The organism is Haloarcula sebkhae (assembly GCF_014647415.1).
GTDB lineage: Archaea > Halobacteriota > Halobacteria > Halobacteriales > Haloarculaceae > Haloarcula > Haloarcula sebkhae.
In genome coordinates this window covers 223701-335392 of the sequence record NZ_BMPD01000001.1, presented here as the reverse complement: position 1 = coordinate 335392, position 111692 = coordinate 223701, and the positions used below count along the sequence as shown (strand labels likewise).

Genomic DNA, 111692 nt, shown 5'->3' with positions numbered 1-111692 from the left:
CACGGACCTCGGATTCGGACATCTCCATGAGGTCTTCGCCGTCGAAGCGGACAGTCCCGCTCTCGATACGGCCAGGCTCCTCGATGAGTCGCATCACCGACAGCGCGGTGACGCTCTTGCCCGCGCCGCTCTCGCCGACGACGCCGAACTTCTCACCGCGCTTGATGCGAAAGGAGAGGTCATCGACGGCGGTGACGACGCCCTCCTCGGTGTAGAACTTCACCGTGAGGTCCTCGACTTCAAGCAGCGCCATCAGACCTCGCCCCCGCGGGCCACGTCCTCGCCCTCCTGTGCGTCCAGCGCGTCGTTGATGCCGTCGCCGATGAGGTTCATCGACATCACGAACAGGAAGATCGCGCCGCCGGGGAAGACGGTGACCCACCAGGGAATCGACCCGCCCGGCCCCTGGACGATTGTCTGGCGAGTCTGGTCCAGCATCGTGCCCCATTCGGCAGAGCTAGGCGGGAGGCCCAACCCGAGGAAGCCGAGCGCCGCTACGCCGATGACGACGGTACCGATAGAGAGGGAGGCCTGGACGATCAGTGGCGCGATGGCGTTGGGCACGACGTGCCTGAAGATGACACGTCGGTCCCGCGCCCCCAGTGCCTTCGCCGCCAGCACGTACTCGTTTTCCTTGACCTTCAGAATCTCGCCGCGTATCAGTCGGGCGTAGCCGGCCCAGCCGATGGCCGTGAACGCGAGTACCAGCTCCCAGTACCCCTTGCCGAGCACGGCGACGATAATCAGCGCCAGCAGGAGGCCGGGGAACGCGAAGATGAGGTCGAGGAGCCGCATCATCACCTCGTCGACCCGGCCGCCGTAGTAGCCGGCGACCGCGCCGTACACCAGCCCGATCGCGGCGGTGACGAGGACGACGATGAAGCCGATAGAGAGGCTGAACCGGCCGCCGTACAGCACGCGGGAGAACACGTCCCGCGCGGAGCCATCGGTCCCGAACGGGTGGGCCAGCGACGGGGCCTCGTAGGCGCTCACGTCCAGCCCCTGCGCGTACAGTATCGCGCCCGGGTCGTACGGTGCGAGCGAGATCGGCTGGACGGTGACGCCGGCAATCGTGATTGGACGGGCAAACAGCGCCAGCAGCGACATCGCGATGACGATGTACAGCCCGAGCATCGCGCTGCGGTTCCGGCGGAACTCCCGCCAGGCGCGTGTCCAGCGTCCCTCTGTCTCCGTGTCTCTCGTCTCTGTCCAGTCGGATAGCGGTTCGCGGGACTCGACGCGGTCGGCGTCGAACCCCGTTATCCGGATGCGTCCTCTGTCCGTACTCATGGGTCAGTCATAGCGGATTCGTGGGTCCAGCACAGCGTACATAATGTCTGCAAGCAGGTTCGCGAGGATGATGGTCACGCCGGTAAACAGCGTGATAGCCATGATGAGGTCGACCTCGCGGCCGATGATCGCGCCGACGAAGGCCCGGCCCAAGCCGGGCCAGGCGAACACCTGCTCGACGACGACGGCACCGGCGAAGATGCTCGCGGTCAGGAACGCGGCGATGGTGGTCACCGAGATGAGCGAGTTCCGCAAGACGTGTTTCAATACGACCGTCCGCTCGGGAAGTCCCTTTGCCCGCGCCGCCGTGACGTACTCCTTGTTCATTTCCTCGGCCATCGACGAGCGCATCACGCGCATCAGCGTCGCCGACGACGCCGTCCCGATGGTGACGCCCGGCAGGACGAGATACCACAGCATCTCGGTCGAGAGTAGCGGTTTGTCCGGAGCCAGCACCGGCCACAGGTCCAGCCAGAGCGCGAACACGAGGATGAGCATCAGGCCGAGCCAGAAGTTCGGCAGGGAGATGCCCGACAGTGCGAACACCCGCGAGAGGTCGTCGCCCAGCGTGTCCTTGTTCACCGCGGCGTAGATGCCGGTCGGGATGGCGATCAGCAACGCGATGGCCCAGCCGAACAGCCCCAGTGCGATGGTTTCGGGAAGCCGGGCCATGATGTAGGGCAGGACCGGCTGGTCGACGATGATGACCGTCCCGAGATCGCCCTGCAGGACGTTGCCCATCCACGTGAGGTACTGCTGCCAGACCGGCCCGTCGAGGCCGTATCTGGCGCGTATCGCTGCCTCCTCAGCCGCCGAAATCTGCGGATTCAGGGCGACCATCTGGTCGATGGGGTCCCCCGGCGTCAGGTGGACCAGCGCGAAGGTAAGCACCGAGACGCCGAACAGTATCGGCACCGTCGCGGCCACGCGAACCGCGATGAATCGTCTGAGGCTCATCGTACTGAGTCACTCCCGGTCCAGATACGCGACCTGCTGGTCTGTCGGGTCGTGCAGCCCGTAGGGAAGAATCCCGCCCGAGAACGTGTACGTGTTGTGCCCGACGTAGTCGGTCGACAGCGAGGAGACGTTCGTCCCGAAGACAGTGTAGCTGTTCGGGGCCTGCTCGATGAGTCCTCGCCACACCTGGTCGTACTGCTCCCCACGGAACGCGGGGTCCTCGACGGCCTCGACTGAGAACCGCGCTTCCGTCGCGATCTCGTCAAGCTCCGGGGTATCGACCCGCTGGAAGTTACAGCACTGGCCGAAGTTGTCGATGGAGTTGACGGCGTCGTAGAAGCTCCCGGGGTTGAACGTCCCGGAGAGGCCGATGAGGACGATGTGGCCTTGCTGGTGGTACTCCGGACCGAGGATGCGCTGGACGAACGTCGTGAACTCGAAGGTCTCGACGCCGATGTCGAAAAACTCCGTGTTGCTCATCACCTGCGCGATGAGTTCGGCCTCGCGCACCCGGTCGTCGGAGGTGTTGGTCTCGATTGTCGCCTCGATGGGTGTCTCGACGCCAAGGTCGTCGACGGCCTCCGCCAGCAGTTCGGTCGCGGACTCGGTGTCCTGCTCCGTCTGTGGGCGAAGTTCCTCGACCAGCGCCTTGTAGTTGGCTGATCCCTCGTCGGCGGCCAGTTCAGGCAGCGGCGTGTACGCCGGGTTCCGGTACCCGTTGTAGATGTTCTCCGCGATCTGAGCCCGCGGAATCAGCTGATTGACGCCCCGGCGGATGCGTTCGTCGTCCCACGGCGACTGGGTGACGGGGTACTGGAGGAAATTGTATGCCCCGGCGTTGGTTACACTGAGTCGGTAGTCCTCCGCACTTCGGTACTCGCCGTAGGTGTCGCTCGTGAGTCCGTAGGTGAGGTCTATCTCGTTGTTGTTGAGTGCGGCTGCACGGGTCGCGTCGTCGGTGACGATCGAGACCGTAACCTCGTCGACGACCGGGCTCGTCGGGAACCCGTCCGGGCCGTCCCACCACTCCAACGCGTCGAGGCCGAGGTCGTCCAGCCAGTAGTCGTCGAACGTACTCAACTCTGCGCGCTGTTCGGCCTCGTAGGACTCGAACTCGAAGGGACCAGTCCCGAGAGGCGTCAGGTCGTTGCGCGGGTCCGCTCCCGTATTCGGGTACTCCTCGATGTGCTCCATTGGGTACACTGTCGTCGCGAGCTGGCTGTCGGCCTCGGCGTCTGGCTCCTGCCCGTAGATATCGACGGTGTAGTCGTCGACGGCCTCTGCGTAGAGGAAGGAGTCGAAGGTCTGGGCCGAGATCGAGGAGTTCTCCAGCACTTCATACGAGCGAGCGACGTGCTCTGCGGTCATCTCCTCGCCGTTATGGAAGGTGACGCCCTTGTGGAGTTCGGCCCGGTACTGTATCCCATAGGTGCCGTCCTCGACGGCGTCGGGCGCTTCGTTGACTGTCAGCACCTCGCCAGCATCCGGGTTCCTGATGATGATCTGGTCGTCGGCAACGAGGTTCCCCTCGTCGTCTGTCTCCGCCGACACCATGTACGGCTCGTAGGCCCCGTCCTCGACTTCCTGGACGTCCATCCGTTCCCACGTCTTCGCGAGCCACGGGTACACAGTCCCCGCGGCGTCCTGTGTGATGAGACTCTCGTAGATGAGCCCGTGGACGTTGCCGGCTGGCGCGCTGGTGCTGTATGACGGGTCGAAGGAATCGATACCCGCACCGAGGCCGAACCTGAGTGTCCCGCCTTCCTGAATCTCGTCGACGGTGACCTCAGCCCGCTCCCGGACCGGGTCGAGGCTCTGGCCACCCTGGCTTTCGCCGTCCCCGCCTCCGTCACTGCCGGCGCTACAACCGGCGAGCGCCACTACTGTTGACGCGCCCGCGGTCTTGAGGACACGCCGTCGCGTCACTGTACTCGTGTCCGCAGCTGCGTCATAAGGCATTCGCGTTGACCTCGAAAGTTATGAGTTATGTTGCCTTCCCACACACTTATAGCATGACGGCGTTCGGAGTCAGGCAACACCTTCGGAGCGCGACAGTCAGGGAGTACACTATACAGAGCCGATACAGACCCCGCGGCCGAGCTTCACCGCCAGCAGAACGACACCGGTGGCCGGCCTCAGACCGGCGATACGTCACCCTGCGACCGCCTGTTGTTCGAGACCGTGTCTATAGGGAACGACACGTGGGATCGATCCTTCGAACTCGGCTCGATGCCGGACGCTCTCCGGGACAATCCAACGAAGCCCCGATCAAACGTGGGGCCGATGTCTACAGTCGCGATTCGGGTTCGAACGGCCGCTTAGAACGGCTGGCCGTAATCCTCGTACTCTCCATCTCGTTCATGTCGCCGATCTTTGAGGTGGAGTAGTCGCTCAGTTGCTGTCTCTATCTGACGCCGCCGAACCTGCCTCTGCGGCGTCCTGTCTCCGTTCTGTCTCGGCGTCACAGGGTAGTGTGGCGGCCAGTCGCTCCGCGACCATCGGACTGACCAGACCGGCCAGTTCCATCGCTTCCGTCTCGTGGTCGTCGAGATCTAGCACGCCTCGGAAGAACCACGAGACGGTCACGTACGTCTCGTGTAACTCTGTGGCTTCCTCGCGTCCTGATTCGGTCAGCGTCACTCCATCGTAGGGCTCGTACGAGACGAGACCGTCTTCGGCGAGCCGCTGGCACATCTCCGTCACCGCCGCTGGTGACCGATCGAGCATCTCCCCCAACTCTCCCGGCGCGACTGGCGGGTCGTCCCGGTGCTGTGCGATGTAGATCGCCAGCAGATACTCCGGTGCCGTTCTCATCGCTCCGCTGAATCCGTCCCGTCCCCGCCGCTTGCTGCGGGCGTACCGGCCGTCGATTCCCCCGTCGACCGCTCATCGGTCCCGAAGACCACCGCGTAGGCCCAAGCCCACAGTCGAGCGCGCGACCGTTGCGGGCGTTTATCCATCGTCCAGTCCCCCCGATATCCCGCTATCGCTGTCGCCACTCATCAGGCAGACGCCCCCCGATAGTGTCGGTAGAGCACGGGTAACCGCTCGTCGTCGGGGCTTGGGAACAAAGCCCGCAGTGACCGTCGGCTCCACCCCGGTGTCGACAGCGCTCTCGACAAGACGGAACGGTCCGCCATCGATCCTTGCGTGGACCACCCCCGTTTGTGCCCCGCACTCAGTACCGTCGCCTGCCATATTATTTAGGCTTGCCTAATAATATAAAACGCCTACGATTTTTAGGACGACCTAACTCAATCGACGAAGTCGGTACACCAGCGCAGTTGTCCGGCTGTCTGGCGTATCGAGCCCGACACGAGGCACTCGGTCTCACTACCGAGAAGTGACTTGTCATCGCTGTTTCGTATCGACCCGGCTAGTACGGCCTGACTGATTTGATATCGCATTATATGATTTATCAAGTCAGCGGTCTGCACAGCTCCGACGCGCCGATGAGCAGCTAGAAGATGATAATTAGCGGCCAAAACGTCGCTATTCGGTAAACTCGGTAATAGAATCGAACGCGTCGGTCGCCAGCCGCTCGGCGACCGCGTCTCTGTCCACGTCGCTGATCTCCTGTGGGTATTTTCGCTCGAAGTAACTCACGATGTTCTCGACATCGCGAGTTAGCAGTTCCCGGGCGTTTTCGTGGTCGGTCGGGACGGCCTGGGGCCAGTCGAAGACGACGACGCCCTCGTTCGTGACGAAGACGTTGTACTCGCTCATGTCCGCGTGAACGTACCCCTCGCGATAGGCCGTCTGCATCTCCTCGAGTACGAGATCCAGAATCGGCAGTACCTGTTCCGGTTCGAGTTTCGTTCGGGAGAGTTCGACGCCGTCTATCTTCTCCATGACAATCGCATGGCGGTTCGTATCGATGGGCTGTGGAACTGCCACGTCCGGATACAGGGTTTCGAGGGCATCGTACTCCCGTTCGGCGGCCTTTCGGGCAGTGTAGAGCCAGGAGACGTGGTCGCGGTCGGCCGTATATTCCCGCTCTTTCATCACCTCGCGGAAATTGGTGTACCCTTCGCGGTGGTATTTCAGCGCTACCGGTTTGTACGACTGAGCCTCGTACACGTCGCTTTCCTTGCCGACACCCAGCGGCGAACCAACTCCTTCGATAGTGTCGCGCTCAGCAAAGGTATGCAGCGCAAGCGTATCGTACCCCTCAAACGTGAGTTTGAACCCCTCGTACTGGATGGTCTTGCGCTCGACCAGCCCCCGGTCCGCACACCGGTCGAGTCGGTAGTCGACGTCTTCCGTCGTCAGCCGGGAGAACTCGGTCAACTTCTCGCGGGCGACGTACTCCGAGAACCGCATCCCCTGTTCGACGCCAGAGAGCAGATGGAAGTCCTCGGGTTCCAGCTCCGCCATCACTGAAGCCACGTTCTGGACCATTAGGGTCCTCTACTGGGCCAACTGGTAAAAGGCCGACGCGTTCGGCGAATGGCATTGATAAATTAGTGATCGCTATACTAAATCCCGTCTCCGCCTCGTTGCTGTTCGGCTTGCAACCGGACTGTCGGTGTGCCGATCAGTACGTTTGTTGGCAAGCGGAGTTGTTCTGTGGGGTGTCGATCTTATACGCCGCTGTACCGAGCACCGTTTCAAACACAGTTCAGCGTCGCCGTGTTGAGTCGGAGCAAAGGCAGTCCGCTCGTAAGAAGGCACAGGCGTCCTTGTGCAGGACAGATCAGTTCCAGTATTAGGTATCTAACTACACTCTGATACGGACTCGATTTCGGTTTTCGCGATCGCAACAGTGTCTGAGACAATATCCTGCCGAGTAGGGAATACTTTAACCCACATGAGTACATGTTCTCATAGTAGTATTATCGGTCAGATATCACTGCTGTACTACCGTTTCTGTAGCTCAAACCACGACTGAGTACTCCGTGAATGCGGGCTCCGAACGGTTGCAGTCCCCGTTATATGACCCGTGTCTGGAAGGCACCGCGAGTAACGCATTAGACTGCAAATACAATCCTAACCTCGGTAGCTGTATATGTAATGCGAACAGTGAATGCCTTCAGCTACTTCATATGTTCTAAATTAGTCTCTACTTTTGGTCACCTGAACACAAACACCCGGTGTGAGCAGACGAAACAAAGACCAGCTCAGAGATCTGCTTCGCTCGCTTGCCCTCCATCCCCACGATAGACGACTCGCGTTTCCAGTGTTGTTCGCCGTCGGCACACAGTTGTACTTTTTCCTGACAATCACACTCAGTTCTCCTCGACCACCCATGGCATCCGACGCTGGGATCTTTGAGCATCTTGGCTGGTATCTGACACACGGCGGTCGGTTGTACGTCGACGCCTGGGAACCGAAGCTTCCGCTGTCCTACGAGACGACCGGGGTACTTGCATTGCTATCCGGCGGCGATATGTACCGCCTCCACCTCTTCAGCGTGGTGCTGATGTGCGGTGCGGTGTGTGCCATTGTCGGACTCGTTGTGATACTCGTCTACGACGTCACCGGCGATGATATCGTTGCGCCGCTGGCTGGCCTCTCGATGTTCCTGTTGCCGGGGTTTGCTGTCCGTCCGGCGTATGGGTTCAAAGCGAAATATCTTCTCGTTCTCTGTGGGTTACTGGCGATATATCTGTACACGCGTGGCTACCCGGCACTGAGCGGTGTCGCTGCGGCAGCCAGCGTGGGATACTGGCAGGCTGGCGCCATCTTCCCGCTGATTGTAGTCGGCTTAGCGATTCAGCAGCGCGACACGCGGGCGCTTGAGCGTGTCGTTGCCGGCGGCCTCGGGTTCACCGTCGTCATGTTGCTGCCAGTGTTCCTACTCTGGCACTCAGCCGCAGAGATGGTCGTTCAGGTCGTTCTCGTCCCATTACAAACGGAAGAACACGCGTCGTTGCTCACTCGGGTTGTCGCCGGTGTCGTCCACTTCAAATGGGCGTCACCGTTCGTCTTGCTCGGTGGACTTGGTCTCGTTCACACTGTTCGATGCTGTTTCACCGGCCATGATGGCGTTGTCGGACGCACCGACTGGTGGATTCCGGTCGGCGCAGCGTGGTTCGCGTTTCTGATACTGTTCGTCGATTTCGAGACTGGTGGATACACTGACCTCATTCCGGGCCTTGCGTTCGTCGCAATCGGTGTCGGGGTGATCGCGACGGTGCTTCGCGACCGGCATCAGACGACGTATCTCGGCGGCGCTCTTGCACTGGTCCTCGTCGTGAACGTCGCCTTCCTCGGTAGTGTCGGCGTTATCTTCACACCTGTCGAGACACCGGGTCCGGAACCGATGTCGGATCTCGAAACTCACGATCTCCCGGAAGCATATGACGAGGCCGAACCAGTTCCCGATGTCCGGTACATCTACTGGCAGCAGATCGAGCCATCGACGTGTCACTACCGACTCTCGGTGATGGAGTTGCGGTGGCTCAACCGAATCGACTCGTCGGTAGACAGTCGCTGTCTCGACTTGGGGACCGCCAGAGGCCGACTCGGGAACGGGTAGCCAGTTACGACTCCGCGGAGTCGTAGTCGGAGAGCGAGGTCTGTGTCGTTTCGACCGAACCCGTGATGATGTAGGGGACGATAATCCGGAAGAACTGAGCGGCGAGCACCAGCAGGATCGGACCCAGGAAGATGCCGTAGAAGCCAAACGCGATGGGGCCGAGGATGTACGCGAACATTAGCAGGCCGATGTGGGTCAGATCACCGCTGACGTACGGTCGAATCAGGAAATCCGGGATGGTGTCGACGACGACAAGCGTGACTACGAGGAAGAGGACAACCCAGGCCAGGGCTGCCGTCTGTCCCGTGATGACCGCGGAGACCGCAAGCAGTGCAGCCACGGGCAGGTAGACGATCTTCATCCCGACCACTGGAATGAGGCTACCGATGCCGGTGAGCGCGCCGACGAGTGGGGCAAACGGGATCTGCACTGAGCCGGGCGCGACCAGATTGTACAGTGAGAACACGAAAATTCCGATAACGCCCGTCACCAGTGCGTTCAAGATGTTCCCGAAGAGAATCGAGGATAGTTCCTCATCGACCGCCGCCGCGTAGTTGCGAAGGACACCCGACCCGTCGAAGGTGTCAAGAAACCAGCCGACGAGCCGTGGTCCGTCGGTAAGCAGGTAGTACGTTCCGGCGAACATGATGAACACACGCAGCAGCAGCGCCGTCAGCATACTCAGGGAGCCGATGAGCGTATCGGAGACGCGTCCCAGCCACGATTGGACTGTCGCGTTTCGCAACAGGTCGATCACCTCATCCGGCCCCATTGCCAGTACGTCTGAGAACCCGAGGTCGGCGAGCGGCCCCGGCAGCGAACCACCGCCCTGGAGGTCTTGGAACTGCGACAAGTACGCTGCGCCCAGGCCACCTTCGCCGAAGAACGACTGTAACTCGGGAACAATAAGCACGATCGTGTAGCCGACCAGAAGCACGAACGGTAGCAGGAAGAAGAAAATCGTGGCCGCTGCATGGATCTGCTTCTGGTAGGGGACGGCCCGACCCATGAACGACTCGGGCAGCGGGAGCCACCCGAGCCGCCGATAAATCGGTCGGCTGGCATAGTACATAAAGACGGTAAACACGAGCGTCGGAAGAAACTGGGACAGGACGAACCCGACCACGAGGAACAGTGCTACGCCCGCGGTGGCAAGGAGGACGCGCCGTCCGAGGTCGGTACTGTATTCCATATGTTTTCAGTACAACATCTCGATAAAAAATAAAACCACCGGTCGGCCCGATGGCTGTCAGGATGAGCGGGGCAAAACGGGCGTTTCACGGCATCGGTTGTGGCTACAGCCCTTCGAACTGCGTGATCGCCTCGCGCCAGTCTTCGGGGATCGGGCGCGAGGACTCCGTGTCACGGTCGTATGTAACGACGGTCGTTTCCCCGGTCGCAGCCACACCATCCTCGGTCCGGACCTCGTACTCGAAGGGGAAACTCTTCTCGCCAAGACGTGGAACCCGGACGGCAACGGCGACTGAGTCACTGATCTGGACCGGCTGGATGTAATCGATTTCGAGATTCGCGATTACCATACCGGTGCCCGACTCGCTGCCCGAGAGCAGCGCTTCGCCACAGTCGACCACGTCGTGCAGGTAGTCGATGCGAGCCTCTTCAAAGTAGGTCGCGTACGTCGCGTTGTTGACGTGGCCGTACGTGTCGATGTCCGTGTATCGGACCTCGACTTCCGCCGTGTACTCGAAGCTCATGCCAGCAGTTCCGCGTGTTTCTCTTTGAGCTTCTCGATTTTCGGCGGGATGGTCAACTGACAGTAACTCTGGTCCGGGTTCTTCTCGAAGTAGTCTTGATGGTACTCCTCGGCGGGATAGAACGTCTCCAGTGGCTCGACTTCGGTGACGATGTCGCTGTCGTAACCCGGCTCTATCTCCTCGATGAGGGCTTCGACGGTTTCGCGCTGGGCCTCGTTGTGGTAGAACACAGCCGAGCGATACTGCGTGCCAACGTCGTTACCTTCCCGGTCTTTCGTCGTCGGGGTATGCGTCGTGAAGTGGACCGCGAGCAGGTCCTCGTAGCTCACCTCGTCCGGGTCGTACGTAATCTGGATACACTCGGCGTGGCCCGTTTCTCCACGGCAGACCGCCTCGTAGCTGGGGTCGGCGACGTGACCGCCGGCATAGCCCGAAACCACATCGGTCACGCCGTCGATCTGCTTGAACACCGATTCCGTACACCAGAAGCAACCGCCCGCGAATGTCGCTTGTTCAGTCATCACCGGATGTACGTGCCCGGCGTACAAAACTCACTGGCTATGCCCGTCGCAGATGAGTGCCGGCCTACCGGTCGACCTCCCCCATGATGGTGTCCAGGCTGCCGATTGTCGCCACGAGATCTGGCACGTATTCACCGCGAGCCATCTCGGACAGCGCCTGTACGTGTGAGAAGGAGGGGCCGCGGATCTTGAACCGGGCCGGCGTTTCCGTCCCGTCAGAACGGATGTAGATACCGAGTTCGCCCTTCGCGGCCTCGACGGCGCGGTAGATTTCGGTGTCAGGGTCGGGCCGGAGCGTTCGGGGGACGTTCGCCTGTATCTCGCGGTCGTCCTCGGGCCAGTCCTCCAGCAGGTCGACGCACTGGCCGATGATCTTCGCGGATTCTTCTACTTCGCGCAGGCGCACGAGCAGGCGCGAGAAGTTGTCGCCGCCCTGCTCGGTGACGACCGACCAGTCGAGTTCGTCGTAGTAGCCGTAGGGGTCGTCCCGGCGGAGGTCGTAGTCGACGCCGGAGGCCCGCGCGACCGGGCCGGTACAGCCGTAGGCTTTCGCGGTTTCAGCCGAGAGATGGCCCGTGTCGACTGTCCGGAGCTGGAGGATCTCGTTGCTGGTGAGCATGTCGTGGTACTCTGTGAGCTTGTGGGGCAGGTCGTCGAGGAACGCACGGATCTTCTCGAAGAACGCCTCGCGGGGTTCGGGCAGGTCCCAGGCGACCCCGCCCAGCCGCAAGTAATTAAACATCAGCCGCTGGCCGGTCAGGTCTTCGAGGATGTCCTGCACGAGTTCGCGATCCCGGACCCCCCACTGGAAAGTGGCGGTGAACTCCCCGACCACGTCCAGCGCGTAGGTCGCGACCGCGAGCATGTGCGAGAGGATGCGTGAGAGTTCGCCGCCCATTGTCCGGATGACCTGCGGGTACGCCGGCACCTCGATATCGACGAGATCCTCGGCCGTCCGGGCGTAGGCCCACTCGTTCAACAAGCCGGCCCCGCCCCAATCCCAGCGGTCCGGGTAGGGCATGATCTGGTGGCGGTAGGTGCCCTGCTGACACATCTGCTCCTCACAGCGGTGGATGTAGCCGATGTCGGGGTCGACGGCCGCCACCTGCTCGCCGTCGAGTTGGGCGTTCAGGTGGAGGACGCCGTGCGTCGAGGGGTGGTGTGGCCCCATGTTGAGGTGCATCGTCTCCGGCCCCTCGCGGCGGTCTTCGAGCAGTCGCTCGTGCTCGCGGAAGGAGACGATCTGTGGCTGGTTCTGGTCGTAGTCCCAGCTCAGTGGATGGCCCTGCCAGGTTTCAGGCAGGAGAATGCGTCGGAGGTCTGGGTGGTCCTCGTACTCAATGCCGACGAGGTCGTACGCCTCCCGCTCGTGCCACGCCGCCGTCGGATACACGGGCGCGGCGGACTCGCTGGTCGGGGACTCCTTAGGTGTTGGAACGACGACCGAGAGCTCCTGTGTCGGGTCGGCGTAGCGCCGCAGATGATAGATCGTCTCGAATCGGTCGGCGTACTCCTGGGCCGTCACACAGGCACAGTGGTCCAGCCCGGCTTCGGTTCGTAGTGTCGAGAGGACGGTCTGCACCTCGTCCGCACGGATGACAACGGCCGGGGCATTCTCGTGGCGTTCGGTAGAGAGGACGTGGTCGGCAATCGGCTCGATAAGCGGATGGACGTCGTCGGTGCGGTGGATTGTTTGGGCCATCTCCGTGGCCGTGCGTTCGCTGGCTGCCGTCCTCGGACTATCCCCTCATGCCCGAGGTTATTTTAAATACCTCCCGGAACAGTCAGCTATGAAGTACGTCACGCTCTCGCTGTGGATGGCCCCCGAGGTCCGCCACCCGATGCACCAGTTCGTCGTCGAACACGACGGCTACGAGGCGAGCTATCTCCTCCGGGGCAACGACATCGGTGCCGACCTCCAGACGCTGCTGTTTCACGTCGACGGCTTCCCGCCGGAGCCCTACCGAGCGGCACTGGAACAGGCCGACACCGTCCGGGAGTACGCAATCTCGACGTGCCCCGACGAGACGTTCTACCTCTACGTGCAGGATTCGCCGTCAGCGACCGGCCACGACCTCGTCGACGCACTGACGCGGGCCGGCCTGGTCATCGTTTCGCCGGTCGCTTACCGCGCCGACGGCACGGTCGGACTCACGCTGGTCGGTCCCGGGGGGACGGTCCAGCAGGCGGTCGAGACGGTGCCCGACGGCGTCTCCGTCGACGTTCGGGAGGTGGGGGAGTACGACAGCCGGCGGCTCGACACCGGCGCGGCGCTCACCGACCGGCAGTTCGAAGCTGTCGCCGCCGCCGTCGACTGCGGGTACTACAGTGACCCGCGTGGGGGGAGCGTCGATGAGGTCGCCGACGCGCTCGGCTGTGCGCCCGGAACTGCCGCCGAACACCTTCGGAAGGCCGAGGCCCACGTGATGGCTGCCATACTCGAACAGCGTCCCGTCTCAGTGGAGTAGTCTGGCGTCTCCGAGACCCACCCGAGTGGCTGTGCTCCCGAAAAACTATAAACTCCGGAACAGTGTCATCTAGCGCTGGATTGCGGCCACACGATAGGGGCCAGCGGTGGCCCACTCAGGACAACACAGACCATGGACACAGTAACTATCGACGACGTACCGGTTGAACGGAATCCGATGGAGGTACATGACATCCGCAAGCCCGTCTCCCGAAAACTCGGGACCGAGCATTTCGCGGCGAACTACTTCGAACTCGAACCCGGTGACTCCTTCTCGGGGAACCTCCACCGCCACCACGACCAAGAGGAAGTGTTCTACATCGAACAGGGACAGACTACCTTCGAGGTCGGCCTCGACCGCGAGGAGGTCGACGTTGCGGGCGGCGAACTGATTCGCTTCGAACCCGGCGAGTTCCAGCAGGGGTACAACTCCGGCGACGAGCGCGTCGTCGGCTGGGCCTTCGGAGCCCCCGGTGCCACGCACGACTGGGACGATCTGGAATCGAGAGCGCACTGCCCAGAGTGCGACGCGGAGACGACCCAGAGCGTTGACCTCGTTGGCGGCCGGTTCCAACTCACCTGTACCGAGTGCGGAAACGTTCAGGGCTAGCAGTCGCTTCAGTTTTTGTGGAACTACAGCTTCAGCCGATCGCCCCTTTCAGTCCTGCCCAGTATTTTTTGTCCAACCGGCTGTGGGTGGACTGAAAGGGGCCGAGCGGAGGACGAGTCTGGCGACAGTAGCACCGGCAGCGAAGCGAGGAGCGCACGGAGTCAGGCGAGTCGTCCGCGAGGGGGCTTTCTGGTTCTCTGAACCAATTTCGACCATACTACCTCTCTCAATCGTTACTAGCCCACAATTCATATCGCATCGCGTCACGAAGCCCGGGTATGTCACTGGCCGACCTGGAGTGGCGCGTCATCGGCGAGGAAAGGCGACCTGGACCGATGACGATGGCGTTGGAAGCGGCCGCTGCCGAAACCGTCGCTGCCGGCGGGCCGGCAACGGTACGAGTGTACACCTGGCCCGATACGCTGTCGCTGGGCTACGGACAGGACCCGGACACGATCGACTGGGCGTTCTGCGAGCGCGAGGACATCGGGGTGACGCGGCGGCCCACCGGGGGCGGCGCGATCTACCACGACAGCGTGGCTGACATTTCCTACGGTATCATCGCGCCGGCCGAGGCCGTTCCGGGCGATCTGATGGCGTGCTACGAGCAGTTCTGCGAGCCGGTTCTGGACGCGTTCGAGCGCATGGGCGTCGACGCGTCGTTTGCTGACGACGAGCGGTCGGCGGTCCACCAGCCGGCCTGTTACCTGCGACAGCTTCACCCGGCCCACGACATCGTCGGCCCTGACGGCCGCAAACTCAGCGGGAACGCGCAGTACCGTCAGAAGGACGCCGTTATCCAGCACGGCTCTCTATCCGTCTCGCTGCGTCCCGACCGCCACTGCGGCTGTTTCACTGCCGACCCCGACTCGGAGCGGTTCACAGAGCGCGTCGGGGCGATAGACGAGTACACCGAGATCGACCGCCGTGAAGCCGTCGAGACGCTCCGCTCGACATTGGCCGAGTGGGTCGACGCGACCGAGGGCTCGTGGACAGATGACGAACTCGCACGCGCACGCGAGTATGCAGAAGAGAAGTACGACGCAGACGAGTGGATTCGACGGTCGCCTTGACGCTGGCGGCACGATCCTGCGATGACGGACGTGCCGGGCCGCAACGAGCCGCGTACTACCCTGAAATGTCGGACTTCAGAGTGTTTCCTCTATAAACTGCGAGACGATGCGGTCCTCGGCAGTCCGGAGCTGATACTGCACGGTGGACCGGGGTTCGTCCAGTATCGATGCGAGGTCCTTGACTGAGACTTCCCGCGGCCGCTCGTAGTAGCCGTGGGTCACGGCGGCCTTCAGCACCCGCCACTGTTGGGGAGAGAAGTTCGCCGCGACCCGTTCGGTCGCCTTCCAGTTTCCGGCACTGGTAATGTGGGACACTGAGAGTGTGACGCCATCGCGGAGGCTCGATTCGATCTTGTCGTACACCTCGCCGATTGGGTTCGGTCCCGGATAGAGGACGCGCCAGCGGTACTCGTCGCCAGTTCGTCGGGATTCGAAAATAGTCCCTTCGCGGACGTGCCGGTGAAGGAAACTCGGCAGCGACTGACAGCCGCTGATTTCACGACGGAGCGTGTACACTGTCCGCGACGTCTCCCCGTGGTCCAGCATGTGGTACGTCCGCGTTGTCTCACAGCTCGCGACGTCGAAACACTCGTTACAGCGGTCTTCGTCCAGAAAGACCTCGTCGAACGCACGCAGTGCCTCGGGCGTCCCTTTCGCGTGGTCCAGTCGCCACATGTGGTCGTCTCCGACGAAGATAGCAGAGGACCACGCGGAGAGACTCTCGTACTGCCGGAACACGTCCATCAGGCTATCGGCCCCTGCGTCGAACTGCAAGACGAACTCGAACTCGCGTGTTTCATCTACTTCGGCCTGTGATTCAGTCATTTGGCTATTGCTAATTTAGGATACCCGCTATAAGTCAATTACTGGGCTATCAAGCCCACTTGAGATTTTCAGTTGTCTTCTGATAAGCTACAGCCGCCGATTGGCTGTGACGTCTCGAATGATGGGTCTACAGACTAGAGGACAGTTCTGACAAAGACCTACGCCACCGTTTTGTGGAACCCCAGCCAAGCGATGGCATGGTCTCGTCCCCCGCTGATGACGACCCTGCCGACACCTCCACCGACGGCAGCGTCGCAGCCCTTTCCGAGGAGGAACTGTACGCGATTGTCCGTGTCGCGGCCGAGGACGCGGTGCTCGGCGCGCTCGGGACGCTCATGCTGGTCGGTATCGGAATCGTGCTGATTGCCACCGGTGCGTCCGCGCTGCTGACATCTGTGACACCGGTCTCGGTGCTCGTCTCGGTAGTGCTCATCGGCTTCGGCGTCTATCTCATCACATCGAGTCTTGGTGTGATTCCGCCCGCTCGCGAGTGGCTCTGACTCCGGAACCTCTTTTGTCGGCCATCACCGACCGGTGTGCATGGTACGAGTCGGGGCACACACCTCCATCGCCGGCGGCGTCTACAACGCCGTCGAAGAGCAGGTCGAGTACAGCGGCAACTGCGGGCAGATCTTCTCGCACTCGCCGCAGGTCTGGCAGGACCCGAACATCGACGACGACGAGGCCGAGCAGTTCCGCGACCTCACAGCCGACCACGGCGTCGGCCCGTGGGTCATCCACTCGTCGTATCTGGTCAACCTCTGTACACCGAAAGACGATCTCCGCGAGAAGTCACTGGACTCCATGCAGAAGGAGGTCGACGCCGCCGCGAAGCTGGGCATCGAGTACGTCAACGTCCACCTCGGCGCCCACACTGGCGCGGGCGTTGACGGCGGGCTGGACAACGCCGCGAGCGTGCTGGACGATCTCGACATCCCCGAGGGTGTTACCGTGCTGGTCGAGTCCGACGCGGGCAGCGGGACGAAACTCGGCGGCCAGTTCGAGCACCTGGCAACGGTCCGCGAACGCACGGACCAGGACATCGAGTTCTGTCTCGACACGGCCCACATGTTCGCCGCAGGCTACGACCTCTCGACGCCCGAAGCCGTCGACGAGACGCTCGCGGAGTTCGACGAAGTCGTCGGCGGCGAGGACCTCGCCTGTGTTCACCTCAACGACTCGAAACACGAGTGCGGGACGAACAAGGACGAACACGCCCACATCGGTGAGGGCCACATCGGCGAGGACGGGATGCGCGCGTTCGTCAACCACGACGCCATCCGCGACGTACCGCTGGTGCTTGAGACGCCGACCGAGGACGGCAAGAGCTTCGCCTGGAACATCGAGCGCGTCAAGGAACTCCGCAGCGAATAGGGCCCTTCGACCGCGGTACTTTTGGGGGCGACTCAACTGTGAGGAACTGTGCGCAGGTTCTCCGCCGACTACCTCGAAACCACCCGCCGGGGGATGTGGGCCGACTCCCGCGAGGCGCTCTCGGGCTTGCAGTTGGGCGAGTGCGAGCGCGTCCTCGACGTGGGCTGTGGGACCGGTGAACTGACCCGCGTCCTCCGGGAGGAGACCGACGGAACGGTCATCGGCCTCGACGCCGATACGGACCTGCTGGCCGCCGTCGGCGACCCGACTGTCTGCGGGGACGCGACGCGGCTCCCCTTTGCCGACGACAGCTTCGACCTGGTGGTGTGCCAGGCGCTGCTCATCAACCTCCCTGCCCCCGAGGTCGCGGTTCGGGAGTTCGCCCGCGTCGCCACCGACCGGGTGGCCGCCATCGAGCCGAACAACGCCGCCGTCACCGTCGAATCGACCGTCGACGACGAACCTGTGCTGGCCCGCCGCGCTCGCCGGCTCTTTCTCGATGGTGTGCGGACGGACGTGACTCTCGGGAGCGACGCCGCCGACGTGTTCCGCGACGCGGAGCTAGCCGTCGTCTCGACGACGCAGTACGACCAAGAGCAGCGCATCGAGCCGCCCTACGACGACGTGGCGATACAGGCGGCCCGGCGGAAAGCAACGGGAACGGGACTGGCTCACGACCGCGAGACGATTCTCAACGGCGAGACGACGCCTGCCGAGTACGACGCGCTCCGGGAGCGCTGGCGGTCGATGGGCCGTGACGTGATCGAGCAGATGCAAGACGAGGCCTACGAGCGCCGCGAGACGGTGCCGTTCTTTGTTACCGTCGGCGAGGTTCCGTGACCCACTCGCTTCCGGCTTCGGGGAGCAGATGGCCCGCCAGTCCGTAGACTGCGATGTCCAGCAGGCTGGCGAGCAGACCGACAACCCCACCGACGACAGCGGCCACACCGGCTCCGATGAGCAGGACCAACAGCACCGCCTGAAGGCGAACCCCACCGCTCTGGAGCGTCGGAACGAGCGCCACCACGAACAGTCCCAGCAGGAACACGACGCCCGCGACACTCCCGGCAGCGGCACCGTGGAGTGCGAGCGTGCCAACTCCGGCCGAGTCGAGCGACACCCGGCGGTGAATCCATCGGACCGCCAGAACGAACAGCGCCCAGAGATAGCAGAAGACGGCGACGCCGACGAGTGTGTTCAGCCCGGCGAGCAGGTCGGCGAGGCCGCCGCTCGCGTGGGCGGCGAGGACGCCGAGCAGGACAAACAGGGCAGTGTCGAACGTGGCGAGCGTCCACGTCACGAGTGACACCGGTTGCGTGGAGATCTGTGTGGCGTCGCGCGCTGGCTCAGTCGCACTTGCTCCTTCCGCCATGTGTTCCCCCGCACGCTGGTCCTCAGCCATGTGCGAGGACCTCCGCGAGGACGACGATGCCCAGCATGACAGCCGCCGTCGCGCCGTAGACCCGCGAGAGCGTTCGTCGAAGGGCAGGAGAGAGGTCGTCGAACGTGTTCTCGCGGTCACTGGCTCGAACGAGGAGCAGCGTGCGGACGACCGATCCCCCGAGGAAGCCAACGACGACTGCGAGTTTTACCAACAGGGTTCGTCCCCAGCCGGTTCCAGGACCTGGCGGTCCGAGCGCACCGAGGTTTCCGACGCCGGTGAACACCAGTACACCGACCTCTCCCCAGAATAGCCATTCAAACTGTCGTGCGGGCGCGAGTGTCGCGATAGCGCCGCTCCGATAGCTGTACCAGAGCACGGTCGTGCCGCCGACGAGGGCCGCCATCGCGAGGACGTGGAGGGTTCGTATGGCGAGGGATGTCAGGGCTCCCATGGTCGGCGGTACTCGGCGCGGTCTCATAGAACGGCGGGGTGTCCTACCGGTCGATTGTTACCACGCCCTCGCCCGTCGCCACGTTGTACCGCGTCGACGGGTCGACGGTCAGGCTGACGACGCCGCTGTTGAGCGCGTCCGGTCGCTCGAACCGTGCCACCGTCGTGCGGGCGGTGTAGTCGGCGGTGTAGACGCAGGGCCGGGTGTGACAGCCGAAGGCGTGGATTCCGGTGTCGGTCGCCTCGATGCGTTTCAGATGGGGCAGTATCGACCCCGATCCCCAGCCGGTCTGGACGACGAAGACGGCCCGGCGCTCGAAGTCCGTCTCGGAGACGAACGCGTGAATCTCGTCCCCGTCGTCGTCGAGTCGGTCGACATCGTCGGGCCCGGTCAGCAGCGTCGCGTAGAGCTGATCGCCGTTTCCGCCGCTGTCGTCGGCGGGCGAGAACTGTAGCCCCTCGTCGCGAAATACCGTTCCCCGCGTCGGCCGCTGGTCGAACGCCAGCGACGGCTCGGCCGGCATGTTGGCACAGAGGTACAGCGGGTCGTAGTCCTCGTTCTCCTTCTCTCCCGAACATGTGGGCTCCTCGATGTCGTGCGGCGGCGCGTCGACCCGCTCGACACCGTCGGGGAGTCCGTTCGCCGTCCGGGTCGGCGTTCCGCCCTCGGTGTCGGTCGGTGTGCCCCGGTCGGTGCCGTTTCGCGGCGTCGGGTGTGTCGGCGTCGTCGCGCCGCCGTCGCTTCCGCCCGAGCCGTCGTCGCCAGCCTCAGGAGCTAAACAGCCGCCGAGGACGGTCGCCGCGAGGCCGCCGACCAGCCCCAGTGTCTCGCGTCTCGTTCGGTCCATACGAGGCGCTCCAACCGGAGCGGATGTATCCCTTCTGTACGCTCAAAACCGCGTTGTAGTTGTCATGGGCTGTGTTCACGCCCGATGCCCCGCCTGGAACGATGTCGCCCGCCGATAGACCCTTGCGGGGCAAGCGGCTACGAACGAACGTGCCGATTCGCGTCTTCCCATGATACCACCGCTCGTCCGTCGCTGTCCGGAGTGCCGCCACGTGACTTGGAGCCGTCGGTTCGCTGCCGTCGACGACGGCGAGCGCGGCTCGCGGCTCGTCGAATGTCCCGCCTGCGGACACCGGTTCTCGACGGTCGACGCGCTCTGGCTACAGTAAGTCAGCTTGTCAAAGTCAGTTCGGTAACTGCCTACACCACGTCGCCCCGAACTGTCGCCCCCTCCTGCTGTGCCCGGTACTCTTTGACCGCGTCGGCGGCGTCGCCGGCCTCCGTCTCATCCATCCCGAGCATCGACAGCGACTGGGTCAGCGTCGGGAAGACGAACTCGTTGTCACGGAGCTTCTGGAACGCGTCGGGCGACCGTTCGCCGTCGAGCCACAGACAGGCTCCGCGGGGGTCCAGAATCTGCTCGTAGTCGTTTCGCATCTTTGCACCCTTGAGCCGCTGGGTAACGTTGTCCTCGAAGGAGGCGTTACACACCTCCAGATGGACCGGTTCGTCGTCGTTCAGGAGGTGAGCGGCGAGACACTTCTCGGGGGCAGCGTGTCCGTTGGCGTTCGCGCGGATGTACTCGGGGTGCTCGTCGGCCCACGCGGCCCGGACGGTCTTGCCGACGCCGTCGACACCGTGGCTGCGCTGGAACTCTTCGGCACGCTCCGGCGCGTCCTTGAACAGAATGTCCTTGGTGACGTACACGTCCAGCCGCTCGACCGGGTCCAGCCCGAGCGCCACGTCGCCGTACACCCACGCCTCCCGGACCGGGACCGGCATCGTCTCGTCCTCGACCGTGGCGACGATTTCTTCGACCCGCTCGACTGCCTCCGGACGGTCCAGACTCATTGCCTGCCCTACTACGTGCGCGGCCTAAACGCTGACTCTCCGGAGCCGAACACTGATACCACTGTGCTGTCTCCACGACGATATGTCAGCGCTTCAGGCACAGTTTCAGGACTTGGCTGAATGGGCCGACGACTCCTCGCCGCTGTACGCCCATCTCTGCCGTGAGGCGGCTGAGGACAGCGATATCCTCGACATCGCAGCGACCGTTCCCGAAGGTCGCCAGGCTCCACACCTCCTGCTTGCCGCGGTCCACTATCTGCTTGCCCGGAACTCGGATCATCGGCTGGCCGAGTACTACCCGAGCATCACCCAGCCGGCACGCGACCCCGACGACGAGTGTTTTCAAGCCTTCCGCGAGTTCTGTCTCGACCATGCCGACGACATCCGGCCGCTCCTGCGGACCCGGCGCACGCAGACGAACGCAGTGCGGCGCAGTGCGGTCCTCTACCCGGCTATCGCACAGGTAGCCCGCGCTGCCGACGGGCCGCTCGCGCTGGTGGAGCTCGGGCCGAGCGCCGGCCTGAACCTGCTGTTCGACCGCTACCGCTACGACTACGATAGTCGTGTAGTGGGTAACAGTGATTCACCGATTACCATCGAGAGCAGCGTCCGACATGGCGATCCGCCGCTCCCGGAGACCCCGCCCGAGATCCGCTCCCGGGTCGGGCTCGACCGCAATCCGCTCGACGTGACCGACGAGGTCGACAGGGACTGGCTCCGCGCACTCGTCTGGCCCGAACACGAGGCGCGGCGCGCCGTTCTAGACGGTGCGCTGACGGTCGCACGGGACGACCCACCTGCGCTTATCGAGGGCGATATGCTCGATGACCTGCCGGCGGTACTCGACGAGATTCCGTCCGACGTCCCGGTCTGTGTCGTTAACACGCTCGTGCTGTATCAGGTCCCGGAGGAACTGAGCGAGGTTCTGACGACGCTACTCGAAGACCTGATGGCCGACCGGCCGCTGCACTGGCTCACCGGTCGGCGGGACCTGTCGGGCGGCGAGTCAGTGGGACTGGACTGGAAACGCCAGACCGACGATGGCATCGAGACCACCCACCTCGTCGACTACGAGCCACACGGCGCGTGGCTGTCGTGGCAGCCCTGAGCGCACGCACGGGCATCCACGTCGACAACGCGACGGGCGGCTGTCGGGCGTTCACCCGGGCTTATGTCCCGGCCGCAGGAACGTCGGGTATGCAGATCCGCGTGTACGACGAGGGGGCTGCACAAGACTGTCTGTTCGTCCTCGGCTGGGGGAACCGGTGTCGACACCGGAACGTCCAGTGGCTCATCGACCAGCTTGCCACGGCGTACCGCGTTCACGCCGTCGAACTGCCGACACACATCACCGACTATCAGCGGGAGTGGGTCGGTCCGGTTCAGGAGTACGCCGCCGACATCGGCAGGTTCGACCTGCTCGGACACAGCGCGGGCGGGCTGACAGCGGCACATCTCGACGCCGACGGTATCGGCAATCGAGTGTACTTGAGCCCCTGGTGGGACAGTGACTTTCCGGTTCCGGGGCCGGTACTCGACGCTATCGCATCGCTCCCGATGACGAAACCGTTCATCCCTATCGATACCCTGGACGCCGACGCTATCGGCGATCTGGCGACGACTCAGCAGCTTGCGGACGCCCCGTCGTCGGTTTCGCCCGCTTTCCTCCGGACGGTGTTTCGGGCCCAGCGTTCGCTACCGCCGGCCCGGGACACCGCCGCGGCGTTTTGCTCACTGACGGACACAATTGTCGACCCGCGTGCCGTCGGGGAGCGCTTGCCGGCCGACCGTATCCGACTGTACGACGGCGGCCACGAACTGTTCTCCTCAAGCGGCCGCGAGCATACCGTCGAGACGGTCCTCGATGCGTTACAGCGTGGTCCTGACGCGCTGTGAACGGCGTCTCTAGTGAAATCGCTGTAAGCCGCCGTGCCGGACCCGAGACGAAACCCTCTCACCATTGCGGCCACGATTATTCGCTACGATGGAGTGCGACAAATGCGGCGAGAACGCGGTGTTACACGCGGCCTATTCCGGGCTTCACCTCTGTGAGTCTCATCTCTGCCGAGCGGTCACGAAACGGGTTCGCCGTCGCATCCGCGAGGACGGCCTCGTGTCCGACGACGCCACGGTCGAGGACCCCGAGACGTGGGTCATCGGACTTTCTGGCGGCAAAGACAGCGTCGTTCTCACGCAGATTCTCTACGACACGTTCGCCGAGGACCCCCGCATCGAACTGGTCGCCCTTTCTATCCACGAGGGCATCGAGGGGTACCGCGACGCGAGCTTAGAGGCCTGCGAGGAACTGACCGACGAGCTCGGCATCGAACACGTCACCGTCTCCTACGCCGAGGAGTTCGGCGTCCAGATGGACGATGTCGTCGAGGACGACCCGGAAGGGATGGCCGCCTGCGCCTACTGTGGTGTGTTCCGCCGTGACCTCCTCTCGAAGTACGCCGAGGAACTCGACGCCGATAAGCTTCTGACCGGTCACAACCTCGACGACGAGGCCGAGACGGCGCTGATGAACTTCCTTGAAGGCGACATCTCCCAGATCGCCAAGCATTTTGAGGCGTCACTGGGGCCGTTCGACTCGTCTGCCGACGCGCCCACCGAGCAGACGCGCGAGGCGCAAGACCACCACATTCCCCGGGCCAAGCCGCTCCGTGACATCCCAGAGAAGGAAGTCGCGCTGTACGCTCGCTTCCAGGACCTCCCGGCACACATCACCGAATGCCCCCACGCCGAGGAGGCTTACCGTGGTGAGATACAGGAGCTTATGCTCGGTCTCGAAGAGAATCACCCCGGCACACGCCACTCGATTATGGCCGGCTACGAGAAGCTCGCCGCGTTAGCTGCTGACACCTACGGCGGCGAGAACGGCGACACCGACTACGGCGAGTGTGAGAACTGCGGCGCACCGACGGCGCGGGACCTCTGTCGGAAGTGCAATCTGCTGGACGCGCTGGAAGCGGTCTGAACGGGACACAGCACCCGATATCGGGCAAAGGCCTTTTTTACCGAGTTTACTAGGGAAAGCAGGATGTGTCGGGTCGTGTCTCACTCGCTGCCGGAGCGCGCCGTCTCGCCGGTCGTCGGAACGGTGCTATTGGTGGGTATTGTCCTTCTGCTGGCCGCTGTCTCGGCCGGGTTCGTCTTCGGCCTTACCGAGCCGCAGGACCCCGCGCCACAGGCCACACTCGCGCTAGAGCAGACAGACACGCCGGGCGAGTATCGCCTCGTCCACGAATCCGGCGACACCATCGATGGCGACCGGGTCACGCTGCGCGGCGTGGCTGACCCCGACGCACTCGCTGGCATAGCGTTCACGGCTGGGAAGTCGGTAGTCGTGCAAGCCCAATCGGACTCCGTCCGTGTCATCTGGGCCGAGCACGACGGCGCGCCGTCGTCGTACGTGCTCTCGACATTTAGTCCGACGACTACCGCGGACACCCTCCCGGTCGGCACGGTGTTTACTGGGGCTCCCGGCGGTGTCAGACAGATAGCCGGGACCACGGGAGACATGACGACGCTTGCGACGCCGAACGAGCCGACAGCGCTTGGTCCGGCAACGGACATCGACAGCGACGGCACTATCGAGATTCCGTACGCCACGAGCGGCGGCGCGATCAAGCTCGTTGCGACCGACGGCAGCGTCGAAACTGTCACTACAAGCATTCCCACCGGTGCTGGCATCGACACGGACAAGACCCGCCTCGCCAGCGGAACCTGGGATGGCTGTACGGGCGTCTTTTTTGCCGGCGATGACGACGATGTCTACTGTGCCACTACCGGTGGGTCGACCACGCGTATCGCCGACCCCGGTGATGGCGGCACGGCGATACTCGGTATCGGTGACATCGATGCAGACAGCAACGACGAGTTCATTTTCGCCGACGCGAGCGCCCAGCTCCAGTACTACGACTCGCCGGGCGGAACGCCGACACCGATCGGCCCGACACTCGGTGCAAGCACTGGTATGGGGGCCGGTACGCTGGGTGATTTCGACAGCGACGGCCAGACCAGTGTCGCGGTCGTCGATGGCGGCAACGACATCCATATGGTCGACGCCAGTAGCGACACCAAAATCGAAAGCAGCGATGTCGTCAGCGGCACTGCACCGAGTGCGAAACAGTCCGCTGTCGCCGCAGCGGACGTTGACGACGACGGCGCTGACGAACTCGTCTACATCGGTGACAGTAGCGGGAAGCTGCGATACGTCGATAACATCGACCAGTCGGCCGGGGCCTGGGAACGGAAGTTCCTGACCGACGACAGCGGCTCACAGGTCGACGGTGACGTTGAAACTGGTGCCGTCTGACATCGAGTTTGACAGCGAAAACAGAAAACGAAACGACGTTACTTGTTCGTCCGGATAACGTCGAGTCCGTTGTTCTTTTCGCGCTGGTCCTGTCCACCGTCAGTCTCGCTGTAGCCGGTGGTGCGACCGCCGCTGTTCTGACTCCCGCTGTTCGGGGCGGGACTGTCGAAGCTTTCGACGTTGTCGGACGCGTCGAAGGACGTGTCGTCGCCGACTTCCTGAATCGCCTCGCGAGACTTGTTGGCCTGCTTCTGGGTTGTCGGGCCGAGCACCTGCGCGGACTGGACGCCGGTCATGATGGCCATGACCCGCACCTTGCCCTTGTACTCTTCCTGAATCCGTGCGCCCCAGATGACGTTAGCGTCGGCCTCGAGCCGCTCGGTGATGTTCTGTGCGATGCCCTCGGCCTCCTTCAGCGTGAGGTCCGGACCGCCAGTGATGTGGACTAGGCCACCGCTCGCGCCGCGGTAGTCCACGTCGAGCAGCGGGTGGTTCATCGCGTCCTTGACGACCTCTTCGGTCTTGTTCTTGTCCTGAGTCTCGCCGACCAGCATCACCGCGACGCCGCCCTGATTCATGATAGATGTCATGTCGGCGTAGTCGAGGTTGATGAGGCTCGGCTGAGTGATGGTCTCCGAGATGCCTTTGACAGTCTCAGCGATGATCTGGTCCATCACGGAGAACGCCTTGCCGATCGGGAGGTTCGGGACGTAATCGAGCAGGCGGTTGTTGTCCAGCACGATGATGGAGTCCGCCTCGTTGCGGAGCTTCTCCAGCCCTTCCTCGGCCTTGACCGTGCGGGCCCGCTCGACGTTGAACGGCGTCGACACCATGCCGACGACGATTGCGCCCTGCTCCTTGGCGATCTTCGAGACGACGGGGGCGGCCCCGGTCCCGGTTCCGCCACCCATGCCGGCGGTGACGAACACGAGGTCAGCGTCGCCCAGCACTTCCTTGATCGTTCCCTGTGCCATCTCCGTGGCGCGCTCGCCCATCGACGGGTCACCGCCGGCCCCGAGGCCGTTGGTGAGGGACTTGCCGACCAGAATCTTCGTGTCGGCTTCGATCATCTTGAGGTGCTGTTTGTCCGTGTTGATGGCCACGGTGTCGGCGCCCTCGACGCCGATGTTGTACAGGCGGTTAACCGTGTTGTTGCCGGCGCCACCACAGCCGACGATGACGATGCGCGGGTCGCCGAACCCGTCGACGTCCTCGTTGGACATCTTCTTCTGTTCTTGCTCGTCGCGTTCGAGGGCCTCGTTAACGATATCCTGCATCGTTACACCTTGGCCCAGGACCGCTTCTTTTCGGAGGCCTGTTCGGAGCCTTCCTCGGCGAGCATTTCCCGAACCGCCGAGCGAATCGCTTCGCTCCGATTGGGGTACTCGCCCGTCTCGACCATCTGTTCGACCTCTTCAATCTGCTGCTTCGGAATCCGTAGTGTCACACGCTCCATGTTTGGTAGTTTCCCCTTGGGTAAGACGGCCCGGACGGGATCCGTTTACGCCCCGCACGAGTGTTTACACAGCGAAACCGCAGTACGAGGGCGGCATCCCCTCGCGTTCGCCGCTGTGTAAGACGACCGTCTTACGCAGAATAAACCACTGACCCTGATGTATTAAAACTTACGGGCAGTGTCATACACTTTCCCGTTTACGGCGTTTGAGGGCGTGTAACGCCTGCAAACGATAGTTCAGGTCTGATCAAGTACATCCGCTGCGGGCGTTCGTCTGCCACAACCCGGGCAGAATCCCCAGTCCGATCGGAGCTCATCACCGCAATCACAGAACACCCGGCGGGATGCCTTCTCACCGCAGTTCGGGCAGTAAACGTGGTCAGAACCCAGGTTTTCACCACATTGAGCGCACGTCTTACGTTCTTCCACCTCGGTTCTGTCCCGGGTTTCCGGCTCTGTCTTACGCCCGCTCGTATCAGACGTTTGACTTTCGTCGTGGGACCGCCCGCTCTCGGTACTTGCACCTCGGTCAGCGGTGCGCCGTCGTTCGGTTTCGGCGCCCGCTGCCCCTGCGCTTACGCCGTCTAACGAGATGTTTACGTTGACATCCTGCGGCTGCGAAGGTGGGCGTTGCGTCTGCAGTCGGTCGGCGATGATGCTGTCGACGCGTTCTTCGATGAGTTCGTCGATTGTCTCGGCGTCGGTCACTGACTCTGACGCCGACGACGATGGTTCCGACGCTGACGGTGACGCGTCTCCGAGGTACTCCCGGAGCGCTTCGCGCATGACCTCGCTCTTCGAGGCGTCGAACGCCTCGAGTTGGTCGATGAGGTCATCGTCAGCACGGAACGTTATTTTACTCATCGGGCTCGATGAAGGTATTATACAGGCTGGTATTTTAATCTTCCCGCGCTGTCTGACGCCCGTCAGCTACCGGCATGACGCGATACATCTCTGTTCGGTCGGACACCGTTGATAGACCGTTTCGATCCGCTATCAGAGCAGCGGAGAACGGGTCAGACGTGTCAGACGCCGGTCGGTGTGTCACTCCGCGTCGTGTGACCGTTCGGCGAACCCTCCACGAATAACAACCCTTAAGTCCGGACGGCAGGGTATTTTCGGGTGTCGACCGCCCTTAGCTCAGACTGGTAGAGCAGTCGACTGTAGATCGACTTGTCCCCCGTTCAAATCGGGGAGGGCGGACTTGGTTTTCAGCCGAACTATGGCTGATAGCGTACGCCACGTTTACGTGGTGTAGAATGCCTCTATTGCTGGATTCACTTCCCCCGAGTGACGGGAAAATCCAAGGTGGAGCTTGATCCCAGTTGGGGGTCGCCGCCTTCTCGCGAATTTCATAGCTGAGAGGAGTGGTCGGCGTGAGCCGTTCCCACCCCGATGCAGACGGCCTCGACGTGCCGGAGACGGCCGTGCGAAATCGGTCCCAGTACGCGGACACCCTTCACCGACCGGACCCCGATGCGGACGAACCGAAACCTGCGTGTGTCGAATCAGACTATCGGTCTGACGCCGACTTCACGGACGTTCCGGTTGCAGCGTATCCGCACTACAAGCTCTGTGAAAATCCGGAGTGTTTCGGGAGTGAGTGGTGGTGAGTCCGCAGTCGTCACCCTTCAACTTCGAGCCGGACCTGTCGCCGCTGACTGACGCCGAGCAAGAGGTGTACGAGGCTGTGGGCCCGAAATACTTGCAGTAGAGATTATGACTGTCTATCGGCTACAACTGAGGTGGTTCCTCACCAAGGATGTCCTCAATCGCCTCTCGGAACATCTGGAGGTTCTCCTGTGAATCCGGTGCTGTTGATGCCTTCGTTCCCGGAAGATTCGTTTCCTTGGCCAGCTCGATCTTGCCGGAGAAGCCTTCTTCTTCCTCAACAAGGCTATAGTATTCCATGAGTTTTTCTCCCATATTTATACCTCCTCGTAGAAGTCTTCAAGTGCCTCAATGTACGGGTCGGCTTCCTCACCCCACTCGTCAAGCGGTTTGATAACCCACTCGCAGACGTCGTCGCCCATACCAACACAGCGTGACTCCATCTCTAGAACTGGCGTCCCCATGAACCCGCTACACCACGCCGAGCCATACCCCATGAGACTCCAGCAGACCGGGTGGTTGCTCTCTCCGTTATGTATGAGATGCTGCTGTGCTTCGTACGAGTTGTGCCAGAGGCCCCTGAAATAAAAGTCGCCAGCCTCGCGGTCGTATTCCATTTCGAGTGGCTCGACAGCGACGATTCCTTCCTGGGTGTGGAGTGCAGGACCAACCTCCAATAGATCTCCGGGAGTCTCCCAGTCATAGCTCGCCTGCATCTGCAGGAAATCGGCGTACCCTGACTGAAAGCCGAATCGGAGGAGTTGCTCTCGGGCTTCCTCAATCCCCATCGAGTCGATGAGCTGTTGCCGGAGGAGCCCGATAGCATCGGCGTTGAATGATACCATCCGGTTGTTCTTGAACACGTTCACGCCCTGCTGCGACCCGTAGGTTAGGTCGCTCTCTAAGTCGAAGTCTGATGCCTGCATCTACGCCTGAGTAACTGGCAATTGTACAAATTTGTATGGCTCTCAGTATCAGATATTGTAATAGAGCCGTAGTCACACCTCTATAACAGCAATGCGAGAGCCGCGGCAACGGACCTAAGCAGATTGGGAGTTGGAGCATTCCATGTTTTTGACTCCATAAGAAGCTTTATCAGGGGTTTATATGATATGTGATAGACAATATTCGATCGTTTTGGTAGCTACACCCCCTGTATTGACCACGGCCGGGTCATGAGTTATAACCCGATGAGGACTTCAACAGAGCCGAACGTACATAAAAGCGAACTCAGGCAAATTATTGAGTCGGTGTTTTAGCTCCGGTCTGCACCTCGAATCGCGTGAGGTAGCTTTGAGAGTTCTGTCTCATTCCCACGAAAGCGATACTTTGAGGAATTGGTTTTAATGACGAGTGTTGCCTTCGCCATTAGGAGTCCAGCGAATATTGAGATGGCTCCCAACATGAAGATGATAAGAGCGATGGCCTGACCGCTTGGCAATATAACTGACAATAGAAGCCAGAGAATCCCTGAGAAAACGATTCCCAATAGCCCAGCAACTGTCGCTCTATTGAGGTATGGCGGTGGGGAGTAATCGATCTCGGAAATACTGTCCACTCGAATATCTGTGATTGACTTGGCCGTGTCAAAGACCAATCGAGAATCCGTGCAAACGAGTTTGCCCGTGCCTGTTAACGGGGGAGTTGGCGTTGTCTGATCAACCTCTGCGGATGCCAGACGCGACTCATTATTTTTCATATAGTCATCTGCATTCATATTACGATACTAAATGCGTCCGTCAGTATCTACTTTAACTTGCGCGTTACTTCCCAGTTTAACACTAGCAAGAGGTATAGGCAGGAGAATACCCCACGTCGTGGAGGACAGACTTGCCTTTCGACCCTGCCCCATCCGGCCCACTGGAGGCGGTCAGCCGGTGAGCGTAACCAGGCGTTCGGCAGCGAGCATGATGTCCTGCGTGGTGCTCCCGAGGAGGACGTTCGCGATCCCCGACCGCTTGCGTCCGCCGACAACGATCTCATCACTGTCCAGTTCAGTCGCGGTACGGACGATCTGTTGCGCAACGCCGCCGTCATCAACCATTCGAGTTACGGAGACGCCGGCTTCTTTCAGTTGATCGGCTGCCTGAACGGCGGCGTCTATGTCACCGAACGCCACCTCGTCGGCATCGGCGAATTCGTCGGGCGGCATCACGCAGAGCACTGTCGCCTCGACGGTTTCAGTGGCATCCGGGAGCTGTGAAACGTATGTCGATTGATTGGACGCGCGCCTCGTCCCTGTCGACGGGTATGAGTACACTGTACATCACACAGAAATGTTACCTCAATTGAATTAAACCATGTCACAAATTCTCACGGGGTAAGAAAACCGGTGTGGCAGACCACGTCGACCGACCGGACGGCATGGATCGTACCGCTGGGACGCGCTCGAAGCAGTAGATGCCACGGCGCTTGAAACAAAGTAACAAGCGATGGGATCGCGAGAGCTGTCGAAGATGAACCCGGCAGAATCTCGAATCGAACTGCCGGTGTCGGCTTGGCGTCAGAACCGCTCGCTCATCGCTGCCAGCCCGGCGTCCACGTCGACGACCGCGCCCTGCTCACCGAGTGCGTTGCCCAGCGCCGCGAGCAGGTAGCTGACGTTCTGCCGGCGGGCCGAATGGCCCATGCAGCCGATGCGCCAGATATCGCCTTCTAGCGCGCCCAGTCCGCTGGCGATTTCGAGGTCGTACTCGTCCAGCAGGTGCTGGATGACTGCGCCGTCGTCGACGCCGTCGGGCACACGGACGGTGTTCAGGCTCGGGAGCCAGAAGTCGTCGGGGGCGTTCATCTCCAGCCCCATGCCCTCGACGCCGGCTTTCAGCGCGCCAGCGACGCGCAGGTGGCGGTCCCAGCGTTCTTCGATGCCTTCCTCGGCAACGAGGCGAAGCGCCTCACGGAGTGCATACACGTTCGTGATCGGGGCCGTGTGGTGGTAGGCGCGCTCGTCGCCCCAGTACCCTTCCAGCAGCGAGATGTCTAGATACCACGAGCGGGCCTCGGACTCGCGGGAGAGGACTTTGTCCATCGCGTCGTCGTTGAGCGTGAGCGGGCTCGCGCCCGGCGGACAGGAGAGGCACTTCTGCGGGCCGGAGTAGGCCACGTCGATACCCCACTCGTCGACGCGGAGTTCGACGCCGCCCAGCGAGGTCACGCTGTCGGCGATGACCAGCGCGTCGTTTGCGTGGGCGATGTCAGTGAGTTCGGGCACCGACGGCTGGAGGACGCCGGTGCTGGTCTCGGCGTGGACGAACCCGAAGACGTCCGGGCTGTGTTCGTCGAATGCCGCTTCGACCGCCGCCGGGTCGAGCGGCTGGCCCCAGGGGGCGTCGACGGTGACGACCTCGCCACCCGCGCGCTCGGCCATGCTCGCCATCCGGTCGCCGAAGTAGCCGTTCGTCGGGACAAGCATCGTATCGCCCGGTTCGACGACGTTGCCGATGGCCGCCTCCATCGCCGCGGACCCGGTCCCGGAGACCGGAATCGTCCACTTGTTGTCCGTCCGGAACGTGTATCGGAGGAGGTCCTGGACCTCGTCCATAATCTCGATGAACGAGGGATCGAGGTGGCCGACCAGCGGCGTACTCATCGCCTTGAGTACGCGCGGGTGTACGTCGCTCGGGCCGGGGCCCATCAGCGTCCGGTCCGGTGGTGACAGCTCTCCGACAGCGGGTGCCTCGTCCATATCGTCTGTTACCCGGTGACTGGGCATTAAAATCCGCGGTCACGACGCTCTGTTCAGGGCGGGGTCGGTCCCACGCCTCTGCTGAGAGCGTAATTCCCTCACTGCAAGAGACAGTAAATCTCACTTTTGTGTCGCCAGTCATTGGCTGCCACTACCCTCCCCCATAATCACAATCGCCGGACGCCACTGTTGTGAAGGGTGTGAACAATCTACCCTGTTTTTACTCTCGTACTGCAAAGGTGGTGTGTGGTCGTCGATGGGATTGTTCGATAACGCTGCGTCCCCTGGGGAGGAACCGAGACGCCGATACACCTGTGTGGTGTGCCAGGCGTCGTTCGACGTTCAGTACCACTCGTGTCCGGACTGCGGTGCGTACGACATCCGCCGGACGAAGTGGCTCACGTAGCCCCCGGCGTCCACGCTGGCACGTCCACCGGACTGCCTGCTATCGGGCTACACTGCCCTTTTTTAGACTGGTGCCGCGTACCACAGCCACCAAGTGACCGCCGACGGTACGGTCGTCCGTGAACCGACAACAGTTAGGGACGACAGGGTATGACGTGACGGATGTCGGACTTGGCACCTGGAACATCGGTGGTGACTGGGGCGACGTCTCGGCGGAGGAGGGTCGGGAAACGGTCCGGACCGCGCTCGATGCCGGCGTCGACTTCATCGACACCGCCGACGTGTACGGCGACGGTTTCAGCGAACAGCGCATCGCGGAAGTGCTCGACGAACGCGGGGTCCGCGACGAGGTGACCGTCGCGACGAAGGCTGGCCGCCGGCTCGACCCCCACACGGCCGAGCGCTACAACTACGACAACCTTGCCGACCACGTCGACCGCTCGCGGGAGTACCTCGGGGTCGACTCGCTGGAACTCCTGCAACTACACTGCCCGCCGACGGACGCCTACTACCAGCCCGAGACGTTCGACGCCCTCTCGCGGCTGAAAGACGAGGGAAAAGTCGATCACTGCGGCGTCAGCGTCGAACGCGTCGAGGAAGCGCTGAAAGCTATCGAGTACCCGCAAGTCGAGACTGTCCAGATAATCTTCAACATGTTCCGCCAGCGACCCGCGGAGCGGTTCTTCGAGGAGGCCAAGCGTCGCGACATCGGCGTCATCGTCCGGGTACCCTTGGCCTCTGGGCTTCTGACCGGGAAGCTCTCCCGGGACATGGAGTTCCCCGAGAACGACCACCGGAACTTCAACATCGAGGGCGAGGCGTTCGATCGCGGCGAGACCTTCGCCGGCCTCCCGGTCGACGAAGGCTTCGATGCCGTCGACGAACTCCGCGAGCACGTCCCCGAGCGGATGACGATGGCCCAGATGGCGCTGCGCTGGATCCTGGACCACGACGCAGTGTCGACTGTCATCCCCGGCTCGACCAATCCAGAGCACGTCCAAGCGAACGCTGCAGTCAGCGAGATGGCCCCCCTCTCGAATCAGGTCCACGGCGCGGTGCGTGACATCTACGAGGCGTACGTCTTCGATGACGTCCACCACCGCTGGTAGTCACCGCTCCGCCGATATATCTGACTACATATGTGTTTTCACGACGGTAGAACACGATTGAAGCAGCAAAATTCAGGTCAAAATTCTATTGCGAAGGTCGCTTTCGTGGGTTGATTATTATACTAAATTTGACTATTCTGACGACGGCATACATACGAATACAGACAGTTTTCGGACATAGTCGTGTCAGAATATGATACTGAGTCTGACATGCTACTGAGCGTGCCGCGAGGTCGTGAAGATCTCGCTGCCAGTCCAGTTCATCCGTAACACCGTCGTGATGGAAGTGCCATTCAGTGTTGCCGGACACCAGCGTCGCGCCCATCGATGTCGAGTTTCAGATCCCGTATCCGACATTGGACTGGGACTGTCGGACCGATGTACCAAGGACCAACGCCGGGTGGGCAAAACCCGGCGTGGAACCGTCCCGTACAGGGGAGCATGGAACGGTGGGCGTCGGGAGAGTACGAGCACGAAGCGTGCTCGCATACGGTCTTCCGCGTTATCCGATGTTTGTTATACAGCTCTTTATATGGTGTCAGCCGACAGGCTGAGCGTCAGGAGGACGCTACTGCACTTCGTTCACGCCAGCCGGGAATACATCGCCATTGAACGCCGCAACTGATGCTCCGGCAGGTGTTACAGCTCTGGCTTTGGCTATTACTGACCGTCTGTGGCGAACTAGCCACCCGCTACCGGCCGGACTGTGGTGAATCACTACGCCGTCCCGGCGTGAGACAGGTTGGCCCTCGGTGGACCCGTCGCAGTGGTTCTTACTCTTCGGTGGTGAGTTTCGGGCCGGGCTTCCAGGTGTTGCCTTCGAGGACAACGAGGTCGTAGCGTTCGAGCACCTGAAGCGTATCGACGACCGCCTGGGCGTCGAAGGCGACGGTCATATCCTCGGGCAGTTGCTGGGCAATTGCACTGCGTGTCCCACCGTCCATCCGGACTACCGTATCAAGCAACTGTTCGAGGTCGTCGAGTAGCGAGACGAGCGACGTCGACCCCTCGTCTTCTGTCGCCAGTTTCGACATGACTTCGTCGTAATTACCCGATATCTCCATCGATACTGACACGGTCTCGGCTTCGATGTCTTCTTCGTCTCCCATAGGGGCAAATATATGCACACTTGTAGAAATACGTTTCCATATTTGTTACAACAGACGCATCTGCCGGCTGTTTCACTGCAAAAGTGAGTTGTATGTCTGTTATTACCTGTCCAACAAGTATAGCTATAATCATGTGATAAGAGGGTATTTGGCCTAATATGATTGTGTACTCATCTATTTAGTAGTCAAATTTTCCATCCAATATCAGTATGTCGGAATAATTGGATAAATTTCGCATATTTGAACATATATTCTTCGCCAGGACTGTTACCATGGTCTCGGTAATCTCACATCATCAAAGACGCACTGCCCCTGTTGTGATCGTTCGGATAGGTCGAACGATATCAAAAGCGCCTGCGCCGTAGCGTAAGCCCGACCCGGTGGCAGCTAACTCGTCCACGTCGACTGGTACTCTGCCGCTGTGCCGGTGTATCCGCTCCCACAGGCGACACACGCTCGGGCAGTCTGCTCTCTCTTGTCCCGCCGGATAACAAAAGTACGGTTATTATTCGCTTGAACTGAATAGTCTCCTGTCTCTTCCGCTGGACGGGGCTATCGGCGAGCCACAGTGCCGTGGAACACTGCCAGTTTCAGCATACGGAACAAGCAACACATCGATTGTGTTTGATCCCGGTGCGCTCTACGTTTGCCGGCAATGGACCGACATGGTAGGGGACAGCGGCAAGTGCGTACAGCCACGTATGAGCCCATTTCACGGGGCGCTGTAGTCCGATGGATGGCCACCCGTTACTTTCACTGTATTCGGCATCTGTTCGAGAATACGAACTATCGACAGCGAAGTGCGACTGCGCGAGTGCCAGCCGGCGACGGACGTAGTGTTAGCACACGTCCGAGAGTTCGGTTCGCCGACGCTCGCTCAGTGGATGCCGACGTACGCCTCTGTGATGTAGTCGTTGTTCTGGAACTCCGCAGCGGAGCCACTGAGCTCGACCCGGCCGGATTCCAGCAGTGAGAGCCGGTGGGCGTGGCGCAGCGCGAACGTGGCGTTCTGCTCGACGAGCAGGAGCGTCTGGCCCTGGTCGTTCAGCGTCTCGATGGCGTCGCTGATGTCGTCGATGATGACGGGAGCCAGCCCGAGCGTCGGTTCGTCGAGGACGAGCAGTTCCGGGTCGCCCATCAGCGCCCGGCCGACGGCGAGCATCTGCTGTTCGCCGCCACTCATGGTCTGGGCCTCCTGGTCCCGGCGGTCGTCGAGCCGCGGGAACAGGTCGTACACCATCGTCAGGTCCGCTCGGACGGCGTCGCGGTCCTCGCGGAACTGCGCGCCCATGAGCAGGTTCTCGTGTACCGAGAAGAACGGGAACAGGTCGCGGTCTTCGGTGCAGTAGATGAGGCCGTCGTTGACCAGCTGCTGGGGGTTGAGGTCGGCCACGTCTCGCCCGTTGAACCGAATCGTCCCGCCGTAGTCGAGGAAGCCGGCAACGGCGTCCAACAGCGTCGTCTTCCCCGCGCCGTTGGGGCCGACGATGCCGCCGATCTCCCCGCGCTCGACGGTCAGCGAAACGCCGTCCAGCGCCTGAGACTTGCCGTAGTACACGTCGAGGTCTTCGACTTCGAGCAGCGGGTCGCTCATTGGACCGCGCTCACCTCCCCGGCGAGGTAGGCGTCCTGAACCCGCTCGTCACCGACGATGTCGGCCGGGTCACCCGACGCCAGTTTCTGGCCGTTGTGCAACACGACGACCCGGTCGACGAGGTCCATCAGCCCGCGCATGTTGTGGTCGACGACGACCATCGTGATGCCCTGCTCGCGGAACGACTCGAACTGCTCGGAGAGCCGCCGGACCTCCGTCTGGTTCAGGCCGGCGAAGGGCTCGTCCAGCAGGAGGAGGTCCGGCTCTGTCGCCAGCGCCTTCGCGATTTCGAGGCGGCGAACGTCGGCGTGGGGCAGGGAGCCGGGGTCGTCGTTGAGGGCGTCCTCGATGTCGACCTGTGCAGCGTAACTGGCGATTGCCTTGTCGCTCGCGCCGCCGTCGAACGAGCGAATGCTGTTGGGGAACGTGAATAGCTCGATGTTCTCTCGGACGGTCATCGACCCGATAGGGTTGGACTCCTGAGAGACGCGTGACAGGCCGCGGTTCACGATTTCGTGGGTCTTGTCGTCCGTGATGTCAGTCCCGTCGAAGCGCACCGTCCCGCCGGTCACCTGGTAGATGCTCATGATGCAGTTGAACACGGTCGTCTTGCCGGAGCCGTTGGGGCCGATGAGGCCGAGTATCTCGCCGCTCTCGACGCCAAAGGAGAGGTCGTCGACGGCGACGAGGCCGCCGAACTGCTTGGTCAAGTCCTCAACCGACAGCAGCGTCACCGTCGGTCACCTCCCAGCGCGCCGAGCGCACGCCAGAGGAGACGGAACAGTCCGTCCCGGGCGAACACCAACACGAGAAGAACGAGCAGCCAGAGGGCGAGCCAGCGCAGTTCCTCGCCGAGGCCGACGAGGAACACGTCCCGGAGTCCAACGAACAGGAACGCGCCGCCGAGCGGCCCCAGAATCGAGCTCATGCCGCCGATGACCGCCATCGCTATCATCTGGATGCTGTTGTCTACGATGACGAACGTCTGGGGGTCCACGCCCGCATTGACGTGGGCGAGCAGGACGCCGCCGATGCCCATCGGGACCGCACTCAATACGAACGACCAGAGCTTGAACTTCGTCGGGTCCAGCCCGGCCGCGGAGACGGCGTCCTCGTTTTCTCGGATGGCGATCAGCACTGTACCAATATCGGAACGCCCGACGTAGGTCAGCGTGGCCGCAACGGCGAGCATCGGCACCACAACCATGTAGTACTGCAGCGTCAGGTCGTAGGTGAACACGTCGACGCGGATGCCTCGAAGGCCGTTTGTCCACTCGCTCAGGGCCTTCGTCAACCGGTAGAACAGCAGGACGGTGACGAAGGTGACGAGCGAGAAATACGGGCCACGGAGCCGGAGCGAGGGGACGGCGATGGCCAGCCCCAGCGCCGTCGTCACGAGTATCGACAGCGGGACTGTGACAAACAGCGATAGCTCCGGGTTCAGATGGAGCACCAGCAAGCCGGTGGTGTATCCGGCCGCCCCAGACAGCGCCGAGTGGCCGAAGCTGATGTAGCCGGTGTAGCCGCTCTGGATGTCCCAGCCCATCGCAAAGACGGCCCAGACCGCGCCAAGCGTGAGCGGTCTGAGGTAGTCCTGGCCCCACAGCGGCGCGGTGACGAGGCCGCCGAAGGCCACTACGAGCAGCAACAACTGCAGGCCAGTGACCTCGCCGAAACGCTCGCCGAGTCTGCGGTTGTACCGCTCCGCGACCGGCCAGAGCAGCCGTTCCGCTGGCCGGCCGACCGCCCCGACGACGCCGGCCCCCTGCGCGAGGAGGGTGTCTCTCAAGACCGATTCGGCGCGGCCAGTGAGCCGGCCGATACCCCGGCCGGTCTGTTCTCGGTCACTCATGGACGAACTCCGTGCCGTACAGGCCCTGTGGCAGCACCAGCAGGACGACCACGAGGACCACCAGCGACATGATACCGCGGACGCTCTGTCCGAGGAACTGTCCGGTCGCCGTCTGCAGGTAGCCGACGATGTAGGCGGCGGCGACCGACCCCTTGATGGAGCCGATGCCGCCCACGACGACGATGATAAAGGCGAGCGCGAGCGGTTCCAGCCACATCGTCGGTTCGGCCGCCCCGATACCGCCCAGGAACACGCCGGCGATGCCAGCCAGGCCGCCCGCGACGAGCCACGTGCGGGCACGCACGCCCGGCACGTCGACGCCGGTGAGCATGGCCCCGCGCTCGCTCATCGAGGTGGCGCGTATCGACCGGCCGCTGTCGGTCTTGGTGACGTAGTACCAGAGCAGCCCCATCGCACCCCAGGAGGCGACGAAGGCCGCGAGTTCCACGTAAAGGATGCGGGTCCCGAGCGCCTGGACCTGCAGCACGCCCGGTACCACGCTGTACTGGTAGGGCTGGGCGTGAAACACGAGCGTGACGAGTTCGGTGAAGGCGATGGCGACCACGATGGTCGCGAGGAACGTGATGACGACGTTCTCCTCGATGGTCCGGACCAGCACGACGTAGAGACCGTAGGAAATGAGCCCGACGATAACGACTGTGAGCGGGAACGCGACTATCGGATGCAGCGTCACGCTCGCGAGGATACTGTCCGAGACGAGACTCAGGTAGGTGTACGCGCCGGCCATTATCAGCGCGCCGTGGGCGAGGTTCAACACGCCGCCGACGCCAAACACCATGGTGAAGCCGATAGCGATCAGTGCGTAGACGGCGCTGATGAGCGCGCCGTCGACGATGACGCTGGCAATGTCTCCCAGCATCGTTCACCCCATCCACGGTGGCGCGGCGTGTTCGGCGGTCCGCAAGCCTTCCGGGTAGACGCACTCCAGAGACCCGCCCTCGCGCCACTGGGTAAGCGGGTAGTTCGTGATGAGGCCGTCACTGTCCCGCTTCTCTCGGAGGTCGTGGGCGTACGTCTCGTCGGCCCCGTAGAACTGGACTTGCCCGGCCGCTCCGGTGAAGTCGGTCTGGAGCAGCGCGTCGACAATTGTATCAAGGTTGTTCTCCTGATCGACGGTACCGGCGCGCTCGGCGGCGTTTTTGAAGACGTGTATCGCATCGTAGGTCACAAAGCCCATGTACATCGGCTTGCTCGGCGGGTCATCGGCGTCCCCGTACTCCTCCATGTACGACTCCGTGAACGGGACCGTCTTCGACGTGATGTCGGTGACACCCGCCGCGCCGGACTGGGTCGTCGTCTCGTAGGCCGCCGCGCCTTCGGTGAGCTGGTAGTACGCCGGCAGCATCGACGCGACGTGGACTCCTTCGATGCCAAATTCGTACTCACCCTCCGCCCAGCGGGCCGCCATCGGCCCGCCGTTGATGTGCGCGAAGAAGCGGAACATCGCGTCCGCGCCCACCTCGTCCACGTCGTCTAGCACCGACCCGAATGAGGTGGTATCAGTTGCCAGCCCGTTCACCATCGGTACGTCCAAGTCCGCCTCCCTCAGCAGGTCGACCAGCCGGTTCCGGAACACCGTCGTCCACTCGGCGTCGTCGGCGACGACGGCGAACGTGTTCCATCCGTGGCGGTCCGAGAGGTGGCTGGCGTACTGGCTGATGACCTCCGCCTGGAAGTGGGAGTTCACCGGCCCGACCCGGAACGTGTTCTTGTAGCGCTCGTAGTCGGACGCGACGAACTCCGTGACGGTGCTCGGCGCGGCGGAGCCGGTGACCAGAAACGGCGTGTTGAATTCTGACACCAGGTCCATGATGGACTGGGTCACCTCGCTGGAGAACGTGCCGACGATGGCGTCGACTTCCTCCTGTCGGACCAACTCACCTGCGACGGTGCGCGCCTCGGACGGCGACGCCCGCGTGTCCTTCGTAACGAGTTCGACGGTCTGGTCGGCGATACCACCGTCGTCGTTGATTTCCGCGACCGCCATCTCCGCCGACCGCTTCGAGCCGATGCCGAGTGGGTTGTTCAGCGGTGCGAGGTGGCCGATGGTGACCGTCTCGGAGATGCCACCACCTCCATCAGGGTTCTCCCCACCACCGCCGCCGTCACCGCTGCAGCCGGCGAACAGTCCGAGCGCTGCGCTCGCTCCGGCCGCTCTGATGAATGACCGCCGACCGATACCGTTGGTATATGCTGTGCTCCTGTCGCTGGGTGTGCTCGTTGGGTCTGCCATGGTCTACCCTCGTTGGGTGGTACCACGTTCCAAACCATCCACATTAAAGATGCGGGGGAGTCCGCAGTCTGTTCCAACCTCCCTCACAGGTACAGCGGGACGGTCACAATGGTCTGGCTATCAGAGCCCATGTCGACAGTGGGCGCTCCGTGGCCGTCTGCCCCGGCACGCAGAAGACACAGTCGACCAAATCTATATTTGGGTGGCCATCACACATCGAATATGGCGTTTAGCTTGACGGCCGAGCAGACGGCAGTCCGAGAAGCAGTGCGTGAATTCGGCGAGAACGAGATAGAGCCGCTCGGAACGGAATGCGACAGGGAGAAGCGCTACCCGGAGGAACTGATGGAGCAGGCGGCACAGTACGACCTCATCGCGCCGGAAGTCCCCGAGAAGTACGGCGGTGCGGGGATGGACAGCCTCACTGGCGTCGTCGTCACCGAAGAACTGTGGCGTGCCGACCCGGGTATCGGGAGCGCAATCGGCTCCCGTGGCTTCGGGTCGAGCATGATTCAGAAGTACGGCGACGAGTGGATGAAAGAGAAGTGGCTGCCGAAGATCACCAGCGGCGAGTCGGCGTGTGCTAGCGCCATCAGCGAACCCGCCCACGGCTCGAACGTGGCCGGTATCGAGACGTACGCCGAACGCGACAGCGACGGCTGGGTACTCAATGGCAACAAGATGTGGATCACGAACGGCACCGTCGCCGATGTGATGGTCGTGATGGCAAAAACCGACCCCGACGCCGGCCACGAGGGCATCAGCGCGTTCCTCGTGCCGACGGACACCGACGGCCTGCAGGCGGAAAAAATCGATAACAAACTCGGTATCCGCGCGTCGGACTTGGCCGAAATCATCATCGACGACGTTCGCGTACCCGAGGAGAACCTCGTCGGGGAGGCGGGGGCTGGCTTCTACCAGTTGATGGACTTCTTCGCGAGCGGGCGGGCGAACGTGGCCGCACAGGCCGTCGGCACCGCGCAAGCCGCTCTCGACGACTCGATCCAGTATGCGAACGAGCGCGAGCAGTTCGGCCAGCCGATCAGCGAGTTCCAGGCCATCGAACACAAGATCGCGGAGATGGCCACCAACGTCGAGGCTGCGCGGTCGCTTACGTATCGCGCCGCCAGCGCCATCGATTCTGGCAACCTCGATGTGGCGACGAAGTTGGCCAGCATGGCGAAGTTGTTCGCCAGCGAGCACGCCGTCGACGTGGCCGACGAGGCGATTCAGGTCCACGGCGGCGCGGGCTACGTCACCGACCACAACGTCGAGCGGTACTACCGCGACGCCCGCATCACCAAGATCTACGAAGGGACCAGCGAGATCCAGAAGAACATCATCGCCGACCGCGTGCTGTGAGACTGCACTAAAGCTGAGAGATCGCGCAGCCTACCGCCGGAGCGTCAGGAACTCGGCCGAAAAGACAGCTTCGTCGGCCTGATTCAGCGCGGTGACTTCGGTTCGGACGACGCCCGTCGCAACCGGATGGTCCCGCCGTTCGGTGTCGACAATCTCGGCCTCGACGTGAATCGTATCGCCTAGGAACACCGGCTTGATGAACCGAAGCCGGTCGATGCCGTAGAACGCGACCATGTGGCGCTTTTCGGCCTCGTCGCGGGCCTGCCACAGCAGGCCAGTGACGACTGAAAACACCAGCGCACCGTGGGCGATTCGTTTGCCATACCCCGAGTCGGCCATCCGCTCGGCGTTCGTGTGGAGGTGATTGAAATCCCCGCTGACACCCGCGAAGTTGACCACGTCGGCCTCGGTGATGGTTCGCCCCGACGTAGTGAAGTCGTCGCCGACTTCGACTGCATCGAACTCGCCGGCCATCTTACCGGCCCTCACAAGCGGCCGTGGCACGACGCTTCGGTTGCTGGTCGAGTCGGCACTGCCGCGTTCGCACCCGCCGGTCCCGGGACTGTGGGCCGCTACTATTGCTAGACATACACATCGTCACCGTGTCCCGCACCGGTGTTAATGCTACCGGGGATCGCCGGTTACTCGCCACGCCACCTCAGGGAGACACAGCGCTCACAGGCTGTTCTAGCTGTTCAACTATATTCAACGGAATCCGGAAGAGAACACTCAGGACGTAGCTTTATTGCGGATGCCCGAGATGTCCGATGCGATGTCAAAGTCACACACGGAGCGGTTTCGCCTGGAAGGTCAGCGGGCGATTATAACGGGCGCATCGAGCGGCATCGGCCGGGCAATCGCTGAGGAGTTCGCGGCCGACGGGGCCGACGTGGTTGTCTGTTCGCGCGAGCAGGACAACGTCGGACCGGTGGCCGACGAAATCAACGACAGCGACCGGCCCGGTGAGGCGGTCGCTATCGAATGCGACGTGACAGACCGCGAGGCCGTCGAGGCGCTAGTGGAAGCGACCGTCGACGAGTTCGGCGGGCTGGACGTGCTCGTGAACAACGCCGGGGCGAGCTTCATGTCCGGGTTCGACGATATCAGCGAGAACGGCTGGAAAACCATCGTCGACATCAACCTCCACGGGACCTACCACTGTACGCAGGCGGCCGGGGACGCGCTGGCCGCTGACGGCGGCGGGACGGTCATCAATCTCTCCAGCGTCGCCGGGGAACAGGGCGCGCCGTACATGAGCCACTACGGGGCCGCAAAGGCCGGCGTCAGCAATCTCACGTCGACGCTGTCGGCGGAGTGGGCTGACCGCGACATCCGCATCAACTGCATCGCGCCGGGCTTCGTCGCCACGCCGGGCGTCGAGTCACAGATGGGCGTCAGCGCCGACAACATCGACCGCGAGGCCGTCGAGCGCCGCATCGGTCTCTCGGAGGAGATCGCCGACATCGCGCTGTTCCTCGCCAGTCCGGCCTCGTCGTACATCGTCGGTCAGACCATCACCGCCGCCGGCGTCCCACGGCTTGAAGAGACGCCTGACATCTGAGCGCTGGGAGTTCCAGTCACGCCGGTCGGAGCCGCGGCCTCACTTCGAAACGCCGAGCCAGTCCGGTAACTTTCGGAGATCGTCAAGAGCCACATCCACGGCGGGTCCGTCCTCGGCCCCGTAGGCGACCGTCCACAGCCCGGCCCGCGTTCCGCCGTCCATATCGTGCTCGTAGCGGTCACCGATCATCACAGACTGTGCCGGTTCGACCCCGGCCTTCCCGAGCGCCGTTTCGAACATCGCCGGGTCCGGCTTGGTTCGACCGACGGCCTCTGAAGTGGTGTACGAATCCATCGCGTCCCAGACCTCGAAAGTCCGCAACAGTTCCTTGCCTTCGTCGTCGTCCACATCGCTGATGACGCCCTGATGGAGCGGCGCGTCTGCCAGCGCCTCGATCGCCGTGATGGCGTCGGAGTTGGGCTCGACCTGTTCGGTACGGATTTTCCGGAACAGTGATTCCCACTCGGTTTCCTCGGGACTGACTGTCAGAATTTCATCGACTGCCCGCCGATAGCCCTCGTGGGCGGGCCGGAACGCTGTCCCCTCGCGCTCGCCGAAGTACGTTCCGAGGACGTTCCGCCATCGTTCGAGGGCCGCGTCGGAATCCGCAGCGGCCGGGTACTCCGCACACAGGCGGTCGACAAACTCGCGGTGGGCCGCCCGGACGGACGCCATCCGGAGGATCACACCCCCGATGTCCCAGAAGACGGCCTCGACATCTGGACTCTCGCTCACGGCAGCGGCTTGGACTGGCCTGGGTATGAAACTACCGCCGACGCCCGGTTCCGTGGGTGCGTCGCGATGGGTGTGCGGGACGCTACGCTGGAAAATAAACGACCAACCACGCGTTCGCTGTGCTCCAACACTTATGATGTCGACGTGCGAGAACGAGAATGTGCCATGATATCGTTCACCGATTCCGAGGCCGCGACTACGCTTGCCGAGCGTGCCCGAGCGTTGATGGTCGAGGTCGTCATCCCGCGGGAGCGAGAACTCGCGGGCGGGACGGCTATCTCCGACGCAACAGTTCGCGACCTTCGCGCTGCCGCACGGGAGTACGACGTGTACGCCCCGCAAATCCCCGAAGAACACGGCGGGATGGGCTACGATTTCCGTGACGTGTTGCCGACGTTCGAAGAAGCGGGCCGAAGCCTCCTTGGCCCGATTGCGATGCGCGTCGACGCGCCCGACGAGGGGAACATGCACCTGCTGGAGATGCAGGGTACCGAACTCCAGAAATCGGAGTACCTCGACCCGCTCGTCGAAGGCGAGATACAGTCTGGCTTCGCGATGACGGAGCCGATGCAGGGCGCGGGCTCCGACCCGAAGATGATACGCACCACGGCACAGAAGGAGGGTGACGAGTGGGTCATCGACGGCCACAAGTGGTGGACAACCGGTGGCGTCGACGCCGACATCCTGCTCGTCTTTGCCCGGACGGACGAGGACGTCCACCCGTATGAGGGGTGTTCAGTGTTCATCGTCCCGGCCGACGCCGACGGTGTGGACATCGTTCGGAACGTCCCGCATATGGGCAGCCAGGGTGACCCGAAGGGCCACGCCGAAATCGAGTTCAACGGCGTTCGCGTCCCCGAAGAACACCTGCTGGGCGAGGAAGGCAACGGCTTCCAGCACGTCCAGCAACGGCTCGGCCCGGCGCGGCTTACCCACTGCATGCGTTTCTCGGGGATGGCCGAGCGGGCGCTGTCCATCGCCAAGGCCTACACCACCGAACGGCAGGCCTTCGGCGACTCCGTGGCCGACAAACAGCACGTCCGCTTCGAAATCGCCGAACAGGAGACACAGATTCAGGCCGCGCGGGCGCTGGTCCGGGCCGCCGCGGACGCCATCGCCGCCGGCAAGGAAGCCCGCGTCGAGGTGTCGATGAGCAAAGTGTTCGCCGCTCGGGCGACGCAGGACGCCATCGACACTGCGGTCCAGTTCTGTGGCGGCAACGGCATCGGCCGGGACCTCCCGCTTGCGGACTTCTACGAACTGGTCAGGACGTTCCGAATCGTTGACGGGGCTGATGAGGTCCACCTGCGGACTATCGCTCGGGAGGCCTTCAAGGACGTGGACAGCGAGGAACTGGAGCCGGTGCGTCGCTACCGCGAGTAGGACGGGGCAGTCAGCGGCGACGGTTGCTACTTCCCTTCGAACTCTGGCTCACGGTCGGCCGCAAAGGCCGCTGTCCCTTCCGCTACGTCGTCAGTCGTCAGTAGGAGCGCAAAGGCCTGGCTCTCCATTTCGAGGCCGGCGTCGAGGCTCTCGTCGGCTCCTTCGTTCATCACACGCTTGGCCTTCCGCAGGGCAATCGGCGGCCCGGATACGAGGTCCGAAACGAACTCTTCGACCACGTCATCGAACTCGTCGGCGTCGACGGCCCGGTTGATGAGTCCCCAGTCGGCCGCCCGCTCGGCGGAGATGTGCTCGCCGCGGAACACGAGTTCCTTCGCCCGGGCGTCGGTCAACATTCGGATCGCGCGCTGTGTTCCACCGCCGCCGGGGAGCAGCCCGAGCGTGATTTCGGGGAAGCCAAACTCCGAATTGGTCGTCGCCAGCCGGAGGTCACAGGCAAGGGCGAGTTCCAGCCCCGCGCCGAGACAGTAGCCGTCGATGCGCGCCAGCGTCGGTCGGGGGTACTCGGCGACCGTCGTGAACACTTTCGTCGGCTCCGACGTCTGTGCGGGGTCGCGGTCCGCGAAGCCGGAGATGTCGGCTCCGGCGGAAAAGGCGCGCTCGCCGGCCCCTTCGAACACGACGGCCCGGACGTCGTCCTCGTCGACCGACGAAAGCAGATCGACGACCTCGTCCGCGAGGGTTTCGCTGATAGCGTTCATTCGCGATGGGCGGTCGAGTTCCACTTCTAGCAGGCCATCGTCATCGAGTTCCCAGTTGATCGTGTGGTAGTCACCCGGGCCGTCGCCGTTGTCGTACTCGTGGAAGCCCTGGCCCGCTTCCGTCCCGGTGTGGCCGGCTGCCACGAGATCAACAAGGTACTCCGCCGGCTCGTAGCGGTCGTCGCCGTGCTCGTCGCGGAGCTTCCGGAGTTTTTCGAGGATGTTGTCGAGGCCGATGTCGTCGGCCCGGCGGCAGGTCCCCTCAGGGAAGCCCGCCCCGAGTCGCATCCCCGTGTCGATGGCCTCTGCCGTCGCTACGTCGTCGCCGACGAGCTTTGCGGCCTCGTTCGCCATCACCGCTTCGACGCGGAGATGGTCGAACCCCTTGGCATCCTCCGGGACGTACTCCGGGCCGCCGCCGTCGTCGTAGTCGTAGTACCCCTTGCCGGTCTTGCGGCCGAGGTTTTCGTTTTCGACTTTCTCCGCCATGATAGGCGGGACCGGCCTTCCGGCCTCCGTCCGGACATGGTAGCCGATGTCGATGCCGGTCAGGTCGCCGAGTTCGAACGGCCCCATCGGGTACCCTCGCTCGTGGACCATCGCGGCGTCGGCCTGCCGGATAGTCGCCTCGCCCGCCGAGACCATCCAGGCCGGCTCGCTCATGAACGGCCCGAGGACGGAGTTGACGACGAACCCACGCACGTCCTTGCGGACGTATATCGGCGTCTTGCCGAGAGATTCGACGAACTCGTAGCCGCGCTGGGCCGTCTCGTCGGTCGTCGCCTTGCCGTAGATGACCTCGACGAGGTCCATCTTCACCGGCGGATTGAAGAAGTGCAGGCCCAGCACCGAGTCCGGCCGCTCTGTCGCTGCGGCGATCTCCGTGATGGACAGCGAGGAGCTGTTCGTCGCCAGCAGCGCATCTTCGGGCGCTGCGGCGTCGACGGACTCGAAGATGTCCTGTTTCACCGAGAGCTGTTCCGGGCCGGCCTCGATGACCAGATCCGCGTCGCTCACCGCCGCTTCCAGATCGGTCGTCGTCGCGACCCGCGCCGCCACGTCGTCGGGGTCCTCGTCGAGTCGCCCCTTCTCGGCGAGCTTTTCGAGCGACCACTCGATCTCGTCGTAGCCGTCTTCGACGATGTCCGCCTCGATGTCACGCAGCACGACGTCGTAGCCGGCGATTGCCGTGACCTCGGCGATGCCGTGGCCCATCGTTCCCGCACCGAGCACTGCAACTGTCGCTATCTCTGGCTGCTCTGCTCGCATACGCGTAGTGTCTATTGCAACACATATCAATCATCCCCCTAGCATCCGTTTTGTGTCGCAATACGTCGACGATTATTACCAGCCAGAAAGCCCCCGGCGAGCTGTGTATGGGGTTGCTGCCATCTGCCGGGGCTTCGACACGCAAATCGGCTCTTGCTTCGTCGCTGCTAGAGCGGTTCGTCGCCCTCGATAATCCGGATCGCGCGGTCGGCCAGCGCCGGGACGCGGTTCTCCATCAATGGATAGAACGGGTCGTCGGCGTTGCCTTCCAGATAGCGCCGGTAGAACATCTCCCCAAGGGCGGCGAGCTTGTACACGGCGAGCGTCCGATAGAACCGCTCGTGTTCGAACGTCAGGCCGGTCTGGGCTTCCCAGCGGTCGACCAGATCTTTCCGGGTCGGGTAGCCCGGTGCCTCGATGAACTCCATCGCAAGGTCGGGAATCTCCGGCTCGGGGTCCTTGGCGTCACGCCAGTACGAGAGCAGCCAGCCGAGGTCGGCCCGTGGGTCGCCCAGCGTCGCCATCTCCCAGTCGAAGACGGCGGCGAGGTCCGGGTCGTCACCGGGGCCGAACATCACGTTGTCGAGTTTGTAATCGCCATGCACCAGTGTCTCCGGATGGTCGTCGGGACACTCGTCCTGAAGCCACGAGCCGACCCGCTCCAGTTCAGGGACAGTGCGGGACTCGGCCGTCCGCTCGAACGCCCACGCCAGTTGTTTCCCCCAGCGCGTGACCTGCCGCTTCGCATACCCTCTCGCACGGCCGAGGTCTGACAGGCCGACGGATTCGGTATCAACCTCGTGGATGGCTGCGAGGGTGTCCACCAGTTCGGTGCCGACTGCCGCCCGGGCGTCGTTGTTCGCGAAGCGTGCTGGCTCTTGGTCTCGGATGACGGTCCCCTCGACGCGAGCCATGACGTAGAAATCGCTGCCGATGACCGACTCATCGTCACAGGCCGTCACTGTCGGCGGGACCGGTACGGCTGTGTCCTGTAGCGCGTCGATGACGCGGTACTCCCGCAACACGTCGTGAGCTGTCTCGGCGGTCTGGCCCGGCGGGGGCCGCCTGACGACCAGCTCTCGGTCGCCCCAGGTGACAAACAGCGTCTCGTTGGAGTGACCCTGCTCGTGGCGCGCAACGTCGAACGTGTCGACCGGGCCGACTTCCCTCGTGAGGAACTCTTCGAGCGCACTTTCGTCGACCAGTCGCTGGTAGTAGTCGGTGCTGTGTTCAGTCATGGTCGCTGATTGGGTTCCGTGTCATGAAAAACTGCGGGTCGTGTCACCGTCCGACGAACTCCGGCCGGCGGTCGGTCAGGAACGCCTCGACGCCCTCCTCGTGGTCGGCCGTCTCGAAGACGATACCCTGGGCAGTTGCCTCGTCGCGCTGGGCGCGGTCGAAGGACTTCTCCAGGCCGTCCTGAAGCAGCCGTTTTGAATGCCGGAGGGCAACGGTCGGCCCATCGGCGATGCGGCTGACGGTCGCCTCGACTTCGGACTCGAACGCTTCAGCGTTGTAGACGTGATTGAACAGGCCCAGCTCCGCGGCTCGCTCGGCACCCAGGATCTCGCCGGTGAACACTAGCTCCTTTGCGACGTTGGTCCCGACGATACGGGGGAGCAGATACGACGTGCCAGCGTCGACGCTGAGGCCGACCTGCCGGAACACGAAGCCGATGCTGGCCGACTCGCTCGCCAGCTGGATGTCACAGGCGATCGCGAGGTTCGCGCCGGCCCCGACGGCCGACCCGTCGACCTTTGCGACGGTCGGGACCGGTAGTGCGACGACTCTGGCGATGGTGTCGCGGGTCCGGCGAGCCAGTTCGCTGACGGCGTCGTCAGTCGGGTCGTCGTCCGTGAGCCGCTCGCTCATTCCCTCGATGTCGCCGCCGGCCGAGAACGACTCGCCGGTGCCCTCGATGACGACACACCGAACATCGGACGCAGTCTCGATGGTATCGAGGTGGCGCTCCAAGGCGTCGTATACGGGCTGTGTGAGTGCGTTCCGCGTTTCCGGTTCGTTCAGCGTCAGCGTGGCGATGCCGTCGTCGATGGAGAGCAGTACGGACTCGCTCACCGGATATCACTCCGTTGTAACTGCATGGGTTCGCTTCACACGGTCTCGGTATAAATTTACCGCCGGTTCACAGTTTCAGACAGCGCTGGCCACGAGCTGCGGGTGGCACGTTGAGGGTATCACAGCGAGCAGGGCTAGTTTTAAGATATCGGTGTGTGTTGACACGCAGTATGCCAGGTGGTGCACCACTCAACCTCCGGTCATTCCTGTGGCGTGGCGAGAACGTGTTCCCCGACAGCGAGATCGTCTCGCGGACACACCAGGGGATTCACCGGTACACGATAGCGGACTACGCCGAACGCGTACGGAAGCTAGCCTCGGCCCTCGAACAGGCGGGCATCGAACGCGGCGACAGAGTCGGGACGTTCGCCTGGAACAATCACTGGCATCAGGAGGCCTACTACGGCGTCGCCTGCATGGGCGCACAGGTCCACATGATTAATCTCCTCCTGCCCGACGAGCACATCCAGCACATCGTAGCCGACGCCGAGGACGAGATCCTCATCGTCGACCCCGTCATGCTAGAAAAGCTCGAAGGTGCCTACGACGAGGAAGCCTTCGCTTCTGTCGAGCAGTACATCGTGATGGGCGACACCGTCCCCGAAACGTCGCTGGAGCCGGTCGTCGACTACGAATCGTTCATCGCCGACGGCGACCCCGATTACTCCTTCCCGCAACTGCCCGAGGACCAGCCGGCGGGGATGTGCTACACGTCCGGGACAACAGGCAAGCCGAAAGGTGTCGAGTACACCCAGAAGATGTACTGGACGCAGGTCATGTCGTTGATGACCAGCCAGGCCGGTATCAAGACCGACGACGTAGAGCTGACGTACGTTCCGATGTTCCACGTCAGCGGCTGGTGTCGTCCGTTCACGACTATCGCTGCCGGAGCCAAGACAGTCCTCCCCGGGCCGAACCCGTCGGCCGAGGATCTGGCGATGCTCATCGAAGAAGAGGACGTGACCGTCTCCGCAGCGGTCCCGACTGTCTTCATGGACCTGCTGGAGTACGCCCGCGAGACCGACGTGGACTTCTCTTCGGTTCGATACTTCACCAGCGGCGGGTCCGCGACGCCGCGGTCGCTGATGGAGGATTACAAGCAGGAGTTCGACGTGGACCTCATTTCCGGCTACGGCATGACCGAGACATCACCGGTTACTCACGCCTACGAGCCCAAGCCCGGAATGACGGATCTGCCGGAGGAGGAACTGTTCGACCTGCGGAGCCACTCCGCGGGGCTCCCGATTGCCGGGCTGGAGTTCAAAGTCGTCAACACCGACGGCGAGGAAGTGCCCTGGGACGGCGAGTCGCTGGGCGAACTCTGGATGCGTGGCCCGTGGGTCACACAGGAGTACTACAACGCCCCCGATGCGACCGAACAGGCCGTCACCGACGACGGCTGGTTCAAGACCGGTGACATTGTCCGGGTGAGTCCGGAGGGGTACGTCGACGTAGTCGACCGGATGGACGATCTCGTCAAGAGCGGCGGCGAGTGGATCGCCAGCGTCGAGGTCGAAAACGCGGTCATGGGTCACGACGAGGTCGTCGAAGCCGCCGTCGTCCCTGTCCCCCACGAGCGGTGGGACGAACGCCCTGCCGCGTTCGTCGTCACACGCGATACCGTAGCCGACGAAGCCGCGTTGCGGCAGGAAATCAAAGACCTCGTCGCCGAGTCCTATCCGTCGTGGTGGGTTCCCGACGCCATCCGTCTGGTCGACGGGATTCCCAAGGGTGCGACCGGGAAGTTCTCCAAGCAGACGCTCCGTGACGAGTACGTTGACGAGTCGGTCATCGAAACCGTCGCCGAGAACGCCCCGGCGACGTAATTCGGCTGAAGCGTGGCGGAGCCTCTGGCTGTCAGACACACTATCGACGGCGGCGTTCTCGGTAGCGTGCAGCCATTGTACGGCTCCAGCCACAACAGCCCCAATCGCGAATAAATATTTATGATACCCCTGTGATGACTGTGGTATGCGAGCAGCTGTCATTGAGGAGCACGGCGAACCGCTCACGATTCAGGACGTGTCCTATCCGGAGCCCCAGCCAGACCAGGTCGTCATCGAGACCGAAGCCTGCGGGGTCTGCCGGAGCGACTGGCACGCCTGGCAGGGGGACTGGGAGTGGTTCGGCATCCAGACCGGTCCCGGGCAGATTCTTGGTCACGAGCCGGCCGGGGTCGTCGCCGACGTGGGTTCGGACGTCGAACAGTTCTCCGAGGGGGACCGCGTCACGGTCCCGTTCCACCTCGGCGACGGGTCGTGTCAGTACTGCCAGCGCGGACACGCCAACATCTGCGAGACGTCGATGCCGCTTGGCTTCCTTGAGGCCGCACCGGGGGCATTCGCCGAGGCGTTCCCTGTCCGCGAAGCCGACTTCAACTGTGTCACGCTGCCGGACGCCGTCGACTTCACTGAGATGGCCGGGCTCGGCTGTCGGTTCATGACGGCGTACCACGCGCTGACCGACCGGGCGGATCTCAGGCCGGGCGACGCCATCGCGATCCACGGCTGTGGCGGCGTTGGCCTCTCGGCAGTCCATATCGCGGATGTGTTGGGAGCCGAACCGATTGCGGTCGACGTACAAGACAGCAAGCTCGACCGGGCGCGGGACCTCGGCGCAGCGACGACAATCAACGCTGCCGAGGTGGACAACGTCCCCGGAGAGGTTCACGCAGTCACGGACGGCGGGGCCGATGTGGCTATCGACGCGCTGGGTATCGCGGAGACGTGTCGCAACGCGGTCGGCTCGCTGGACAAGCAGGGCACCCACGTGCAGGTCGGACTCACGACTGACGACGAGGCCGGGGAAATCTCCCTCCCGGTTGATACGATGACCCTGCAGGAAATCGACTTCCATGGCTCCTACGGGATGCCGCCGATCCGGTACGACGAACTGTTCCGGCTCATCGACGCCGGGACGCTCGAACCCTCCAAGATCGTCGGGGAGACGCTTTCGCTCGACGACGTGCCGGCGACCCTCTCGTCGATGGGCGAGTACGAGACGGTCGGTATCCCCGTCATCGACGAGTTCTGAGAGACGCCGGCGCTACGCTGTGGTCGTCGGTCCCTACGAACGGTTCGCTGCCAGCCAGTCAGCAGCGAAGTCTACCATCGGCTGTTGGTCGAGGAGCTTCGACTCGCCGACGCCGACAGTCCCCGTCTCGACGGCGCTGGGGTGGGCACGCTCGAACGCATCACCACAGGCCTGAAAATCCGTATCGGTGAGTCCGATATCGGTCCAGTGGCACCATTCGCGCTCGCCCTCGAGAAGTACGGCGCTGGCGTGTCTGGTCGTGTCGGTGTCGATATCGGCGCGGTACTCGGCGAGGTGCAGCGAGGTGTTCGTCGCATGTGACGTTCCGAGAAACAGGACCCTCCCATCACGGTCGTAGACGTCTGACAGCGGTGATGTTTCCCCGAGCGAGTAATCGTAGGCGTGACCGCCAGTGATGGCCTCGGCGTCGGCACCCCACGCGGCGAAGGAATGCTGTGGGTGCTTACTCCGGTAGACGGCTGGATACGTCCGAAAACACTCGGCGATTGCACCCATTCCCTGCGTTGGCGTCACTGCTGGGCGGTACGGTGGGAACTGTTCGCGAATTGTGTCGGCCCACGAGTCCGGGACTGGTGGGTTCCCCATATTGTCGGGGTCCCTGTTGCCGGGCGAGTGCGTTGGCATCACTACGGCCCCGCGCTCGGTGACGACGCGCTGCAGGGCGTCAACCACCGCCGGTGCGCCACCACAGACCCACCCCAGTTCGGACAGCGACCCGTGGACCAGTACTATCTCCCCGCTTTCGAGACCCAGCGCACGAAGGTCGTGTGCTATCGAATCCACAGTGACCGGTTCCGCTGAACGGTCACTTGGGCGCGGCGTGTCCATGAGAGACGATAGCCGAAAGCGGGCATAAGTTTCGTGTTCCCAGCAACACCGAGCCGCTGTTGTGGGTGCCTACTGTGGCCCCGAATCTACTGGCTCAGAGCAGCTGATAGTCGCGCTCTTCGTGCTGGACGGAGATCCACTTGGTCTCGGTCAGTTCGTCCATGATCCACTCACCGTTGTACCGGCCGAGGCCGGAGTTCTTCATCCCGCCGAACGGGGCGTTGGGTTCATCCTGAATTGGGTGGTCGTTGACGTGGACCATCCCGGCGTCGATCTGGTCGGCGATGGACCGGCCGTGTTCGATATCATCGCTGTACACGCCCGCAGCGAGGCCGTACTCGGTGTCGTTGGCGAGTTCGACGGCTTCCTCGTCGGACTCGAACGGAATGACCGGGGCGACGGGGCCGAAGTGCTCGTTGCATGCCGCGGACATATCGTTGGTACACCCCGAGAGGACGGTCGGTTCGAGGAACAGATCCTCAACCTCGCCACCTGTTTCCAGCGTCGCGCCAGCATCGACAGTCTGCTCGATGAACGAGGTGAGCTGTTCGACCTGGCTCTCGTTGATGATCGGACCGAACTCCACGTCCTCATCGAGCGGGTTCCCGATAGTCAGCGACTCCGCGTGCTCGACGAGTTTCTCGACGTACTCGTCGTAGACATCCTCGTGGACGAGATGGCGGTTGATCGAGATACACACCTGTCCCTGATGGCCGAACGCGCCGACGGAACCGGCCTTGGCGGCTGCCTCGATGTCGGCGTCCTCGGTGACGACGAACGGTCCGTTCCCACCGAGTTCGAGCGCTGGGAGGGCGAGCGCGTTCCCAGCCTGACTCGCTACTGACCTGCCGACTGCCGTCGACCCGGTGAATGACATCACGCGGGCGGTCGGATGGCCGGCCATCCGGTCGCCGATGTCGGAGCCGTGGCCCGTGACGACGTTGACGACGCCGTCCGGGAGGCCGGCTTCCTCGGCGATGTCAGCCAGCAGGAGCCCGCCGGTAATCGGCGTGTCCGTTGCGGGCTTGATGACGACAGTGTTCCCCAGTGCGAGCGCGGGACCGAGCGCTCGCGTCGTGAGGTGCAGTGGGAAGTTCCACGGCGAAATAATCCCGACGACGCCAGCGGGTTCGCGGACGATGTGATGGTCTTTGTCCTCGTGATACATCGAGTCACGGACCTCCTCTTCCGGCGGGATCATCTCCAGTGCGCTCTGGAAGTCCGCCATTGCGAAGTTGGCCTCGGCAGTTGCTTTGGCCTGAACGCTGCCCGACTCCGTCGCGAGCAGTTCGATGATCTCGTCGAGTCGTTCCTGCATCACCCCGATCATCGACTCGACGTACTCGTTGCGCTCCTCGCGCGACAGCGCCGCCCAGTCGGACTGGGCCGCATCGGCTGCCTGGTAGGCATCGTTGACATCGCCCTCCGTTCCGGCGGGTACCGCCGCGATTTCATCGCCTGTCGCGGGATTGGTCACCGGAATCGTCTCAGATGCGTTGGCGTCGCGCCACTCACCGTCGATGTATAGTCGGCTCCACGCCGTCTGGCTATCTGGTTGTGACATTCCATAGTATCGACAGCGCTACGGACTTTTAGCACTTTGGCAGCAGGCAAACGCTTAATTGAACCCCGGCCACAGATCCTATATGATCGATTACCTCGGTCTCGAAGACGACCTCGGCGAGGAAGAGCGGATGGTCCGTGACACAGCCCGGGAGTTCGTCGAGAACGAAGTCAAGCCGGACGTCGGGCAGCACTGGATCGACGGAACGTTCCCGACGGATCTCATCACCGAGATGGGCGACCTCGGGTTCTACGCCCCAAACCTCGATGGGTACGGCCTGCCGGGCCTCAGCGAGACGGCGTATGGCCTCCTGTTGCAGGAGCTGGAGGCCGGCGACAGCGGCCTGCGCTCGATGGCCAGCGTGCAGGGGGCACTCGTGATGTACCCGATTCACGCCTACGGCAGCGACGCCCAGAAAGAGGAATGGCTGCCGGCACTCGGCAGCGGCGAGCAGGTGGGCTGTTTCGGGTTGACCGAGCCCGAACACGGGTCGAACCCGTCGGCGATGGAAACGACGGCCGAGCGCGACGCCGACGGCTACGTCCTGAACGGCTCAAAGACGTGGATCACGAACGCGCCCATCAGCGACGTCGCAGTGGTCTGGGCAAAGGTCACATCCGCCGACGGCAACCCCGTTCGGGGCTTCCTCGTCGAAACGGATCGTGACGGCGTGACGACGAACAAGATCGACGAGAAGCTCTCGCTGCGGGCATCGATTACCGGCGAGATCAGCCTGCAGAACGCCCGCGTCCCCGAGGAGAACATCCTGCCGGGCGTCGAGGGGATGAAGGGGCCGCTGTCCTGTCTCACCCAGGCCCGCTACGGTATTGCCTGGGGAACGGTCGGGGCCGCGATGGACTGTTTCGAGACCGCCCACGAGTACGCCACCGACCGAGAGCAGTTCGGCAAGCCGATCGCCGGCTATCAGCTCCAGCAGGAGAAGCTCGCAGAGATGGCGACCCAGATATCGCTGGGTCAGTTGCTCGCCCACCGGCTCGCAGACCTGAAGGAACGCGGCAACCTCCGCCCGGAACAGGTGTCGATGGCGAAGCGAAACAACGCACGAATGGCTCGCGAGCAGTCACGAGTGGCCCGCGAGATGCTCGGCGGCAACGGCATCACGGCCGATTACTCCCCGATGCGGCACCTGACGAACCTCGAAACCGTCTACACTTACGAGGGGACCCACGACATTCACTCGCTCATCATCGGTCACGACCTGACCGGTATCCCGGCCTTCGAGTAGAGGCCGTCCGACACATTCCGGGATACGGAACGACCGCGCGCCGGCGCGAAACAGCACTTCTCAATCGTACGTGAGGTCGATCTTCAACTCGCTGGCTTTCTGTTCCAGCAGATCGGGGTACGTCGATTCGATGTCGTCCTGGCTTACCCGGCCATTCGGTCCGAAGACGCTCAGCGCGCCGATAAGGTCGTCCTCGTGGTTGTACACCGGTACGCCCGCTGCTCGCAGGCCGTCCATGTGCTCGGACATGTTGGTCGCATAGCCCCGCTCGCGGATCTGTTCGAGTTCCTCGAACAGCGCGTCCCGGTCGGTAATCGTGTTCGATGTCAGCTCTTCGAGAGCAGTGGTTTCGGCGAACTCTTCGATGCGTTCGTCGGACCACTCCGCGAGGATGGCTTTCCCCGAGGCGAGCGCGTGCAGCGGCCGGCGTTTGCCGATCATCGTGTCGCTCTGGAGCGGGTTCCGGCCGCCGGCCCGGTGCAGATACACGCCCTCGAACTCTTCCTCGACCAGAAATAGCGCCCGCTCGTCGGTCTCTATCGCCAGTTCGATGACTTTCTGCTTGGCGACGATGTAGCCCGGCCGCCGTATCCGCGGCGGTTCGCTGAGTTGCAGAAATTGGAGTGACAGCCGATACTCCCCGTCTTCCTCGACGAGATAGTCCATATCGTGCAGCGTCTTGAGGTGCCGATACACCGTGCTCTTGGCCAGATCCGTCTCCGTCCGGATGTCCGCGATTGTCGCGCCGCCCGCGTCCCGAATCAGCGCGAGAATCTCGAACGACGTCCGGGTTGTCGACACCTCGGACGTTCCGTTCTTGTTTTCGAGCATACGGAGTTGTGATTTCTCAGTGTCATCAACGTTTCGCACAATCGACCATGATGGTGCGATAGCTCGAATGCAGTCAGTAGCTATCCGCTGTTCGATTCCATCGCCGAACCGAACCTAATTTGTAGTACGCGACTGGATTTTACACAGACCATGTCACGGCTTAGCGCAGACGATATCGAACAGCTTCGGGCCCAGTTCGACCGACAACTCGATGTCGGACTGCACCACGGCGCACAGCTGGCGGTGTACGTCGACGGCGACCTTGTCGTCGATTTCGCCGGCGGCTCCACGGGTCCCGACGGCGACGAAACGACGCCCGAGACGCGTCACCTCCTGTTTTCCTGTACGAAACCGTTCGCCGGTGTCGGCCTGCACCAACTCGTCGAGCAGGGCGAACTCGACTACGACGATCGGGTGGTCGAGCACTGGCCGGAGTTTGCCGACGACGGCACACAGAAAGCATCGATCACTGTCCGGCAGGTGCTCAGCCACACCGCCGGTATCCCCTTCGGCGAGTTCGACGACCAGCCCGAGCGCTGGGGCGACTGGGAGGCCGTCGTCGCGGCGATGGAAGACATCGAACCCGTGTTTGAGCCCGGAACGATCCCGGCGTATCACGCCACCAACTACGGCTGGCTGGTCGGCGAACTCATCCGACGCTGTAGCGGCCAGCCGGTCGAGGAGTACGTTGCAGAGAACGTGTTCGAGCCGCTTGGGATGGGTGATACTGGAATCGGTCTGCGTGACGACGAGCCCGACACCGTGGCGACCCTGGCCGGCTACGAAATGTCCGAGCGATGTCACGATGTCGAAGAGGGGCTTGAAGACCCTACCGACGTCGCGGCGTTCAATCAGGAAGCGACTCACCGGGCAGTGATTCCCGCGGCCAACGGCATCGGCACTGCCCGGGACATGGCCCGGTTCTACGCCTGTCTCGCAAACGGCGGGTCGCTGGATGGGACGCAACTGCTAACCGAAGCGACCGTCGACGAGGCGACCACGACCCACGCCGAAACCGAATCCGACGGTACGCTGTCGCGTCCGGCCCGCTACGGACTTGGCGTCTGGACCGGTGGGCTGGCCGCCGACATGTTCGGGGCCGCCAGCAAAGAGCGGATGTTCGGCCACGCCGGCCTCGGGAGTTCGTTCGGCTGGGGCGACCCCGAACTGAACGTCGGGTTCGCGCTCGTCACGAACGGTATCCGCGAGGAGTCCTTCGAACACGCCGCCCGCGTCGGCCAGCTTTCCGACGCCGTCCGGCTGTTGTTACAGGACTGAGCGCAACACCCACTGACACCTGTCGCCACAGGGGTTTTCTGACCGTTTGCGTCTCCAGCTAAGAGACGGTTGCACGACCCGAGTCTTTGTATGGCCCGCGGCTAACCCTCCGATATGAACTTCCCCGACCGAGGCGACGTGGACCATCTCATTGATCCACAGCCGCTGCCGGACTTCGCTCGTGTCCAGTACGAGCCGGAGACGGCCGCCGTTGACGACCCGGCAGCCGTGGCGCAGGCTGAACTCGACCGCCTCGATCTTGACGGGTTGGAACCGGGCACAACCGTTGCCGTTGCCGTCGGCAGCCGCGGCATCCACTGTATCGACGACATTGCCGAGGCTGTCGTCGAGGCCATTCGCAGTAGGGGATTCGAACCAGTCGTCGTCCCGGCGATGGGGAGCCACGGCGGGGCGACGCCCGAGGGCCAGCGCGAAGTGCTGGAGAGCCTGGGCATCACGGAATCGTGCCTCGATGCCCCCATCGACGCCCGGATGGACACTGCACAGGTCGACACCGTCACTGTCGGTGAGACCGAGTTTCCGGTCCACGTTTCGACGGCGGCACGGGAGGCGGATGCCGTGGTCGTCGTGAACCGAGTAAAGCCCCACACCAACTATAGCGGCCGCATCGAGAGCGGGCTGACGAAGATGACCGTCGTCGGGCTGGGCAAGCAACACGGCGCGAAGGCGTTCCACTCGACAGCCATCAAGGAGGGATATGTGGAGACGCTGGAAGCCGCGCTCCCGGTTGTCGAGTCGGCGCTGCCACTGGTCGGCGGCGTGGCGCTGGTCGAGAACTTCCACGAGGAGACAGCCCACGTCGAAGCGATTCCGGCGGGCTCGTTCACCGACTGCGAGCCAGCGCTGCTGGAACAGGCCTACGACGAGATGGCGACGCTCCCGGTCGACGACATCGACCTGCTTGTCGTCGACGAACTCGGCAAGGATGTCTCCGGCGCGGGAATGGACACGAACGTCATCGGCCGCTACCGCGTCCTCAACGCGCCGGACCCCGACGAACCGTCGATCAAGCTGCTGTACGCCCGCGGGCTCACAGAGGCGACGAAGGGCAACGGCAACGGTATCGGCCTGGCCGACATCACCCGCCGGGCCGTCGTCGACCAGCTGGACCTCCAGAAGACGTACGCGAACGCCCTCACCAGCGGTTCGACGGCGAAGGCGAAGCTCCCGCTCGTCGCACCGGACGACGAGTTCGCCATCCGGACGGCGCTGTCTGCGCTCGGTGGCTACGACCCTGATACCGTCCGGATCGTCTGGATACAGACGACACAGGACCTCTCGACGCTCCACGTCTCCGACCCGCTAATCGATGATCTGCCGGCCGCCGCCGCAGTCACCGACCACGAGTCGCTCGCGTTCACCGACGGCACCGCGTCGTTTATCCGGGACTGACTACCGGGTAGCAACGGTCATGCCGTGCGTCTGGAACAATTTCTAACAACTGTACATTCGTTTCTACAGCCACAAACCATCATTTATATGATATTATCGGAATCGGGTCTCAATCGAACTGGCAGAGGAACGGGATACAAGCAGAAGCGTGAGGTTTACGTTCCACTTTTAGGTGATCGATTTATATCGGGTGACCATCTATAGCTATATCGAGTTCGAAACTCTCAGAAGGCAACTATATGAACATTTTAGCGAATGTATGGGGTTAAAAACGCAAAAATAACATAGAAAATCTGTATATGGGGCCAAAAATCGATGCGAGCGCAATATATGGTGACATATCTGGCTCAATCATCGTCAGATATAGGAGTGTCCGGACACTGTCGATCAGGATTGCTCTCTAAGCTCCGCGAACAGTCGTTGAATCTATCACACCGACTGTCCGACTGTCGTCGTGTCAGGTAGTCGCTCGGCGACGACTTCGATAGGATGGGGCGGAATTTCGTCGACGCCGTCGCGGTCACCCAACTGCGAGCGGCAGGACCCGCCCGGGGCAACCACGCGGTCACCGTCGCTTTCGTCGACTTTGTCGAACAGCAGCCGCCCGATGGTTTTCGAGAGGTCGTAGTGCTCGTCATGGTAGCCGAAGCTCCCGGCCATGCCACAGCACGTCGAGTCGAGCGGGTCAACCTCGTAGCCCACGCGGCGCATGACGCCGACGGCGTGGTGGTCCTTGTTGGTCCCCTTCTGGTTGCAGTGGCCGTGATAGCTGACCGCGCCGGCGGCCCCGAGCGAGCGGTCCTCGACCGAGAGCGCGTCGTCGAGCCGGAACGTGTCGAGATATTCCAGCACGCCGTAAGCGCTGTCGGCCACCTCCGAGACATCGGGGCCGTCGAGCAGGTCCCGGTACTCGTCCTGGAACATCACGGCGTCGGAGGGCTCGACGAACACGACGTCCCAGCCGTCCGCGACGCGGTCCGACAGCCGATTTGCGTTCGTCTCGGCACGCTCGCGAGCCAGGTCCAGCATCCCGGTTGAGTACGCCGCTCGCCCTGACGGTGCGGTGTTGTCCGGAATGGTGACGTGGACGCCAGCGGCTTCCAGCGTTTCGACGGCGGCCTTGCCGGCGGCCGGGTACGAGTAGTTCGTGTACGTGTCGGGGAACAGCAGGGCCTTCCGGTCGGCTTCGGCCTGCGAAACGGTCGAGCCGCCGCGGGCGTCGAACCAGTCCCGGAGCGTCTCCCGGCGGAAGGTGGGGAGTTCACGCTCCGACGCGATGCCGAACACTTTCTGCATGACCATCCGTGCGCCTGGGATGTTCGTCGCCCAGTTCGAGACCGGGGCCAGCGCCGACCCGATCTTCGAGGCGGTGTCGATGTTGGCGAACAGGCGCTCCCGGAGGCTGGTCCCTTCTTCCTGATGGTGTTGGTGTTTCAGCTCGGTCTTGAGTTTCGCCATGTCGACCCCGGTCGGGCAGTCGCTCTTGCAGCCCTTGCAGCCGACACAGAGGTCGAGCACTTCCTCCTGGAAGCGCTCGGAGTGGATCTCGTCCTCGTCTAAGTCGCCACTGATGGCCGACCGGAGGAGGTTCGCACGGCCCCGCGTCGTCTGGACCTCCTCCTCCGAGGCGCGGTAGGTCGGACACATCACGTCCCCGTCGGTCTGGCGGCAGGTCCCGCAGCCGTTACACAGTTCGACAAGCTCCGAGAAGCCGCCTTCGTCCTCGAAGTCCAGCGTCGTCTGTGGCTCCAGAGACTGGTACTCGGGCCCGTACCGGAGGTTCTCCCGCATGTCTGCACCGACACCACGGTCGGCATCGGGGCCGATGTCCTCTGGCCCCTCGCGGTAGACGACGTTGCCTGGGTGCATCCACCACTGCGGGTCGAAGGCCGTCTTGACCTCCTTGAACGCATTCCAGAGCGTCTCGCCATACATTTTAGGTGTGAACTCCGTCCGGGCCATCCCGTCGCCGTGCTCGCCGGAGAACGACCCCTTGTGTTCCAGCACGAGGTCGGTCACGTCGTCCGTGATGGAGTGCATGGCCTCGATGCCGGATTCCTCTTTCAGATTGAGAATCGGGCGGATGTGGAGCGTCCCGGACCCAGCGTGGGCGAAGTACGCAGCGGAGGTGTCGTGGTCAGTCAGCACCTCCTCGAACTTCTCGACGTACTCGGCCAGTTCGGCGGGCGGAACCGTCGCGTCCTCGATGAACGGGTACGGCTTGGGGTCACCGTCCATCGACATCAGGAGCGGAATCGCCGCCTTCCGGAGCTTCCAGAGGTCGGCCTGGTCTGCATCGGTGTAGGCCTCGACCACGTTGAAGGCTTCCCCCTTGTCGATGAACCGTTCGGTGGTCCGCGCGATGGCCGCCTCGAAGTCGTCGTGCAACTCCGAGTCGTATTCGAGCATCAGCGCGGCCGCCGCGCGGTCCGGAATCGGCTCGACGTACTCGGCGTAGCCGTCAGAGCCGGCCGCGAGCCTGAACACCTCGTCGTCCATCAGCTCGACTGCGCTGACGTCGTAGTCGAGCGCGACCGGGACGGCTTTCATCGCGTCCGCGAGCGTGTCGAAACAGTACAGCGCCAGCGCGGTCTCCTCGGGGACGGTCACCAGCGAGAGTTCGGCCTCGACGATGACCCCGAGGGTTCCCTCGCTCCCGACGAACAGCTTCGCGAGGTTCAACACCCGCTCGCCGTCGTCGTTCTCGTAGATGACGCGGTCGAGGTTGTAGCCCGACACCCGGCGTTTGAGGTCCGGGTAACGCTCCTCGATCTCCTCGGCGTTCTCCTCGACGACTTGCCGGACCGTCCGGTAGATGTCGGCTTCCCGGTCGTCCTTGCTCACGATGTCGTCCCACTCCGGCGAGTCGACGACGACCTCGCGGGCATGGATGAGTGAGCCGTCAGAGAGGACGGCCTTCACCGCATCCGTGTAGGCGTCGGTGATGCCGTACCTGACGGAGTGTGCGCCGGTGGAGTTGTTCCCGATGCCACCGCCGACAGAGGCACGGTTCGACGACGCGGGGTCCGGGGCGAACTTCAGGCCGTACTCGGCCAGCGTGTCGTCCAGGTCATCCTGCACCACACCGGGCTGGATACGCACCGTCTGCTCGTCCGGCCGAATATCGAGGATATCGTCCATGTGCCGGGACATATCCAGAACGACACAGCCCGGGCCGACAGTCTGCCCGGCGAGCGACGACCCAGTCCCCCGAGGCAGTATCGGGACGCCGTGGCTCGTCGCCACCTCGACAGCCGCCTGCACGTCGTCGATGTCAGTCGGATACACGACTCCTGCCGGTTCGGCGCGGTAGATGCTCCCGTCCGTCGCGTACAGAATCCGGGCGTATTCGTCGAACTCAACCCCACCTGCGACCTGCGAACGGAGCGCGTCCGCCAGGTCCCGATACGCGTCGACATCCGGTCGATCCAGGTCCAGTTCCTGTGCTGACCAGGTGTCCTCGACATTTTCGATCGCCATACAGGCATTCAGGAGTAATAATCATTAAAGTCTATGGCATGCGGTCACAATTCGCTCTTGACGCCCGCCAGCTATTTGCCCGAGGGCACTGGAAGCGATGTATGGCCAGTGCAAGCATACTCCACATGTGCCTGAACGTCGCCGACGCCACAGAATCGATCGCGTTCTACGAGCAGTTCGGTTTCGAGGAGTCCTGGCAGTTCACCACGCCGGACGGCGAGACGACGAACTACTACGTGGCCGACGACGATGGTGTCGAACTCCAACTATCGGAAACCAACGGGGAGACGAGCTTCGAGATGGGGTCCGGCTGGGACCACCTCGCACTCGGCGTGGACGACGTCGACGCGACGGTCGAGCGAATCGACCACCACGGTGTCGTCAAAGAGCCAGGTCCACAGCCGGAAGCCGGTGCATACACGGCCTTCGTCGCGGACCCCGACGGCCATCACGTCGAACTCATCGAACCGCTCGAAGACTGAACCGCGCCCACGGCGTTTCGAGTGACGAAATACTGAGTACGACCGTCAGTTCCCGACGGCCGCGGCGCGTTCGACGATGTCGGCGCCGTACATCTCCTCCAGTTCCTCATGCTGGTCCGGCCGGTGCTCGTAGACGTCTTGGAACAGCGTAATGGGCGTCTGGGCGGCCTGGTAGGTCGCTTCGTCCCACATCCGGTCCTTGCTGATGTCGACTTCGACGCCGTCGATGACCAGCGTCGCAGCCTGAGTCATCGCGATGGCACCCTTGCCGGCTTCCTTCGCGGCTTCGAACTCCTCCATGGAGTCGACGATGTCGTTCATGCTGGGGATGTACGCGGTGCGGTCAAGCAGTTCCTCGGTGAGTTCGTCCTCGTCCAGTTCCAGTCGCTCACCGCCCGCCTGCAGGACGTAGCCGCCGTCGCCGTCCGCCTCCAGCGAGAGGTCGTCGCCGTCGTACACCTGCTTGCCGTCCTGTGCTTCGAGTTCAACCTCCTGACCGCCGGCTTCGAGGAGCCAGCTGCCGGTCTTCGGCGGGAGCGGAGCCGTGTTCGCCTCCACGACTTGCCCCGGCGTCAGCGACCAGATACCGGTCATCCCCTTCGCGCGGTTGTCCTTCATCCGCTCGCGGTACCCCTCGACGTCCCGGATGTCGTCGTACGGGCCATCGACGGCGATGAGCCCTGCAGCGCTGGCACCGCGGGAGGTGTTGTGGCGCAGTTCCGGCCACGGCGGAAGCTCGCCAGTGGGCGTCATCGCGCGCATGTCCTTCGTGTAGTCGACCTCGCCGTCGACGAGCAGGAACATGCGTTCGAGGTTGTTCGAGGGCTTGCCCATCTCGTCCCGCAGGTCACCCATCGCCAGTTCGGCCTCGCCGCTCTCGACGATAACCGACATGGAGAGGCTGCCTTCTTCGAGCCCGTGCTCGTTCTCGATGATGGTGAAGAACTCGTCGGCCTTCTTCCAGTCGTCGATGTCGCCGACCTCCGGAATGACGAAGCCGTCGATGTGTTCGACCGCCCCGTTTTCGGGATCGGTGATTTCGAGCATCTGCTGGAAGCCCTGATAGCGGGTCGTCGGCGATTCGCGGTGCCAGACCACGCGTGGGTGGATCTCGCCAGGGAACTCGGCGCCCTGATTGGCGACGACATCGATGATGTTCTCGACGCCTTCGTCGCGCATGTTCGGTGCCGTCGCGTCCTCGTTGTCCGGAACCCAGACGTCCGGAGCCTGCAGACCGCGGAGTTGTCCCGCACTTCGCAACATCTTCGCCGAGTCGTCCTCCCCGTCGACTGCTGTCGGAGAGGTAAAGAACGTTCTGACGAATTCGCGCTCGTAGTGTCGCGTCACACTCATAACTCGTCTCAAAGATTCCAGCGAAACCGCTTAAATCTACCGTCCCTCTCTGGCGGAAACGTCGACCAGAGCAGTCGTTCCACCGTCCCTCAGCAGATTCGGAAATGCGAAATATTCGTGCTATATTACATTCGATTATCTGTTCATCCGAGCGACATAACGGTCAGTGGTGCACACTGATCTGTCGCATCTCGTGGCCGTTCAGTCGCCATATCACGAACTCCCATCGAATTCGGCCACCGGTTTCACCCCAGCGAACTCCACTTTCTGTTTCGTCTTTTCGAATACCTGTGCCGGGCATGGAGCCGAATAACGCCTATTTCGGGTACGTCCTGTCTCGGAAGTCACCGCAGAGCGGTTGTCACAGCCGATACGGCAATTTTATTCGAGCGGCACCAGAACTGGTGTCTAATGACACGGGCAAAAACGGACTCGGTCCGGGCGACACAGACCTCGCTGTCGGTCCTCTCTGGTATCAAAGACCTCGGCGGGAGTGCCACGCTGGTCGAACTCGCCGACTCGCTGGAGCCGGCCAAGAGCACGATATACAAACACCTGGTGACGCTGGAAGACGAGGGCCTGGTCGTGGAACGGGACGGCGAGTATCGCATCGGACTCCGGTGGCTGGAGTTCGGCGGCATGGCACAGCGCTACGACGGCATCTACGAGGTCGCAAAGCCCGAGGTCAGGCGGATGGCCGTCGAGACCGGCGAGTTGGCGAACCTGATGATCGAGGAGCAGGGCTACGGCATCTATATCCACACGACCAGCGGCGATCAGGCGGTCGCGCTCGATACGCGTCTCGGGAAGCGCATCCATCTCCACAAGACCGCTATCGGCAAAGCGCTTCTGTCGAGTTTCGACGACGACCGAGTCGCGGACATCATCGAAACCCGCGGGCTCCCGGCCGAGACAGAGAACACCATCACAGACCGCGAGACGCTGTTCGCGGAGCTGGAGACGATTCGAGAACGCGGCGTTGCCGACGACACCGAGGAGCGGGTCGACGGAACCGGCTGTGTCGGGGTCCCCATCGATACCGGCGACCGCCGCGAGGCCGCCATCAGTATCACCGCGCCTATCAACCGACTGCAGTCCCCTGGCCGCAAAGCCCAACTCATCGATACGGTGAAGCAGGCCGCCAACGTCATTGAGGTCAATCTAGCCCACGAATAACCACCCTGTCTTGTTAACAGAACAGCCGCCATCCATCACTGACAGCTGGGGTCTGGTGGAATCTAATACCAGTACAGTTGTTATTCGGGAATCGAGTGTCAGCTATCTGTAATAGACAAGGTGAACTGAATTAGAGAGACACTTTACGGATCTATCTCTTTACCCCTCCTAAGCTCGGCTGTAAAACATCACTTTAGATATTTTCATCCCTAATTTGGATATAAAAAATCGAATTCCAGACTAAGTAGTAAAAATAGGGATTATATGCCCTCGTTATACGTTCGGTAGGAGGGGTATAGTTGCGTATATGCACTGAATACACAAAGGCGGATATAGACCGTCTAGGATCGGGTTACGGTTCGGCAGCTATGCGTATGGCTATACCGCTGACACCACCTGTAACTATCCGGAATACCGGGCGCATCGCTGGCAAATCATCTGCCACTCCCATCGACCGGCGTTGTTCCTGTGGGGGGCGAACGATCACCGGTAACACAGACTCACAGCGAGAAGAGCGAAGTACGTCACGAGTCCCCAGCACGCCGCCGCGACGACGACCGGTCCCACGAGAACGGCAAGCCCCACAGCGCAGGCTATGAGCGCGACTGCCGACGTCGTCCGCACGCCGCGGCGCTCCCACAGCGACGCGACGGGCGTATCGAGCACGAACAGCGCCTCGACACCCAGTGCGCCGACCACGCCGACAGCGATAGCAGATTCGGCCCAGAGCGTGTCGAGCGCGTCCGTTTGGCGGAGATACATGACGAGTACAAGTCCGCAGAGAAGCGCAAACCCGGCATCGCGTCGGTAGTCGGGCACAGAGACGGTACACGCCGAAGCCAGAAAGCGATGCTGCCAGCGCGGGACGCTCGCGGCTACCCCAAGTACAAAGACACTGACAATCGCAGTGACCCTATGCACCATCCTGGACCGCCGCGGTTCGTGGCGACGGGTGACGAGATCGAGCTCGCACCCCGGGACCCGGACCCGACAGCGACGTACAGTTGGCACGTCGCGCGCGCACCAGTACAGTCAACCGCCACACTCGGAGACGACCCGGTCGAACAGTTCGTCCCCGACACGCCGGGTAGATACGTCATCCGCCTCAGCGCACCGGACGGCAAGCACGACCTCACCGTCCGCGCGTTCCCGGGGACCCTCAAATCGGGCGGGACACACACCTCCGGATTGTCCGGTCGCTCAGGCGAGCGAAGCGGTGGCGTCTCCGGTGGGCAAAGCGGCTCCAGGCTCAGCGGGAGCGGTGAGTACACCCAGGCGGGGGACGGTAGCGACGGCGGGGGTGGCGGCGGTCGGCCACGTTTGACTCTCCGGCCAGCGATCGAGGGCGATGAGGCCGTCGTCCGCGCGGACTGCAGCGCCCATCCGGAGGGGACCGAGACGGCCGGCGACCTCGCCGTCGAGTTCCTGCTGGACGACCGCGACGACATCGACGCCGACGCGGTGACCCGGGACGGGACGGACCTCCGGATTCCGCTGGACGCGCTCCCGGACCGCGCTCGTATCCACGCCGTTGCCGTCGGGGACTACGGCTACAGCGTGCCCGACGCCGTCGAGTTCACTCGCAACGGGGACGGTGTCGAGACGGTGGTGAGCGGCGCAGGGGTCGCCGCCAGACGCCCGTACGACGCGCCGGCATGGGCCGAGGACTCGGCCATTTACGAGATCTACGTCCGCACGTTTGCCGGCAAGAGCGACGACTCTCCGTTCGACGCGATCATCGACCGTCTGGACTACCTCGACTCGCTCGGCGTCGACGTCATCTGGCTCACGCCGGTGTTACAGAACGACCACGCACCGCACGGCTACAACATCACTGACTTCTTCGAGATCGCGTCGGATCTGGGTACCCGCGCGGACTACGAGCGGTTCATCGAGGCGGCTCACGACCGTGGGTTCAAGGTGCTGTTCGACCTCGTGTGTAATCACTCGGCCCGGACCCACCCCTACTTCGAGTCCGCCGTGGAAGGGCCGGACGCCGACTATCGAGAGTGGTACGAGTGGCGAAGTGACACCGAACCGGAGACGTACTTCGAGTGGGAACACATCGCTAACTTCAACTTCGATCACCTGCCGGTCCGCCGGCACCTGCTCGATGCGGTCGCCCAGTGGGCCGAACTGGTCGACGGGTTCCGCTGTGACATGGCCTGGGCCGTCCCGAACAGCTTCTGGCGCGAGATCCACGACTACTGCAAGGACCGCGACAGCGAGTTCCTGCTTCTGGACGAGACCATCCCGTACATCCCCGACTTCCAGGCCGGGCTGTTCGATATGCACTTCGACTCGACGACCTACGCCGCGCTCCGGCAAGTCGGGGGCGGCGGCGACGCCGAGGCCGTCCTCAGTGCTATCGAAGGGCGGGCGGAGATCGGCTTCCCGGAGCACGCGTCGTTCATGCTGTACGCGGAAAACCACGACGAGACTCGCTATATCGTCGATTACGGACGGGATGCCGCCGAGGCTGCCGCGGGCGCGCTGTTCACGCTCCCGGGCGCGCCGCTGCTGTACGCCGGTCAGGAGTTCGGCCAGCGCGGCCGGCGCGACGACCTCGCGTGGGACCACGCCGACGAGACGCTCCAGTCGTTCGTCAGCGACCTTTCGGCAACCAGACACGACCAGCCGGCGCTGTCGGCGGATGCTGACCTCGTCCGAATCCCGTACGAGGTCCGAGACGGGCCGTCCGACCGCGTCGTCGCGTACGCTCGGACGACTGACGAGGACGCGGCTGTCGTAGTGCTCAACTTTAGCAGCGAGCCGACGACGGTCGAGCTACCGGCCGGGACCGCCGACACCGATCTCGTTTCCGGGGAGCACCGTGGGGGCGCTAGTGACGGGGACGCGACCGTTACAGTCGATAGCGTGGGTGTGTTCCCGACTGCCGAGAGCGGCCTGCGCCAGTAATCCGCGCGGGGGTCCGTTCGACACCAGCGGCCCCGCCCTCTCGGGGTACACAGTCGTGGCCCCGAAGTATCACTAATTTGTCCGAACCACAGGAGTTTATAGAGATTGGTCTGCTTTGATGTGTATGCGGCTTTCGACAGCGCTCAACGAATACAAGCGGACTCGTCACGAGCGCTTTCCAGAGGAGCGCAGGACTGTTTCAGGCTCTTTCTCGGGGCACGGTGATCGACTCGTACACGTCGGCGAAGACGGCACGCTGAAGGATTATTCCGACTCGCTCTCCGGGCTCTCCGGTATCGACCGCTCCCGACTCGGAGTTATGCTTGGAGACGAGACACGGTGGTTCAGTGACTTGGAGACGATCCGACAGCACTACTACCGCGAGACGCGGCTCGTCGAGACCGAGTACGACGCGGGATCGTTCACGGTCCACCAGTACGACCTGACGCTGGGACGGGCACACGTCACGCACGTCGCGATGCGCGGGGCGGTTCCACAGAACGCCAAACTCGTGGCGTTCGTGACGCTGGCCCCCGATAGCAGCGACAGCGGCGTCGGATCGCTGATTCACGAGGATGCCGGACCCGACGACTCGCGGGTGCTGGAAGTGTACCACCGGCGAGAGCACGATTACCTCGCCTCGTCGACCGGGCTGGACGCCGTCGCCGGGCAGCGACCGGAACGCCTCGCCGAGATACTTGCGGACAGCCCGATCGAGTTCCCACGGTCGGAGCCGGTCGAACGACGCGACCAGACCCGCCTCACCGGCGACTTCCTCGTGACCGCGCCACTCGACCGATCCGGACGCAGCAAGGACACGACGCTGGTCAGTCAGCTCTCGAATCACGACGAGGTCGACCGGGAGACGGCACTGCTCGACCTCGCCGACTGCGTGACGGAGCACACGACCTCCGACGACCTCCGGCAGGCCGGACGGGAGCGAACGCGCATCGACGTGGTCGAAGCCATGCCACGCTCGGACTCGATACGGATGGACCTGCGGGTGCTCGACCTGCTGTCCTCGCCGACCGGCGGCCGCATCGCTGCCCCGGAGTTCGATCCGTTCTACTCGAACTCCGGCGGCTACGGCTACGTCTGGTTCCGCGACGACGCCTCCGTCTCCCGGCATCTGCTCGAAGCCGGGTCCCGACTCGATGTCGACACCGTGGAGATGTTGCTCGAGAGCGCGGAATTCCTCTGTGACAGCCAGCTCTCCGACGGGCGGTGGCCCCACCGCGTCTGGGCCGATACCGGGGACATCGCGCCGGGCTGGGCAAACGCCAGAGTCGAGCACAACGCCGAATCGCCGGAGTATCAGGCCGACCAGACCGCGACCGTCACCGCCTTCCTCGCGACGTTGCTGCGAACGCACCGCAGTAAGATGGACGCCGAACTGACGGCAACGGTTCGAGGGACTATCGAGGCGGCCGTCGATACGCTCGTCCAAGACATCGCGGCCAACGACCTGCCCGAGTCGTGTCAGAACGTCTGGGAGGACTCGGTCGGCCAGTTCACGCACACCACTGCGACGTTCATCGAGGCCTTCGCCGCGGTGGCTCGCGCCCCGATGGCCGAGTCGGTTTGCGAGCGGAGTCTGGCGGCAGCCGATCGGTTGCTCGACGGGCTGGAGACGCTCTGGGACGAAGATCTGGGCGTGTACGTGGTGGGGCTAACGAACGGCACGCCGGACCACCGTATCGATGCTGCGGGGCTCCATCTCGCAGATGCGCTGCAAGAGTATGACAGCGTCGAGTCGACCGCGCTTACTGATCAGCATCTCACTCGGCTGGCAGACCACGTGAGTACGACGCTTGACACACTCTTCCGAAACCCCACAGAGAGCCGGGTCGCGGGACTGGCCCGCTACGAGGGCGACCGTTGGCGGACCGGCCACCAGGACAGCGAGAAGATTTGGACCGTCACGACGGCGATGGGGGCACTCGCCGCCGCCCGCGTCGGCGACATGCTGAACGACCGCGGCGAGGGCGGCGACGCCTACCTCGACCGTGCGAGCGACCTGTACGAACTGCTTGAGGACGACGGGCCGCTCACGACCGACGCCGGCTACCTCGCCGAACAGGCCTTCGACGACGGCGCTCTCGACAGCGCGACGCCGCTTGGCTGGTCCCACGCGTTGCGGCTTCACGCGACCGCACGGCTGGGCGAACTCAACGCGCTCCCGACGACATCGGCCGGGACTGAGGGGCCGAGCGAGCGCCCGACCTGGACGACCGGGGAGAAGTACGGCGTCGGTACCGTCGCCGACCACGACGAGCAGGACCCCTCGCGCGTCTGGTTCACGCTCACCGAGGGCGCGCTGACGGAGGCCCGCTACCCGCAGGTCGACCTGATGAACCTGCGGACGCTGGATTTCCTGGTCCGGTGTACGGACGAGACGGATTACGCCGTCCGGACCCACCGCGAGAACCGTCGGACCGATGACAGCGTCAGGCGACGCGTCGAACCCGTCGACGACGAGGCGCTGCTCTATCGCCACGTTTTCACCGAGACCGGCGACGGCCAAGGCCACGAGTGGACGCTCACCGTCGACTACGCGACCGACCCCGAACACGACGCCATCGTCGCCGACGTGTCTTTCAGCGCCGACGACGGCAAATCATACGACGTGTTCTCCGTCGCGGACATCGCACTCACGAGCACGGTCACCGAGGACCGTGCCATCAGATACGGTCAGCCCGGGAGCTACCACCTCGTCGGTCGGAACCCCCGCGCCTACACCGACCAGACGGACAACGACTTGCTCGTCGACGAGAACGGCGACGCCTACTCCATCGCCGTGGCGATGGCCGCGGCCGGGCGCTTCGACTGGGCAACCGTCGGTGCGGCCGGCAGCGACCACCTCGACGGGCTGTACTCCGACGGTGATCTCCCGGACCCGGTTGAGTCCATCGACGGGACGAACCTCGTCCTCATCGGTCGGCTGGACTCCGGGACCAGAGTCAGCGACACGGTTGCGCTCGGCTTCGCGCGACAGGCTGACACCGCCGCCGCGCTGGGCGAAGCCGACGGCGCGCTCGACCGCGGCTACGAGACGGTCAGTGCCGAGTACGCTGACAGCTGGGGCGACTTCCTTTCGGACAAGCAGCTCCCGGACTCGGTCGCTGACGACGAAGCGCTGGCGAACCAGTACAGAACCGCGCTGATGACGCTTCTGGCCGTGGAGGACAAGACCTACCACGGGGCGTCTATCGCCTCGCCGTCAGTGCCGTGGGGCGAGGCCGTCCACGCCGAGGAGCCAAAGGGCTACGGGTACAACTTCGTCTGGTCCCGGGACCTGTATCAGGTGTTCAGCGTGTTCGACGCCATCGGGTCCCTAGATATCGCGACGGACCAGCTGGAGTACATCTACCAGTACCAGCAGGACGAGGCCGGCTTCATCCCACAGAACACCTACATCAACGGGACGACCCGCTGGGGCGGCGAGCAGATGGACAACATCTCGTTCCCGCAGGTGATGGCCTACCGGCTCGCGGAGAGCGGCGTCGACTTCGAGGATGTCGAGTACAGCTACGAGAACGTCCGGCGGTCGGCCGAGTACGTCGTCCGCCACGGCCCCGAGACCGCACAGGAACGCTGGGAAGAGGAGGCGGGCTTCTCGCCGTCCTCGATTGCGGCCGAAATCGCGGGGCTCGCATGTGCGGCGAAGCTTGCCCTCGACACCGGTCACGAGGCCGACGCGCTCGTCTGGCTGTCGCTGGCTGACCAGTGGGCGAACAACGTCGAGGCCTGGACCGCGACCGAGACCGGGACCGAGCGCCACACCAACACGCCTTACTACACGCGGATCACGCTCGATGGCAACCCCGAGATGGGCCACCTCCGGACGCTCGCCAACGACGGTCCGACGCTGGACGAGCGCAACATCATCGACGGCGGCTTCCTCGAACTCGTCCGGCTGGGCATCAAGCCCGACGACGACGAAACTATCCGGAACTCGCTCGTCGAAGTCGACGACACCATCAGCGTCGACACGGAGTACGCGCCCGGGTTCTACCGGTACAACGGCGACGGCTACGGTGAGCGTGGCCGGGACGATCAGGGCGCGCCGTGGACGGTCGAACACAAGGGGAAGGGTCGCCTCTGGCCACTGCTCACCGGCGAGCGCGCCGAGTACGAACTCCATCGTGACGACCCGGACATCCCGCCCGAGAACGGTCTCCGAATGATGCAGGACGTGGCGAACTCGGGCCGGATGATCGCCGAACAGATCTGGGACCGGGGCCACGCGACCGAGTACGACTGGGAGTTCGCCGAAGGGACCGGCTCGGCGACGCCGCTGGCGTGGTCGATGGCCCAGTACGTGCGGCTGGCCCACGGCATCAGCGCCGGCGAGCCGGTCGAGACGCCTGCGTTCGTCGACGACCGCTATCGGGAGCGGCGCGCGCACACGCCCGACCGAAGTCCAGCGCTCCGCGTCGATACGCAGTTCCGCGGGAACGAACTGGTCGTCTCCGGCGAGACGACCGGCGTCTGTGTCGTCGTCAAGACCCCTGCCGACATCACGTACATCCCCGTCGAGGACCGGGAGTTCGAGGTCGCAGTCGACGTCGACCCCGGTGAGAACCAGGTGATCGTCGCCGCCGCGGACGACGAGGATCTGGTCACCGCCGGGACAACTGTCTGGCAGCTAAACTTATAGTAAATCCAACAAGTAGTTACCACTTTATAATTCGGGTCTGACTGTGGGATATGGACGCGATAGTTTTAGCTGGCGGCTACGCGACACGGTTGTGGCCGATCACGCGACGTCGGCCGAAAATGCTACTCCCGGTCGGTGAAACGACCGTCATCGACGGCGTTCTCCAGTCACTGGAAGACGACGACCGAATCGGGACGACGTACCTCAGCACGAACGAGGCCTTCGCCGACGAGTTCGAAGCCCACATCGACGAGATGGGCTATGAAAAAGTCCAACTCTCCGTCGAGAGTACGGCTGACGAAGACGAGAAGTTCGGCGTCGTCGGCGCGCTCGCACAACTGATCGACCGCGAAGGTATCGACGACGACCTGTTCGTCATCGGCGGGGACAACCTCATCGGCTTCGACCCCTCGGAGTTCCTTGACTTCTTCGAGGAGCGCGACGGGCCGGCACTTGCTGCCTACGACGTAGGCTCGCGGGAGAAAGCCAAATCCTACGGGCTCGTCGAACTCGATGGCGACCGTGTCATCGACTTTCAGGAGAAACCGGACCATCCCAAGAGCACGCTCGTGTCGATTGCCTGTTACGCCTTCCCGGCCGACTCGCTCCGCTTCGAGGAGTACCTCTCGGGCGACAACAACCCCGACGAACCGGGCTGGTACATCGACTGGCTGCAACAGCAGGAACCGGTGTCCGCGTTCACCTTCGACGACGTCTGGTTCGACATCGGGACGCCCGAGTCGTACTTCGAGACCGTCGAGTGGAAACTCGACGGCGGGTCGCTCATCCACCCCGACGCGACCGTCGAGAACTCCGAGATCGGAGACACCGTCCACGTGATGGCCGGCGCAGAAGTGACTGACAGCAGCCTCGACCGGACCATCGTCTTCCCGGACGCTGAGGTCAACGACTGCGACCTCGACGAAACGATTCTCGGTGAAGACGTCCACGTCGAAGGGTACAACATGTCAGGGTCGCTCATCATCAACCGCTGATGGCTCGCTCACCCGGGCGACTGCTCGGGCGTGGGATTCGGTACGGCCCGCCTTCGGTCACCGGACCGCTGGCGAAGGACTAAGTGACACAGCGTCGTTTACTCGCCGTACGAGAGCTACCTGACAACATGGCACAAACAGAAACGGAGCCAGTCACGTTCGAAATGACAATCGATGATGGCCGGACCAGAATCGACGTCTCGGGCGACCGCGACACGGCCGTTGTGGTCCGCTCGAAATCGGGCGAGAAGATATACCTGCCGCCGGAGGATTTCGACCGGCCGCCGGAGGACAGGCAGACACCCTACGACAGCCCCTACCAGTCGGCTGACGGGACCGCCGACAGCCCGTATCGGACGCAGACGGACACAACGTCCGTCACGGGACTGGAGCCAACCGCCGACGGCTACCTGATCGTTCATCCGGAACCGGTCACGGACGTTCGCTTCCTCCGCTGATCGCGGCCGGTCAGGCCCCGTTCAGAACCTCGTGGTAGAACTCGACGTGTTCGTCAGCGACTTCGCCCCAGGTCCGAACGTCGTACTCGATGGGTGTCGACAGCGATAGCGCGTGCTCGATCCCCTCGGCGATAGAGTCCGAATCGGGTTCGACCTCGATGACACAGTCTTCGTTGAGAAGTTCCGCGGCCCCGCTCTCGCAGGCGACGACGCGCGTCCCGACCGACAGCGCTTCGACGATAGTGATGCCGAACGGCTCCGCCAGCGACGGCGAGACGAACAGGTCGGCGCTGTTGTAGTAGTCCCCGAGCTCCGACTGAGGGAGATACCCCGGGAAGTAGACCCGATCCTCGACGCCCAGCAGCTCGGCGAACCGTTCGAGCTGTTCGGTGAGATGGCCCGAGCCGCCAAGCACCAGACTCACGTCGTCCCGGCCGAGCTTCGAGAGCGCGTACAGCAGGTACGACAGCCCCTTCTGGTCGGTGTGTCGGCCGACGAAAAACAGCATCTTCCCGTCGATACCGAGCTCCGCCTTGATGTCCCGGCCCGTCGGCTCTACCGACGAGAACCCGTTGTAGATGACCGTCGAGTCGGCGTCGTACTGTTCTCGGATCCGCCGTTGTGTGAACTTGCTCACCGCGACGAGGTGATCCGAGCGGTTCGCGACCCGCTGTTCCGTCTCGACTTCCCGCTGTGGCGGCGTCACGTTACGGTCCGCCGACAGCGAGTGGAACGTCGAGATCCACTCGACGTCGTGGTCCGCTTTGGCCCGCGAGCCGGGGTTGTAGCCGAACCAATCGTTCGTGTGGATGATGTCCGCGTCGGCCGCCTTGTCGGCGAACTCCCCGGCCAGCCGGCCGATGCGGGTGATGATGTCGCCGCTCCCCGTCGAGACGCCGTGGATGCCGTCGCGGTCCGGCGGCGCGTACTCCGCGGGTAACACCAGCTCGAACTCGACATCGTCTCTCGGTTCGAGCTGTTCGAACAGCTCCCCGATAGCGGTATCAAGCCCGCCGGTGATGTTGGGTGGGAACCCCCAGCCAAGCATCAGAACGTTCGGTGGCATCTCTGTTACTGGCTCACTCATCGTAGCATCAAATGGATACAATATATATGTTTGCGTGCGCCGCTCTCTGGACCCACAAGCGGTCACGACAGCAGTCAACAACCCCGCCCATTGAAATGCCTGTCAGGGCAACAGGTGCGTATGCAATTCCAACGGCAGAGTGGCGTGTTCCTCCACCTGACGTCGCTCCCGGGGCCACACGGTATCGGTGACCTCGGTTCCGGTGCGCGGGCGTTCGTCGACTTCCTCGACCGGGCGGACCAGTCGCTGTGGCAGTTCTGCCCCTTCGGACCCACGGCGAGCATCCACGGGAACTCCCCGTACCAGTCGTCGTCCGCTTTCGCCGGGAACCCGCTGCTCATCGACCTCCGCAAGCTTGTCGACCGCGGGTATCTAACCGAGGGCGATATCGAACCACCGGAGGACCTCTCGCAAGAGCACGTCAACTACGATCGCGTGACTGAGTTCAAGAAGGCCCGACTCCGAGACGCGTACACCGCCTTCGACGAGAGCGCAAGCGACGCAGACCAGCAGTCGTTTGCCGAGTTCTGTGAGCGCGAGGCGGGCTGGCTGGACGACTACGCGCTGTTCACGGCACTGAAAGCCGAGTTCGACGATGCCGGCTGGATGGACTGGCCGGACGACATCAGAACGCGCGAGCCAGCGGCAATGGAGCGATATCAGGAGGAACTGGCCGACGACATCCGCTACCACAAGTTCGTCCAGTGGTGTTTCGACAGCCAGTGGGGGGCGCTGGCCGAGTACGCGGCCGAGCGGGATATCGGCCTCGTCGGCGACCTGCCAATCTACGTTGGCCTCGACTCGGCGGACGTCTGGGCGCATCCCGAGGTGTTCCGACTCGACGACGACCACCAGCCTGCGGAAGTGGCCGGCGTTCCGCCGAATCCCGGCGACGACGGACAGCGATGGGGGAATCCCGTCTATGACTGGGAGACGCTCCGTGCGAACGACTACGGCTGGTGGGTCGACCGGTTCGAGCGGCTGTTCGACCTCGTCGACATCGCCCGCATCGACCACTTCAAGGGCTTCGACGAGTTCTGGTCGATTCCCGCAGCGGCGGACGACCCGGCCGCCGGGCAGTGGCGCGACGGCCCCGGCGCGCACTTCTTCGAGACGGTCAGAGACAGGCTCGGCGACCTCCCGTTTTTCGTCGAGGACCTGGGCTTTCTCGACGAGAGCATCGTCGCGCTCCGGGACCAGTTCGGCTTCCCCGGCATGCGCGTTCCGCAGTACGCCGACTGGTGCGAAGAAGGGCACATGTACCAGCCGATGCACTACCCGGAGTCGGCCGTCGGCTACACGTCGACCCACGACACGGACACTATCGTCGGCTACTATCGCGGCCTGTCGGACCGCCAGCGCGACTGCCTCCACTACAACCTCGGCACTGACGGGGAGGAAATCAACTGGGACCTGATCGAGGCGGTGTGGAACTCGAACGCCGTCGTCGCGATGACAACCATGCAGGACCTGCTCGGCCTCGGTAGTGAGGCCCGGTTCAATGTCCCCGGCACGGCGACCGGGAACTGGCAGTGGCGGGTGACCGACGCAGCGCTCGACGCCGACATCGCCGAGCGACTTCGCCAAGTCACCGACAGGACGATCCGCTAAGACCCTTCAGAACTGCAGGATGCCGTCCTCCGTGACGACTGTATCGAGCAGGCGGGTCGGGGTCGCGTCGTAGCCCGGATTGCCGATTTCGAACCCCTCCGGCGGTTCGAGCATCACGTCCGAACCCTGCCGGAACGTGTTCCTGAAGGAGAAGCCGCTACCGATGAACTTCGACGATGTTCCGACAACGGTCACGGGAACATCCATCTCGTTGGCTGTCGCGGCCAGCGGCAGCGTCCCGATCCGATTGTACACCGTGTCGTCGATGAGGCAGTTCATGCCGACGAAGACGCGGTCGGCTTCCGAGAGGTAGTGGCCCGCTGCACCGTCGACGATGAGCGTCACGTCGGCCCCGTCGCGGTCGGCCAGCTGGCGGGCTGTCCGGCGGCCCAGGAAATGCGGCCGGGACTCCCTCGCGTACAGGTGAAACTCCTTGCCGTCGTCCAGCGCCGCCATGAGCGTCGCCATCACCGTCGAGGAGTTCTCGTGTGTCACCAGCACGTCGCCGTCGTCGATGAGCGTCGCCGCCCGCTCCGCCGCGCGGTCCTTGCTGGTCTCGATTTCCGTGACGACCTCGTCGATTGTGTCGAGCAATCGCTCCTTGGCCGCTGAGACGGAGTCGGGGTCGGCGTCTTTCAGATCCGTCACGATGCGTTGCTGTGTGGTATACAGGGGTGCATGCGAGCGGTTCGCCCGTTGGAGTGCGCTGCTGTTGCGCTCGACGACGCGGAGGAAGTCCTCGACCGTGTGGCACTCGCGGTCTGTCAGTTCGCGGAGCGCCTTGGCGGCTTTCACGGCGGCAATCGAGGAGCTCTGTGTTTCCATCTCCTCGATCTGCCGCACGGTCTCGTTTATCATGAGAGTATGTGCGGCTGCCACCCTTATAACGGTACAGTCAGCCGATAGTCCTCTTTCTCGGCTTGGGTCAGGGCAACAATGGGCGTGGTTACGCTGACCCGACCACGTCTTCGTCAGTCGGGCCCTGCCCGTCGAACTCGGCCACGAGCGCGTCCAGTTGTTCTGGGTCGTCGACGTTCGGGAGTGTCTGGTCCGCAGTCCGACAGACAGCATCGACGCCGAGGTCGTCACAGACGAGGTCGGCCGTCGCCTCTGCCATCTGCCGGTAGGTCGTCAGCTTGCCGCCGACGATGCTCGCCATGTTGTCGACGCCGTCGTCGGCGTGGTCGAGTAAGAAGAAGCCCCGCGAGATGCCGCGACCGCGCTCCGCCTCGTCGGGCGCGTACAGCGGCCGGACACCCCACCAAGTCCGGACCTCCGGTGCGTCCGCGACTGCGGGGAGCATCGCCGCACATTCCTCGATGCTCTCTTCGACTTCCCACTGTTCGGTTTCGTACTCGTCCGGGTCGCGGACGGGCACGCTCGTCGTTCCGAGGACGGCCTCGCTCTCGTGTGGCACGACAATGTCGCCGTCGTCGGGGTCCCGACAGCGGTTGAGCACCGGCTCAAGGTCGTCGTACTCGACTGAGACCATCACGCCCCGCGTCGGTTGCATCTCGACATCGAGGCCGGCCATTGCGGCGAGTTCGCCCGCCCAGGCCCCGGTCGCATTGACGACGTAGCCGGCTTCGATAGTGTCCTCGACGGTCCCGCCGACCCGCACACCGGCGACTTGCCCGTCTTCGACGAGTACGTCTTCGACGGGCGCGTGTGGGTGTATCGCCGCGCCGTGGTCGCGTGCATCTGCGGCGTTCGCAGCGACGAGCCGCGACGGATAGATGACAGCGTCGGGGACTTCGAACGCACGCTCGACATCTGACGCGAGGTCGGGCACTCGCTCGCGGGCCGTGTCGGCGTCCAGCGTCTCTACGGGAATACCGATCTCCTCGCAGGCCGCCCGCTTGGTCTCGAAGTAGTCAGGGTCGTCTCCGGCAAGCTGGACGAACAACCCACCGGTGTCACGGATGCATTCCCCGGCGATTTCCTTGAGTATCCGGTTTTCGGTGATGCACTCCTCGGCACCGATCTGATCCGCCTCGGCGTAGCGGGCCCCGCTGTGCAGCAGTCCGTGTGAGCGCCCGGAGGTACCGCTTGTCAGGCCGTTCCGCTCGACAAGCGTCACGTCGACGCCACGGAGTGCAAGGTCACGAGCGACGCCAGCGCCGGTCGCGCCACCACCGACGACGAGGACATCCGTCTCAATTGCCATGTATATGATTAGGGTAGCTGACGTAAGGGTCCTCCGATACCGGGGGTTTCGGCAACTGTGCGACCCGTTTCAGTGACAGTCCCCATCTCAAACGACGGCGACGCACACGGCGTAACAGTGCTCCTGTTTCGAGCAACTAACAGCCGGTTTCGGCGGCCAGTACCGTCGACCACGCGCAGGAAAAACAGCAGAGATGCCGTTTCGAGCCGACTGTCGCTACATCGCGTTCGACGAGCGCCGCGGCGGCCTCAGATATCCTGCCCGGTCGGCCTGATCAGGAGTTCGTTCACATCCACGCGGGCGGGCTGGCTCGTCGCGTACACGATGCCACGAGCGATATCGTCGGGGTGGAGCATCGGGAGGTCCATCTCCGCGAACCGCTCCAGCACCTGTTCGTCCGGCACGTGTGTCGCGAGCTCCGTATCGACAGCCCCCGGTTCGATAACCGTCGTCCGGATGCCCTGTGTCGTCACTTCCTGCCGGACTGCCTCAGTGAACGCGTTCACCCCGAACTTCGTCGCGTTGTAGCCGCTCGAATCGGCCGACGCGCGGCGTCCCGCGACAGAGGAGACGTTGACGATGTGGCCACTCTCCTGCTCTTGCATGACCGGGAGTACCGCGTGGGTGAGGTTCATCAGTCCGAGCAGGTTCACCTCGACCATCTGTCGGAGGTTCGAGCGGTCTGCCCGTTCCAGCGGTTCGAGAAGCATCACGCCGGCGTTGTTGACGAGAATATCGATGCGACCGTACTCGTCTGTTGTCGCCTCGACCAGCGAGTTGATGTCGTCCTCGTTGGTGACGTCGGTCGGTACAACCAGCGCATCCCCACCGGATGACTCGATTCGGTCCGCAAGGGCCTCCAGTTCGTCAGCGCGCCGGGCTGCGAGAACGACGCTCGCGCCCGCGTCGGAGAGGGCCTCCGCAGTCGCCTCACCGATTCCCGATGACGCGCCGGTGACAATCGCAACGTCGCCTGCAAGTCGCTGTGTGCTCTGGTCGTCGTCTGTCTCGGATTTATCTGCCATCGGTATTCAGTAGATGCGACAGCCACGAGCGTGCTTTGCTTACTGATAAGCCCATTTATATACTGGCAGGGAGCCGAAGTCGAACAGGAGCGCGGCTAACCCAGCGTTCACGCCGGGGAGGATATCATTGTGCGAGTGCGTTCCGGAACTGGTCGGGACCGACCGTCGAACTGATGAGCTGTTTTTCGGCTCGGCGCAGGAGGTCGGACGCCGCGGCGGCCGACACGTCGAGCTTGTCGGCGAGTTCCGCCGTCGAACACCGACGCGGGGAGTCGTAGTACCCCGAGGAGAGGGCGATAGACATCGCCCGATACTGCCTGTCCGTGAGGCCGAACTGGTCCCGTTCACCGGGATTCTCGGGGTCTGAGGCGATGTTCAGTAGTTCGAGCGGGATGTCGTTGACCGCACACCGGTCTTGTAGCGCACTGAACGCGTCGTAGTCCGAGAACACCTTCTGTTCCCGTATTCCGTCGGCGGTGACCGTCGCATCCATCGCAACACCCTCGAACTCCTCCGGGTCATGTGACGCGATGAGACTCGACGCGTCGTCGACGACCACTTTGTAGAACCAGCCATCGGCCGTCTGCCCGATCTCCGCCGCGTCGGTGATCTGTGGCCGCGCGTCGAGTTCGCGCTCGAAGGCGTCGCGAGCGCCAGCGTCGACGCTAACTGTAAGCAGCAGTCTTCCGTCTTCGAGGCCGACAGCGTTCGAAATCGATAGTTCGCCGCTCGGAATCGAGTCCGCCACGCCGACTAGCGGAAGCGTCTCGTCCGCGAGAAGGATTTCAGCAACGATGGCCATAGCGTGCCATCGGATTCGACGTATATAGTCGCCAGCATAGCGATTACTGGTACACGCTGACAGTACCGCTTCGGGTTCGCAGCCGCTCAGTCAGAACTGGACGCTGTCTCACCACTCAGCAATCGCTGTAGCTGTTCGATCAGGGAGCGGCTTGCGGGCTGCCCACGATACACCCGCACGGAATCGAAGCCGGCGTAGCCGTGGTCCCCGGACTCATCCCGCTCCCAGTACAGCCATGCTGTCTCCTCCCCACCGTCGAAGCCCATCTCGTCGACTGGGAACGTGAGAACGAGAGACGCCTGGCCGTCCGCAGCATCGTCGTCCGGTTCCCTGATCTCGCCCCCGTCGACGGGTCGAGCACCCTCGCCGTCTTCCAGTACAAGGCGCGAGCCGAACCGATAGCGGACGGTCCGCTCCGTAGGGTCGAACGTCTCGCTGTCCCCGTCACTGTTGACGAACTCTGACTGCTTGACTGCGACGGTGATGGTGTCGTGTTCCGACAGGTCGATGAAGTTCTCCGCGTTCTCGGGCTGGATGTCGATCGCGAGCTGGACTGGGAAATGGGCCGCCGCGACGCTGCTCAGGCTCGGAACCGCTGCCGCGGTCGCTGCTGTGCCAAGTGCTCCTTTGATGACCCGTCGTCGTGTGGCGGTTGCCGACTTTGTGCTATCATTGCTCGTCGCTGATTGCTTTTCTTTCATCCAAATGACTGAACCGATGGCACAGTTATGATAATTCTGGTGCATATCTCGAAACACCGAGTGATGGCAGACAACGGCCCTAAAAGCAGGTTCAGATCTCTTACTTAGCGGTTTTTTGACGTTATCAAGGGATCCTATTGTGTTCGTATGCTTCTATGCTGACAGAGCATTTTTATGGCTTGTCCGGTCCCTCATATACCCTGAACGAGACCATTATATTTTAATTAAATTTCTCAAAACAAAGTCTACAACTTTAAATACAATAGTTAATTTAAAGCTGCGTATGACTGCACAGGCTGGCAGGGAGACCGCTCCGGAGGTCCCCGCACCGATGCCACCGGACGCCGCCGACGCCTGGTACGCGCCGGACGTTCGTGAGCAAGACGAGGTGTATCCGGGGGTCGTCGTGACTGTCCGACGGGGACGGAATGGGTTCCGGTACGACGTCCGCGACCCGGTGCTTTCAGCGGCAGAGGCCGACGCACTGTCGACTGTCGAGTCACACTTCGCAGGTGCGAACATCGAGCGTCCACGGACGCGTGAGGGGGCCGTCGAGCGGATGAACGGGGGGTTCGATGCGAAACACCGTCGGGTCATCGACCGATTGATCGACGCGTCGCCGGCGAGCCGTCGTCGAATTGAGTATCACGCGCTCTCGTCACTGGCGTGTTTCGACGACTTGACTCCGTATGCGTTGGATTCACGCATCGATGTCGCCGACGTGACTGACGACGGTGTCGTCGTCCATACCGACGATTACGCCCCGGCCGAAACCGACCTCGGACCGGACCCAGGGTATCTCAACCGATTCGCGAGCGAGCGCGTCGAACGCCACACCGTCCGGTTTCAGGGCTTCGCGATTCCGGTCGTCGTCTACCGCGAGCATCTCCTCGGTGCCGATCCGTTCACGACGAAGTACGCAGTTCGAGAGCCGGACCTGCTCCCCGGCGACGAACAGCTCATCGAAGTGTGCAAGGAGCGCGTCTGGGAGACCGGCGTCAACGGCGTCGTCCAAGACCGTGTTGAGTTCGTCCGGGAACGCGCTCGCTCACTGCTCGCCCGGCAGCTAACTGTCCGTAACACGACAGAGTGGGTCGACGCCGCCCGCTATCGACTGCGGTCGGCACTGGCCGAACTCGATCTGGCAGTGCCGCCGGTTGACCACCGGTTCGCCGACGACCGCCTTGACGACCTGCTGTACTACGTCCTTCGGGACCTCGTCGGCTACGGGAAACTTACTGTCCCGATCCGGGACCACACGCTAGAGGACATCGAGGCGAACCGGGTCGACGAGCGCGTGAAGGTCCTCCCGCGCGCCGACCTCGGCCACGACGGCCGCGTCCCGACCAATCTCGCCTTCGACTCCGAGGCGGCCTTTGTCAACGTCGTCACGCAACTGGCCGCCGACGACGGCGTTGAACTCAACGCCTCGAACCCGAGCGCGAAGGTCAACATCGACCCCGACGGCGACGGCCTCCACGACGCCGACGACACCATCCGCTGTGCCGTTGCCCTGCCGACTATCAGCGAAGGCGGGCCCCACATCTCGATCCGGAAACAGTCGGGCGATGCGATGACACCGGTCGACTTAGTCCAGCGTGATTCGCTGCCGACGGAACTCGTCGCGCTGCTGTGGCTCCTGTATGAATCTCACGGCGTCGTTCTCTTTTCGGGACCCACCGGAGCCGGCAAAACGACCCTGATGAATGCTCATATGCCATTTATCCCGTATCGGGACCGCCCCATCAGTATCGACGAAGGGTCACGCGAAGTCCGCATTCCTCACGAGACAGGCGTTTCGCTCACCACTCGGGACCACGAGCGGGACCACCGCCGCGTGACGATGGCCGATCTGATGACACAGTGCAATTATCTCAATCCGGATGTCGAGGTCATCGCGGAGATCAACACGGCTGCATCCTTCGAAACCTTCGCTGAAACGCTCAACACGGGCCACGGCGTTATCGGGACGACCCACGCCGACGACATCGAATCGCTGGTCAACCGCGTTATCGAGAAGGGCGTACCGACCTACCTGCTCAAAGAGATCGACCTCGTCGTGTTCCCTCGGCACGTCGATGGTGAGCGCTACGTCGGCGAGGTAGTCGAGTTCGTCGACGACCCGTCTGTCGTCGAAGGTGGGAACGACCGCAGCGGGACGATACACAAGGACGGGACGACTATCCACTGGAACTCCGTCTGCTGGCGACGGCCCGACGGGAACTTCGAACTCGCCTACGACCACCCGCAGTTCGGCGACGACCGGCGGCAGGTCGACACCGGCATCTTCGACCGACTCTCGGCCCTCCGTGACGAACCGGTGTCAGCCGTCGAGGACGCGTTCCACCGTCGCCACCGTTACGTCCAGTACCTCGTTCAGGAGGGGCTGACTGATTTCGACGACCTGTTCGGCGTGCTGGCCGATCTGGAGACGAACGAGGCAGCGACCGTCGAGCGACTGCGGCGACAGGCCGGGACCCCCGATAATCCGCACTTGGAGGTCGGTACGGGTGACGACTGAGGGCAGCGGGACACTCGGCTTGCTCGACCGGGGCCTGTACGCCCTGTTTGCCCACCATGCAGAGGACGACCGCCACGCAAGTACGCGCGACCGCTACCGAGCCGCCTATCCGAGCGCCGGTTTCGGCGTCTACGTCGCCAGAGTGTACGGGCTCTCGTGGCTAGCGCTCTGTGTCGGTGTTGTCGGAACTGCCACGATAGCGATGCTCGTGCCGCCGGGGACCTTCGATTCGTTCGTCGCGGTACTCCAGCAGAGCCTTCCCGTAATTAACCGACTGGCGCTACCGGAAGTCCCTCGACTTCTCGTGGCCACTGTCCTCGGAACCATCGCTGGGCTCACGCTCAAGCGGGGCGTGTTCGTCGCCGGCAACCGGTATCTCTCGTGGGTTGCCAGCGCGCGGCGCGCGGACATCGCAGCCACGCTTCCCGGCGCAGTCCGATACCTCAGAGTTCTCGCCTCCGGTACCCACGACCGGCGCGAGATGCTACGCGCCGTTGCTGAACAGGACGCCTACGGTGAGACAGCGGTCGCCTTCCGGCGCGCGCTCAATCAGGGAATTCTCACCGGCAGTCTCGACACCGGTATCGAGCGAGTCGCCAGCGAAACCCCTTCTCGGGACCTGCTCGCGCCGTTTCTGCTGAAGTTCCGCGAACACGCGAATCAGAGCGCCGAGGCACTAGAGGGATACTTGGAGATGGAGGGGCGCTTGCTCTCACACGAGCAGAGCCGACAACACGAACGGGCGACCGGCTATCTCGAACTGCTCGCGGAACTGTTCGTCGTGTTGCTGGTGTTGCCCGCGCTCGTCGTCCTCATCGTCACTGTGATGGGTATTCTCGCGCCCGGCCTCTCCGAACCCGTTGCGACGCCGCTGGGCGAAACGACTGTCCGTGCCATCGTCGTCTACGGGAGTGCAGCGTTCGTGATGGCTGCCGGGTTGCTGGCGGCATTTGTCGTTGCCGCGCTTCGCCCGCGGAACACTGCCGCCCCAAGCTACAGCCTGCCGGATAGCCCCGTCGCCATACTCGCAACGATTCCTTCGAACCCTGCGAGCGCACTCCTCGCCTGCGTACCACTGGGCACAGTAGTCGCAGCAGGCCTCTGGTCACTGGGCTACCGTCCGGTCAACGTCGCGCTCCTCTCGTACGCCACCGTCGGCGTCCCCATCGGTGTGGTAACGGTCCGCCGGGCCAGAGCGGACGACGCGAAAGACCGAGAGATTCAGGACTTCGTTCACGCCGTCGCCGGCCACGTCGCGCTGGGCCGCCCGTTTCCAGAGGCGGTCCGACGTGTCGCCGACGACGTGGAACTCGGCGCGCTCGCTAGCGATGTCCAGTCGCTCGCATTCACGCTCTCGCTGGGCGATAGTCCCGGTGACTCTGCGGCCGACCGCCGGGCCGCGGCACTCGATCAGTTCGTCGACCGCGTCGGCACGCCGATGGCTGAACAGACCATCGGGCTTGTCGTCGGCGCACTGGATACAGGAAGTGATGCGGAGGACGTGTTCGAGACGCTCCAGACAGAGATCGGGCAGCTCTACCATCTCCGGAAATCAATCCGTTCGGCCCTGCTCGTCTACGTTGCGGTCGGCTGGACGACAGCGCTGCTCGTTATCGGGATTACTGTCGCCGTCAACGTTTACGTCCTCGATAGCTTCGCACAACTGTCGTCAGTTTCGGGCAGTGCGAACATCGCCTTCGACCCGACTGCGATCGAGCCGGCCCGGGAGCAACACCGGTTCTACGTCGTCACGCAGGCGACGATGCTTGCCTGTGGCTGGTTCGCCGGCACGGCGAGTCGCGGGACGTACGAAGCCCTGTTACACTCCTCGGGGCTAGTACTCATCGCCTACGTCGTCTTCGCGGGGGCTGGTCTGATTTGAGGTCCGACACTGACGCCCAGTCACACGTCGTCGGCGTGGTGCTGTTGCTGGGGCTGACCGTCGTCGCGCTCGGTGGACTAACGGCTGTTGTCGGGACCGTCGTCGACGGCCACACTGCGACCGCCGACGAGGCCCGCGTCGCCAACACGTTCGAGACGACGTTCCGGCCAGTGGAGCAGACGGGCCACCAGACGGTCCGTGTTCGGTTTACTGAAGGACGACTGACCACGGTAAAGCGAGAGCTCCGAGTCCGCAACGACTCCGGCATCCAGCGAACGGTCCCAATCGATGCAGTGGTGTACGAGTCCGGAGACAGCTCTGTCCGATTTCTCGCCGGGAGCGTTGTCCGCGGGACCGCGGAGAACGCGTGGCTCGAATCGGACCCGCCGGTGACAGCGACGCGGGACGACACGGCGGTCATCGTCGGCGCACCGTTCGTCAACGCCAGCGGCGGCACAGTGTCCGGGACGGGTGGTGTGTCCGCGGGCATCCGACAGAACGTCAGCCACGAGCGTGAACGGCTTCCGGCCGACAACTACAGCGTGGCTATCGAGACGGAGACGCCCCGGCCGTTCGCCGAGTACTTCCAGCGTGTCGGTGCAACCACGCAAGTCAAGGACATCGACGGCGACGGCGTCCAGAGCGTTGTGGCGACGTTCCCGGGCCGCCGGACGCTGTATCTGGTCCGCCACGATATGCGGACGGAGGTGGGGCATGGATAACCGTGCGCTCAGCACCGTCGTCGAGAAACTGCTGAGCATGGGGCTCGTGCTGCTGTACATCGGACTAGTGACGACCACGCTGTACGGCGGCACTGTCCCAGCGTATCAATCCGCTGTCGGGGCGGAACTCGGCGACCGAACGCTCGCCGAAGCGACGGCCCGCGTCGAACAGGCTATCCCGCCGGATGCCCGGACCGCCTCGGCGACGGTTCGGGTGTCGCTACCGGAAACCATCGACGGGGCAGGATACAGCATCCGGACTGACGGAACTGCTCTGGTCCTTGACCATCCCGACCCAGAGATCGGCGGCCGTACACGGCTGGTGTTGCCCGATAGCGTCGATACTCTCGAAGGCGAATGGCAGAGCGGTAGCCCGACCGTGGTCACGGTTTCCGGAACGCGAGGGAGCGTGACGGTGACACTGGAGGCGGAGCGATGATCACGCTAACCGATCGCTCTGACGGTGCCACGCGCGCCCAGACATCGTTACCAGCGCTCGGCGTCGCGCTCGTGCTTTTGACTGTCGTCACCGGACTGGGGGTCGCCATGGCCGACACCGCAATCGCCGGTGCGGATAGGACCCCCGACGAGCGACGGGTCGCCGCCGCTATCGCTGACCGGCTCGTCGCGGCGGACGGACCGCTGGCCGCCCGGAGCAACGTCCTCAACCAATCCCAGGTGGACGACTTCGATCAGTCGGCGCTGGAGCAGAATGCACCGCCGGCCAGCGAGTATGCGGTCAGCATCGAGTTGGCTGACGAGGAGATAGCACGTAGCGGCACGGTACACGATGGGACACGAATCAGTCGTCTCGTCGTGGTCGAGTCCCGGGAATCACGAGCACTCACACCTGACCTGGCGACGACCGACGCGGTGACGCTCCCCCGCCGGAGCGCGCGGGCGACAGTGACAATCGACCCGCCTTCCGGTACGACCGTCTGGACGGTCCGCGCTAACGACCGGGTCGTGCTTCATAACAGAAGCGGGCTGGACGGCAGCTACGAGGTTTCGCTGGTGCCCTACGAGACGACGGAACTACGCTTCCAGCGGGCCGGTCGACTCGAATCCGGGAACGTGACCATCGGCTACGACGCCCCACAATCGACGAAGGAAACCCTGGTGGTGACCGTCGATGTATAGAGCCCAACTGCCGCTGTCGCTCGTGGAAGTTGCCCTCGGGACAGTGCTGATTCTCGGCGTCGCGCTCGGGTTTGCCCTGGGGACGCCAGCGCCGGACACACAAGAGCCACAGCTCGACGCCTACGCTTCGGATACGGCGGCGTTGCTCGCTAACGACCCGCCGCGACACAGCGGGGCGACGCGGCTGCAGGAGATCGTGTCGAGTCCGACGGCCTTCGATCGTGAACGGGACGCGCTTTCGAACCGGGTCGCCCGCATCCTGCCCGACAACGTCCTCTTCCGGGTCGAAACACCGCACGGGGCGGTCGGCACACCGACGCCACAGGGCGTCAGCACTGGGACCGCAACTGTGCCGACGGGGCACGGGAGTGTCCAAATAATCGTGTGGTACGCATGACCCGGCGCGGACAGCTCGTCCTCGTTGCGGCCACCGTTGTGGCTGTCGCACTTGTCCCGATTCTCTTTGCGTCTCTTCAACTGGGCTATCACGACGACGTTCGGGCGACGGCCGACTACGACGACGATCCCTCGGCTGATGCGCTTCGGGTTCTTGAGCGAGCCGTTGCAACCGAGAGCGCATCCATCCCGAACCAGTACGCTTGGTCGGCGAACGATTCGGCAGTGACGGCCGTTCGCACTGGACTGGAACCTCGGCTTGACCGGCTCCAGACATCCCAGATCGAGGACGGTATCCACTACAATATAACCTACAACGGTACTGCGGCACGGCAGTGGAAAGACGCGAACTGTCCCTCCGGACCGGGCCGCCAGTTTGGGGACTGCGTCGCCGACCGTGGTGTCGTCGCTCAGGATCGCGTGGGCCGCACACATGTTCTCGCCGTCGGCTTCGACGTGACGACGACGACCGAACGCGGCGAAACCACTGTCACCGTGGTTCTGGAAACCAGCGGTCGGTCCTCACGGTGACTGTCTAAAACAAAGGCTGCCTCTCCCGGCGCAAATCAGAAGACTGTCGGTAGTGTGTTATTCTGTCGCTCCCGGCGTTTCGGTTCGAACCTGTGACCGAATCTGCTCGAACGTCGATTGCGGGAAAAGCCCGGTGACACTGTCGACTGAGAGGGTATCGATGAGACCAGCCGGCGGGCCAGTGACCAACAGCGCACCCGCCTGGGAAACGGAATCGTCGACAGTGAGGCCGAGTTCAGATGTCGCACGCTCCTCGAATGAATTGATTGCGTCCTCAGCAAGGTTCTCCTGTGCGGTGCGGTACTCTGCCTGCGCCTCGCTCTGTGTGAGGTTCCCCGCCTGGAACTCGGACTGGATCTCCTGTTGTCGTTCCCGAACCTGTGCCTGGTCTGGTTTGACTGCGACTGTCACCGTTGCAGGCTCCCCGTCCGCGCTCTGGCTTTGCGACCCTGTTCCCGTGTTCGTTCCGTCGCTGTCGCCTCCCTGAAGGGCGTTACAGCCGGCGAGTGACACTGTTGCGCTTGCTCCGGTGAGTTCCATAAATCGGCGGCGTGTGGACTCGAATTCCATTATCGACTAGCGTGGGTCTCGCGGTGTAATCCTTCTGATACCCAGATATGGTTTTCGGCTCTGGCAATCACGACTCCTGTCCCGAACTCGCCCCTGAGAGACGAAAGACAGTGGTGTCTGTGGTCCAATGCTGAAGCAACAGCGCGTATGGTGGGACTGGAGTCGGGGAGCACGCTGAACGCACCACGGCAAGACGCGATTCCGACGCTTGCCGACGACGAAGCTGGGACAGTCGTCTGGCACCGTGAACACCTTCGGATTCGTGACCAGGCTGCAGTAGCGAGGGCTGCAACGTCCGAGTACGTGCTCCCGCTGTTCGTGTTCGACCCGGCGTTCTACGGCGCGGACGGCCTCGCCTGTGACAGCCGCATCCGGTTCCTGCACGACTGTCTGGTCGACCTCTCAGACCAGTACCACACCGCCACTGGTCGTGGACTCACCTACGCACACGGGAACCCGGTCGACGTACTGGGACGATTCCGCGAGGCCGGCTGGGATATCGTGACGATGGCCGTTCCCACTGGACGCTACGGCCAAGAACGGGACCGTCGGGTGCAGGAACAGTGCGAGGTTACTTTCGTTGACAGTGACGGGCTGGTCCGCGACCGAGCGGAGACCCGCGATGGATGGCAGGACGACGTGTCGGCGTGGTTCTCCGCCGACCAGTACGACTGGAACCCGAGCACTGTCACCTCGCGGAGCTTCGACAGCGGTATCGACATCGGCGTGATCGAGGACCACTATGATGTCACGCCGTCGAAGTCCGACGTTCCCCGCGGCGGGACCGGGCCAGCACGCGAACGGCTGTCAGCGTTCGCCGAGCGGATCGACGACTACCCGAGGAACATCTCTGCGCCGACGGACGCGCGAGACGGGACCAGCGGACTCTCGCCGTATCTCGCCTTTGGCTGTCTTTCCGTGCGGCAGGTCATCCAGTACATCGACGAGCACGCGCCCGATGGTCGAGGCAAAGAGATGTTCGTCTCGCGGTTGTTCTGGAACAAACACTACGAACAGAAACTCGAAGACTGGCCCGGCTGGCTCGATACGGCAGTAAACCCGGTGTTCGAGGGGTTCAACGCGGCACAATATGATCCCGATCTGGTGGCCGCTTGGAAGCATGGACAGACCGGGTTCCCGATGGTCGATGCCTCGATGCGGTGTCTCAAACAGACGGGCTGGCTCAACTTCCGGATGCGGGCGATGTGTGCCTCGGTCTACTACCACCTCCTCCAGCAGCCCTGGCTGATCGGCGCGGACTGGTTCTATCACCACCTCATCGACGCTTCTGCGGCGATCAACTACACGCAGTGGCAGTCCCAGTGCGGACTGATAGGCAAGCCGGCCCTTCGGCTGTATAACCCCCGCAAGCAGGTCCGCGATCAGGACCCGAACGGCGAGTTCATCCGCAAGTGGGTAGCCGAACTCGATTCGCTCCCCGACAAGTACCTCGACCAGCCCGAGCAGACACCGGTCCACGTGCAGGCGTCCTGTGGTGTCGACATCGGTGAGGATTATCCGCACCCGGTCGTTGACTACGACGCGGCCCGACAGGCGTTCCAAAGGCGATACGAGGCAGTGCGTGCCGACGCGGCCGACGCCCTGCGCGACTCGACGGTTGTACGTCGCGCCTCGTTCTCTGGTGGCCGCGACGCCGCTGCACGTATCGCCGCGGAATACGGGACGGATGCCTCGAACGGCGAAGAAGACGGCGGGACCCAGACCAGTCTCGACTCGTTCGGCGACGAGTAGCTCCAGCACTCGGTCAGTGTTGCCACACGCCAAAGAGGCTAAGACAGTCGCCAACCCACATGTGTACAATGGCGGAGGGTCCGGACGATACCGTTTTCGAGGACTGCCAGTTCCTTACTGGGTCACCACAGCGGTTCGCGGTGTTGGCCCAGCTCCAGGAGCGGCCGGCACGGCCAACCGATTTGTGCGACACGGTAGATGCGACCCGAACCACAATCCAGCGGATACTCGCGGGCTGCTCTGAGCGCCAGTGGGTCGTCAAACGGGACGGTGAGTACCGGCTCACGGTGACTGGTCAGCGGGTGTTAGACCAGTACACGGCACTCATGAGCGAGGTCGAACGAGCTCGGGCGGTCGGCCCGCTGGCCGTCCATCTCGGTTCTATGGCGGCGGACCTCCCGGCGGAGCTGTTAGACCCCGATTGTCTCACGACGAGCTCCGAACAGAACCCGCTGGCCGCGATTGATCGGTTCACGGACTGGCTGCACGAGGTCGATGGCGACGTTCGGGCCATCTCGCCCATCGTTACATCGGTGTTCAACGATGTCGCGGTGGATCTGCTCGAAACGGGGACGCATATCGAATTCATCATCGACCACGGCGTACTCGAACGGTCCGCGTCCGATTTCTCGGACGCACTGGAGCGAGGCGTCGAACACGAGAACATCGATACGTACGTCCACGATACGCCACTCGATATCGGCCTCGCGCTGGACCGCTCACGGGTCTGTCTGGCGGCCTACGACGACCGGAACAACGTCCGGGCAATAGCCGAATCTGATGCCAAAGCGGTCTATAACTGGGCTGAGACAGTGTTCGACCGATACAGAGCGCGGTCACAGCCGCTTGAATCAGTCCTGTCGGTGCAGGAAAACAAGCAGTAATCCAGGCGCTCACGGATGGAGTCCGGTGTGGAAGGGCCGAAGGGAGCACTGGTCGGCGCGCCAGCACCCACTGGAGGGCGGGATTGCGTATCCCCGGAACATGCTATAGCCGGTGGGTGCCTATACTTATTCGCTGTAACTGTTTCGGGATATAACACATGTTACAGGGGCTGTAACAACTGAGGAAGTTCGTGCCAGTCTGACCCGACATCCGGGATCGTTTTGTGACAACAACCGGCTATGTTTCTATACTTTCATCCAGAATGAAATAATAGCCGACAGTATAAGTGTGTGGCAATCGTTGACAGAAGTATGTCTCCGCCTGGACGAGAGATCCAGTACACTGAATCGGACGTTATCGAGGTGTTCAGACACCGGAACGATTACGCGGAGCCACTCACGGCGTCGGAGGTGGCGGACAGACTCGGCTGTTCGCGCCGGACTGCGCTGAATAAACTCCACGACCTCGAATCAGAGACGGATATCACGAGCAAGAAAGTCGGGGGCCGGTCGCGGGTGTGGTGGATCCCAGTCCGAGCAGACTGATCTCGATTGGTGTAGATTACTTGCAGATAATGCCGATCTCGGGGCCTACGCATAGCGGTATCTTGCGACAGCAATACCGACGAGCCGTCATGGATTCCGTTTCGGGGTGAAACCGGGGCCGTGTCGCGATGTACACACTGAAGACCTGTCGCGAAGCAGACCGATAGCAGCAGTAGTGTATCGAGTTCTCTCTAAGCGAAGCCGTCAGAAATCCCACTCTTGTGCGCGTTCGCGCGCCTCTGAGCGTGCCTGCTGCTTGATGGCCTCGATTTTCTCGGCGTCGTCGAGGAACGCTTCGACGGCACTCTGGTCGGCGGTTCCGTCCTCGGGTGCTTCCGCGTCGCCGTCGCCCATCGCTGACAGCCGCTCGTCGGGGGCCGCCCGTCGCGTACTGTCGGCCAGCGCCGGGTCGCCGCCCAGCCGTTCGGCGGGCATCCCGGGTGAGACTCGGAGGTCGGCTGCTTCGTGTGCCGATTCGAGGTCGGCGGCGTCGAGCGTGTACAGCGAGACGTGGTACGGCCCGGGGACGGCGAGGTCTGCAAGCGCCGGGGGGCCACCGCGGTCTGTCCCGGTGTGATAGACCAGCACGGGGACGCCGTCAGAGAACGTCATGACCCCCCGCCCTTCGCCATCGAGGAGGAGCGTCTCCTGGGATTCGAAGACGGCGTAGCCGGTGAGTTCGCGGTCGAGTACGTCGGCAAGCGTGTCCCGCGGATCCGTGACGACGCGGGACTTGTCGAGTCGGCCGCGGGGCAGTTTCATAGTGACTCGGGGATGACGGCGCTCTGGAACCGATCGGCGGCGTCGGCGGCTGCCCCATCCCGCACGGTGAGCGATTCGGCGGCCGCTCGATAGGCCGTCGCCGCCTCGCATTCGGGAGCGTGGGCAAGCAGCGGTCGGCCGGCACGCCGTGCCTCACGGGCCCGCTCGCTTTCGGGGACCGCGGCCAGCGTCGGCCCGTCGAAGTACCGCTCGGTCTTCTCCGAGACCTGCTCGATGGATTCGGACTCGCGGATCTTGTTGAACAGGAGTCCGGCTACGTCCGTGTCGTAGGTCGTCGCGTACTCCTGGACCTTTAGCCCGTCCGAGATAGCAGGAATCGTCGGTTGAAGGACGACGACGATGCGGTCGGCCAGCACGATTGGGAGGACGGCAGTTCGGCTGTCCAGCGCCGGCGGCGAGTCCAGCAGGATGATGTCCGTGTCTTCCGCAAGCGCCGCAACCACGTCTCGAAGCCGGTCCGGGTCGGCGTCCCTGAAGCCGTCGAGGCTCGTTCCGCAGGGAACGACGGTCAGACCGAACCGGTCATACGTAGCCGCCTCGACGGGTGCCTCGTCGGCCAGCACGTCGTGCAGCGTCGTCTCGGCGTCGGAGAGGCCGGCGTGAAAGAGGAGGTTCGCCATGCCCGTGTCGGCGTCGACAACTGTCACGTCGTAGCGGTCGGACAGCGCCATCCCGAGGGCGACGGTGCTCGTCGTCTTGCCAGTCCCACCCTTCCCACTGGCGACCGCGAACACTTCGACCATTGGGGAATATTGCGGGCTAGCTGTATATAAATTTCCGGAAGTTGAAGTAGTATCAAACACTCACCGATCAGGCAGTCCGAGCGGTCCCAGGTCGACGTGGTCGTCGATGAGCCCGGCCGCTCGTTCGTACGGGTCGCCGTCGGCTCGCTCGGTTGCGGCTGGAAGGTCCATACCAGCACTTTCGAACGCATTTCTCACGAAGGCATTTATCGCAGTGTCGTTGACAAAGAGGTCGTGGAGGTACGTTCCCAGAACGCTGTCGGTCGCCGCTCCGTCACTGTCGAAGGGGCGGGCTGCCTCGCCGGTCAGTGTTGAGTCGCCCATGTGAATCTCATAGCCCTCGACGGTCCCGCTCGCCCCGGAGAGCGGTCCGACACCGTCGAGGGTCCGTTCGACGTGTTCGACTGTCTTCGATTCGCTGAACGCCGTCGTCACCGGGAGCAAGCCCAGCCCCTCGATCTGGTCCGCGTCGCCGGTCCCTTCGACTGCAGCGTTCGTGATTGCCTCGCCGAGCATCTGGTAGCCGCCACAGAGGCCAACGACGGGCCCGTCGAACGCCCGCAGTCGGTCACCGAACCCTACGTCGGTGAGTACCTGTAGGTCGTCGACCGTGTTCTTGCTCCCCGGCAGGACCACCGCGTCGGCGTCGTTGAGGGGGGCATCGGGCGGGACGTACGCGACCCTGACACCGGGTTCGCGGGCGAGCGGCTGAAGGTCGGTGAAATTCGAGATGCGTGGGAGCCGCGGCACCGCGACGGTGACACTCTCGGCCTCGGGAATGTCGTCATCGTCACCGACGACGGACCGCTCGCCGACCGGCGGCAGCGCGACGCTGTCCTCCTCGGGGAGGCCCGGGTCGTCGTAGGGAATCACACCGAGGACGGGAACGCCGGTCCGATCCTCAAACTCGTCGATGCCCGGCTCCAGCAGTGAGCGATCGCCGCGGAACTTCGTGATGACCGCGCCGGCCACCTGGTCCCGGATGTCGTCGGGAACGAGTTCGAGCGTCCCGACGAGCGAGGCGAACACGCCGCCGCGCTCGATATCTGCGACGAGTAAGATGTCGGCGTCGGCGAAGCGCGCCGTCTCAACATTCGCCAGGTCGCGGTCGTGCAGATTGATTTCGGCGATAGAGCCCGCGCCCTCGGCGACAATCACGTTGTGGGACTGCGCGAGTCGGTTGTGGGCCGCGCGGGCCGTGTCCAGCGCGTCACCCCAGTGCTCGTCGTAGTAGCCCCGGGCCTCGAAGTGGCCGACGGCCTCGCCGTCCAGAATGAGCTGTGATTCGCCGTCGCCCCGCGGTTTCAGCAGCACTGGATTGTGGTCGGTCGACGGCGCGACACCGGCCGCGCGGGCCTGCACGTACTGTGAGACACCGACTTCGCCGCCCGGTGTCGCCCGGGCGTTGTTGCTCATGTTCTGAGCCTTGAACGGCGCGACCGAGACGCCACAGTCGGCCAGATAGCGGCAGAGCCCGGCCGCAACGGTCGACTTGCCGACGTGGCTGGCCGTCCCGGCGACCAGCAGCGTATGAGCCATCGAGCAGTGCTGGGGCCGCCGCGAACATCAGTGATTCGGCAGAGGTTCTTTCTCCCGGCCTTCCGAGTTCCCTCTGTGACAGACGAACGGCTACAGGCGTTGCACAGACACCTCGCCGAAACCGGGGAGCGGCCGGTCGAACGAACGGCCAGCCGCTGGCTCGGGGAGGCGGAGGCCGTCGCCGCCGACATTGCTGACGGTGAACTCCCCGAAGACGTGCTGGCCGAGCGGCTGACGACCATCGACCACATTCTGTCACACGTCGACAGCACCGACGACGCCATCGCAGACAACCACGTTGAAGCGGCCCGCGAGATCGTCGACGATCTACTGGACGAACGGTAGCGCTGTTCGGGATACTGCGTTCAGAACTCCGTCCCCTTCCGCGCGCCCTGGCCGGCGTCGATGGGGTGTTTCTCCTTGCTGACCTCCGTAATGAGGTCCGCGAGGTCAGTCAGGAACTCCGGCCGCTCGTGTCCGCCTGTGAGGACGAGTTCGAGGTCGTCCGGCTTGGATTCGATAAGTCCAATCACGTCTTTGGGGCCGACGAGGCCGCGGTTCGCGGCGTAGAGAACCTCGTCGAGGACGAGCATATTGACCCCCTCCTCCGGCGGGCCGTCGGCGTCCTGTGGCGTCGAGAGGTCGGCGTCGCCGCTAGCCTGAATGATCTCTCGTGCCCGGTCGAGCGCTCCCTTCGCGCGGGCCTCGTGCTCGTCGTCCTCACTCCCGTCGAGGAAGCCGTGCCAGCCGTAGTGGCCGGCGTTCTCGTAGGAGAACCCCGGCAGGGCGGCGATGGCGTTGTACTCACCGCGCACGTCCTCGACGGTGCTGGTCCCGCCTTTCATGAACTGCAGGAGGTGGACGCGGTAGCCGTGACCGACGGCGCGGGTCGCCATCCCCAACGCCGCCGTCGTCTTGCCCTTGCCGTCGCCCCACCAGACCTGTACCAGTCCGAACTCCTCGGGCGCGCTCGGCTCGATTGGTTCGGCGGTCGGGCCGGCCGTGTTGTCGGTCATGCCCGTCTGTTCGACCGGATTCTGTTTAGCCGTTTGGACTGCGGGACTGTCGTGTGACACACTGTCCTTTCACGGCTCGAAAACCTCGGTATCCCGGTCGGTGACGACGCCGTACTCCGCGCCGTCGACGGTCGGCAGGGCATCGCCCCCGTAGCGGGCGGCCAGACTCGCTCTGATAGCATCGCGGACACAGACGCGGGTAGCGGCCCCGATTTCGGTCGCACTCCCCGCGAAGGGTGCTTGCTCGGCGCTCGGGACACAGCCGACGATGGCCGCGTCCGAGGTAGTTCCGGGGACGCCCGCTGCGTCCAGCAGCGTCGCAGCTTTCGCCTCGACGGCAGTGGCGAGTAGCGTCGCCAGCGCGCCCTCATCCAGTTCGCGGTCGGCCCCGACGACGAGGTTGACCGTCCCGGGCCGCCAGTCGGAGCTGTCCGCCGTATTCGACGCAGTCCCGTCGGAGCCGTCGGCTGTCTCCGCTGCCGACATCGGCAACGCGGCGGGGTTCGAGAGGCCAGCTGTTGCCAGCACCGACACCGGCCCGCTCCGGGCACAGCGGGCGTGCTCCATGTGGACGCCCGTGAGTAGCGCCGGGCCAAGGGGGAAATCGGCCCCGGACAGCCGCTCGGTGCGGTAGGCGTCGAGGTCGGTCCGCTCAAACCCCTCAGGGACGGTGACGTTGTAGACGGCGTCCGCGGTCCGGTAGCCGCCGTCCCACGCCGTCGAGAGCCAGCGGGCTCCTTCACGGCGAAGCTGACAGACGCCATCCCGAACGGTCGTCTCAAACATCCAGCGCGTCCAGCAGCCGGTCGTTTTCTTCCGGCGCTCTGACAGCGACGCGGATGTGCGAGTCCAGCCCGCAGAACGTCCGGGCGTCCCGGAGTGCGATACCAGCCTCGCGGGCCGAGGCGAGGATATCGTCGACGGACTCGTCGGCCTCGCTGACCGACAGCAACAGGAACGGCGCATCGGAGGGGAACACGTCGAAGCGGTCGCCGAGGCGCTCCCGCATCCGCGCTCGCTCGTCGGCGACGCGGGCTTTCGTCTCCGCGACGAACGCAGCTTGCCCGTAGCAGTGTGTGCCGACCGCGGCCGCGGCGGCGCTCATCGACCAGGCGCGTCGCGCTGTGGTGAGTCGATCCCCGGCCGCGCCGGTCCCGACGGCGTAGCCCATCCGGATGCCAGGCAGGCCGAATAACTTCGTCAGCGAGCGTGCGACGATGACGCCTTCACGACCGGCCAGTGACTGCTCGTCGGTAAAGCCGAGAAAGGCCTCGTCGACCAGCAGCGTCGTCCCGGCGTCGAGACAGTCATCGGCGAAGGCCCGGAGCGCCGCCGGGTCCGCTGTCTCGCCAGTCGGATTGTTCGGGTTGCAGACGATGGCGAGTGCGTGGCCGACCGGGTCGGCGGTCAGCAGTTCGTCATATGGAACGAACTCCGGCGTCCCGCCCTGGAGCCGAACCTCGCGGGCATACTCACCGAAGCTAGGGTACGGAACGAGGACGCTATCACCCGCTCGGACCGTCGTCTGAATCGCGAGGCGTATGGCTTCGAGGCCACCGGCCGTGGGTATCACCTGTGCCGGGTCGCAGTCGACGAAGGCCGCCGCGGCCTCGCGGAACGCGGGGTAGTCATCCGCCGGATACGAGCGGGCAGCTTCGAACGCTTTCTGGTACGTCTCCGCAGCGTCCGGCGGAACGCGGGGGTTCGTGTTCGCGCTGAAATCCAGCAGGTCCGGGTCGTCGCTGCTGCCATGTGGCACGCGCCCGTCCGGACCGATGGCGTCCCCGGGTCCGTCACCGCCACTCGCTCGCACGCCCTCGACCGAATCAGGGTCCATTGACAAGGGCTACGGCGGGCGGTGTGGAGAAAGTTTCGCGGCGGCCCGGTGTCCACCGTCTATGATTACAGTCACTGTCCACTGTCTGTAGTTACAGCCATTGTTCTGCCACGCGTGCGTCAGCGAGCGTGTTGACGTTGACCGCGACGCGTCGGTCCCGCGTGAGCCAGGCGTCGTCGGAGCCGTCGCCGACCACGTTGACGCCCGTCGGCGCGACTTCCCGGTCGCCGTCCTCAAACGTCGTGTCGTCGCTGACGCCAAGCTCGCGCTTCAGCGAGGCCGGGACCACAACCGATAGCGAACCCCCGCTGTACTCGTCCAGCACGCGGTCAATTATTTCGCCGTCAAGCAGCGGCAAGTCAGCGGCGACGGTCAGCACCGGCCGGGAGAGTCTGTCATCAGCCAGCGCTGCGTCGAGGTCCGCGACGTACCCTTCACCCGGCGTCTCGATGCAGGGAACGTCCAGATGCGACCCCGTATCCGGCGCGTTCGGCGACGTTGCGGCGATAATTCGCTCGGCGGAACTATCTTTGAGTGCGCCGACTACGCGGTCGACCATCGGCACGCCGCCGATTCGAAAAAGCGGTTTCTCGACCTCGGTGTCGAGCCGCGTCCCGCGCCCGCCACACATCACCAGGGCGTCCACGCGAGAACCCCCCAGTCGACAAGCGGCACCGACCAGATGCCACCGAACAGCGACCACACTGCGACGCCGACGTGGAGCGCAGTGGCGCGCGTGAGTTCGTTGGCCGCACCGAACGCGTCGCCGCTGACGCCGCCTAGTCGCTGGTCGGCCCAGCGTGAGAGGCCAAGCGCCAGCAGCGGGCCGGTGAGAACTGCGACGGTGGTTGCCGGAACGGCGATCACAGCAGCCGGGAGCGCGACGGCGAGCGAGCCGACGAGGTGGCGCGGGCCGTTCCCGTCGATGACCGTCGACCCGAACCCCTCGTGGCTCGGACGGCCGACGCAGGCCAATGTCGCCATCGCGAGTTTCGCTCCCACCTCCGCGGCGAGGGCCAGCGAAACGGCGACTAGCGGTGGAAGTCCGGCAACAGCCACCGCGGCCAGCGCCAGCGCGAGGAGGACGGTCCCAAGCGCGAGGACGGCCCCGACGCCGACGGTCGTGTCCCGCATCACGTCGCGGCGCTCCGCCGGGTCGCCGTGAACGACGGCGGCGTCCCCGAGGTCCGCGAGCCCGTCGGCATGGTTGACGCCGGTGACGAGGACGACGGTTCCGAGATATGCCGCGGCGATGACCGGGGCCGGGAGCAGGCCAGCGGCGAGAAACGGGAGCGCGACGAGGCCGCCGACGACGTACCCGGCCAGCGGGAACGCCGCCGGCGTCTCGACGAAGGCGTCCCACGCCTGCTCGCTATGCCCGACCGGGAGTTGCGAGAGGAACCCCAGCGCCCCACGGACCGCAGTCAGAACCACGCGAGCACCCCCAGCCCGGCCAGCAAGTACGCCAGCACCCCGGCGACGCCCACCCGCGTCACGCTACGCTGTGCCGTCGCCACGTCGGGGAGTCCGCCCGCGGGGTTCAGGACGTACACGCCCGGCTTTTCGAGTCGAACGTCAAGCGCCGCGGCGGCCGTCCCCATCGGCCACCCGGAATTCGGCGACGGGACGCCGTCCAGCCAGGCCCGGGCGCGGGCCACTGATTGAGGCGACCCGCAGGCGGTGGCGAGCAGGAGCGCGCTCACCCGTGCTGGGAGCCACATCACGGCGTCGTCGAGCCGTGCCGCGGGCGTTCCGATGCGTTTCGAGCGGTAGCCAAGCATCGAGTCCATCGTGTTGACGGCCTTGACCCACGCCGCTGCACCGGCAGCGGCGGGAAGGGGTGACAGGCCAACGCCCGCAGCGACGAGGCCGGCCACGACAAACGCGGCCAGCGACGCGACGAGGCCGTCGGCGAGGTTCTCGGACGCGCTCTCGACGGCCGCGCTCCGGACCTCGCCCGCAGACAGATCGCTCGCGTCTCGGCCAGCGAGTGCAAGGAGCCCGTCCCGAGCAGCTGTGAGGTCGGTGTCGGTGTCAGCGATGACACCCCGTGCAGTCGAAAGAAGACTGCGGAGGCTCGTGGTCAGGAACAGCGCGAGGCCGGCGAGCGTGACGGCGGCGAGGGGCGCGATACTGGCGGCGAGTGCGACGCCGCCACCGACGACAACAGCAACGCCGAGCGGCAACAGGGTCGCGGCGAGCGTTCCGACCGCAAGCGGGTGGTCCCACTTGCGGTCGATCGTCCCGACGAGCCGTCCGAACCACGCGACGGGATGCAAGCGGGTCGGCGGCTCACCGATCACAAGTTCTAGTCCCCCCGCGACGGCTACTGCCAGCGCGCTCAGCACAGTTCCCCCTCGCGGAGTTGTTCGGCTATCGCCGGGAGCGAACGGTCCTCCAGCAGCATCGACTGCGCACCCACGCGGCCCGCGCCGCCGTCCGTCCGGGCGTCGTCCCCGACGTGGACGAGGTCGGCAAGCGCCACGTCGAGTGCGTCGGCGGTCGCCTCGAAGATATTCGGATGGGGTTTCCGCCAGCCACAGCCGACGCTGGTGACGACGGCGTCGAAGGCGTGGTCGCTACGGGCTTCGATAGCTGCTCGTTCCAGCGTTCGCTCGACCAGCCCCGGGACGCTGCAGTTCGAGCAGATAGCGACCGGGCCCCGCTGTGCTGCGGCGTCTACCGCGTCGATGGCCCCGTTGCGGACCGTGACCGGGCTGTCGAACGCGTCGAGGACGGCCTCGGTTGCCGTCTCCTCTGTGACCTCGATTCCGCGGCTGTCAAGTGCCAGCCGAACGTGCTCGTCCAGCGGCGCTTCCCGGCCGCGGTCGTAGTCGCGATGGGCCGAGCGGTAGGCGTCCTCCCAGTCGTCCGGCACCCGAACCGACCGGGTCATAAGCGCCGCCGCAACGGCATCCCACGGCTCCGACGGCCGGTCTGCCGTGACGAGTGTCCCGAACAGATCGAACGAGAGTGCCACACCTGTGTGGTTAGTGCAAACTCACTTGAACTGTGGGGGTAGGACGGAAACGGTCGCCGGACGCGGTGTTGCTGTCGGGACGTTCTGGGCGTGCGTGACCCACACGCTACGCGAACCCAGCTATAGAGCGGGAGTCGCGACGGGTCTGGCTTGCGGCATTCCAAACCGTTTATACCCAAACAGGGGTAATCCGGCGGTATGGCAAGAGAGCAGACCGAAGTTCGAGAGCTCGACGAAGGTAGCTACGTCATGATCGAAGACACGCCGTGTAAGATCAACTCCTACAGCACGGCCAAGCCGGGCAAGCACGGCAGCGCCAAGGCCCGAATCGACGCCAAGGGCGTCTTCGACGGGAAAAAGCGCTCGCTGTCCCAGCCTGTCGACGCGAAGGTCTGGGTCCCGATCGTCAACCGGAAACAGGGTCAGGTCGTCTCGACTGATGGCAACGACGCTCAGGTCATGGACCTTGACACGTACGACACGTTCACGATGCGCGTCCCAGAGGACATCAACCTCCAGCCTGACGACGAGATCGAGTACCTCCAGTACGAAGAGCAGCGCAAGATCACACGCTCGTAACGATGTTGCCCGGTGCGGGGGCCGACCGCGGGGCGGCCGACTACGCGCTCGTGGGCGCACCGCTCGACGCGTCGACATCGTTTCGCCCCGGGGCCCGGTTCGGACCGCGCCGCGTCCGCCAGTTCGGCCAGCAGTTCGACGATTACGACCACCGCACCGACCAGCACTTCACTGATTGTTCCGTGTATGACCACGGCGACATCGGCCCCACCGCCGACGTCGCCGAGTACCTCACTTTCCTCCAGGGCACCCTCTCGGATTTCGATAGCGAGGGGGCCGTCCCGCTCGTCGTCGGTGGCGAACACACCGTCTCCGTCGCTGGTGTGCGCGCGCTCGATCCGGATGTGTTCGTCTGTTTGGACGCGCATCTGGACCTGCGCGAGTCCTATGCCGGCGACGAGTACTCCCACGCGACAGTGACCCGCCACGCGCTCTCGGTGGCCGACGAGGCAATCGTGCTGGGCGCACGCACTGGCTCGGAAGCCGAATGGGACCGCGCGAACGAGGACGACGTGACCGTGGTTCCGCCGGAAGACGTAGCCGACTGGACGCCCGGGTTCGACGACGAGCGAGTGTACCTCTCCGTCGATATCGACGCTGCTGATCCCGGGTTTGCGCCGGGGACCGGGACACCGGAGCCGTTCGGTCTCGAACCACGCGAGCTGCACGACGTAGTCCGGGCCGTCGCACCGCACGCCGTCGGCTTCGACGTTGTCGAGGTCAACGACCGCGACGACGGTCAGGCGGCGACGCTGGCCGCAAAACTCCTTCGGGCATTCGTGTTCGTCTACGCAGACCAGCGCTAAGCCGGAATATATCCGGGTCCATTCTCGCCGTCCGTTCAGCAGATGACCCGGTCGATATCTAGCGGGGATGCCCGCCGGACAACTGCGTCAACCGGGTCGGCGACGGACGAGAGGTTGTCCGAGTCGCCATCGAGGACCAGTAGGGCGGCCCGGCGGCCGGGTTCGATGACTCCGCATTCGAGCCCCACGGCTTCGGCTCCAGCGGTCGTCGCCATCCGGAGCACCGTCCGCGAGGAGAGGTCGAACGTCTTCGCGGTGTACTCCATTTCACGGAACATCGATGGGGCATTCAACATCACGTTGTCCGTCCCGAGCGCGACGTCTGTGTACTCAAGCAGCGTCTCAATCGGTGGCCGGCCGACCCCGAGGACGCGATTCGCGCGGGGGCAGACCGCGATGGGGACGTTCTGGTCGGCCACCCGTTCGAGGTGCTCCGTCTCGGCATGGACCATGTGGACCAGCAGCTCCGGCTCCAGATCCAGTGCCGGGTGGATATCGGTGGCGTCCGGTTCGCCGGCGTGGATAGCGAACGGGACCCCACGCTCCTCAGTGGCGGTCCGCCGGGCGGTGAAATCGTCGTCGTTCGCGCCGCTGGCACCGAATCCGTCAGCTATGTCAAGCACTTCGGAGTCGTCGCTCCCGAAGATGAAATCCTCGATATCGAGTCCCTCGGCGGCCTCACGTAGCGCCCGCGCCCCGTCGACGCCGAACTCCCGGAAGTCGAGAAACGCCGCGGTGCCGGTTCGCTGCATGAATCGAAGTGTGCGGTGCATCGCGGCAATCAGCGTCTCGTCGTCGGCCGCTGCGATCTGCTGATGTTTCAGGCTGTCAGGCGGGACCACTGCCTTCTCCAGTCCAAGTCCGACAGCCGCCTCCTTCGCAACCGAGTCTCCAACGTGCGTGTGGGCGTTGACGAACGCCGGCAGGACAATGCGGTTGTGGTCGCTTTCGTCGGCCGGCGTCTCCTCGATGGCCGTTATGTACCCGTCCTCGACGACAACGCTGCCGTGGACTGGCTCGAACGACCGCCCGGCAAGGATGGTGCCTTCGATTCGCTCCATGGGACAGCGAGGTGGCGGAGCTATATGTGTCTCATGGAGGCACAATCTGTTCTGCTCGCCGTGAGCCACGGTACACTGATACGGTCGGCGTCAGATAGTTCGCGTATGAGTGTCGGCACCACAGTTCCAGAGGGCCGCGCGCTGTCGACGGACGACTGGCCCCATCCGGCCGAGCGTCGGTACGCGGACGCCCAGGCCCGCCTCGCCGATCACTACGACCTCGCCGTCGAGTCACGAGTGACAGAGACGGACGCTGCGGGTCGCGTTCACTATCTCGCTGGCGGGAACCCGGATGGGGACCCCGTCGTTCTCCTTCACGGCGTCGGGACACCGGCGGCGACGTGGCTCCCCCTGTTCCCGTCGCTCACCGACGAGTACCGCGTGTACGCTCCCGACCGGCCCGGGCTCGGCCTTTCGGCCGCGCCGAGCTATCGGGACCGGGACCTCCGCTCGTTTCTGGTCGCATACTTGCTGGAACTGCTCGACGACCTCGCTATCGACCGGCCCCACGTCGTCGGCAACTCCCACGGCGGCTTGCAGTCGTTCCTGCTCGCACTCGACCACGACCGCGTGGACCGGCTGCAACTGGTCGGTGCACCGGGCGGCGTCTCGCGGGATCTCCCGCTCATGTTTCGCCTGCTGACGGTCCGCGGCCTCAACCGCGTGTTGCTGTGGCTGCTCAGCCGTGGTGACCCGGTCGAAAACGCGAGGCAATCGATGCAGCGAATCAACGTTATCGACACCGCAGCGATACCGGACGTGTTCTACGAACTGCTCGCCGCCGGCCAGGGCCTACCCGGGCGGCCGGAGAGCCAGCGGTCGCTGGCGACCGCACAGGGCTCGTACGGCCGCGCCCACCCCCTCTTTGATATCCGAAACGAAATTGTGCGGATCGACCGCCCGACGCAGTTCATTTGGGGGACGGAGGATGCTTTCTACCCGCCAACTGTGGGCCGTCCCGTCGCCGAAAAGATGCCCACCGCCGAGTTTCACGAACTCCCGGGAGACGGCCATACGCCGTGGCTGGAGCCCGGTGACGACGTCGCAGAACTGGTTCGGGCGTTCTTCGATGAATGAGTGTTTCCACTGTAATGCACCGTAAACGCCGGCTCAGCTCCGTTCTGTTCGGACCGCCGTGGCCGTCGCCACTTGCTTGGCATCCGACACAGCAAGTAGTCTTTTAGTGAACAGACCATTTCTTTTTCGAGCATGGACCAGCTATCGTCGTGTTACTTCTGTGGCGGCGCGCTCGATGTCTCGCTCTCTGAATATCCGATTATCCCGAAATCGCTGGACCCGGAAGCCGAGAAACAGGGGACCGTCGTCCTCTGCTCGACCTGCCGGGAGAAGCTCGCAACCATCGTCGAACCGGCCGTCGAGGCGGCGAAGGCGGACGCCCGCGAGACAGCGGAAACGGCTGGCGATGCTGGGACAACGGAGTCGCCGGGACTGCTGGACGAATCCGAGACACCGACGACTGACGACCCGCTGACCGACGAGCCGACAACCACCGACAGCGTGGTTGAAACGGCCGATGATGTCTCGCTGCTGGGTGACGATAGCGCGAGCGCGGCGGGACAGGAACAGTCGTCGCAATCACCGGAGACGACGGACGCGGCTGCGGAATCCGATTCGACGAACGCGGCGGCGGCGGACACCACGGACAGGCAAATGGCGGAACCGACTGCGTCGAGTGGCTCGGCGGCCAGAACTGAGAGCGGAGACACCGAACGTGGTTCGGACAGCGACGACAACGATGGCAGCGACGACAGCCCCTCGCTGACGAAACTGGAGTATAACAAAGTGATGCGCTTGCTCCAGAACCGTGAGATGCCCGTCGACCGCGCGGAGATCCGTGAAGTCGCGGTCAACGCCTACGACATCGACGGTGAGCAGTTCGACGCCATCATCGACGCCGCGGTGGACCGGGACCTCATCGGCCAGGAAAACGGCCAGTTGGTCGAATCGAACGGGTAGCCAGACGCCGGTAGAGAAAAGCATACCACCGGCCGTCTCGAAGCCCGCGCTATGAACGCCGGAGACATTGCGGCACGTCTTGACGATAGACTCGACATCGAGGCTTATGCCGACATCGACGCCAGTCCGAACGGCCTCCAGGTCGGGCCGGCGAGCCAACCGGTCGAGCACGTCGCCTTCGCGGTTGATGCGGCCGTCGAGACTATCGACCGCGCCGACGAGGCGGGCGCAGACCTGCTCGTGACCCATCACGGCATCGTCTGGGGCGGGATGGAGCGCGTGACTGAAACCAACTACCGCCGCGTCGCGCCGCTAATCGACAATGACCTCGCGCTGTACGTCGCTCATCTCCCGCTGGACGGCCATCAGTCGCTCGGCAACGCTGCCGGCGTCGCGGACCTGCTGGGGCTCGACAACCGTGCGCCGTTCGGATCGATGGGCGGCAAGTACATCGGCCAGCGTGGAACGCTCTCGGAGCCACAGACGGTCTCCGAACTCGCAGGCTCGCTCGAAGGCAATATAGACACTGGCGGACAGCCGGTTCAGGTACTGGACTTCGGGCCGTCAACCGTCGAGGATGTCGCCGTCGTCACCGGCAGCGGTGTCGACTGGCTCCAGGAGGCAGTCGAGACGGACGCCGACGTACTCATCACCGGCGAGGGGAAACAGAAGGCCTTCCACGAGGCACGCGAGCAGGGAATCCACGTCATTCTTGCCGGCCACTACGCGACGGAAACGTTTGGCGTCCAGTCGCTCCAGACCGTCGCCGAGGACTGGGGGCTGGAGACGACCTACATCGACTGCCCGACCGGCCTCTGAGGCGATGGCCGAGGGCGTTTCGTTCGAGGGTATTAGCTCAGATACGGACCTCATCGCCTGGTCGCGGGAGTATTGTCGGCGAGTCCGCCGCGAACGAGGCATCTCGGTTCGGTTCGACCTCGTTGACTGGGAGGTATCCCATCGAGCCAAGCGACGGGCCGCTGCTGTCAAGCGGCCGAAGCTGGACGACGCCGCCGTCGGCGAGCGATATGACTGGGACAGTGTCGACGGAAGTGACGGCCGCCCGCTCCCGTGTACCGTGTCGCTGACTTGGGACGCGTTTTCCGCCTTCGACAGGGACGCCTGGGAAGCGACGCTGCGCCACGAACTCATCCACGTTGAGCAGTACCAGCGCGACGGGACGACCGACCATGGCCGGTCCTTCCGAAAGCGAGCCGCGCAGCTCGATACCGATGTCCACTGTCCGGCCTTCACCGACCCGAAGCACGTCCTCACCTGCACGGCGTGTGGTGACCTCGTCGCCCGCCGCTATCAGGACTGCAAGCTCGTCGAGCAACACGAGCAGTACCGGTCTGACTGCTGTGGGGCCTCGCTGGAACTGGGCTGACTACAGCAGGAACCTGATGGCCCAGAGGACGCCCATGCCGGTCACCATTGTCGCGAACACGTCCTCGGTCCGCCAGGCGACACCTGCTGCGAGCGCGCCGGCAACGAACTTGTCCGCGGCGAAACTACCGGCATCAAGGGTCACGAACGACGGGAGGACAAGTGCAGCGAGGACGGCGGCGGGGACGAACCGCAACACCCGTTCGATGACCGGCGGAATCTCGTCGAGCCGACCGAACAGCGCAATGAAAGAGAGCCGACAGGCGTACGTCAGCACGCCGATGACGGCGATGACGCCGGCGATCTCAACCGGGCTGTAGTTAGTTGCCATCGGACCCTCCGGTGGCGGATCCCGTGAGCACACCGGCAGTGATACCAACGCCGGCCGCGACGAGCAGTCCGAGATTGAGCGGGAGTCCAGCACCGACGACGGCGATGGCTCCACCGACGGCAGCGGCGACGGCGGTCGCTGCGTCTTCGATTGCTGGAACCAGAATCGCGAGGAAAACAAGCGGGATAGCGAATTCGAGGCCCCAGGCGTCGGGGACGCCAGTGCCGAGCAGCGCTCCCACAATAGTCGTGACCTGCCACACCGCCCAGAGCGTCACGGCGACGCCGAGGTAGTACCACTTCCGGTCCGTCTCGCTGTCGGACCGGTAGCTGGCGACCGACAGCGCGTACGCCTGATCGGTCAGCACGTAGGCGAGGACGGCTTTCCACCGGCCGGTGAACTCACGGAAGTACGGCGCAATCGATGCCGAGTACATCAGAAGCCGGAGGTTGATGACGACTGCCGTTGCAACGACAACCGTCAGCGGTGCGTTCTGTCCCAGCAACTCTAGCGCCGCGAGCTGTGATGCGCCGGCGAAGACGACCACCGACAATCCGACCGCGGCTGGCAGTCCCAGCCCGGCGTTAACCGTCGCGATGCCGGCAACGAGGCCAAACGGGATAATCCCCAGTAGAAGCGGCGCAACATCGCGAACGCCGCGCCGAAACGAAGCGGTATCCATAGCGTCCCATCCAACGCAGGGGTGTCTAAGCCCTCCGTTTCAGCGGCGGTATGTGATTATCAACCAATGTATAGCCCGTATCCACCGTGGCGAACCACGACGTTGAAACCCGCCCGCGCTCGACTGCACAGCAATGAGCGACCACTCCGACGAGCGAGAGACGTTCCATCACGACCCCATCGGACACGCGGAGGCCCGGGCCGGAATGACGGTCGGTGAACTGGCTGATAGCTACGGTGAGGCCGGCATCGGCGCGAGCGACATCCACGAGGCCGTCGATATCTACAGTGAGATGCTCGACGACGATGTAACGACCTTTTTCGGACTCGCTGGCGCGATGGTCCCGACCGGGATGCGGGCTATCGTCAGCGAACTCATCCGCGACGGCCATATCGACGTGCTTGTCACCACGGGCGCGAACTGCACTCATGACAGCATCGAGGCCATCGGCGGCAAGCACCACCACGGCGAGGTGACGCCCGAAGGGCAAACGGAGCGCGAACACGACGAGACGCTTCGTGACGAGGGCGTCGACCGCATCTACAACGTCTACCTGCCACAGGAGCATTTCGCCCTGTTCGAGAACCACCTCCGGGACGAGGTGTTCTCGACGCTGGAAGACGAAGGAGCGGTTTCGATCCAGCGCATGACGGAGGAACTGGGCCGGGCCAACAGCGAAGTCAACGAGCGCGAGGACGTGCCCGAGGACGCCGGCGTGCTGGCGGCGGCCTACGAGAACGACGTGCCGGTGTACTGCCCGGCGTTCCAGGACTCCGTGCTGGGCCTGCAGGCGTGGATGTACTCACAGACCAGCGAGTTCACGGTCGACGCGCTAGCGGACATGACACAGATTACGGACATCGCCTACGAGGCCGACAGTGCCGGCGCGATGGTCGTCGGCGGCGGCGTCCCGAAGAACTACGTCCTCCAGACGATGCTGGTCTCTCCCGATGCCTACGACTACGCCGTCCAGTTGACGATGGACCCCTCGAACACCGGCGGTCTCTCCGGCGCAACGCTTGACGAGGCCCGTTCGTGGGGGAAACTTGAAAAGGACGCCCGGAATGTCTCGGTGTATGCCGACGCGACGATTACACTCCCACTGGTCGTGGCCGCGGCCCGCGAGCGGCACAGTTCGTAAGCCTGTGGACTCGGCCGCATACGGCTACACGCCTGACTGCTGGGACACAGTTCTACTGAGAGGCATATACTCCTCATATAAACGGTCTTTCACGACCGCTCGGCAGCCGTACCTAGTATGTCACAGTACATCGGTCGGCGGACGTTCGTCGAAGGGACGGCGGCGACGCTGGCGAGTTCCGGGATTGCAGGGAGCACGACGGTACAGGAATCGGATGCCGGTGAGACCGACACCGATGACGGCACTGACACCGGGGGCGAGGAGATGACCGACGATACGACGCTCATCGCTCACCGCGGGTTTGCCGGCGTCTACCCGGAGAACACGGAACTGGCCGTCGAGGCGGCTTCGTTCGGCGGTCCGGGAACGCAGACGGCCCACCGGCGTGCCGACATGGTCGAGGTCGATGTCGTACCAACGGCCGACGGCACGCTGGTCACCTTCCACGACAACGGGCTGGCCGAACGCGACGGCGGCGAGCGCGGGCTGACCGACGCTGAGGGCCTCGTCTTCGAGACCGACACCGATACCGTGACCAGCGCGACCGTCCTCGGCACTGGGGAGACGGTTCCGACACTCGAAACGGTCATGGACGCGATTCCACCGAGCGTCGCTGTCAATCTGGAGTTCAAGAATCCCGGGAGCGAAGACCTCGCGTTCGCCGAGTCGCTGTCTGACCGGTCGCTGTCGACACAGCGAGAGCTGTGGCGGCCCTACACCGAGCGCACGCTCGACCTCGTCAGCGAGTACGACAACGACATTCTCGTCTCGTCGTTCTACGAGGCTGCGCTCGCAACTGTCCGCGAGTACGACGACTCAGTCCCCGTTGCCTTCCTCTTCTGGGACAGCATCGAGGAGGGGCTGGAGGTCACCCGCCGCTACGACTGCGACGCGATGAACGTCCCCCGCAACATGGTTCAGGGGACGTCCTTCTTCAACGACGGCGAGTACACCGAGTCCGACCTGCGCGACATCGACCTCGTCGACATCGCCGACGACGAAGCCCGAGACCTGAACGTCTGGACAGTCAGCACGTGGTATCAGGCCCGGGAACTGGTCCGGGCTGGCGTCGACGGACTCATCTCCGACTACCCCAGCGTACTCTCGTTTCAGGACTGACGAACACCGATGCCGAATGTTGAAGAGGCGACCGGCCGACGACGCTAGTATGGAAGCACCGACCGGGGACGCAGGAATCTACGCCCGCGAGTCGTCGTATCTCGACCGGCACGTCCAGCTCGGAGAGGC

At 63.6% G+C, this 111692-nt stretch carries 110 protein-coding genes and 1 tRNA gene (2 of these 111 cut by a window edge); 51 read left to right on the top strand and 60 right to left on the bottom strand.

The window, feature by feature from the left end; translation table 11 throughout:
- From IEY38_RS01685 to IEY38_RS01655, 7 genes are all read right to left on the bottom strand, one after another.
- Positions 1-253, bottom strand: partial view of an ABC transporter ATP-binding protein gene (locus IEY38_RS01685; RefSeq protein WP_188974819.1) — the beginning only. Its footprint begins 929 nt before the window's first position; 253 of the gene's 1182 nt are visible here — the first part of the coding sequence; its start codon is at positions 251-253; its stop codon lies beyond the left edge, outside the window.
- Positions 253-1290, bottom strand: coding sequence for an ABC transporter permease (locus IEY38_RS01680; protein WP_188974817.1), 1038 nt, complete (start codon positions 1288-1290; stop codon positions 253-255). The genes IEY38_RS01685 and IEY38_RS01680 overlap by 1 nt, the downstream gene beginning before the upstream one ends.
- 3 nt (positions 1291-1293) lie before the next feature.
- Positions 1294-2247 carry an ABC transporter permease gene (locus IEY38_RS01675; protein WP_188974815.1) on the bottom strand — a complete coding sequence of 318 codons (954 nt, stop codon included), beginning with the start codon at positions 2245-2247 and terminating at the stop codon, positions 1294-1296.
- Between the two features lie 9 nt (positions 2248-2256).
- A complete protein-coding gene (locus IEY38_RS01670; protein WP_188974813.1) occupies positions 2257-4206 on the bottom strand; it encodes an ABC transporter substrate-binding protein in 1950 nt (649 codons plus the stop codon).
- A 432-nt stretch (positions 4207-4638) separates the two neighbouring features.
- Positions 4639-5061 (bottom strand): metal-dependent transcriptional regulator, encoded by a 423-nt coding sequence (locus IEY38_RS01665; RefSeq protein WP_188974811.1) that lies wholly within the window; start codon positions 5059-5061, stop codon positions 4639-4641.
- The gene (locus tag IEY38_RS01660) at positions 5058-5207 is read right to left on the bottom strand and encodes a hypothetical protein (protein ID WP_154021026.1); all 150 of its coding nucleotides are present in this window, start codon (positions 5205-5207) and stop codon (positions 5058-5060) included. The genes IEY38_RS01665 and IEY38_RS01660 overlap by 4 nt, the downstream gene beginning before the upstream one ends.
- Before the next feature lie 532 nt (positions 5208-5739).
- A complete protein-coding gene (locus IEY38_RS01655) occupies positions 5740-6648 on the bottom strand; it encodes a serine/threonine-protein kinase RIO2 (RefSeq protein WP_005537541.1) in 909 nt (302 codons plus the stop codon).
- 847 nt (positions 6649-7495) lie between these two features.
- On the opposite strand from IEY38_RS01655, the gene IEY38_RS01650 reads away from it, so the two are divergent.
- Positions 7496-8728, top strand: a complete 1233-nt coding sequence (locus IEY38_RS01650; RefSeq protein WP_188974809.1) for a DolP-mannose mannosyltransferase — start codon at positions 7496-7498, stop codon at positions 8726-8728.
- Positions 8729-8732: 4 nt separating this feature from the next.
- Here the strand turns inward: IEY38_RS01650 and IEY38_RS01645 are convergent, their stop codons facing one another.
- The 4 genes from IEY38_RS01645 to IEY38_RS01630 all read right to left on the bottom strand — a co-directional run bounded on the left by IEY38_RS01645 (position 8733) and on the right by IEY38_RS01630 (position 12666).
- Positions 8733-9920: an AI-2E family transporter gene (locus IEY38_RS01645; RefSeq protein WP_188974807.1), complete on the bottom strand. Its 1188-nt coding sequence runs from the start codon at positions 9918-9920 to the stop codon at positions 8733-8735.
- Positions 9921-10023: 103 nt separating this feature from the next.
- Positions 10024-10443, bottom strand: coding sequence for an acyl-CoA thioesterase (locus IEY38_RS01640; protein WP_005537544.1), 420 nt, complete (start codon positions 10441-10443; stop codon positions 10024-10026).
- A complete protein-coding gene (msrA, locus tag IEY38_RS01635) occupies positions 10440-10964 on the bottom strand; it encodes a peptide-methionine (S)-S-oxide reductase MsrA (RefSeq protein ID WP_188974805.1) in 525 nt (174 codons plus the stop codon). Before msrA ends, IEY38_RS01640 begins: the two co-directional genes overlap by 4 nt.
- 64 nt (positions 10965-11028) lie before the next feature.
- Complete coding sequence (locus IEY38_RS01630; RefSeq protein ID WP_188974803.1) at positions 11029-12666, bottom strand: NADH-quinone oxidoreductase subunit D; 1638 nt, start codon at positions 12664-12666, stop codon at positions 11029-11031.
- An 88-nt stretch (positions 12667-12754) separates the two neighbouring features.
- Between IEY38_RS01630 and IEY38_RS01625 the strand changes: the two genes are divergently transcribed.
- The 3 genes from IEY38_RS01625 (at position 12755) to IEY38_RS01615 (ending at position 15114) form a co-directional block, all read left to right on the top strand.
- Positions 12755-13432, top strand: a complete 678-nt coding sequence (locus tag IEY38_RS01625) for a helix-turn-helix domain-containing protein (RefSeq protein ID WP_188974801.1) — start codon at positions 12755-12757, stop codon at positions 13430-13432.
- A 132-nt stretch (positions 13433-13564) separates the two neighbouring features.
- Positions 13565-14041 (top strand): cupin domain-containing protein, encoded by a 477-nt coding sequence (locus tag IEY38_RS01620; protein ID WP_188974799.1) that lies wholly within the window; start codon positions 13565-13567, stop codon positions 14039-14041.
- A 278-nt stretch (positions 14042-14319) separates the two neighbouring features.
- Positions 14320-15114: a lipoate--protein ligase family protein gene (locus IEY38_RS01615; RefSeq protein ID WP_188974797.1), complete on the top strand. Its 795-nt coding sequence runs from the start codon at positions 14320-14322 to the stop codon at positions 15112-15114.
- A gap of 75 nt (positions 15115-15189) precedes the next feature.
- On the opposite strand, the gene IEY38_RS01610 is transcribed toward IEY38_RS01615, so the two are convergent.
- Positions 15190-15939: a helix-turn-helix domain-containing protein gene (locus tag IEY38_RS01610; RefSeq protein WP_188974795.1), complete on the bottom strand. Its 750-nt coding sequence runs from the start codon at positions 15937-15939 to the stop codon at positions 15190-15192.
- Positions 15940-16136: 197 nt separating this feature from the next.
- Here IEY38_RS01610 and IEY38_RS01605 point away from each other — a divergent pair, with 197 nt between their 5' ends.
- The 3 genes from IEY38_RS01605 to IEY38_RS01595 all read left to right on the top strand — a co-directional run bounded on the left by IEY38_RS01605 (position 16137) and on the right by IEY38_RS01595 (position 18153).
- On the top strand, positions 16137-16439 hold the full coding sequence (locus IEY38_RS01605; protein WP_188974793.1) for a hypothetical protein: 303 nt from the start codon (positions 16137-16139) through the stop codon (positions 16437-16439).
- A 40-nt stretch (positions 16440-16479) separates the two neighbouring features.
- Positions 16480-17313, top strand: coding sequence for a deoxyribonuclease IV (locus IEY38_RS01600; RefSeq protein WP_188974791.1), 834 nt, complete (start codon positions 16480-16482; stop codon positions 17311-17313).
- Positions 17314-17406: 93 nt separating this feature from the next.
- Positions 17407-18153 (top strand): class I SAM-dependent methyltransferase, encoded by a 747-nt coding sequence (locus tag IEY38_RS01595; RefSeq protein WP_188976119.1) that lies wholly within the window; start codon positions 17407-17409, stop codon positions 18151-18153.
- Here IEY38_RS01595 and IEY38_RS01590 read toward each other — a convergent pair.
- Genes IEY38_RS01590 through IEY38_RS01580 form a run of 3 tightly spaced genes read right to left on the bottom strand, consistent with a single transcriptional unit; the run spans position 18131 to position 19995 of the window.
- Positions 18131-18715 carry a hypothetical protein gene (locus IEY38_RS01590; RefSeq protein ID WP_188974789.1) on the bottom strand — a complete coding sequence of 195 codons (585 nt, stop codon included), beginning with the start codon at positions 18713-18715 and terminating at the stop codon, positions 18131-18133. The genes IEY38_RS01595 and IEY38_RS01590 overlap by 23 nt on opposite strands.
- Complete coding sequence (locus IEY38_RS01585) at positions 18708-19139, bottom strand: CopD family protein (protein ID WP_188976121.1); 432 nt, start codon at positions 19137-19139, stop codon at positions 18708-18710. The genes IEY38_RS01590 and IEY38_RS01585 overlap by 8 nt, the downstream gene beginning before the upstream one ends.
- A 52-nt stretch (positions 19140-19191) precedes the next feature.
- Positions 19192-19995: a hypothetical protein gene (locus tag IEY38_RS01580; protein ID WP_188974787.1), complete on the bottom strand. Its 804-nt coding sequence runs from the start codon at positions 19993-19995 to the stop codon at positions 19192-19194.
- A 169-nt stretch (positions 19996-20164) separates the two neighbouring features.
- On the opposite strand from IEY38_RS01580, the gene IEY38_RS01575 reads away from it, so the two are divergent.
- Complete coding sequence (locus IEY38_RS01575) at positions 20165-20323, top strand: hypothetical protein (RefSeq protein ID WP_188974785.1); 159 nt, start codon at positions 20165-20167, stop codon at positions 20321-20323.
- A 31-nt stretch (positions 20324-20354) separates the two neighbouring features.
- Here IEY38_RS01575 and IEY38_RS01570 read toward each other — a convergent pair whose 3' ends face one another.
- A complete protein-coding gene (locus IEY38_RS01570; protein ID WP_188974784.1) occupies positions 20355-21005 on the bottom strand; it encodes a DUF7095 family protein in 651 nt (216 codons plus the stop codon).
- Positions 21006-21087: 82 nt separating this feature from the next.
- Here IEY38_RS01570 and IEY38_RS01565 point away from each other — a divergent pair, with 82 nt between their 5' ends.
- The 4 genes from IEY38_RS01565 to IEY38_RS01550 all read left to right on the top strand — a co-directional run bounded on the left by IEY38_RS01565 (position 21088) and on the right by IEY38_RS01550 (position 25326).
- On the top strand, positions 21088-22113 hold the full coding sequence (locus IEY38_RS01565; RefSeq protein WP_188974782.1) for a DUF2332 domain-containing protein: 1026 nt from the start codon (positions 21088-21090) through the stop codon (positions 22111-22113).
- An 89-nt stretch (positions 22114-22202) separates the two neighbouring features.
- Positions 22203-22901 carry an alpha/beta hydrolase gene (locus tag IEY38_RS01560; protein WP_188976117.1) on the top strand — a complete coding sequence of 233 codons (699 nt, stop codon included), beginning with the start codon at positions 22203-22205 and terminating at the stop codon, positions 22899-22901.
- Positions 22902-22989: 88 nt separating this feature from the next.
- Positions 22990-23985, top strand: coding sequence for a tRNA 2-thiolation protein NcsA (ncsA, locus tag IEY38_RS01555; RefSeq protein ID WP_188974780.1), 996 nt, complete (start codon positions 22990-22992; stop codon positions 23983-23985).
- Positions 23986-24048: 63 nt separating this feature from the next.
- Positions 24049-25326: a type IV pilin gene (locus tag IEY38_RS01550; RefSeq protein WP_188974778.1), complete on the top strand. Its 1278-nt coding sequence runs from the start codon at positions 24049-24051 to the stop codon at positions 25324-25326.
- Positions 25327-25364: 38 nt separating this feature from the next.
- Here the strand turns inward: IEY38_RS01550 and ftsZ are convergent, their stop codons facing one another.
- The 3 genes from ftsZ to IEY38_RS01535 all read right to left on the bottom strand — a co-directional run bounded on the left by ftsZ (position 25365) and on the right by IEY38_RS01535 (position 27646).
- Complete coding sequence (ftsZ, locus tag IEY38_RS01545; protein WP_188974776.1) at positions 25365-26603, bottom strand: cell division protein FtsZ; 1239 nt, start codon at positions 26601-26603, stop codon at positions 25365-25367.
- Positions 26604-26605: 2 nt separating this feature from the next.
- A complete protein-coding gene (locus tag IEY38_RS01540; protein WP_004515010.1) occupies positions 26606-26782 on the bottom strand; it encodes a ribbon-helix-helix domain-containing protein in 177 nt (58 codons plus the stop codon).
- Positions 26783-27019: 237 nt separating this feature from the next.
- Positions 27020-27646 carry a zinc ribbon domain-containing protein gene (locus IEY38_RS01535; RefSeq protein WP_188974774.1) on the bottom strand — a complete coding sequence of 209 codons (627 nt, stop codon included), beginning with the start codon at positions 27644-27646 and terminating at the stop codon, positions 27020-27022.
- A 265-nt stretch (positions 27647-27911) separates the two neighbouring features.
- Here IEY38_RS01535 and IEY38_RS01530 point away from each other — a divergent pair.
- Both IEY38_RS01530 and IEY38_RS01525 read left to right on the top strand, forming a co-directional pair.
- Positions 27912-27985: transfer RNA gene (locus tag IEY38_RS01530), tRNA-Tyr, on the top strand.
- Positions 27986-28158: 173 nt separating this feature from the next.
- On the top strand, positions 28159-28395 hold the full coding sequence (locus tag IEY38_RS01525) for a hypothetical protein (protein WP_229775199.1): 237 nt from the start codon (positions 28159-28161) through the stop codon (positions 28393-28395).
- Positions 28396-28516: 121 nt separating this feature from the next.
- On the opposite strand, the gene IEY38_RS01515 is transcribed toward IEY38_RS01525, so the two are convergent.
- The 4 genes from IEY38_RS01515 to IEY38_RS01500 form a co-directional block, all read right to left on the bottom strand.
- Positions 28517-28708 (bottom strand): hypothetical protein, encoded by a 192-nt coding sequence (locus IEY38_RS01515; protein ID WP_170097818.1) that lies wholly within the window; start codon positions 28706-28708, stop codon positions 28517-28519.
- A gap of 2 nt (positions 28709-28710) precedes the next feature.
- The gene (locus IEY38_RS01510; RefSeq protein ID WP_188974772.1) at positions 28711-29319 is read right to left on the bottom strand and encodes a XylR N-terminal domain-containing protein; all 609 of its coding nucleotides are present in this window, start codon (positions 29317-29319) and stop codon (positions 28711-28713) included.
- 944 nt (positions 29320-30263) lie between these two features.
- Entirely contained in the window at positions 30264-30545 is a 282-nt protein-coding gene (locus tag IEY38_RS01505; RefSeq protein WP_229775198.1) for a universal stress protein, read from the bottom strand.
- Positions 30546-30896: 351 nt separating this feature from the next.
- Positions 30897-32078: a pyridoxal-phosphate-dependent aminotransferase family protein gene (locus IEY38_RS01500; RefSeq protein ID WP_188974770.1), complete on the bottom strand. Its 1182-nt coding sequence runs from the start codon at positions 32076-32078 to the stop codon at positions 30897-30899.
- Positions 32079-32334: 256 nt separating this feature from the next.
- Between IEY38_RS01500 and IEY38_RS01495 the strand changes: the two genes are divergently transcribed.
- Both IEY38_RS01495 and IEY38_RS01490 read left to right on the top strand, forming a co-directional pair.
- Complete coding sequence (locus tag IEY38_RS01495) at positions 32335-32484, top strand: hypothetical protein (RefSeq protein ID WP_188974768.1); 150 nt, start codon at positions 32335-32337, stop codon at positions 32482-32484.
- A gap of 118 nt (positions 32485-32602) precedes the next feature.
- The gene (locus IEY38_RS01490) at positions 32603-33592 is read left to right on the top strand and encodes an aldo/keto reductase (protein ID WP_188974766.1); all 990 of its coding nucleotides are present in this window, start codon (positions 32603-32605) and stop codon (positions 33590-33592) included.
- A gap of 773 nt (positions 33593-34365) precedes the next feature.
- Here the strand turns inward: IEY38_RS01490 and IEY38_RS01485 are convergent.
- The 6 genes from IEY38_RS01485 to IEY38_RS01460 all read right to left on the bottom strand — a co-directional run bounded on the left by IEY38_RS01485 (position 34366) and on the right by IEY38_RS01460 (position 40401).
- Positions 34366-34701, bottom strand: coding sequence for a hypothetical protein (locus IEY38_RS01485; RefSeq protein ID WP_188974764.1), 336 nt, complete (start codon positions 34699-34701; stop codon positions 34366-34368).
- A gap of 877 nt (positions 34702-35578) precedes the next feature.
- Positions 35579-36295 (bottom strand): ABC transporter ATP-binding protein, encoded by a 717-nt coding sequence (locus IEY38_RS01480; protein WP_188974761.1) that lies wholly within the window; start codon positions 36293-36295, stop codon positions 35579-35581.
- Complete coding sequence (locus IEY38_RS01475) at positions 36292-37029, bottom strand: ABC transporter ATP-binding protein (RefSeq protein ID WP_188974759.1); 738 nt, start codon at positions 37027-37029, stop codon at positions 36292-36294. The genes IEY38_RS01480 and IEY38_RS01475 overlap by 4 nt, the downstream gene beginning before the upstream one ends.
- Positions 37026-38147 carry a branched-chain amino acid ABC transporter permease gene (locus IEY38_RS01470; protein ID WP_188974757.1) on the bottom strand — a complete coding sequence of 374 codons (1122 nt, stop codon included), beginning with the start codon at positions 38145-38147 and terminating at the stop codon, positions 37026-37028. The genes IEY38_RS01475 and IEY38_RS01470 overlap by 4 nt, the downstream gene beginning before the upstream one ends.
- Complete coding sequence (locus IEY38_RS01465; protein WP_188974755.1) at positions 38140-39027, bottom strand: branched-chain amino acid ABC transporter permease; 888 nt, start codon at positions 39025-39027, stop codon at positions 38140-38142. The genes IEY38_RS01470 and IEY38_RS01465 overlap by 8 nt, the downstream gene beginning before the upstream one ends.
- A gap of 3 nt (positions 39028-39030) precedes the next feature.
- Positions 39031-40401 carry an ABC transporter substrate-binding protein gene (locus IEY38_RS01460; RefSeq protein WP_188974753.1) on the bottom strand — a complete coding sequence of 457 codons (1371 nt, stop codon included), beginning with the start codon at positions 40399-40401 and terminating at the stop codon, positions 39031-39033.
- A 222-nt stretch (positions 40402-40623) separates the two neighbouring features.
- On the opposite strand from IEY38_RS01460, the gene IEY38_RS01455 reads away from it, so the two are divergent.
- Positions 40624-41763: an acyl-CoA dehydrogenase family protein gene (locus tag IEY38_RS01455; protein ID WP_188974751.1), complete on the top strand. Its 1140-nt coding sequence runs from the start codon at positions 40624-40626 to the stop codon at positions 41761-41763.
- A 30-nt stretch (positions 41764-41793) separates the two neighbouring features.
- On the opposite strand, the gene IEY38_RS01450 is transcribed toward IEY38_RS01455, so the two are convergent.
- Complete coding sequence (locus IEY38_RS01450) at positions 41794-42237, bottom strand: MaoC family dehydratase (protein ID WP_188974749.1); 444 nt, start codon at positions 42235-42237, stop codon at positions 41794-41796.
- Between the two features lie 277 nt (positions 42238-42514).
- On the opposite strand from IEY38_RS01450, the gene IEY38_RS01445 reads away from it, so the two are divergent.
- A complete protein-coding gene (locus IEY38_RS01445) occupies positions 42515-43324 on the top strand; it encodes an SDR family NAD(P)-dependent oxidoreductase (protein ID WP_058994410.1) in 810 nt (269 codons plus the stop codon).
- Between the two features lie 39 nt (positions 43325-43363).
- Here the strand turns inward: IEY38_RS01445 and IEY38_RS01440 are convergent, their stop codons facing one another.
- Positions 43364-44059, bottom strand: coding sequence for an HAD family hydrolase (locus tag IEY38_RS01440; RefSeq protein ID WP_188974747.1), 696 nt, complete (start codon positions 44057-44059; stop codon positions 43364-43366).
- Positions 44060-44224: 165 nt separating this feature from the next.
- Here IEY38_RS01440 and IEY38_RS01435 point away from each other — a divergent pair, with 165 nt between their 5' ends.
- Positions 44225-45442: an acyl-CoA dehydrogenase family protein gene (locus IEY38_RS01435; RefSeq protein WP_188974746.1), complete on the top strand. Its 1218-nt coding sequence runs from the start codon at positions 44225-44227 to the stop codon at positions 45440-45442.
- Positions 45443-45468: 26 nt separating this feature from the next.
- Here IEY38_RS01435 and IEY38_RS01430 read toward each other — a convergent pair whose 3' ends face one another.
- The 3 genes from IEY38_RS01430 to IEY38_RS01420 all read right to left on the bottom strand — a co-directional run bounded on the left by IEY38_RS01430 (position 45469) and on the right by IEY38_RS01420 (position 49509).
- Complete coding sequence (locus IEY38_RS01430; RefSeq protein ID WP_188974744.1) at positions 45469-47433, bottom strand: 3-hydroxyacyl-CoA dehydrogenase/enoyl-CoA hydratase family protein; 1965 nt, start codon at positions 47431-47433, stop codon at positions 45469-45471.
- 167 nt (positions 47434-47600) lie between these two features.
- A complete protein-coding gene (locus IEY38_RS01425) occupies positions 47601-48671 on the bottom strand; it encodes a phosphotransferase family protein (protein WP_188974742.1) in 1071 nt (356 codons plus the stop codon).
- A gap of 43 nt (positions 48672-48714) precedes the next feature.
- Positions 48715-49509, bottom strand: coding sequence for an enoyl-CoA hydratase/isomerase family protein (locus IEY38_RS01420; RefSeq protein WP_188974740.1), 795 nt, complete (start codon positions 49507-49509; stop codon positions 48715-48717).
- Positions 49510-49679: 170 nt separating this feature from the next.
- On the opposite strand from IEY38_RS01420, the gene IEY38_RS01415 reads away from it, so the two are divergent.
- On the top strand, positions 49680-51335 hold the full coding sequence (locus tag IEY38_RS01415) for a long-chain-fatty-acid--CoA ligase (RefSeq protein ID WP_188974738.1): 1656 nt from the start codon (positions 49680-49682) through the stop codon (positions 51333-51335).
- Between the two features lie 145 nt (positions 51336-51480).
- Entirely contained in the window at positions 51481-52542 is a 1062-nt protein-coding gene (locus IEY38_RS01410; protein WP_188974736.1) for a zinc-dependent alcohol dehydrogenase family protein, read from the top strand.
- Between the two features lie 33 nt (positions 52543-52575).
- Here the strand turns inward: IEY38_RS01410 and IEY38_RS01405 are convergent, their stop codons facing one another.
- Positions 52576-53391, bottom strand: coding sequence for an aminoglycoside N(3)-acetyltransferase (locus IEY38_RS01405; RefSeq protein ID WP_188974734.1), 816 nt, complete (start codon positions 53389-53391; stop codon positions 52576-52578).
- A 94-nt stretch (positions 53392-53485) separates the two neighbouring features.
- Entirely contained in the window at positions 53486-54955 is a 1470-nt protein-coding gene (locus IEY38_RS01400) for an aldehyde dehydrogenase family protein (protein WP_188974732.1), read from the bottom strand.
- Between the two features lie 82 nt (positions 54956-55037).
- On the opposite strand from IEY38_RS01400, the gene IEY38_RS01395 reads away from it, so the two are divergent.
- Complete coding sequence (locus IEY38_RS01395) at positions 55038-56201, top strand: acyl-CoA dehydrogenase family protein (RefSeq protein WP_188974730.1); 1164 nt, start codon at positions 55038-55040, stop codon at positions 56199-56201.
- A 60-nt stretch (positions 56202-56261) separates the two neighbouring features.
- Here the strand turns inward: IEY38_RS01395 and IEY38_RS01390 are convergent, their stop codons facing one another.
- On the bottom strand, positions 56262-57032 hold the full coding sequence (locus IEY38_RS01390; protein ID WP_188974728.1) for an IclR family transcriptional regulator: 771 nt from the start codon (positions 57030-57032) through the stop codon (positions 56262-56264).
- 150 nt (positions 57033-57182) lie between these two features.
- Between IEY38_RS01390 and IEY38_RS01385 the strand changes: the two genes are divergently transcribed.
- Positions 57183-58310 (top strand): serine hydrolase domain-containing protein, encoded by a 1128-nt coding sequence (locus IEY38_RS01385; protein WP_188974726.1) that lies wholly within the window; start codon positions 57183-57185, stop codon positions 58308-58310.
- Between the two features lie 114 nt (positions 58311-58424).
- On the top strand, positions 58425-59723 hold the full coding sequence (locus IEY38_RS01380; protein ID WP_188974724.1) for a nickel pincer cofactor-dependent isomerase, group 22: 1299 nt from the start codon (positions 58425-58427) through the stop codon (positions 59721-59723).
- 429 nt (positions 59724-60152) lie between these two features.
- Here the strand turns inward: IEY38_RS01380 and IEY38_RS01375 are convergent, their stop codons facing one another.
- A complete protein-coding gene (locus IEY38_RS01375; RefSeq protein ID WP_188974722.1) occupies positions 60153-63203 on the bottom strand; it encodes an FAD-binding and (Fe-S)-binding domain-containing protein in 3051 nt (1016 codons plus the stop codon).
- A 101-nt stretch (positions 63204-63304) separates the two neighbouring features.
- On the opposite strand from IEY38_RS01375, the gene IEY38_RS01370 reads away from it, so the two are divergent.
- A complete protein-coding gene (locus IEY38_RS01370; RefSeq protein ID WP_188974720.1) occupies positions 63305-63685 on the top strand; it encodes a VOC family protein in 381 nt (126 codons plus the stop codon).
- A gap of 45 nt (positions 63686-63730) precedes the next feature.
- On the opposite strand, the gene aceB is transcribed toward IEY38_RS01370, so the two are convergent.
- Positions 63731-65038, bottom strand: coding sequence for a malate synthase AceB (gene aceB, locus IEY38_RS01365; RefSeq protein WP_188974718.1), 1308 nt, complete (start codon positions 65036-65038; stop codon positions 63731-63733).
- Between the two features lie 411 nt (positions 65039-65449).
- On the opposite strand from aceB, the gene IEY38_RS01360 reads away from it, so the two are divergent.
- Positions 65450-66214, top strand: a complete 765-nt coding sequence (locus tag IEY38_RS01360) for an IclR family transcriptional regulator (protein WP_188974716.1) — start codon at positions 65450-65452, stop codon at positions 66212-66214.
- A 483-nt stretch (positions 66215-66697) separates the two neighbouring features.
- On the opposite strand, the gene IEY38_RS01355 is transcribed toward IEY38_RS01360, so the two are convergent.
- On the bottom strand, positions 66698-66976 hold the full coding sequence (locus IEY38_RS01355; RefSeq protein WP_229775197.1) for a hypothetical protein: 279 nt from the start codon (positions 66974-66976) through the stop codon (positions 66698-66700).
- Positions 66977-67129: 153 nt separating this feature from the next.
- Here IEY38_RS01355 and malA point away from each other — a divergent pair, with 153 nt between their 5' ends.
- The 4 genes from malA to IEY38_RS01335 all read left to right on the top strand — a co-directional run bounded on the left by malA (position 67130) and on the right by IEY38_RS01335 (position 75246).
- Positions 67130-69133, top strand: coding sequence for an alpha-amylase MalA (gene malA / locus IEY38_RS01350; protein ID WP_188976113.1), 2004 nt, complete (start codon positions 67130-67132; stop codon positions 69131-69133).
- Between the two features lie 124 nt (positions 69134-69257).
- Positions 69258-73793 carry a glycoside hydrolase family 15 protein gene (locus IEY38_RS01345; protein ID WP_188974712.1) on the top strand — a complete coding sequence of 1512 codons (4536 nt, stop codon included), beginning with the start codon at positions 69258-69260 and terminating at the stop codon, positions 73791-73793.
- Positions 73794-73843: 50 nt separating this feature from the next.
- Entirely contained in the window at positions 73844-74788 is a 945-nt protein-coding gene (locus tag IEY38_RS01340; RefSeq protein ID WP_188974710.1) for a sugar phosphate nucleotidyltransferase, read from the top strand.
- Positions 74789-74916: 128 nt separating this feature from the next.
- Complete coding sequence (locus tag IEY38_RS01335; RefSeq protein WP_005537614.1) at positions 74917-75246, top strand: DUF7510 family protein; 330 nt, start codon at positions 74917-74919, stop codon at positions 75244-75246.
- Between the two features lie 10 nt (positions 75247-75256).
- Here the strand turns inward: IEY38_RS01335 and IEY38_RS01330 are convergent, their stop codons facing one another.
- The gene (locus IEY38_RS01330) at positions 75257-76312 is read right to left on the bottom strand and encodes a glycosyltransferase family 4 protein (RefSeq protein ID WP_005537616.1); all 1056 of its coding nucleotides are present in this window, start codon (positions 76310-76312) and stop codon (positions 75257-75259) included.
- 141 nt (positions 76313-76453) lie between these two features.
- Here IEY38_RS01330 and malQ point away from each other — a divergent pair, with 141 nt between their 5' ends.
- The gene (gene malQ, locus IEY38_RS01325) at positions 76454-77944 is read left to right on the top strand and encodes a 4-alpha-glucanotransferase (protein WP_188974708.1); all 1491 of its coding nucleotides are present in this window, start codon (positions 76454-76456) and stop codon (positions 77942-77944) included.
- A 6-nt stretch (positions 77945-77950) separates the two neighbouring features.
- On the opposite strand, the gene IEY38_RS01320 is transcribed toward malQ, so the two are convergent.
- The 5 genes from IEY38_RS01320 to IEY38_RS01300 form a co-directional block, all read right to left on the bottom strand.
- Complete coding sequence (locus IEY38_RS01320; protein ID WP_188974706.1) at positions 77951-78802, bottom strand: translation initiation factor eIF-2B; 852 nt, start codon at positions 78800-78802, stop codon at positions 77951-77953.
- A gap of 88 nt (positions 78803-78890) precedes the next feature.
- Entirely contained in the window at positions 78891-80111 is a 1221-nt protein-coding gene (locus tag IEY38_RS01315; protein ID WP_188974704.1) for an FAD-dependent oxidoreductase, read from the bottom strand.
- Between the two features lie 248 nt (positions 80112-80359).
- Positions 80360-81136, bottom strand: coding sequence for an SDR family oxidoreductase (locus IEY38_RS01310; protein WP_188974702.1), 777 nt, complete (start codon positions 81134-81136; stop codon positions 80360-80362).
- Positions 81137-81260: 124 nt separating this feature from the next.
- Positions 81261-81938 carry a helix-turn-helix domain-containing protein gene (locus IEY38_RS01305; RefSeq protein ID WP_188974699.1) on the bottom strand — a complete coding sequence of 226 codons (678 nt, stop codon included), beginning with the start codon at positions 81936-81938 and terminating at the stop codon, positions 81261-81263.
- A gap of 86 nt (positions 81939-82024) precedes the next feature.
- Positions 82025-82639, bottom strand: coding sequence for a hypothetical protein (locus tag IEY38_RS01300; protein ID WP_229775196.1), 615 nt, complete (start codon positions 82637-82639; stop codon positions 82025-82027).
- A 283-nt stretch (positions 82640-82922) separates the two neighbouring features.
- Here IEY38_RS01300 and IEY38_RS01295 point away from each other — a divergent pair, with 283 nt between their 5' ends.
- Genes IEY38_RS01295 through IEY38_RS01265 form a run of 7 tightly spaced genes read left to right on the top strand, consistent with a single transcriptional unit; the run spans position 82923 to position 89831 of the window.
- Complete coding sequence (locus IEY38_RS01295) at positions 82923-85160, top strand: type II/IV secretion system ATPase subunit (protein ID WP_188974697.1); 2238 nt, start codon at positions 82923-82925, stop codon at positions 85158-85160.
- A complete protein-coding gene (locus IEY38_RS01290; RefSeq protein WP_188974695.1) occupies positions 85150-87042 on the top strand; it encodes a type II secretion system F family protein in 1893 nt (630 codons plus the stop codon). The genes IEY38_RS01295 and IEY38_RS01290 overlap by 11 nt, the downstream gene beginning before the upstream one ends.
- Positions 87039-87764, top strand: a complete 726-nt coding sequence (locus IEY38_RS01285; RefSeq protein ID WP_188974693.1) for a DUF7289 family protein — start codon at positions 87039-87041, stop codon at positions 87762-87764. Before IEY38_RS01290 ends, IEY38_RS01285 begins: the two co-directional genes overlap by 4 nt.
- A complete protein-coding gene (locus tag IEY38_RS01280; protein ID WP_188974691.1) occupies positions 87757-88203 on the top strand; it encodes a DUF7266 family protein in 447 nt (148 codons plus the stop codon). The genes IEY38_RS01285 and IEY38_RS01280 overlap by 8 nt, the downstream gene beginning before the upstream one ends.
- A complete protein-coding gene (locus IEY38_RS01275; protein ID WP_188974689.1) occupies positions 88200-88904 on the top strand; it encodes a DUF7263 family protein in 705 nt (234 codons plus the stop codon). Before IEY38_RS01280 ends, IEY38_RS01275 begins: the two co-directional genes overlap by 4 nt.
- Positions 88897-89301 (top strand): DUF7262 family protein, encoded by a 405-nt coding sequence (locus IEY38_RS01270; RefSeq protein WP_049944098.1) that lies wholly within the window; start codon positions 88897-88899, stop codon positions 89299-89301. The genes IEY38_RS01275 and IEY38_RS01270 overlap by 8 nt, the downstream gene beginning before the upstream one ends.
- The gene (locus IEY38_RS01265; protein WP_188974687.1) at positions 89298-89831 is read left to right on the top strand and encodes a DUF7261 family protein; all 534 of its coding nucleotides are present in this window, start codon (positions 89298-89300) and stop codon (positions 89829-89831) included. Before IEY38_RS01270 ends, IEY38_RS01265 begins: the two co-directional genes overlap by 4 nt.
- Positions 89832-89888: 57 nt before the next feature.
- Here IEY38_RS01265 and IEY38_RS01260 read toward each other — a convergent pair whose 3' ends face one another.
- Positions 89889-90401, bottom strand: a complete 513-nt coding sequence (locus tag IEY38_RS01260) for a hypothetical protein (RefSeq protein ID WP_188974685.1) — start codon at positions 90399-90401, stop codon at positions 89889-89891.
- A gap of 147 nt (positions 90402-90548) precedes the next feature.
- Here IEY38_RS01260 and IEY38_RS01255 point away from each other — a divergent pair, with 147 nt between their 5' ends.
- From IEY38_RS01255 to IEY38_RS01245, 3 genes are all read left to right on the top strand, one after another.
- Positions 90549-92153, top strand: a complete 1605-nt coding sequence (locus IEY38_RS01255) for an FAD-binding domain-containing protein (protein ID WP_188974683.1) — start codon at positions 90549-90551, stop codon at positions 92151-92153.
- Positions 92154-92221: 68 nt separating this feature from the next.
- Positions 92222-93037, top strand: coding sequence for a helix-turn-helix transcriptional regulator (locus tag IEY38_RS01250; protein WP_188974682.1), 816 nt, complete (start codon positions 92222-92224; stop codon positions 93035-93037).
- Positions 93038-93349: 312 nt separating this feature from the next.
- The gene (locus tag IEY38_RS01245; RefSeq protein ID WP_008308192.1) at positions 93350-93583 is read left to right on the top strand and encodes an HTH domain-containing protein; all 234 of its coding nucleotides are present in this window, start codon (positions 93350-93352) and stop codon (positions 93581-93583) included.
- Positions 93584-93787: 204 nt separating this feature from the next.
- On the opposite strand, the gene IEY38_RS01240 is transcribed toward IEY38_RS01245, so the two are convergent.
- From IEY38_RS01240 to IEY38_RS01230, 3 genes are read right to left on the bottom strand one after another with little or no spacing between them, the layout of a single operon-like run.
- Positions 93788-94345 carry a hypothetical protein gene (locus tag IEY38_RS01240; protein WP_188974680.1) on the bottom strand — a complete coding sequence of 186 codons (558 nt, stop codon included), beginning with the start codon at positions 94343-94345 and terminating at the stop codon, positions 93788-93790.
- Positions 94342-95109, bottom strand: coding sequence for a nucleotide-binding protein (locus IEY38_RS01235; protein WP_188974678.1), 768 nt, complete (start codon positions 95107-95109; stop codon positions 94342-94344). Before IEY38_RS01235 ends, IEY38_RS01240 begins: the two co-directional genes overlap by 4 nt.
- A 60-nt stretch (positions 95110-95169) precedes the next feature.
- On the bottom strand, positions 95170-96648 hold the full coding sequence (locus IEY38_RS01230) for a cobyric acid synthase (protein ID WP_188974676.1): 1479 nt from the start codon (positions 96646-96648) through the stop codon (positions 95170-95172).
- A gap of 75 nt (positions 96649-96723) precedes the next feature.
- Here IEY38_RS01230 and IEY38_RS01225 point away from each other — a divergent pair, with 75 nt between their 5' ends.
- Positions 96724-96993: a hypothetical protein gene (locus IEY38_RS01225; RefSeq protein ID WP_188974674.1), complete on the top strand. Its 270-nt coding sequence runs from the start codon at positions 96724-96726 to the stop codon at positions 96991-96993.
- 20 nt (positions 96994-97013) lie between these two features.
- Here IEY38_RS01225 and IEY38_RS01220 read toward each other — a convergent pair whose 3' ends face one another.
- The 7 genes from IEY38_RS01220 to IEY38_RS01190 all read right to left on the bottom strand — a co-directional run bounded on the left by IEY38_RS01220 (position 97014) and on the right by IEY38_RS01190 (position 102481).
- Positions 97014-97664, bottom strand: a complete 651-nt coding sequence (locus tag IEY38_RS01220; protein ID WP_188974672.1) for a cob(I)yrinic acid a,c-diamide adenosyltransferase — start codon at positions 97662-97664, stop codon at positions 97014-97016.
- A gap of 69 nt (positions 97665-97733) precedes the next feature.
- Positions 97734-98450, bottom strand: a complete 717-nt coding sequence (locus tag IEY38_RS01215; protein ID WP_188974670.1) for an adenosylcobinamide amidohydrolase — start codon at positions 98448-98450, stop codon at positions 97734-97736.
- Positions 98443-99501, bottom strand: coding sequence for a threonine-phosphate decarboxylase (locus tag IEY38_RS01210; protein WP_188974668.1), 1059 nt, complete (start codon positions 99499-99501; stop codon positions 98443-98445). Before IEY38_RS01210 ends, IEY38_RS01215 begins: the two co-directional genes overlap by 8 nt.
- Before the next feature lie 91 nt (positions 99502-99592).
- Positions 99593-100132, bottom strand: coding sequence for an NTP transferase domain-containing protein (locus IEY38_RS01205; RefSeq protein ID WP_188976109.1), 540 nt, complete (start codon positions 100130-100132; stop codon positions 99593-99595).
- Positions 100132-100935, bottom strand: a complete 804-nt coding sequence (gene cobS, locus IEY38_RS01200) for an adenosylcobinamide-GDP ribazoletransferase (RefSeq protein ID WP_188974665.1) — start codon at positions 100933-100935, stop codon at positions 100132-100134. The genes IEY38_RS01205 and cobS overlap by 1 nt, the downstream gene beginning before the upstream one ends.
- Entirely contained in the window at positions 100926-101849 is a 924-nt protein-coding gene (locus tag IEY38_RS01195) for a CobD/CbiB family cobalamin biosynthesis protein (protein ID WP_188974663.1), read from the bottom strand. The genes cobS and IEY38_RS01195 overlap by 10 nt, the downstream gene beginning before the upstream one ends.
- Entirely contained in the window at positions 101843-102481 is a 639-nt protein-coding gene (locus tag IEY38_RS01190) for an HAD family hydrolase (protein WP_188974662.1), read from the bottom strand. The genes IEY38_RS01195 and IEY38_RS01190 overlap by 7 nt, the downstream gene beginning before the upstream one ends.
- 198 nt (positions 102482-102679) lie before the next feature.
- Here IEY38_RS01190 and IEY38_RS01185 point away from each other — a divergent pair, with 198 nt between their 5' ends.
- Together IEY38_RS01185 and speB are read left to right on the top strand one after the other, a co-directional pair.
- Complete coding sequence (locus tag IEY38_RS01185) at positions 102680-103060, top strand: translation initiation factor IF-5A (RefSeq protein WP_188974660.1); 381 nt, start codon at positions 102680-102682, stop codon at positions 103058-103060.
- 2 nt (positions 103061-103062) lie between these two features.
- Entirely contained in the window at positions 103063-103866 is an 804-nt protein-coding gene (gene speB, locus IEY38_RS01180; RefSeq protein ID WP_188974658.1) for an agmatinase, read from the top strand.
- Between the two features lie 35 nt (positions 103867-103901).
- On the opposite strand, the gene IEY38_RS01175 is transcribed toward speB, so the two are convergent.
- Positions 103902-104927: an amidohydrolase family protein gene (locus IEY38_RS01175; protein ID WP_188974656.1), complete on the bottom strand. Its 1026-nt coding sequence runs from the start codon at positions 104925-104927 to the stop codon at positions 103902-103904.
- 105 nt (positions 104928-105032) lie between these two features.
- Here IEY38_RS01175 and IEY38_RS01170 point away from each other — a divergent pair, with 105 nt between their 5' ends.
- From IEY38_RS01170 to IEY38_RS01155, 4 genes are all read left to right on the top strand, one after another.
- Positions 105033-106004, top strand: a complete 972-nt coding sequence (locus IEY38_RS01170) for an alpha/beta fold hydrolase (protein ID WP_188974654.1) — start codon at positions 105033-105035, stop codon at positions 106002-106004.
- Positions 106005-106136: 132 nt separating this feature from the next.
- A complete protein-coding gene (locus IEY38_RS01165) occupies positions 106137-106904 on the top strand; it encodes a hypothetical protein (RefSeq protein WP_188974652.1) in 768 nt (255 codons plus the stop codon).
- Positions 106905-106955: 51 nt separating this feature from the next.
- Positions 106956-107723: a Nif3-like dinuclear metal center hexameric protein gene (locus IEY38_RS01160; protein WP_188974650.1), complete on the top strand. Its 768-nt coding sequence runs from the start codon at positions 106956-106958 to the stop codon at positions 107721-107723.
- Positions 107724-107727: 4 nt separating this feature from the next.
- Complete coding sequence (locus IEY38_RS01155) at positions 107728-108291, top strand: SprT-like domain-containing protein (RefSeq protein ID WP_188974641.1); 564 nt, start codon at positions 107728-107730, stop codon at positions 108289-108291.
- Here the strand turns inward: IEY38_RS01155 and IEY38_RS01150 are convergent, their stop codons facing one another.
- A complete protein-coding gene (locus IEY38_RS01150) occupies positions 108292-108621 on the bottom strand; it encodes an AzlD domain-containing protein (RefSeq protein ID WP_188974639.1) in 330 nt (109 codons plus the stop codon). It lies immediately after the preceding gene.
- Entirely contained in the window at positions 108611-109303 is a 693-nt protein-coding gene (locus IEY38_RS01145; RefSeq protein ID WP_188974638.1) for an AzlC family ABC transporter permease, read from the bottom strand. The genes IEY38_RS01150 and IEY38_RS01145 overlap by 11 nt, the downstream gene beginning before the upstream one ends.
- Before the next feature lie 133 nt (positions 109304-109436).
- On the opposite strand from IEY38_RS01145, the gene IEY38_RS01140 reads away from it, so the two are divergent.
- The 3 genes from IEY38_RS01140 to IEY38_RS01130 all read left to right on the top strand — a co-directional run.
- Positions 109437-110444 (top strand): deoxyhypusine synthase, encoded by a 1008-nt coding sequence (locus tag IEY38_RS01140; RefSeq protein ID WP_188974636.1) that lies wholly within the window; start codon positions 109437-109439, stop codon positions 110442-110444.
- Positions 110445-110561: 117 nt separating this feature from the next.
- On the top strand, positions 110562-111563 hold the full coding sequence (locus IEY38_RS01135) for a glycerophosphodiester phosphodiesterase (RefSeq protein WP_188974634.1): 1002 nt from the start codon (positions 110562-110564) through the stop codon (positions 111561-111563).
- Between the two features lie 16 nt (positions 111564-111579).
- Positions 111580-111692, top strand: partial view of an MGMT family protein gene (locus IEY38_RS01130; protein WP_188974632.1) — the 5' portion only. 391 nt of this gene lie beyond the right edge of the window; the window shows 113 of its 504 coding nt (coding positions 1-113); its start codon is at positions 111580-111582; its stop codon lies beyond the right edge, outside the window.

What these genes read in the sequence shown, in the direction of transcription:
- IEY38_RS01680 (WP_188974817.1), bottom strand. Translation starts at nt 1,290, where the DNA reads ATGAGTACGGACAGAGGACGCATCCGGATAACGGGGTTCGACGCCGAC.
- IEY38_RS01675 (WP_188974815.1), bottom strand. Translation starts at nt 2,247, where the DNA reads ATGAGCCTCAGACGATTCATCGCGGTTCGCGTGGCCGCGACGGTGCCG.
- IEY38_RS01670 (WP_188974813.1), bottom strand. Translation starts at nt 4,206, where the DNA reads ATGCCTTATGACGCAGCTGCGGACACGAGTACAGTGACGCGACGGCGT.
- IEY38_RS01665 (WP_188974811.1), bottom strand. Translation starts at nt 5,061, where the DNA reads ATGAGAACGGCACCGGAGTATCTGCTGGCGATCTACATCGCACAGCAC.
- IEY38_RS01660 (WP_154021026.1), bottom strand. Translation starts at nt 5,207, where the DNA reads ATGGATAAACGCCCGCAACGGTCGCGCGCTCGACTGTGGGCTTGGGCC.
- IEY38_RS01655 (WP_005537541.1), bottom strand. Translation starts at nt 6,648, where the DNA reads ATGGTCCAGAACGTGGCTTCAGTGATGGCGGAGCTGGAACCCGAGGAC.
- IEY38_RS01650 (WP_188974809.1), top strand. Translation starts at nt 7,496, where the DNA reads ATGGCATCCGACGCTGGGATCTTTGAGCATCTTGGCTGGTATCTGACA.
- IEY38_RS01645 (WP_188974807.1), bottom strand. Translation starts at nt 9,920, where the DNA reads ATGGAATACAGTACCGACCTCGGACGGCGCGTCCTCCTTGCCACCGCG.
- IEY38_RS01640 (WP_005537544.1), bottom strand. Translation starts at nt 10,443, where the DNA reads ATGAGCTTCGAGTACACGGCGGAAGTCGAGGTCCGATACACGGACATC.
- msrA (WP_188974805.1), bottom strand. Translation starts at nt 10,964, where the DNA reads ATGACTGAACAAGCGACATTCGCGGGCGGTTGCTTCTGGTGTACGGAA.
- IEY38_RS01630 (WP_188974803.1), bottom strand. Translation starts at nt 12,666, where the DNA reads ATGGCCCAAACAATCCACCGCACCGACGACGTCCATCCGCTTATCGAG.
- IEY38_RS01625 (WP_188974801.1), top strand. Translation starts at nt 12,755, where the DNA reads ATGAAGTACGTCACGCTCTCGCTGTGGATGGCCCCCGAGGTCCGCCAC.
- IEY38_RS01620 (WP_188974799.1), top strand. Translation starts at nt 13,565, where the DNA reads ATGGACACAGTAACTATCGACGACGTACCGGTTGAACGGAATCCGATG.
- IEY38_RS01615 (WP_188974797.1), top strand. Translation starts at nt 14,320, where the DNA reads ATGTCACTGGCCGACCTGGAGTGGCGCGTCATCGGCGAGGAAAGGCGA.
- IEY38_RS01610 (WP_188974795.1), bottom strand. Translation starts at nt 15,939, where the DNA reads ATGACTGAATCACAGGCCGAAGTAGATGAAACACGCGAGTTCGAGTTC.
- IEY38_RS01605 (WP_188974793.1), top strand. Translation starts at nt 16,137, where the DNA reads ATGGTCTCGTCCCCCGCTGATGACGACCCTGCCGACACCTCCACCGAC.
- IEY38_RS01600 (WP_188974791.1), top strand. Translation starts at nt 16,480, where the DNA reads ATGGTACGAGTCGGGGCACACACCTCCATCGCCGGCGGCGTCTACAAC.
- IEY38_RS01595 (WP_188976119.1), top strand. Translation starts at nt 17,407, where the DNA reads ATGTGGGCCGACTCCCGCGAGGCGCTCTCGGGCTTGCAGTTGGGCGAG.
- IEY38_RS01590 (WP_188974789.1), bottom strand. Translation starts at nt 18,715, where the DNA reads ATGGCTGAGGACCAGCGTGCGGGGGAACACATGGCGGAAGGAGCAAGT.
- IEY38_RS01580 (WP_188974787.1), bottom strand. Translation starts at nt 19,995, where the DNA reads ATGGACCGAACGAGACGCGAGACACTGGGGCTGGTCGGCGGCCTCGCG.
- IEY38_RS01575 (WP_188974785.1), top strand. Translation starts at nt 20,165, where the DNA reads ATGATACCACCGCTCGTCCGTCGCTGTCCGGAGTGCCGCCACGTGACT.
- IEY38_RS01570 (WP_188974784.1), bottom strand. Translation starts at nt 21,005, where the DNA reads ATGAGTCTGGACCGTCCGGAGGCAGTCGAGCGGGTCGAAGAAATCGTC.
- IEY38_RS01565 (WP_188974782.1), top strand. Translation starts at nt 21,088, where the DNA reads ATGTCAGCGCTTCAGGCACAGTTTCAGGACTTGGCTGAATGGGCCGAC.
- IEY38_RS01560 (WP_188976117.1), top strand. Translation starts at nt 22,203, where the DNA reads ATGCAGATCCGCGTGTACGACGAGGGGGCTGCACAAGACTGTCTGTTC.
- ncsA (WP_188974780.1), top strand. Translation starts at nt 22,990, where the DNA reads ATGGAGTGCGACAAATGCGGCGAGAACGCGGTGTTACACGCGGCCTAT.
- IEY38_RS01550 (WP_188974778.1), top strand. Translation starts at nt 24,049, where the DNA reads ATGTGTCGGGTCGTGTCTCACTCGCTGCCGGAGCGCGCCGTCTCGCCG.
- ftsZ (WP_188974776.1), bottom strand. Translation starts at nt 26,603, where the DNA reads ATGCAGGATATCGTTAACGAGGCCCTCGAACGCGACGAGCAAGAACAG.
- IEY38_RS01540 (WP_004515010.1), bottom strand. Translation starts at nt 26,782, where the DNA reads ATGGAGCGTGTGACACTACGGATTCCGAAGCAGCAGATTGAAGAGGTC.
- IEY38_RS01535 (WP_188974774.1), bottom strand. Translation starts at nt 27,646, where the DNA reads ATGAGTAAAATAACGTTCCGTGCTGACGATGACCTCATCGACCAACTC.
- IEY38_RS01515 (WP_170097818.1), bottom strand. Translation starts at nt 28,708, where the DNA reads ATGGGAGAAAAACTCATGGAATACTATAGCCTTGTTGAGGAAGAAGAA.
- IEY38_RS01510 (WP_188974772.1), bottom strand. Translation starts at nt 29,319, where the DNA reads ATGCAGGCATCAGACTTCGACTTAGAGAGCGACCTAACCTACGGGTCG.
- IEY38_RS01505 (WP_229775198.1), bottom strand. Translation starts at nt 30,545, where the DNA reads ATGCCGCCCGACGAATTCGCCGATGCCGACGAGGTGGCGTTCGGTGAC.
- IEY38_RS01500 (WP_188974770.1), bottom strand. Translation starts at nt 32,078, where the DNA reads ATGGACGAGGCACCCGCTGTCGGAGAGCTGTCACCACCGGACCGGACG.
- IEY38_RS01495 (WP_188974768.1), top strand. Translation starts at nt 32,335, where the DNA reads ATGGGATTGTTCGATAACGCTGCGTCCCCTGGGGAGGAACCGAGACGC.
- IEY38_RS01485 (WP_188974764.1), bottom strand. Translation starts at nt 34,701, where the DNA reads ATGGGAGACGAAGAAGACATCGAAGCCGAGACCGTGTCAGTATCGATG.
- IEY38_RS01480 (WP_188974761.1), bottom strand. Translation starts at nt 36,295, where the DNA reads ATGAGCGACCCGCTGCTCGAAGTCGAAGACCTCGACGTGTACTACGGC.
- IEY38_RS01470 (WP_188974757.1), bottom strand. Translation starts at nt 38,147, where the DNA reads ATGAGTGACCGAGAACAGACCGGCCGGGGTATCGGCCGGCTCACTGGC.
- IEY38_RS01465 (WP_188974755.1), bottom strand. Translation starts at nt 39,027, where the DNA reads ATGCTGGGAGACATTGCCAGCGTCATCGTCGACGGCGCGCTCATCAGC.
- IEY38_RS01460 (WP_188974753.1), bottom strand. Translation starts at nt 40,401, where the DNA reads ATGGCAGACCCAACGAGCACACCCAGCGACAGGAGCACAGCATATACC.
- IEY38_RS01455 (WP_188974751.1), top strand. Translation starts at nt 40,624, where the DNA reads ATGGCGTTTAGCTTGACGGCCGAGCAGACGGCAGTCCGAGAAGCAGTG.
- IEY38_RS01450 (WP_188974749.1), bottom strand. Translation starts at nt 42,237, where the DNA reads ATGGCCGGCGAGTTCGATGCAGTCGAAGTCGGCGACGACTTCACTACG.
- IEY38_RS01445 (WP_058994410.1), top strand. Translation starts at nt 42,515, where the DNA reads ATGCCCGAGATGTCCGATGCGATGTCAAAGTCACACACGGAGCGGTTT.
- IEY38_RS01435 (WP_188974746.1), top strand. Translation starts at nt 44,225, where the DNA reads ATGATATCGTTCACCGATTCCGAGGCCGCGACTACGCTTGCCGAGCGT.
- IEY38_RS01430 (WP_188974744.1), bottom strand. Translation starts at nt 47,433, where the DNA reads ATGCGAGCAGAGCAGCCAGAGATAGCGACAGTTGCAGTGCTCGGTGCG.
- IEY38_RS01425 (WP_188974742.1), bottom strand. Translation starts at nt 48,671, where the DNA reads ATGACTGAACACAGCACCGACTACTACCAGCGACTGGTCGACGAAAGT.
- IEY38_RS01415 (WP_188974738.1), top strand. Translation starts at nt 49,680, where the DNA reads ATGCCAGGTGGTGCACCACTCAACCTCCGGTCATTCCTGTGGCGTGGC.
- IEY38_RS01410 (WP_188974736.1), top strand. Translation starts at nt 51,481, where the DNA reads ATGCGAGCAGCTGTCATTGAGGAGCACGGCGAACCGCTCACGATTCAG.
- IEY38_RS01405 (WP_188974734.1), bottom strand. Translation starts at nt 53,391, where the DNA reads ATGGACACGCCGCGCCCAAGTGACCGTTCAGCGGAACCGGTCACTGTG.
- IEY38_RS01400 (WP_188974732.1), bottom strand. Translation starts at nt 54,955, where the DNA reads ATGTCACAACCAGATAGCCAGACGGCGTGGAGCCGACTATACATCGAC.
- IEY38_RS01395 (WP_188974730.1), top strand. Translation starts at nt 55,038, where the DNA reads ATGATCGATTACCTCGGTCTCGAAGACGACCTCGGCGAGGAAGAGCGG.
- IEY38_RS01390 (WP_188974728.1), bottom strand. Translation starts at nt 57,032, where the DNA reads ATGCTCGAAAACAAGAACGGAACGTCCGAGGTGTCGACAACCCGGACG.
- IEY38_RS01385 (WP_188974726.1), top strand. Translation starts at nt 57,183, where the DNA reads ATGTCACGGCTTAGCGCAGACGATATCGAACAGCTTCGGGCCCAGTTC.
- IEY38_RS01380 (WP_188974724.1), top strand. Translation starts at nt 58,425, where the DNA reads ATGAACTTCCCCGACCGAGGCGACGTGGACCATCTCATTGATCCACAG.
- IEY38_RS01375 (WP_188974722.1), bottom strand. Translation starts at nt 63,203, where the DNA reads ATGGCGATCGAAAATGTCGAGGACACCTGGTCAGCACAGGAACTGGAC.
- IEY38_RS01370 (WP_188974720.1), top strand. Translation starts at nt 63,305, where the DNA reads ATGGCCAGTGCAAGCATACTCCACATGTGCCTGAACGTCGCCGACGCC.
- aceB (WP_188974718.1), bottom strand. Translation starts at nt 65,038, where the DNA reads ATGAGTGTGACGCGACACTACGAGCGCGAATTCGTCAGAACGTTCTTT.
- IEY38_RS01360 (WP_188974716.1), top strand. Translation starts at nt 65,450, where the DNA reads ATGACACGGGCAAAAACGGACTCGGTCCGGGCGACACAGACCTCGCTG.
- IEY38_RS01355 (WP_229775197.1), bottom strand. Translation starts at nt 66,976, where the DNA reads ATGTATCTCCGCCAAACGGACGCGCTCGACACGCTCTGGGCCGAATCT.
- malA (WP_188976113.1), top strand. Translation starts at nt 67,130, where the DNA reads ATGCACCATCCTGGACCGCCGCGGTTCGTGGCGACGGGTGACGAGATC.
- IEY38_RS01345 (WP_188974712.1), top strand. Translation starts at nt 69,258, where the DNA reads ATGCGGCTTTCGACAGCGCTCAACGAATACAAGCGGACTCGTCACGAG.
- IEY38_RS01340 (WP_188974710.1), top strand. Translation starts at nt 73,844, where the DNA reads ATGGACGCGATAGTTTTAGCTGGCGGCTACGCGACACGGTTGTGGCCG.
- IEY38_RS01335 (WP_005537614.1), top strand. Translation starts at nt 74,917, where the DNA reads ATGGCACAAACAGAAACGGAGCCAGTCACGTTCGAAATGACAATCGAT.
- IEY38_RS01330 (WP_005537616.1), bottom strand. Translation starts at nt 76,312, where the DNA reads ATGCCACCGAACGTTCTGATGCTTGGCTGGGGGTTCCCACCCAACATC.
- malQ (WP_188974708.1), top strand. Translation starts at nt 76,454, where the DNA reads ATGCAATTCCAACGGCAGAGTGGCGTGTTCCTCCACCTGACGTCGCTC.
- IEY38_RS01320 (WP_188974706.1), bottom strand. Translation starts at nt 78,802, where the DNA reads ATGATAAACGAGACCGTGCGGCAGATCGAGGAGATGGAAACACAGAGC.
- IEY38_RS01315 (WP_188974704.1), bottom strand. Translation starts at nt 80,111, where the DNA reads ATGGCAATTGAGACGGATGTCCTCGTCGTCGGTGGTGGCGCGACCGGC.
- IEY38_RS01310 (WP_188974702.1), bottom strand. Translation starts at nt 81,136, where the DNA reads ATGGCAGATAAATCCGAGACAGACGACGACCAGAGCACACAGCGACTT.
- IEY38_RS01305 (WP_188974699.1), bottom strand. Translation starts at nt 81,938, where the DNA reads ATGGCCATCGTTGCTGAAATCCTTCTCGCGGACGAGACGCTTCCGCTA.
- IEY38_RS01300 (WP_229775196.1), bottom strand. Translation starts at nt 82,639, where the DNA reads ATGAAAGAAAAGCAATCAGCGACGAGCAATGATAGCACAAAGTCGGCA.
- IEY38_RS01295 (WP_188974697.1), top strand. Translation starts at nt 82,923, where the DNA reads ATGACTGCACAGGCTGGCAGGGAGACCGCTCCGGAGGTCCCCGCACCG.
- IEY38_RS01280 (WP_188974691.1), top strand. Translation starts at nt 87,757, where the DNA reads ATGGATAACCGTGCGCTCAGCACCGTCGTCGAGAAACTGCTGAGCATG.
- IEY38_RS01275 (WP_188974689.1), top strand. Translation starts at nt 88,200, where the DNA reads ATGATCACGCTAACCGATCGCTCTGACGGTGCCACGCGCGCCCAGACA.
- IEY38_RS01270 (WP_049944098.1), top strand. Translation starts at nt 88,897, where the DNA reads ATGTATAGAGCCCAACTGCCGCTGTCGCTCGTGGAAGTTGCCCTCGGG.
- IEY38_RS01265 (WP_188974687.1), top strand. Translation starts at nt 89,298, where the DNA reads ATGACCCGGCGCGGACAGCTCGTCCTCGTTGCGGCCACCGTTGTGGCT.
- IEY38_RS01260 (WP_188974685.1), bottom strand. Translation starts at nt 90,401, where the DNA reads ATGGAATTCGAGTCCACACGCCGCCGATTTATGGAACTCACCGGAGCA.
- IEY38_RS01255 (WP_188974683.1), top strand. Translation starts at nt 90,549, where the DNA reads ATGGTGGGACTGGAGTCGGGGAGCACGCTGAACGCACCACGGCAAGAC.
- IEY38_RS01250 (WP_188974682.1), top strand. Translation starts at nt 92,222, where the DNA reads ATGGCGGAGGGTCCGGACGATACCGTTTTCGAGGACTGCCAGTTCCTT.
- IEY38_RS01245 (WP_008308192.1), top strand. Translation starts at nt 93,350, where the DNA reads ATGTCTCCGCCTGGACGAGAGATCCAGTACACTGAATCGGACGTTATC.
- IEY38_RS01240 (WP_188974680.1), bottom strand. Translation starts at nt 94,345, where the DNA reads ATGAAACTGCCCCGCGGCCGACTCGACAAGTCCCGCGTCGTCACGGAT.
- IEY38_RS01235 (WP_188974678.1), bottom strand. Translation starts at nt 95,109, where the DNA reads ATGGTCGAAGTGTTCGCGGTCGCCAGTGGGAAGGGTGGGACTGGCAAG.
- IEY38_RS01230 (WP_188974676.1), bottom strand. Translation starts at nt 96,648, where the DNA reads ATGGCTCATACGCTGCTGGTCGCCGGGACGGCCAGCCACGTCGGCAAG.
- IEY38_RS01220 (WP_188974672.1), bottom strand. Translation starts at nt 97,664, where the DNA reads ATGACCGACAACACGGCCGGCCCGACCGCCGAACCAATCGAGCCGAGC.
- IEY38_RS01215 (WP_188974670.1), bottom strand. Translation starts at nt 98,450, where the DNA reads ATGTTTGAGACGACCGTTCGGGATGGCGTCTGTCAGCTTCGCCGTGAA.
- IEY38_RS01210 (WP_188974668.1), bottom strand. Translation starts at nt 99,501, where the DNA reads ATGGACCCTGATTCGGTCGAGGGCGTGCGAGCGAGTGGCGGTGACGGA.
- IEY38_RS01205 (WP_188976109.1), bottom strand. Translation starts at nt 100,132, where the DNA reads ATGTGTGGCGGGCGCGGGACGCGGCTCGACACCGAGGTCGAGAAACCG.
- IEY38_RS01185 (WP_188974660.1), top strand. Translation starts at nt 102,680, where the DNA reads ATGGCAAGAGAGCAGACCGAAGTTCGAGAGCTCGACGAAGGTAGCTAC.
- speB (WP_188974658.1), top strand. Translation starts at nt 103,063, where the DNA reads ATGTTGCCCGGTGCGGGGGCCGACCGCGGGGCGGCCGACTACGCGCTC.
- IEY38_RS01175 (WP_188974656.1), bottom strand. Translation starts at nt 104,927, where the DNA reads ATGGAGCGAATCGAAGGCACCATCCTTGCCGGGCGGTCGTTCGAGCCA.
- IEY38_RS01170 (WP_188974654.1), top strand. Translation starts at nt 105,033, where the DNA reads ATGAGTGTCGGCACCACAGTTCCAGAGGGCCGCGCGCTGTCGACGGAC.
- IEY38_RS01165 (WP_188974652.1), top strand. Translation starts at nt 106,137, where the DNA reads ATGGACCAGCTATCGTCGTGTTACTTCTGTGGCGGCGCGCTCGATGTC.
- IEY38_RS01160 (WP_188974650.1), top strand. Translation starts at nt 106,956, where the DNA reads ATGAACGCCGGAGACATTGCGGCACGTCTTGACGATAGACTCGACATC.
- IEY38_RS01155 (WP_188974641.1), top strand. Translation starts at nt 107,728, where the DNA reads ATGGCCGAGGGCGTTTCGTTCGAGGGTATTAGCTCAGATACGGACCTC.
- IEY38_RS01150 (WP_188974639.1), bottom strand. Translation starts at nt 108,621, where the DNA reads ATGGCAACTAACTACAGCCCGGTTGAGATCGCCGGCGTCATCGCCGTC.
- IEY38_RS01145 (WP_188974638.1), bottom strand. Translation starts at nt 109,303, where the DNA reads ATGGATACCGCTTCGTTTCGGCGCGGCGTTCGCGATGTTGCGCCGCTT.
- IEY38_RS01140 (WP_188974636.1), top strand. Translation starts at nt 109,437, where the DNA reads ATGAGCGACCACTCCGACGAGCGAGAGACGTTCCATCACGACCCCATC.
- IEY38_RS01135 (WP_188974634.1), top strand. Translation starts at nt 110,562, where the DNA reads ATGTCACAGTACATCGGTCGGCGGACGTTCGTCGAAGGGACGGCGGCG.